Here is a 113,015-nt window from a genome sequence, read left to right on the forward strand (position 1 = left end):
GAGTAGAATGTGAGCAACTGCTCGGCCGTGGGGGGTGTCTAGGTGCCCCCCACGGCCGGCTCGTGTGGTGGGAGAAAAATTGACTGGCCGCCCGGTGCGACGAATTCCGTGGATCTTTGCCCTGCTGTCCCCCTTGATCCTGATTGCCGCGTGTGCAGCTGAGCCGGAGCTCACGACCGTGCAGGAATCGAAGATAGTCGGTGCCTGGAGCGAGGGTTCCGGTACTCAGATCACGTTCCGCGCAGACCGTACGTTCGATGCCTCGAAGCTGAACATTGGAAGTCGTCTCTACGACGGTTGCCCCTCCGGCGCCGCTAGCGGCTCATGGGCTTTCTTCGTGGACGAGGGAGAACCGGGTGGTTCCGTCTTCGCCTCGGAGGAAGCGACATCCGGTGAGAGTCTTGTATTGACGTTCCAGGAAGTACCGCAAGGTGATTGCGTAATCACGCTGAATGCGGTGGATGGTGGCAAGGCCTTGTGTGCCTCTGACGACCCGGATTTTTCGTGCCCTCTCAATATCAAGTTTACCAAGATCAAAGGTGTGAAAAATTGAACGTCGAGCGGGAGTGCTTGGCTGTGATCCGGTGGTACGAGGACGCCATCTCAGCAACTCTCGTCCGTGACCGCGGAATTAGTACTCCAGCCGTACTTCTCCATTAGTGCTGGTCAGCGGCTTGGGTGTGGGGAGTGTAGCGGGGTGGATCGCGGGACGGTCCGTCAAGACCGCCCCGCACCCGGTGGAACGGGCAGCAAGCACCACTTGATCACCGACGCAACCGGCATCCCGCTCGCTGTCACCCTGACCGGCGGCAACCGCAACGATGTCACCCAGCTCATTCCACTGTTTCAGGCAGTGCCGCCGGTGCGGGGCAAGCGAGGTCGGCCCCGACGTCGTGCTCGGTGACCGTGGCTACGACCACGACAAGTACCGGCGCCTCGTCCTCGCGCTCGGCGTGAAGCCGCTGATCGCGCGACGCGGCACCGAACACGGCTCCGGACTCGGAACCCAACGCTGGGTTGTCGAACGCGCCTTCGCCCACCTGCACTGGTTCCGCCGCCTGCGGATCCGCTGGGAGATCCGCGACGACATCCACGAAGCCTTCCTCACCCTGGGATGCGCGCTCATCTGCTGGCGACGCCTGTCACAGCTGCCCCGAGCCCTCGCCCTCCCGCAGTAGCCATTCCCTGACCGAAGGAGCACGGTCAAAGAGCTGGCTGACCTGCATGCCTTCCTCGCGTGAGGTCACCCGCGGCAGCGGGGTGAAGTCGTCGGGAAGCACATCCAGCAGACTCATCACGCGGCCTCCCGCACGCAGAGTGATCAACAGCTCGCACCGCAGCTGACGTGGAACGTCCGGGCGGTGGGACAGGCCGTGCCACAAGGCCGGCCACAAGTAGTGGATGCCATCGGACGCCGTATTCGCTTGCACCCAAGCCAGGTCCAACCGCTGACTCAGGCCGAGGTCACACGCCCGCTCCTCCAGCCTGAACAGCGAGGTCGAATCAACGGCTTTCAGCTTGCGAGGCAGCGGCTGATCGAAGTCCATCACCCCATGCTGCCCGACAGCACCCCACGACGAGGAATCGACCCCAGAGAGTCATTCCGTTAGGAGTTCTTAAGGCTCCCCGCTCGCGTGGGGTGGTTGTGCTCCCGGCGCAGTCACCGAGCGTTTCTCCCATGGAGGTGTGCTTGATCCACAGTGAGTTCCGCGTGAGGTCGGGGTGGCTTCGCCGCCGAAGTGGCGGGCATGAGGGGTTCCCGTAGGAGCGACTTTCGCGGTGGATCAGCCTGCATAACCATATGAGGAATCGATCCTGACGTTCCGCCTATGTGAGGAGCAGGCAACTGCTGTCACGGAGGGTGACAGGTTGCGCAGCAGTTGTGGGCGGCGGTGAGTCGGATGGGCGTTCATCATGCGTTGGAGAAGCGGGGGGCTCTCCTCGTCGGCGGAGGGGATGGCGTGGGCCGTATAGGGATTCCGCAATCGGTTTGTCGTCACAGCGGCAGTGGTGCAGCGAACGCTGCACCGCATCCGTTTGAACTGGATCGAGCGGGATACAGCCGGACTGAAACAGGCTGGTATGTCCCGGTCCTCCGAGAGAACTGCAGGTGAGGCGCGTCACCGGTTTGGGTTCGAGTCCCACCCGCCCCACCGTGCACGCCCAGGCAGAATCGTTCTGACCTGGGGAAACGCATTTTGCGGGGGCATTTCGCGTGCAGCGAACGCGAGTTCTCGCCCATGGAAGATGAGCCCGGTGCGGCTGTGACCTGGGGCTTTGCAGCGATGCCGCCGTGGGAGCGTCGTGGACCGGTCCCACCCGCCTGGACGCGGTTCGCCGACAGGAACAACGACATGTTGAGTGCCGGCCTGAAGCTGCCGGACCAGGAGATCGCGGAGCGCCTGGAGCAGTTGCCCGCATGGGAGCGGGTCGGGAACGAGATCACGCGGACATGGATCTGCGGTGGGACCACGTGCGTTTCGCCATCACGACGCACGACGCGGGCCACGTGCTGACGGCGGCGGACTTCGATGTTGTGGCTGCACAGCAGCCAGCAGGAGCGCCAAGGCGCTTCACGGCGGTGATGAGGGTGCGGTAGGGGCGCCCATTGCGCGGGTTGCCGGCTATGGGCGCCACCTCCAGCTACTTGGCGGGCACGGTCCACTCGCGGGGGACTTCGAGTTCGGCGGGCGCGTACACGACGCTGTTGGGCCGGTTGCTGCCGGGTACGGGGAAGACGAGCTTGCCGCGGACGCACTTGCCGACCGTCAGCTTCGTCTCGAGGGGGTACTCAGGCTTGGGGAAGTCGTCCCAGGTGCTGCTGGAGGGCTCGATGCGCGTGCCATCCCCGTAGGCGAGCGTCCACGGCTCCGTCGTCGCGGTGAAGTTGCCCTTCGTGCTGCAGGTCTTGATCTCGACGTAGGCCCACACGTAGTCCTTGTTGTCGACCTCCTCGGCTGCCGAGCCGACGGAGCGCACGCCCTGCTTGTAGTCGAAGACGGTCACCGCGCCGGCGATGGCTTCCTCGAACTCCTCGGTGCTCTCGAACTCCCAGGCGTCGCCGAATTCGAAGATGGTCTGCTGCGTCGGGCTGGGCTCCGGCTCGGCGGCCTCGGAGGCGTCGGCCGCCGATGGCGTGCTGCTGCTCTTCGCCTCGGGCTTGTCGACGCCGCCGCAGGCGGTGAGGGCAGCGAGGAGAAGAGCAGCGAGAACGGCGGTGGAGCGGGTGCGCATGTGTCCCCCAGGGCGTTGTGTGACGAGAGGGGCATCATGCGACTGTTCGGCACCATGTGGTGACGGTATGGCCGTTCTGTGACGTGCCGAAGGCCCCGACTGGGGCGCTTGAGTTCCGGGGTGGCGATGGCGACGCTGCGTTGCGTTCAGTGAGGGGGCCTTCTACGGATGGGGAGGATGCTCAGGGCCATGACGGTGCCGTCGGCAGGAGGCGGCCGCGCGGGACGAAGCGGCGGGGCTCCGGCGTGAGATCGACGCGTTGAACGAGCGTCTGGCGGACGCCGAGGAGCGTCTGGCCCGGTTGGAGATCACCCGGGAGACGGTCGCCGAGATCCTCGGCGGGGCAGACGCGGATCAGGTGGAGGCGGCTGCGGCCACGGCGCTGGTGATGACCGCAGATGCGTCGCGGGTCGGGGTGCTGACGGTGCCACCGTGGCGCCCGGGTATCGCAGTGACGGTGCTGCCGACGGCGTATCAGGACCTTGTCGAGGTCCTGGTCGATGCCGGGCATCCGCTGCGGGTCGGCCAGGTGGCTGCCGCGGCCGGGTTGAGCACCGACAAGTCGAAGGTCGAGGGGCTGCGTGCGAAGTTGAAACGGCTCGTGGACCGCGGCTGGCTGACCGAGGACGGGCCGGGCCGCTTCACGACGGCCGGCCGACAGAACGGGACGGAGTCGTCAAGGCGGCAACGGGAGCAGGGCTCTTCTCTCTGGACCCGTACTTCGCGGGTGGCCGTTTCAGGTCTGTGGCCAGCGGGTTTGTGTGATGTCGGTGTCGAGGAGGTCTAGGAGGTCGAGGAGGTGGAGTTGGACGCCGCGGTTGATGTCTCGGTGGCCGATGTCCGGACGTTGGCGGTCAGCGTGCACCGATAGGCCACCGCAGAGAAGCCTCTCCTCTGTGGATGGTGGTGAGCAGTTTCGGCGTCGGCGGGAAGTTCGTGCCCGACGGCGGAAGCCCGGGCAACTGCGCGGTTTCCCTCGCGGGACCCGCCCAGTCCGGACGGTGGTGAAACGTCAGCAGGGCGTGAGCGCCACATCAGCGCCCTGCTTCATGCTTACAACGGCTGGCGGGCACGCGAACCGATTTCGTGAACGCGTCGCGCCTGAGCGGGCTCTGACCGTCGGCATTGCTGAAGGAGCAACCATGAGACTGAAGAAGTGCAAGGCGGCTGTCCTGGTGGCGGTCGCCGTGGCGGGCCTCGCCGTCGCGACGACACCGGCCCACGCGAGCGAATGCCAGCGCGGTGGCGGCGTCATCATCTGCGAGTTCGGTGTCGCCAAGTACACCCACCCCAATGGTTCGCGCGAGGAGTGGGCCATCGGTGTCGACTCCGCCGTGTGGCACCGCTGGACGAACGCCAACGGATCCTGGACCGGGTGGAGTTCTCTGGGCGGCATCGCCAGATCCGGCCCCCACGTGAATACGTACCCCGACAGCGACGTCATCTCCATTTCGGTGCGCGGCACCAACAACGACACGTGGTTCAGGACGCGCCACGCGAACGGCAGCTGGAGCCCTTGGGAGAACGACGACTGTTGCTAGTGCGGATCAGGCAACGTTTGCCCTGCTGACGGTTTGTCGTAACCGTTGGGCGGGAGCGATACCGCTCCAACATCGGCGGTGTGGGAGGCTGATCCAGTGTCTGTAACCCTCCGCCACTTGGACGCCCGAGTCTTCCCTGCCTGGCTCGAACGCAGTCGAGCCGAGTACGCAAAAGATCTCGTCACTGCGGGGCAAACGTCCGAGGATGCCTACCGGCATGCGGACGAAAGCATGGCTCGCTCTTTTCCCTCCGGTACACCCGGCCCGGGGCACGCGGTCTTCGACGTGGTCGATGACGCCGGGCTAACCGTCGGCTACCTCTGGATCGGACCAGACACGAGCGGCAACGCCGACTCCTGGTGGATCTGGGACATCGTGATCGACGCCGACAAGCGTGGTCGGGGCTTCGGGCGAATGGCCATGGTCCTCGGCGAGGAATACGCCCGGGCGCAGGGCGCTCATACCCTTGGTCTCAGTGTCTTTGGGTTCAACACGGGTGCGCGCGGCCTTTACGAGTCGCTTGGCTACGAGACGACCTCGGTCAAGATGCTCAAGCGACTCGACTGAGGTTCAGGCAACGTTTGCTCTGTCGACGAGAGCGCGTAGGCGCTGGTCGTCGGCGTGGCGGTTTCGCCAGATGATGTAACGGCGGATCATGCTGCCCTGTTCCTTGTGGCCGGCGTGGTCGGTGCCGTCGAGGGTGAAGTAGCGCAGGGCGGTGAACTGGGCCTCCATGCGGTTCAGCCAGGAGGAGTTGGTAGGGGTGTAGGCGATCTCGACGTTGTTCGCTGCCGCCCAGGTGCCGACCCGCTGGCACTTCTTCGTGGTCAGGTGGGGTGAGAAGTTGTCGCAGACGATCGCGATCCGCACCTCTCGCGGGTAGAGCGAGCGCAGGTAGCGGCAGAACGCCAGGAACTGGCGCGCCGCCACTGTCGCGCCGGAAGTGCGGCAGCGGTTCGAACGGGACCACCCCCGCACGCGCGGGGACCACGACATCGCGGAATTTGGGGCCGCTGGGCGGCTGCGCGAGGTGGTGCCGGCCGGTGGACATGGTGAGGGCCCGACGCGGGGGCGGGTTCTCCAAGGTCCTTGAGTCGAGGTGGACGGGGGCGGCGAGTCAGGTGGCGGGGCGGGGAAGCGGCTGAAGCCGGTGGTCTTGCCGCACCGGATGCGGTCCTCGACGGTGGCGTGTCCGTGGTGGCGGACCTCCAGGAACCGGGCAGAGCCGGAGGTGATCGGGGTGTCGGTGATGAGGTCCTGGTGCCGCATGCCCTCGTCCCGGTCGAAGAGCGAGAGCTGGGCTCCGGGTGGGGACGTTCGCGGTGGACGATGATGCGGGTGCCCAGCCGAAGCTGCCTCCGTCTGCTTCACGTTGAGCCGGTTGCCCAGTGGGTCTCGACGGCGTGGGCGACCAAGGCCGCTTCCGTCCAGTCGCTGAGGGGCGCGCAGCCCGCTGGAGCGGCAGTAGAAGGCGGGGAAGTCGTCGGAGCCGTGGGCGATGACAGGTACGCCTTGGGTCTCCAGGAACTCCAGGGCCAGACCGAGGTCCAGGATCTTCGGCCGTGGTGACCGCGGCGACCAGCTCCCACTCCTTTTCCTCCCTCGGCGACCTGGTCGAGGGGCACGGTGAGGTCGAAGACCTTGCCCGGCAGGCGGAGGCCCGGCAGGACGCGCTGTCGACCAGGCCGGGGAGGCAGCGGCGTACGGGGGCGGGGCCGCCGCGCCGTCCGACGTGGGAGAAGGACAGTTCCTGTCCGTCGATGCCGACCTCGCTCGGGACGCCCCCAAAGCCGACATTGCCTGGGCCGGGCGGAGCGCATGGCCTGCGTTGTGCCTGCGCGATCCAGCACGCTGTCGGCGCCGATGTCGTCGGAACCGGCCGGCTTGACGGAGGGTCAGTGGCCGCTCGACAGGGCATCTCGCGGAGTCCGGCGGCGATGTTGGTGCGGTCGGCAGCACGGAGATCAATTAGCCTTCGCGCGGAGATCGATTACCGGTCCCGTAAAGATTCATAAGGGCATCGCCGCAGCGCGGTAATGATCACTTTTTGCGATCAAGGGAGCGGAATTCGATATTCTGATGAGGGGGCAATCGCCACGCCGACAGCGGGTCCACGGCGCCCTTTCTATGCCTCTGATCTGCTGTTCTGGCTCTCCTCGGGCAGGATCAATAACGGATGATGAACTCCTCGCGATGCGGACGGAATGCCTCCCCCTTGACGGGGTACGAGCGCTCTGCGATTGTCCTCTTCATTCCAGCGTTGGGGTCTCGGGGGGGATATGACGAGCAATGCGCGTGCGCGTTTCGCTGCGGAATCCGACGCTCGGCCTGCGCCTGCCCCGATCGAACTTCCCACGCACTGGTACCACTTCCTGCCCGACCTGCCGGCCCCGCTGCCGCCCGTCAAGGACGAGGGCACGCCGTCGGCCGCCGACATCGCCCGGCAGGTGCGGCCGAAGGCCCTGCTCGACCAGGACCGGCCGACCGAGCGGTGGGTGCCGATCCCCGAGCCGGTCGCCGACCGGCTGCGCCGGATCGGCCGCCCCACACCGCTGCACCGGGTGCGGGCGCTGGAGACCGAACTCGGCACGCGGGCCCGCATCTACCTCAAGCGTGAGGACGTTCTGCCGACCGGCAGCTTCAAACTCAACTCGGCCATCGCACAGGCGCACTACGCGGCCGAAGAGGGCCGGACCACCCTGGTCACCGAGACCGGCGCGGGCCAGTGGGGGATGAGTGTGGCGCTGGCCGCTTCCCTGCTCGGCCTTGACAGTGAGATCTTCATGGTCCGCTGCTCGCTGGACCAGAAGCCCTACCGGCGCCACTACATGGAGCTGTTGGGCGCCACCGTCCGCGCGTCACCGTCCCCGGACACGTTATTCGGCCGGGAGCTGCTCGCCCGCTCCCCCGGCCATCCGGGGAGCCTGGGGACGGCTATCAGCGACGCCATCCGGTACGCGCTCGATCTCGGGCCCGGGGCCGCCTACCTGTCCGGCAGCGGGGTGCCCCACGTGTACCTGCACCAGACCCTGCTCGGCCTCGAAGTCCAGGCGCAGCTCGCGGCGCTGGACGAGCCGATCGGCGTCCCCGGGCGCGGCGACCACCTCATCGCCTGCTCGGGCGGCGGCAGCAATCTGTGCGGCCTCATCGGCCCCTTCCTCGGCTCGCTCGGCGACGGAAGCCGTGACCTGCGCCTGCTCGCCGCAGAGTCCACGGCCGCGCCGCGGCTGACGGCAGGGCGCTACCAGTACGGCCGCTCCGATCTCGCGGGACTCACCCCCGAGGTCCTCGGGTACTCCATGGGGCCCGACTTCGTCCCGCCGCCGGTGCACACCGCCGGGCTGCGGAACCACCACAGTTCCAGCGTGGTCAGCCTGCTGCGTCACGAAGGCCTGCTCGACGCGGTGGCGATCGAGGAGAAACGCGCGCTGGAGGCGGGACGCCTGCTCCTGCGGACCGAGGGACTGCTCCTCGCGCCCGAGTCCACGCACGCGCTCGCGGCGGCCGTCGACGTGGCGGCGCGGGCCGATGAGACCGCCGCGGATCCGGTGATCGTGGTGCTCGCCAGCGGTTCGGGACTGCTCGACCTGCAGAGCTACGCCGAGGTGCTGTCGGGGAGCGTCCGATGAGCGCGGCCGCACGGCCGGCCGGCCGTCCCCGGGGCGCGATGCTCGACGGCTTCAGGCCGGTGCCGGGCGTGCACTGCGAGACGACGATGCTCAACAACATGCTGCGGCACGCGGGCATCGACGTCTCGGAGGCTCTGGTCTTCGGCCTGGGGCAGGGGATCGACGCCCAGTTCTTCCCGCCCCCGCCGCACGTGCCGGTCCCCCCGATGCTGACGGGACGCGTCGGCTCGGGCCGTATCGCCGAGAACGCGTGCGCTGCCATGGGCCTGAGCCTGGCCACCGTGCAGGAGGCCGACGACGCCGGCGCCCACGCGCAGGCGATCTCGGCGTTATCGGCGGGTCAGGTCGTAGGGGTGACGGTCGACATCTTCCACCTGGACTACTTCGCCTCCCGCACCCACTTCTCGGCCCACTGCCTCGCCCTGCACGGGCTCGACGCGTCGACGGCGTACGTGGTCGACACCACACAGCAGGGCGGCGCCCAGGAGCTGCCGCTGGAGTCCTTCACCCGGGCCCGGGCCTCCAACGAGGGCTTCATGCCGTCCCCGCGGCTGCACTGGCACCTCGACGGCGGCCGCGACCCGCTGCCGGGCGGCGCGGCGGACCTCGTCCCACAGGTGTGGCCCGCCGTCCACGGCGCCGCCGCCCGCTGTCTGGACCGCGGGCGGGGCGACGACCGGGGGATACCCGCCCTGCGCCGGGCGGCCCAGGAGATACCCGGCTGGCAGCGACTGCCCCGCAGCGAGGTGATGATCCCCGAGACCGCGCGGTTCTGGCGGTTCGCGGGGACCGGTGGCACCAACTTCCGCGGCCTGTACGCGGAGTTCCTCGCCGAGGCCCACGCCCTGACCGGCGACGCGGATCTGCTGCCGAGCCTGACCCGGTTCGAGGAGATCGTCACGGCGTGGACGGAACTCATCGACCACCTGACCGCCTACCCCGAGGCGCTGGACCGCGCCGCGCACCTGAAGGTGGCCGCCGCCCGGCTCCACGCCGTCGCGGACGCCGAGGAAGCGGTCTTCGGGCGGCTCCTGGAACTGTCCCGCGACCGGGTCGGGGCGGTGTGAGCGCGATGGGTCCCGGACGTACGACCACGGTGAAGACGGTGTGCCGGATGTGCCACGGAGGCTGCGGCGCGCTCGTGGAGCTGACCGACGGAGTGCCCACCGGGATCTCCGGCGACCCGGAGAACCCGACGAGTAGCGGCTACTTCTGCATCAAGGGCAAGGCGTCCCTGGACCTCGTCAGCAGCCCGGACCGGCTCCGGAGCCCGCTGGTCAGGACCGGGCCGCGCGGGAGCGGCTCGTTCCGCCCGGTCGGTTGGGACGAGGCGCTCGACCAGGTGGCCCGCAACCTCCGGAACAGCATGGAGCGCTTCGGTCCCGAGTCGGTGGTCTTCGGCCAGGGCACTGACCGCAACTACCAGGAGTGGGTCTTTCGGCTCGCGAACGCCCTCGGCACGCCCAACGTGGTGGGGCCGGCCCATGTGTGCTTCTACCCGCGCGTCATGGCGTCGATCCTCACCTACGGGGGCTTCACGTTCTGCGACTACGCCGGGGACCCGGAGGTGGCCCTGCTCTGGGGCAGCAACAAGCTCAACACGCACTCCGACGGTGTCATCGGCGTCGGTCTCATGCGCGCCCTGGAACGTGGCACCCGCCTGGTGGTCATCGACCCCAGGCGGACCCGTACCGCCCAGCGTGCGGATCTCCACCTGCAGCTCAGGCCGGGCACCGACACCGCGCTCGCGCTCGGTCTCGTCCATCTGCTGATCGCCAACGGCTGGTACGACGCCGGGTTCGTCGCCCGGCACACCTCCGGCTTCGAAGCGCTGGAGCGTCATGTCCGCTCGTACGACCTCAAGACGGTGGCCGGGATCACCGGGCTCGAACCGGACCTCATCGAGGCCGCGGCCAGGATGTACGCGCAGGCGTCCCGCGCCTGCATCGAGGCCGGCACGGGCCTCTCGCAGTGCGACAACGCCTTCGACACCCACCGCACGATCGCCGTCCTGACCGCCCTGACCGGGAATCTCGACGCTCCCGGCGGGGACGTCATCTGGGACCCCATGCCCATCGAGGGCCGTCGGGGGTTCCCCCGGACCGACCTGCTGTCCGAGGAGCAGGCGGCCAAGCGCATCGGCGGCACCGCGCACAAGGTGCTCTCCATGACCGGCTGGGTGGCCCCGGCGGACCTCCAGGAGGCGATCCTGCGCGAGCGTCCCTACCGGGTCAGCTCCATGGTGGTCTTCGGCTCCAACCCGCTGGTCTCGTACGAGAATGCGACGGCCACCAGGGCGGCTCTCGCCAAGCTCGACTTCCTGGCCGTCGCCGACATGTTCATGACGCCCTCGGCGAAGCTGGCCGACGTCGTGCTCCCGGCCTCCTCCTGGCTGGAGCGCGACCAGATCGTGGAGTTCAACTCCTACCTCGCGGCCCGGCAGCGGGTGACGACCGTGGAGGGCGCCCGGTCCGACGAGGAGATGATCATCGGGCTGGCGCACCGCCTCGGCGTCGGACAGCACTTCTACCCGAGCGTCGAAGACGCGCTGGACGCCAAGCTGAGCGGCATCGGCCTGACATGGCGGCAGTTCAAGGAGGTCGGCCACCTCCCCAACACCAAGCAGTACCGCAAGTACGCGGACGCCGGCTTCCGCACCCGCTCCGGCCGGGTGGAACTCGCCCACCGAGGGCTCGAAGCCATGGGGTACGACGCGCTGCCGACCTTCCGGCCGCCGCCCGCCACCACGGACGAGCTGCCGTTCGTCATGACCAGCGCGCACAACCTCCAGTTCTTCAACACCGAGTTCCGGCAGCTCCCCACCACGGCCCACCGCTACCGGGAACCGCGCGTGACGCTCCACCCCCGGGCCGCCGAGCGCCTGGAGGTGGCCGACGGGGACCAGGTGGAGATCTACCGGGACCCGGACCGTCCCGGCGTGGTGATGAGGGCCCAGGTGTCCGACGCGGTGGCCCCCGACGTGATCGTCGCGGACGCCGGCTGGTGGTACCCGGACGAGGACGACATCGACGCGGCCACCCGGTCGTCGATCAACCGGATCACGGACAGCGACCGCCGCGACCCGTACATGGGCAGCTCGATGCTGCGGGGCGTGCCTGTCGGGCTGTGCCGGGTCGCGGACCCACGGACGGAAGGGGGTGCCCATGGCAGGCATCCGGGGCACTGACCGGATTCACGAGACCGAGGACGGGCTGCAGGGGCCCGAACTGGCGCTCAAGTACGACGAGATGCAGCGTCACATCCGGGACCGCGGCTGGCTGCAGGAGAAGGTCGACAGTGTCCTGAACGCCGGCATCGACTCCGGGCGCGTGCTGGAGGCCGGCTGCGGCCCCGGTTACCTCGGCCTCGAATGGGTCATCCAGGCCACCGGCGGCACCCTGGTCGGTATCGACATCTCCCCGGCGATGCTCGACCGGGCGCGGACCAACGCCGGCGCCTACGGGGTGTCGTCCCGCACCGACTACACCCTCGCCGACGTCCTGGACCTGCCGTTTCCCGACGCGTCCTTCGATCACGCCTTCAGCTCGGCGTCCCTGCACGAATGGTCCGACCCGGTCAGGGCGCTGCGCGAGATATACCGCCTCGTGCGCCCCGGCGGCGCGTTCTGCGTCTCCGATCTCCGCCGGGACATCGACCGGACCACGTTCCAGTTCATGAAGGCCAACATCGCCGTCGACATGCGTCCCGGGTTCCGCACGTCGGTCCGGTCCGCATACACGGTCCCCGAGGCCGCCGATCTGCTCCGGCAAGCCGGAATCCGAGCCGACAGCGTGACGGCGGTGCAGATGGGACTGGTGATCGCGGGACGGAAGGAGAAGGAGTCATGACCACAGCCACCGGCAGCCATCCCTCCGCCCACCGAGGTGAGGCGGGCACGTTCCCGACCGACCCCGAGTTCCCGGCCGTATGGCGTGAACTGCTCGCCGAGTCCGCGGCCTGGACCCAGGTCGACTGCGCGTCGTACCTGCGCGCCTGGTGCGGTCGGTCGCCCGCGGACGTTGCCGCGCGGTTCGCGGGGGTGAACCACATCGGCGTCTATCTCGGCGACTACTCCTCCGACGAGGAGGTGTTCCGCTGGCACTCCTACCTGGAGGACCTGCAGCGCGCCGGGGAGCTGACCGCGGTCGAGATGGGCCCGTCCTACATCTCCCCCCGGCAGTACGGGACACCCGGCTGGTGGCTGTCGGTGGCCCTGCCCGACGGCCGGGTGATCGAGACCTTCACCTGCCGGCACTTCGGCGCCTGGCAGAGCAGGCCCGTCCCCGAACGCCGGCGCCTGATGTCGCACGTCGCCCTGGAGGTGTCCAGCGCAGAGGACGTCCAGGCGGTCCTCAGCGGACTGGAACGGGACATCGAGCACGTCGAGGCCATCGCCTACACCGAGGCCGACGAAGTGGGACACACCTACGGGCACCTGCGCAACAACACCACCCAGTCGGTGCTGGAAGTCGTCTACGACGCCGCGAAGAAGGAAGGCGTCGCGGCCACGGGGGAGGTCTGATGGTGAACTGGCTGTCCGGCGAGCACTGCGAATCGAGCGCCCTGGTCAACATGTTGCGCCCCCGTGGCATCGACATCAGCGAACCGCTGGTCTTCGGCCTGGGCCGCGGTCTGTCGTTCCTCTACTGGCACTCCAAGCAGATGCCGGCCCCGTTCCTCGGGGGCCGCGTCAAGCCCGACCACCTGATCCGGAACGCCACGCGCGCCCTCGCCGTCGAACTGCGCGAGAGCGAGACCACCTCGCAGGCCAAGGCCGAACGGGAACTCCTCGCCGCCCTGGAGACCGGCGAGGTGGTCGGCCTCAAGCTGGACCGCTTCCACCTGGACTACGCCGAGGACAGCTACCACTTCGCGGCCCACTACCTGGCGTGCATCGGGTACGCGTCCGATACGTACAGCGTCGTCGAGACCCGCGGACTGGGGGTCCGCACCACCAGCCGGGAGAGCCTCGCCCGGGCCCGGGCGGCGAAGGGGCCGATGAGCTCGCGCAGCCTGGCGTTCCGCCTCGGCGACTCCGACTTCGACCCGGCGGACCTGCCTGCCGCCTGCCGCGAGGCGGTCGCGGCGACCGCGCACGACTTCCTCAATCCGCCGATCACCAACATGGGGCACAAGGGCTTCCAGAAGGCCGCCCAGGCCGTACGCGGCTGGTGCGACACCCTCGACGACCCGGCGGCCGCGTTCACCTTCCTGTCCCACAGCATCGAGGACGGCGGCACCGGCGGCGGATTCTTCCGCACCCTGTGGGCCGACTTCCTCGACGAGGCGGCCGAGCTGGCCGTCGAACCGGCCTACGCGGCCGCCGCCGACACCTACCGCGGACTGTCGGCCCGCTGGACCCGCATCGCGCACCTGCTGCGCGACGAGTCCGACCCGGCGGCGCTCCGCAAGGCCGCCGACGCGGTCGCCGCCACCCTGACCGACCTGGGACAGGCCGAACGCGACGCGATGACGAAGCTGGCGGACATGCCATGACGACGCCGACGGACCACCGGGCGACCCGGACGGAGCAGCTGCACAACGTGATCGCGGCCCGCCGCCGGGTAGCGCGCCGGGTCGCGGACGTGGCGTCCCTGGACCGCGAGGGGCTCAGCAGGTGGGCGGCGTTCGCCCTCGCGCGGACCGTGGCCCACGCGCACCGCAACTCGCCCTTCTACTCCGGCCGCATCGCCGGGTCCCTCGTGGAGGCCGTGGCCGCTGACCCCGAGGCGTTCCGGTCGGTGCCCTTCACGACCCGGCAGGACCTCGCCGCGGCCTACCCGCTCGGTCTGCTGGCGGTCCCCCTGCGCGAGGTGACCCGGTTCGACGAGAGCTCGGGGACGGGCGACGGCAACTCGATCGCCGCCTTCTTCTCCGCCGACGACTGGGTCGAGAACAACCTCATCGTGGCCCACCTCCTCTCCGCGGTGCTCGACGACGCCGACGTGGTCGCCGTCGCCGTCCCGTACGAGCTGGCGGGGGTCGGCCAGGACCTGGACCGTGCCCTGGAACTGCTCGGATGCACGATCGTGCCGCTCGGCGCGGCGTCGCCCGGTTGCCCTCCGGAGCGCATGGTGCAGGCCCTGCGGCGCTCCGGGGCCACGACGCTGGTCTGCTCGGGCACCCGCGCGCTGCTGCTCGGTGAGGTGGCGCGGCGCTGCGGACTCGACCCGGCCCGTGACCTCGCGGTCGACAAGATCCTCACCGCCGGCGAAGGGGCCTCGCCCGCCAAGAAGGCGCTGCTCGCCGGTCAGTGGGACGCCTCCGTCTACTCGATGTTCGGCATGACCGAGACCAACACGCTCGCCATGTTCTGCGCCCGGCAGGACCTCCACCTGGTCGAGACGCGGACGTTCTTCGAGATCGTCGATCCCGTCACCGGACAGCGGCTCCCCGACGGCGAGACCGGCGAACTCGCCGTGACCACGCTCGCCAGCCGGGCGATGCCGCTGCTGCGCTACCGCACCGGCGACACCTGCCGGATCGAGGCCGAGCCGTGCCCGTGCGGCTCGCCGCTGCGCCGGCTGCGCCACCGCGGCCGGCTGGGGGACCGCATCGCGGTCGGCCGGGGCTGGGCCTCCCAGCTGGAGATCGAGGACGTCGTGCTCGGCGCACTGATCCGGGCCCCGTACTTCTTCGCGTTCGACGTCGACGGGCCCGTCCTCGACATCGCCCTGCCGCCCGACAGCGCGGCCGACAAGCGGACCCGGGACGCGATCACCGCGGAGGCCGCCCGGCGGTTCGGGGCCGACACCCGATTCAGCGTCCTGGACGTCCCGGCCTTCGAGCACGCGCTGCGCACCTCCGCCAAGCCGACCATGCGGAACTTCCTGCGCGCCCCGGGGGAGCGGACGTCATGACAGAGGCCCCGCTCCCCGGCCGGCTGCCGCTGGAAGGCCGGTTCCACATCGACGACACCTGTATCGACTGCCAGCTCTGCCGCGACCTCGCCCCCGACAACTTCGAGAGCGACCCCGACAACGAGACCCACTACGTCCACAAGCAGCCCGAGGACGAGGGCGAACTCGACTGCGTGCTCGACGCCTACGAGTCGTGCCCCAGCAACTCCATCCGTTTCCTGCACATCTCCACCGAGGAGTGACCGCGATGACCACGCAGGAGTCCCACGCGTGTCCGGTGCCCACCCTCGGGGTGAGCTCCGGGACACCGGTCGGCTGCCCCGGAGCCGACCTGCCCAGGAACGAGCTGGGGGCCATCGCGCCCAGCTACGACGACCTCCACCGGATCGACTTGATCATGGCGGCGAAGGAGAAGTGCCCCACCGAACCGGGCTCGTACGAGTCCACCGTCCGCGCGGTGTTCCAGGCGGCCGAGGTGTGTCTGCTCAACCTGGCCCGGCTGACCGGCCGGGCCCAGGAGGCGGTCGAGGCCCGTGACTTCGCCACCGCCTCCCGCTTCGTCCAGTGGAGCATGGGCTTCCACCGGCTGCTGCGGAGCCTCGGCGCGGTGTGCCAGGAGACGCAGAGCCTCTGCGGGTCCACCGCGCGCCCCGGGGTGCGCGCGGTGGACGTGGCCGAGACGGCCGGGTACGAGGCCTACGTCGACGAACTGCGCGCCTTCGACGACGAGGTCCGGTGTTCGCTTCTCGTCAGCGACCCGCTCACCGTGCGGGCCACCATCGCGACCGCCGGCATCGACGACAACCTGTACCGGCTCCTGCACGGCATCCGGATCTGCAGCCACGACGCCACCAAGTGGGAGAGCGACCTCTCCGGGGTGCCGCTGCCCCTCGAAGGGGACCTGAACGAGATCCTGTCCACGGGGCTGCTCGCCGACGCCGTCGTCGCGACCGAACTCACCCCCGACACAATGCACGGTGAGTTCGTCGCCCTCCACCAGATCCCGGAGATCCTGACCGCGGAGTCGAACGACCACCTGGAGCTGGCGGTCCGCGACGTACGGTCGCACGCGCTCAGCCGCGCCGCGGCGCACCTGGCGGTCTGCGGCGCCGTCCTCGGCCCCGTCGTCGAGGCGCAGCGGATCATGGCGGAGCTGCTCGCCACCGGCGAGTACCACGGCTTCCGGGAGAACCTGGGCCCGGCCAGCGGCACCCACTCGCTGGCCATCAAGCAGCACATGTTCAAGGACCTCTTCAAGCACTTCTGGAACGACATCTCGAAGTGGCTGACCACGGACGGCGAGGGCACCCTCGAAGGCACCACCCGGGCCATCGACGCCGACCGGCACGCGGACTCCGAATCCTGGCTGCGTCATCAGGTGCTGCACCAGGCGTTCCGGCTCCACCACACGTACCAGGAGTGGCGGCACGAGCATCTGCACATGCCGCGCAACTGCCTGGGGAGCGGCGGGACCAAATCGATGATCGGCATCTCCGACGGGCCCCAGGCGGTCTACAAGATGCGGGACGCCGCCAACGCCCAGCACTCACTGAACGCGGTGCACAAGGCGCGGGGCGTCAAGTTGACCAGTTTCGTCGACCGCTCCCCGCTCACCGCCCTGCTGACCGATCCCGCCTCCGTGGACTCGGAGCTGATGCGCATCGTCGGTGAGGCGACCCGGGAGTACTTCCCCGAGGTCCAAGAGCAGAGCTACCAGCAGTTCACCACGGGTGCGCCCGAACGGACGCCGTAGGAAGGCCGGGAATGCCGACATCAGAATCCGAGACCGCCGCGACGACCGCGACCTCGGCGGGTGACACCCGTCGCCCGCCGGGCCCGGGGGCGCACGACGGCCGGCCGGGGCTGGGGGCGCACGACGGCGCCTCCTTCGTCGCCAGCCTGGCCGACGACCGCGAGCTGTGGGTGGAGGGCAAGCGGGTCGACGTGACCACGCACCCCGACTTCCGGCCGATGCTGCGCACCCTCGCGGGCCTGTACGACCGTCAGCGGTCACCCGAGCTGGTGCAGGAGATGACGTTCCGGTCCGACGTCAGCGGGCACCCGGTCAGCCTGTCCTACCTGGCTCCGGAGTCGCCCGAGGACCTGGACCGCAAGTGGCTCAACTCCCGGCACTGGGTGGAGGGTTCGCACGGCCAGATCTCGCGCGTCCCGGACTTCATGGCCAACGTGGTGGTAGGGCTCCACGACTTCCGTCACGCGCTGGCGGAGGTCGACCCCGCGTTCGCGGAGAACGCCGAGAAGTACTACCTGCACTGCCGCGAGAACGACCTCGTCCTGACCCACGGACTCGGCGACCCCCAAGTCGACCGGTCGGTCACGCCCACCCAGCGGCCCGAACTCGGCCTCCAGGTCGTGCACCGGGACGACAGCGGCATCGTCGTCCGCGGGGCCAAACAGATCGCCACCCTCGCGCCGTACGCGCACGACGTCCTCATCTATCTGTCGCCCGCCAACTACCTGCGTGAGGACTCGGCGTACGTGTGCTGGTTCGGCGCCCGTCTCGACACCCCCGGCCTGAAGATCCTCTGCCGCCGCTCGTACCACGGGCAGCCCCACACCCTGGGCTCCCGGTTCGACGAGCAGGACGCCATGCTCGTCTTCGATGACGCCTTCATCCCCCGTGACCGCGTCTTCCTGCTCGACGACGCGAACACCGCGGTCAAGGGCTTCCACGCGCTGAACCGCTGGTCCCTGTACACCGGGCAGATCCGGCTCCATCACCGGCTCCGGGTGATGCTCGGCGTCGCGTCCCTGCTCGCCAGGTCCATCGGAGTCGAAAAATTCCGCGAGGTCGGCGCCATGCTCGGTGAGCTGGCCTCCTACGTGTCGGTGGTCGACCTCGCCCTCAAGTCGATCACCCGGGACGTCACCCGGACCAAGAGCGGCCTGCTGGCTCCGGGGACGACCGCCGCCCTGGACTCCCTCGCCGGCCAGTTCTCGGAGCGGGCGTCGGCCATCGTCCGGCAGATCGGCGCCTCCGGGCTGATCATGCAGCCCGCCGAGGGTGATCTGGTCGCACCGGACCTGCGCAAGGCGCTTGACCTGTACATGGGTGGCCGTGACACGTCGGTCGAGGACAAGTCCCGGCTCTTCCGGCTGGCCGGCGATCTGGTCATCGACCGGTTCGGCATGCGGCAGGAGCTCTACGAGGCATGGAACCGCGGCGACCCCGCCCGGGTCCGCTCGGCTCTCTACAACACATTCGTCGATCTTCCGGGCTGCGAAGCCGCGGCACGCGTCCTGGCCGACCTGTTGGAGCACCCGTGAACCACGACAGCATCGTCCTCAAGGGCGTCACGACCCACAACCTCAAGTCGGTCGACGTGACGCTGCCCAAGGGGAAGTTCATCGTCGCGGCCGGGGTCTCCGGGTCCGGCAAGTCCTCGCTGATCATCGACACGCTGTTCGAGCACTCCAAGTCGATCTACCTCGGGGCGCTCTCCAGCAGGTCCCTCGACCTGGGCGACGGCGACTACCAGTTCGACCGTATCGCCGGGATCCAGCCGCCCGTCGCGCTGCGCCAGCGCGAGGGCGGCTACAGCAACCCGCGCTCGACCGTGGGGACGTTGACCGGGATCGACGGGCTCTATCGCATTCTGTTCGGAGCCGCGTCCCACCCGGTGTGTCCGGCCTGCTTCGGCCCGACCGGCGCCGACCTGCTCTGTCCCGACTGCGGCATCTACACCGAACCGCACTCCGCCCAGCACTTCAGCCCGAACCGGCGCGAAGGCAAGTGCCTGCGCTGCGACGGGGTCGGCGAGATGGTCGACTTCTCGCTCGACCGGATCATCCCCGACCCCTCCAGGACGCTGAAGGAGATCTGGGACGGCGCCGACTCCGGCACCTTCGCCGTGCCCAACTGCCGCAAGGTGTTCGAGGCCATGGCCGAGGACACCGGCATCCCGCTCGACCGCCCCTTCGCGCGGCTCACCGACGAGCAGCGCGAGCGGGTTCTCCACGGCAGCGACACCGTCTACTCCATCAAACTGAGCAAGGTCACCAACGACTTCAGGTTCGAGGGCATCCTCGGCTTCCTCGAACGGGCCTACCGCAACGCCAGCAGCCCCGCCCGGCGCAACGCCTTCTCGAACTACCTGGCCAGGGACGCCTGCCCGGCCTGTGACGGCGGCCGGCTGCGGACCGAGTCGCTGAAGGCCACCGTCGACGGACGCACCTTCCCGCAGTTCCAGCAGGACGAACTCTCCGCCTCGACCGAGCGGCTGCGGGACGCCCTGGCCGAGGGGCGGCTGCCGGGCCAGGTCCGGGAACTGGCCAAGGAGATCGTCAAGCAGTGCGCAAACATCGCGCAGGTCGGCCTCGGACACCTCCAGCTGCGGCGTCCCGTCGTCACCCTCTCGGGCGGCGAGTTGCAGCGGCTGCTGCTCGCCCAGCACCTGGCGAGCGACCTCACCGGTGTCATGTACGTCCTGGACGAACCCACGGCCGGCCTGCACGACGCGGAGACCGACAACATCATCGCCTCGCTGCGGCGCCTGCGTGACCTGGGCAACACCGTCATCGCCATCGAGCACGACGAGGCCGTGATCGCCGCCGCCGACTGGGTGGTCGAGCTCGGACCGGGCGCCGGTTCCCGCGGCGGCGAAGTGGTCTTCGAGGGCCCCGTCGCGGAGCTGCTGAAGCAGCCCGACTCCCCGACGGCCAAGGCCCTGCACTCCCGGCCCGCAGCCCGGGAGACGGCCGACCTGGGTGACGCCGAGTGGCTCGACGTCCGGTCCCTCACGCGCAACAACCTCCAGGACCAGTCGGTACGGCTGCCGCTGCGGGGACTCACCTGCATCACCGGGGTCTCAGGGGCAGGCAAGAGTTCCCTGGTCGCCGACCTCCACGACAAGGTCAAGGCCGGCCTGAAGGACGCGGGCGCGGCCGGCGACATCGACGGCATCAAGCACCTCGACGACGTGATCTACGTCGAGAAGCGCCCCATCGGCCGCTCCAGCCGCAGCACGCTGGCGACCTACATCGGGATCGGCGACCACATGCGCGATGCCTTCGCGGGCAGCGAGGAGGCCACCGAACGCAACCTCGGCCGGGCCGAGTTCAGCACCAACGTCGTCGGCGGCCGCTGCGAGGCGTGCAAGGGCCTCGGGCTGGCGGAGGTCGGCATGACCCTCTTCCGCAGCGAACACGTCGTATGCGCGGAGTGCGACGGACGACGCTTCCAGGCCCATGTGCTGGAGGTGCGGCTCGACGACCGCAACATCCACGACGTCCTGTCGATGACGGTCGAGGACGCCCTGCCCTGGTTCGACCGCCTCGGCCACGCCAAGGTGGTCAAGGCGCTGACCGTCCTCGACGAGTTCGGTCTCGGCTATCTGCCGCTCGGCTCCTCCACCACCACCCTCTCCGGGGGCGAGGCCCAGCGCCTCAACCTGGCCAGTGAGCTGAACAAACAGCGGCGCAGGGGCACGCTGTTCATCTTCGACGAGCCCACCCGGGGACTGCACCCGGCGGACACCCGTCACCTCCTGGCCCTCTTCGAACGCCTCATCGCCTCCGGCAACACCATCGTCGCCATCGAGCACAACCTGCGCGTCGTCGCCGTGGCCGACTGGGTCATCGACGTCGGCCCGGGCGCGGGCCGCGCCGGCGGAAAGGTCATCCACTGCGGGACACCGGCGGAGCTGCGCGCGTCCGAGGAGTCGACCACCGCGCTCCATCTGCGCCGGGCGCTGGAGGGGCCCACCGCGGCTGCGACCCCGGCCGGGCGGCAGGCCAGGTCCGATCCGCCGGCGAGCCCGCCGGCGGGGGTGAACGACGTGCTGCCGAGTGCGGTGGCCATCGTGACCGGCAGCGACGGCGACGCGGTGGACGGCGCGGCGGCACCGCGCGGTCTCACCGTCGCCTCGCTCACGGCGGTCTCCGAGGAACCCGGCCTCATCGGGTTCCTGGTGAAGGCGACGAGTTCCAGCTGGGCAAGCATCGCCTCGGGGCCGCACTTCTGCGTCAACATCCTCAGCGACGAGCAGTCGGACATCGCGCGGGTCTTCGCGCGGACCCGGCCCGATCTGCGCTTCGACGACGTGGCGTGGGTGGCGACGGCGAACGGATGCCCCCGTATCGAGGGCGCCTTCGGGTTCATCGAATGCCGGACAGCGGCCAGCTACCGGTTGGGCGACCACCTCCTCGTCCTCGGGAAGGTCCTGCGGACCGAGACCGACGACGACCGCCGGCCGCTGCGACACGACGGACTCGGCCGGGATTCCGGCTACGGCTGGACTCTGGCCGGCGAACCGGCCGAGGCGGGTGCTGCCACATGACACCCGTCACCGATCGGTTCGAGGCGTACTTCGACCAGTGGCTGCACACGCTGGAGGCCGACGCGCACCGCGGCCCGCCCGGCGGCACCGGCGCCCCGGCCGGCCCCGACGGGCTCCCGCGGCCCTCGGCGCCGGTGCGGTACGCCGAATGGGAGGGTCCCGACGGCGGCACCCACGCGGTCCGGATGAGCCGGCGGGAGTGGATGCTGAACCAGTTCGACACCGCCCTCGCCCTCGGCGACCTCCTCACCCCCGACGACGTGGTGGTCGTCGCCGCCCCCTACGAACTGTCCCTGGAGGGCGCGTCCGTCGAGCGGGCCGTCGAGTGGCTGGGCGCCTCGCTCATCAGCGTCGGGACCAGCAACACGATCTGCCCGGTCCCGCGCCTGCTCGACCTGATCCACCGGTATCGGGTGACGACGCTGGTGGGCCCGCCCCAGCTGGCCGCCGAACTCGCCGCACTCGACGAGGCGGCCGGACGGCGCCCCGCCGCGGCCGGCCTCACGACCCTCGTCGCGACCCGCCCGGCCGCGCCCGAGCGGCTGCGGCGCATCGCCGCCACCTGGGGCGCGTCGGCGACCGTCCTGTTCGGCACCCCCTCCCGGCCCGCCACGGCCACGCCCTGCCGGCTCGGCCGGCTCCACCTGGTGGTGGACCGCTTCGAGGCGCGTCTCCGGTCGACGGCTCCGGGCCGTATCGACCCCGGCGGGACCCGCGGCGAACTCGTGCTCGACGTCCGCCACCCCGACGCGCCCGCGCCGGTGCCGCAGCCGACCGGAGAGCTCGTCGAGCTGCCTCCACCGGGCTCGCGCTGCACCTGCGGCTCCGAGCGGCAGCTCGTCGTCCCGCTCGGACGGGTGGCCGACGCCGTCGCAACTCCGCAGGGACCGATCACCCAAGTGGACGTCGAGCACTGCCTGTTCGCGTCCCCGTACCCCCGGGGACAGGTCACGAGCCGACTCGAAGGCGACCATCTGGCGGTCGCCTGTGCCGTAGGGAGCGCCGGCGGGCGACATCTGCCGGCACTTCGGGAGCTGGTCCGGAGCCGGCTCGGCCCCGCGGTCGAGCTGACGCCATTCGAGGAAGACCGGAAGACCTGGCCGAAGGCGACACCCGTATGAGGAGAAGCTGATGAAGGTAGCGGTCGTACAGACGCGCTGGGCCGACGACCCGGCCGACGGACTGAAGAACGCCCACCTGGCCATCGAGGAGGCCACCGATTCCGGCGACGCCGACGTGATCTGCTTCCCGGAGTTCTTCCTCGGCCCGCCCTGGTACATGCCGGGCCAGAGCCACCTGCGGGGGCGCACCGACACGCGCATCCCCGGGCCGGTCATCGAGACGTTCCAGGAGCTGGCGCAGAGCAAGAGCACCAACATCGTGCTCGGGTCGGTCGTCGAGGAGCTGGACGACGGCAAGTACAGCAACACCTCGCTGTTCCTCGACCGGAACGGCGAGATCGCCGGGCGGGCCGCCAAGGCGCACGTGTTCGGCAACGAGATGGTGGTGTGCCGCCCCGCCGAGTCGCTCGGCATCATCGAGACGGACTTCGGCCGGATCGGACTCGCCGTCTGCTCCGACTTCTGGGTGCCCGAGGCCATCCGCGTCATGGCGTTGGCCGGGGTGCACACGGTGTTCGTACCTGGCGGGACCCTGCGCCAGAATCAGGCGCTCATGGTCAACGCCCTGCGCACCACCGCGTACCTCAACGGCGTCAATGTGGTGTACGCCAGCTCCGTCGGGCTGGTCGAGGGCCTCAGGGGCGACCGGGTGGTCCAGATCCACTTCGCGGGCACCAGCCTGGTGGTGTCGCCCGAGGGGGTGACGGCGCAGGCCGGCAGTGGCCGGCCGCAGATCCTCCACGCCGACCTGGACCCGCCGGAGCCGCACGGCGACGGCGAACGCTGGCTCGCCATGCGGCGCCCCGACGCCTACACCCCGCTGCTCGGGGCGTACGTGGGCATGCGCCGCGACCTCGCGGCCGAGTTGCGCGCCGACCTCGCCGAGAGCGACGCCGGCGGGCAGCCCGCCGACGCTCCCGCGACGACACCGGCGGGGGCATGAGGATGAGCCAGATCTTCGTCGCCCAGTACCGCCGTCGGGCCGACGCGCAGAGCACGTTGGACGCGGTGATGACTCACCTCGACGCCAAGGTCACCTCACGTGCCGGGTTCGTCGTACTCCCCGAGAACGCCCTCGCCGCCCCGGACACGGGTCCGCTGCCCGCCGCGCTGCGGGACCAGGCGCTGACCCGGCTGGCCGAACTGGCCCGGCAGCACGGCGCGCACGTCCTCACCGGCTCGTGGGCCGAGGAGAGTGCGTCCGGCACGGGGCTCGACCAGGTCGCCCACCTCCTGGACCCCGCAGGCGAGGTCCAGGTCGTCGTCCGGCGCCCCGTCGACGACCGGGGCCGTACCACCACCGGCGACGACTTCCCCGTCGTGGACACCGAGCACGGGCGGGTCGGGGTGCTGCTCGGCCCGGACTTCTGGCTGGTCGAGCCGCCTCGCATCCAGTGCCTCGCGGGGGCCGAACTCCTCCTCGTGGCCGGTTCCACCACCGGCGCATCCGCCGACAGCCAGCATGCCGCCGTCTGGGGCATCGCCACGCTCAACACCGTCGGTGTCGCCATGGCCAACGGGCTCGACCGGCCCTCGGCGGGCGGCTCGGGCATCGCGGTTCCCGACGGCTTCCTGGCCTGGGCCGGCACCCGGGAGTCCGTGGTCAGCGCCGCCTGGGACCCGGACCACATCCGTCATCTGCGCCAGCCGGATCTGCGCTTCCAGGAGACCCTGTGGTTCGGCCTGTGGGCCCGGCGGCCGGAACTGTACGAGAGCCTCGTCGGCGGGCAGCGGCCGTCCGGCGCCGCCGAAGGAACGGGGAGCTGACATGCGCCTCACCGGACTCCCCGAAACCGCGGTGCGCGAAGACATCGCCGCGGCTCTGGCCGAGGACATCCCCTGGCCCCGGGTGCTCAACTCCATCTGCACCGCCCCGCACCCGCTCGCCGTCGAGGCGGCTCACGCCGCGGCGCACACCAACCTCGGCGACGTACGGATCTTCCGCGGCACCAAGCGGATCGAGCGCAAGGTGGTGGCCCTGCTCCTGGAGCTGCTCGGCCGTCCGCAGGGGGCGGGCAGCCTGGTCTCCGGCGGCACGGAGGCCAACCTCCTCGCCGTGCTCGCCGCCCGCCAGGACGCCCGGGCTGCCGGCCGGCTGACCGAGCACCCGGAAGTCGTCGTCGGAAGCACCGTCCACTTCTCCTTCGACAAGATCTTCTCCGCCCTGGGGATCACCCCCGTCCGGGTCCCCGTCGACGACGGTCTGCGCCTCGCGCCCGAGTCCGTGGAGAAGGCGGTGAGCGAGCACACCATCGCGGTGGTCGCCACCGCCGGGAGCAGCGAACTGGGCGTGGTGGACCGGGTGGACGCCATTGCCGCCGTCCTGGAGCCGCACGGGGTGTGGCTGCACGTGGACGCGGCCACGGGCGGCTTCATCATCCCGTTCGCCCGTGAACTGGGGCTACCGCTGCCGCAGTTCGACTTCAGCCTCGACGGCGTCCGGTCGATCACCATCGACCCCCACAAGTACGGCCTGGCCAACGTTCCCGCCGGGGCGATCCTGTTCCGCGCCCAGGAGGCCTACCAGGCCGACTCGTTCTTCCTCGACACCCCCGCGCACACCACCCTCCTGGGCACCCGCCCCGGCAGCGCGGCGATGGCCACCTACGCCGTCCTGGAGCATCTCGGCCGGGAGGGGTTCGTCGACGTCACCCGCACCAACTTCGAGAACACCCGCTACCTGACCGGCCGGCTCGCCGAGGCCGGGTACGGCTTGCTCATCGAGCCCGAGCTGAACATCGTGGTCGCCCGCGTGCCCCACGCCGCCGAGGTGTCACGTCTCCTCGGCACCAGGGACTGGATCGTGTCCACCTCCAGGCGCTTCGATGATGCCGTCCGCATTGTCGTGGCCAGGCACGTCACCCGGGACGTGATCGACGAGTTCATCCCCGTCCTGGTCAGGGCCGACCAGGAGATCCGGGCGGAGGTGGCCGCGCGTTGAGCCTGTTCCGGGGTCAAGGACTCACCCTCGCCGCCGTCCAACTGCAGATCGACGCCGGCCGGCGCGAGGAGAACCAGGCCCGTGCGGCGGAGCTGCTCGCCGACGTCGCCCATCAGGGGGCCGATCTGGCCTGCCTGCCGGCGACGTTCGCCACCGGGCTGAACTTTCCGTCGATCCGCAAGGACGCGACCCCCCTCGACGGTCCCGTCATGGCCTTCCTCGCCGAGCAGGCGCGGACGCACGGGATGCACATCGTGGCCGGTGTGCTGCTGTCGGAGGGCCGGGAGATCTACGACGCCGCCGTCCTCGTCGACCCGGCCGGGGACCTGCTCGGTCTCTACCGCAGGGCCTCCCTGTGGGAGGGCGAGCGGGAGTACCTGTCGGCCGGGGAGCCGCTCGACGCCGTCGCGACCCCGCTCGGCCGGATCGGCCTGCAGGTCAGCTACGACCTGCGCTTCCCCGAGGCGAGCAGGCGGTTCCTCGGGCAGGACGTCGACGTCGTCGTGTGCGTCGCGAACCTGTTCACCGAGTTCTCCCACCACGTCAGATCCCTGGCGCGCGCCCGCGCCGCCGACAACCAGACCGCCCTGGTGCTGAGCAGCGGCTCCGGGGAGAACCGGTTCGTCGGCATGTCGTACCTGGGCCGGAGCTGCATCGTCGACGGACTGGTCCAGGGCACCGACGCGGACGACGCCGACGTGCTCGCCGAGGTTCCGGCCCGCAGCCGCGAGGGAGTCGCGATCGCCACCGTGTACCCCCGCAGGCGGAGGAAGACCAGCGACGGGCTCCCGTTCCGTGCGGACACCGCGACGACCTGGCGCACCTCGTACATCTGGGAGGGACGATGACGGCGCCGACGTACAAGCGCGGGGGCGCGCACGAGCCCCCGGAACGGGACCGGTTCCGGCTGTCGGATTGGCTGGTCGACGTGTTCCGGCTGGTGGTCATGGACCTCCGCCAGTTCTTCGACAACAAGCTGTACTCCGTCTCCACCTTCCTCACCTCGGTTTCGATGGTGCTGGCCTTCGGCGCGGCCACGGACCAGATGGCCAGTCCCGCCGCGGGCGCGGCCAACTTCTTCGCGTTCGTGTTCCCCGGCATCCTCGCCGCGGGCATCATGTTCAGCTGCACCTACACCGTCGGCTACACGATCATCGTGGACCGGAACCGGCGCACGATCGAGGACCTGATCCTCTCGCCGCTGTCGTACTCGGGATTCCTCGTGGCGCGGTTCGTCGGAGTGATCCTGAAGTGCCTGTTCCAGTTCGCCGCGGTGCTGGTGCTCGGCATCGTGGTGTTCGACGCCGCCGTCGAGTCCGTGCCGCTCGCGACCCTCGCCTTCGTCACCGGGTGCCTGGCGTTCGCCGGGCTCGGCGTCGTCGTGGCCACCTTCTCGACCGAGATCTCGTTCCCCGCGGTGGTCAACATCATCGTCATCCCGCTCATGTACTTCGCCGGCGTCTTCTTCCCCCTCCAGAACCTGGGGTGGGTCGGCGACGTCATGGAACGGCTCCCGCTGTCGGTCAACGTGGAGCTGTTCAGGGCGGCCACGGGCCAGGGGCCTTCGGCGTCGGGGGAGGCCCTCGCCCTGGCCGTCGGCTACGCCGTCGTGGCGGTGGTCGTGTCGGCCTACGCGTTCAGGCGGAGGATCGGCCGTGGCTGACGCACCCGAGGACAGGACGCCGGTACTCCAGGTCTCCGGCCTGGACTACCGAGTCAGCCCGGAGTTCGCCCTGCGGGGCATCTCCTTCGAGGTCGAGGCCGGGGAGGGCGTCGCGATCATCGGCTCGAACGGCGCCGGGAAGACCACCGTCATCCGACTCGTCGCCGGGCTGCTCAAGCCCCGGGCCGGAACGGTGACCGTATGCGGCATCGATGCCCGGCGCTGGGGCCGGGTCAGCCGCCACATCGGCTACGTCCAGCAGTCGAAGGAGCTCCCCGACGGGGTGACGGTCGAGGCCTACGTCCGCTACCAGCTCCGCCTGCACCGGGCCGATCCGGGCCGGCTGCCCGAACTCCTGGCCCTGGCCGGCCTGGAGAGCATCGCGGGCCAGTACGTACGGACCCTGTCGGGAGGCAGCCAGCGCAAGCTCCACATCATCACCGCGGTCGCGCACCGCCCCGACCTGCTGATCCTCGACGAACCCACCGCGGGCCTCGACCCCGGCGCACAGCAGACGCTGCTGCGGCTGGTGGCCGACCTGAAGAAGGACGGGGTCGGCGTGCTCTTTGCGAGCCACCACCGGCACGAACTCGACGCCCTGGCCGACTCGGTGGTCGTCCTGCACACAGGACGGCAGGCCGAGGGCACCTCGCTGGCCGACATCGCCCGTACGGCGGGCAACCCGCGGCTCGTCCTCGAAACCCATCCGGACGCCGATCCCGGGCCGCTCCAGGCGTGGTCCGAGACGCTGGCCGCGCGCCACGGCGGGGTCCGGGCGGTCCACTCCACACGCTCCGGCGCGGACGTCGAACTGGTCGAGGGCGAGCACCCCCGGGCGCTTGGGGAGATCGTCACTCTCGCTCACGCCGACGGCATCGGACTCCGCGCCGTCTCCTACCACCAGGCCACGCTCGCGGACATCGTCCGCACCATCGCCCGGCACATCGGATTGGAGAAATCCCCATGAGTATCACCACGACCAGCATGCCGTTCTGGAAGGAATACCCGGAACGGGACAGCGAGTGGGTCCGGCAGTACCCCACCAAGCACGTCGCGGTCACCGAGAGCGAGGTGTTCACTCCCCGGCAGATGGGCCTGTACATGCACATCCCGTTCTGCAACCGGCTGTGCTTCAGCTGCCCGTACATCAAGTTCCAGACCGAGCGCGACCTGACCCTGGCCTACCTCGACGCGCTGAAGGCGGAGATCACCAACTACGCCAACCGGCCGTACATCCAGGACCATGTGATCACGCTCGGGTACATCGGCGGCGGCACGCCCACCTCGCTGACCGCGCAGCAGCTCGACGACCTGCTCGGGCACATGCACGACAGCTTCGACGTCGCCCCCGACGCGGACTTCTCCATCGAGACCACCCCGATCGACATCACCGAACGCAAGGCGAAGGTGCTGCTCGAACGCGGGGTCCGCCGCATCAGCCTCGGTGTGCAGACGTTCGTCGAGGAGGAGCTGAAGAACATCGGGCGGCCCAGCGACCCGGAGATGCTCAAGGCCAGCATCCGCCTGCTGCAGTCGGCCGGCTACGAGAACATCAACATCGACCTCATGCACGGCATCAACGGGCAGACGATGGAGGGTTGGGAGCACAGCCTCGACGTGGCCATCGAACTCGGTGTCACGTGCGTGTCGTTCTACACGTACATGGAGTTCGCCCAGGTCTCCACCAAGCGCCGCAAGCTGCCGCCCGTCCCGGACCGCGAAGTGGTCGACGAGATGTTCTTCTTCGCCGCCGAGAAGCTCACCCAGAACGGCTTCCTGGGCTACTACGGCGACTGCTTCGCCAAGCCCGGCTGCCAGCCCAAGTACGGCGAGACGTCCTGGAGCGACGACGTCCCCATCATCCCGCTCGGGCCCACCGCCACCGGTCACCTGCGCGATCACTGGTACTTCAACGAACCCGACCTCGGGAAGTACGTCCAGACCGTCCGGGAGGGACGCCTGCCCATCTCGATGGGGCGGCACATCCCCAAGGACGAAGCCATCCGCAGGACGATGGTGCTCGGCATCAAGTCGGGCCGGCTCAACCGCGAACGCTTCATGCGGGTGCACGGCGTGAACTTCCTGGAGATGTTCGCCGACGAGATCGCCGACCTCGTCGAGAAGGGACTCGTCACGGTCGACGGCGACGGCATAGAGGTGACCGGCCCCAAAGGCTGGTACTACCTGGACAACATCTCCAAGGCCTTCTACTCGCCCGAGTTCCGCCGCTACCCGCAGCACCTGGGGGCCGACATCACCGGCTTCATCTCCCCGCAGCGCGCGCTCCCGCTCGAAATCGTCAACGCCGGTCCCCAGGGTGGCTGCCATGACCACTGAGACGCCACTGCTCGACCTCGCCGAGCGGGTCCCGCTGGACCGGCCGTACGGCGACATCGAGGCCGTCCGGGCCTACGACCTCGGCATGCGCCGCTCGGCCCTGATGGCGTACAAGCGCCCCTCCGAGCGCATCATGGCCGCGCACCGCGAGGGCATGACCGACTTCGTCGACCTCGGGTTCAACACCGGGCTGCTTTCCCTGCACGTCTCCGGCCGACTGCCCGACGTCGCCGTGTCGGGGGTCGAGGAGTTCGGCAACCTCGTGGACGTCGCGGAGGACAACCTGACGCTCTGCGTCTGGGCGAACACGGCCGGCGACGTCGAGTTCGAGCAGTCCAAGCTCAGCCGGCTGCCGTTCCCCGACGACTCCGCGGACATCGTCTACTCGTTCTCGTCGCTGCACCGCTGGCGCCGGCCCGTGGAGACCCTCAAGGAGGCCGCGCGCATCTGCAAGCCCGACGGGACGGTCCTCATCGAGGACGTGAACCGGCTGGCCGAGGAGGGCCACATCACGTTCATCCTCCAGTTCGTGAAGGAGGGCGGTGAGCAGTTCATGCGCTCACTCAAGGCCGCGTACTCGCCGGAGCAGGCCCGGGACCTGCTGCGCGAGGCCGGGCTCGACGACTGGCACGTCGTCGAGGAGGACCTGGGCCTGGTGATCTCCAACCGTCCCGTCACCCCGGTGAGTATGTGATGGGCCGCCCCACCAGGATCGCGGTGGTTCAGATGGAGTCCAAGCTCGGGCGGGAACCGGCCAACCTGCGGCGCGCCGAACGCCTCGTCAGGCAGGCCGCCGCGCAGGGGGCGCACCTCGTCTGCCTTCCGGAGGCGTTCCTCACCTCGGGCAACATACTGGAGGTCGCCGACGTCGCGGTGACCATCCCCGGCGACGCCACCGACCGGTTGTGCCGCCTCGCCGCCGAGGAGGGGGTCCACATCGTCGCGGGCCTCCTGGAGCGCGGCGACGACGGCGCGTACTACAGCACCTCGGTCCTGGTCGACAGCTCCGGCGCACTCCGCGGCACCTACCGCCGGGTCCACCGCCACGAGCTGGAGAGCCGCTACCTGGCCGGCGGCACCGCGTACCCCACGTTCGATCTCGACATCGGACGGATCGGTCTCATGCAGGGTTACGACGTGAACTTCCCCGAGGTCTCCCGGGAGTACCTGCGCCGCGGAGTGGACATCGTCGTCTGCTCCGCGCTGGTGCCGGACATGTTCACGTACGTCGTCGACATGCGGCTGCCGGTGCGGGCCGTCGACGGGGAGTGCGTGCTCGCGTTCGCCTCCGGCATCGGCAACAACCTCTACGCCGGCTTCGGCTACATGGGGCGCAGCCAGATCCTGGCCGACCCGCTCTTCCTGGAGTCGGAGCGCTTCGACTTCGAGGACGGGGACGAGCGCATGCTGGTTCTCGGGGAGGGCGAGGGAACGGGGGTCGTGGAGATCGACCTTGACCGGATGCGCCGCTACCGGGAGAAGGCGACGCTCCGCCACGACCTCAAGCCCGGCACGTACTGGCAGCCCGATCCCGATTCCGATCCCGACGCCACCACCGCACCTGGCCCAGCCACGGTGTCCAGCCAGACGTAGGAGCATCCGATGCGTGTCCTGCTGATCTCCACGAACAAGATCCGGGTACCCCGGCCCGCTCTGCCGATCGGGATGGCCTACATCGGCGCCGCCATCAAGAAGGCGGGCCACCAGGTCGACGTCCTGGACCTGCTGTGGGAGTCACGCGAGCTCAAGGCCGTTCGCGAGCAACTGACCTCCACCACCTACGACGTGGTGGGGATCGCTGTCCGCAACCTCGACAACCTCACCTTCGTCGACCCGGTCTTCTTCGGCCCCCTCACCGAGAAGATCGTGCAGTGCGTCCGCAAGTACACCAGCGCCACCGTCGTGCTCGGCGGCTCCGGCTTCTCCGTCGAACCCATGGCGTTCTTCGAGTACACCCAGCCGGACTACGGCATCGCCGGCGAGGGCGAGGTCGGCATGGCGCAGCTGCTGCAGTACCTGGAGATCGGCGGATCGCTCGACGACATCTCCGGGCTCTGCTACGTCGACGGCGAGGGGAACTTCGTCCACAACCCGCCCAACACCGGGTTCGACCTGGGCGCGCTGGTGCCCGACCGGGCCCTGTACGACCCCCGGTACTTCGAGGAAGGGGTGTCGGCCGCGTCCGACCTCACCCGGGACACCCAGCCCGCCATCGAGACCCTCCAGACCAAGCGGGGCTGCAAGCTCTACTGCTCCTACTGCATCATCCGGAAGACCGAGGGCAAGGGGAACCGCTTCAAGGACCCGGCGGCGGTGGTCGATGAAATCAAACGGGCGATGTTCGAGAACCCCGAGGTCAAGGAGTTCGAGATCGTCGACGCCACCTTCAACTTCCCGCTCGACTACGCGGCGTCCGTGTGCAACGAGATGGTGAAGGCCAAGCTCGACGTCCCCTGGTACTGCCAGCTGACGCCCAACGCGGTCACCCCGGAGTTCGTCGAACTGCTCGCCGCCGCCGGCTGCATCCGGGTCGACCTCGGCACCGACGCGTTCACCGACCAGGCGCTCGCCGACCTGCTCAAGGGCTTCGACCTCGCCCGGGTCATCGAGATCGACCGCCTGTTCACGGCCAGCAGCATCGAGCACACCCACTGCGTCTTTCTGGGCGGCCCGGGCGAGACGTCCGCTGCGCTGCGGGAGTCCATCGCCTTCACCGAGCGGTACCTCAACCCCGCCCAGATCTACGCCAACCTCGGCATCCGCATCCTCAGCGGCACCAAGCTGCTGAAGCAGGCGGTGAAGGCCGGGATCATGGAGGAGGGCCAGGGCACCTTCGTCCCCGCCTACTACGTCGAGCCCGAGATCCTGCACGACCCGGACACCCTCGACTTCGTCCGCAACGCCTATCTGAGCCACCGGAACTGGTACCTGTGGTGGGGGCTGCGCGGCCAGACCCTGCCCGAGCGCGCCCAGTACTCGGCCGACACGGTCGCCGAGATGGAGCGCGAGTACGCGTACGTGATGGCCGACAAGCCCCGGCTGCGGCCCGCGCGGCCGAAGGCGAAGCCGGTGACCCTCACACTCGGGACGTCCGTATGAACCACGAGGCCGCGGCCACCGAGCTGCGGGAACTGCTCGCCCACCACGCGGACCCCACGTTCGCCGACTCCATGCAGCGCTACTTCCGCACCCCGGTCCCGGCGCTCGGGGTGGGCAATCGCGCCGTAGCCGTCCTGGCGTACCGCTGGGTGGGCGAGCATCCGGACCTCTCACCCGCGGACCGGCTGGCGATCGCCGACAGGCTCGTCGAGCAGTCGAAGTACCACGAGGAGACGCTCGCGGGGTTCGCGCTCCTGCACCGGATCGCCAGACGACAGCTGGGTGGGGAACTCTTCGACCGGGCCCGCACCTGGCTCGACCTTCATGTGACCAACTGGGCCCAGTGCGACGACCTGTGCCTCAAGCTGCTCTACCCCTACTTCCTCGGTGCCCTCGACGAGATCCCCCGTACCCGGGAGTGGCTCGACGGCGGCCTGTGGGCCAGGCGGGCGGCCAACGTGGCGGTGGTCAAGTTCGTGCGCCGGCGCGTGGGCAAGGAGGTTTACGAACTCCCGACCACTCATGTGTTCGGCAACTGCACGGCGCTGATGTCCGACGAGGAGTTCTACGTCCAGAAGGGCGTCGGCTGGCTGCTCAAGGTCACCGCACGGGAGCATCCGGACGCCGTCAAGGAGTACCTGACGACGTGGCACCCACGAATGAGGCGCGACACGTTCCGGTACGCGCTCGAAGGGATGGGCGCCGACGACCGGCGCGCTCTCATGGCTCTCGGCGGAGGTGCGCGCACATGAGCGACAGCAACGGCTACGTGCACCGGGCCGGCATCCACAGCGAGAGCGCGTGCCAGTGCAACGTCCTGGCGGCACTCGGGCACGACATCGACGAGCACGTCGTCTTCGGCCTGGACGGCGGCTTCGGCTTCTCGTACTTCCCCACCCGGGGCAACACGCCCGACATCATCGTCGGGAAACAAGTGATCATGCCGCTCCGGGCGGCCCGGCTCCTCGGCGTCGAGGTCCACGCGCACACCCCGAGGTCCACCTCGGGTCTGGCCGCGATCCTCGACACCGTGCCGGCCGCCATGACGCGGGTCGACATCGGCCTCCTGCCGTACTGGGGCCTGGAGGGCCGGGTTTCGTTCGGCGGGTACTTCGTCAACGTCGTCCGTGCCACCGGACAGGGCGAGTTCGAGATCTCCGACCCGGCTTACGACAGCACGATGCTGGTTCGCGCCGATGACCTCAACGCGGCCCGCGCCAGCCGGAACTCGCCGCCGCTGAACCCCAACTGGCGTATCTACACCTTCGGTTCGCCGCGCAACTCGCCCCGGCTCGACCTGGTGGCGCCGGTCGCGGTGCGCACCCTGAGCCGGGAGGTGCTGAAACCGGGCAGCCGGAGCCTGGGCATCCCCGCGATGAAGGTCCTGGTGACGACCGCCCCTTCCTGGCCGGCGAGCAAGCGCGGTGAGGTGGAGGACGTCGACCTCCAGGGCCGCGTCATCACCACGAGCGCGCTGGCGCGCCAACTCCTGCACCTGGGACGGCAGATCGAGTCCTTCGGCACCGGGGGCGGGCTGTTCCGCCCCATGATCGCGCGCTTCCTCACCACCGTCTCGGAGCACTGCGACAACCCCCACTACTCCGAAGCGGCCGACCTCTTCGAACAGAGCGCGGAGCACTGGACCGGGCTCGGGAAGGCGCTGCTGGCGCGGAGCGCCTGCGCCGACGACGCCGAGCTGGTGGGGCTCGTCGACGCGGTCGTCACCTCGGTGCGCGCGTCCATGGATCTCGAGAAGCGGGCCCTGGCCGGCCTGACGGCCGTCTAGGAGGAGGGCATGGACGTGGATGAAGCGGTCCTGCGGCAGGGGCCCACGGAGTGGAACCAGTACGTACGGCGCCGGAAGGCCGAGGGCCGCCGCGCGGATCTCCGTGACGCGAGCCTGTCGGGCGCCGACCTGAGCGGGACCGACCTCTCGTACGCCGATCTGCGCGGGGCGGTGCTCACCGGGTCGTACCTGATGTCCGCCGATCTGCGCGGCGCGGATCTCGACGGCGCCGACCTGAGCGAGGCGTACCTGATCCTGGCGGATCTGGTGAACTCCCGTCTCGTCGGCGCCACTTTGGAGGGCGCCGACCTCAGCGGAGCGGACCTCACGGGAGCGTGTCTCGATCCGTCGTTCGCGCGGTCGCAGGTCATCTCCGACTACCTCACCATCTGGCCGGAATAGGACCTGTCCCGTACGCGCCCGTCCGCTACCTCGACCCCTCCGACCCGGCCCGTCAACAGGCAAGGAGTTCCCCATGATCGTCCTGGGCTACAACGGATTCGGCAAAGCCGCGGAGCTCTTCGCGCGGCTCTACCGGGCCACCGGCATCGACCGCCACCTGCTGTTCGGCCACGACTCCGCGGCAGCCCTGATCGTCGACGGTACGCTGGTGGCGGCGGTGGAGGAGGAACGGCTCAACCGGGAGAAGAAGACCTCGAAGTTCCCGTCCAACGCTCTGAGCTGGTGTCTGGAATCGGGCGGCATCGCGCTCGACGACGTCGACGTGGTCGCCTTCTCGTGGCAGTTCTCCGACGACGTCATGGACAAGATGATCGCCGAGATCACCGAGGACGCAGCGGCGAGCCCGGCGGAGAAGTTCTCCCGGCTCGGCCGCCTCGCCGAGACCTACGCGGCCCTGTTCAGCCAGGAGGCGATCCTGGCCGACTTCCTCGAACACACCGGCCATCATCTCGACCCGCAGAAGCTCATGCCGGTACCGCACCATCTCGCGCACCTCATGACCGGCTACCACCTGGCCGGTGGTCATGACGCCGCGTTCTTGGTCAGCGACGGCCGCGCCGAGTGGCTGTCGGCGATCACGGGCGAGGTGCGGGACGGCGAGATACGGATCTTCGACGACATGAGCGTCGACTCGCGGCACTCCCTGGCCATGCTCTTCTCGGTGGTGACCCGCTACCTCGGCTTCGTACCGAACAACGACGAGTACAAGGTCATGGCGCTGGCCGGCTACGCGCCGCCCCCGGCGACGAACCCCTTTCTCGACCACGTGGTCACCACGCTGCCCGACGGCACCTACGAGATCCCCTTCCCCGCGAGCGCCGTCCCCGCCTACTACGCACTGTTCGACCGCATGTTCGACGGTGGTCCCGGCCGACGCGAGGACTTCGACTTCCGCGTGCGCGTCGCCGGCGCCGCCCAACAGATGATCGAGATGCTTACGGCCGCGCAACTGGGCATGCTGGAGCGCCGGAGCGAGCTGCCCCGGCTGATCTTCGAGGGCGGCCTCGCCCTGAACTGCGTGAACAACACCAAGCTCCTGAACGGCTCCCGCTTCACCGACATGGACGTCAGCTTCGGCGCCTCCGACGTCGGGGTGGCGCTGGGCGCCGCCCTGTACGCCGCCCGACAGGCGGGTGACGAACCCCGCACGGGCAAGTCCCCCTATCTCGGGCCGGAGTTCGACCGCGAGGACATCCTGGCCGCCCTCGACAAGTTCTCGCAGCAGGTCGAGTGGCGCGAGGTCGAACCCGGTCAGGTGCCCGCCGAGACCGCCGCGCTGCTTCAGGACGAAAACGTCATCGGCTGGTTCCAGGGGCGGATGGAGTACGGGCCGCGTGCGCTCGGCAACCGCAGCATCCTCGCCAACCCCCGCTTCCCCGGCATGAAGGAGCTGATCAACGAACGGATCAAGCAGCGCGAGCAGTTCCGGCCCTTCGCACCCGTCGTCCTGGAAGAACTCGCCGCCCAGGTCTTCGAGACCGGCAAGAAGAACTCCTCGCCCTACATGACGTTCGTCTTCCCCGTGCGCCCCGTGTACCAGGACCTCATCCAGGGCGCCTGCCACGTGGACGCCACGGCCCGCATCCAGACGGTCACCGACGAGAGCAACCCGCTCCTCGCGGAACTGCTGCGCCGGTTCAACGAACTGACCGGGGTGCCTTGCCTGATCAACACGTCCTTCAACGTCGCCGGCGAGCCGATCGTCTGCTCGCCCGTGGACGCGCTGACCTGCTTCCTGAACACGGAGATGGACCACTTGGTTCTCGGAAACTTCCTCGTGCGGCGCGCCACGGATTCGTGACGGCCCGTACGCCCTGCCCGTACGGATTGCCCGTACGGATTTTCGAACGCGCCCTCATCGGGGCGGACCTGTGCGCACGGCCGTCGTACGGGAGGGGTGCGTGACATCCTGAGGATTCCCCTACGGTGGGTGGCCGAGCCTCCTTCGTCGGTGCGATCGACGGCTCGGCCCCATGCCCACCGCCGTCCGGCCCCTCCCGGGAGCGAGTCCTCTCCATGCAGAACTACGACGTGAAGAAGGACCTGCGGGACCTCTTCACCGCGAAGAAGAGTTTCGAGGTCATCGACGTGCCCGCCATGAACTTCCTCATGGCGGACGGCGAGGGCAGTCCGAACACATCGCAGCTCTACCGGGACATCGTCCAGGCGCTGTACGCCACCGCCTACGCCGTCCGCGCCCGCGCCATCGACGAACTCGGCAGAAAGCACACCGTCGGCCCGCTCGAAGGCCTCTGGTGGTCCGACGACCTGCGCGCCTTCACCTCACGCGACGAGGACTCCTGGCAGTGGCGCCTCATGATCGTCCAACCCGCCTGGATCACCCGCGACCTCTTCGAGGCCGGACTCAAGCAAGCCGTCGACAAGAAGGACCCCGCCGCCGCCGACCGCGTCCGTTTCGACGAATTCCACGAAGGCCCATCCGTCCAGGTCCTCCACATCGGCCCCTACAACGAAGAGGCCCCCACCATCGCCCGCATGCACGACGACTACATGCCCCACCACAGCCTCAAACCCCGCGGCAGCCACCACGAGATCTACCTCTCCGACGCCCGCCGCACAGCCCCCGCCCGCCTCCGCACCATCCTCCGCCAACCGGTCGAACCCACCGGCGCGTGAGGAAGCCCCGGCCGTCCGCCTCGGGGGAAGCGGACGGCCGGGGAGGCCCACCGCCCCCAGGTGCCGGGGTGCTGAGGGCGGTGGGGGTCAGTGGGGCGACGACTTGTGGCAGTTGCACGCGCAGCGCAGTCGAATGGCGACGATGCCGCCGACCTTGATGTCTTTGTTGCCGTCGCATTCCCGGTGCTCGCCGATGCGGCACACTCCGGTCGTGTACGCCTCACTGCGCGCCTCGGCCCGGGTCCGGGCGTTCACTGCGTCTCACCCTCGTAGTGCGGCCACTCCTCGCGCGAGTAGGCATGGAAGTGGTCGCCCTCGTGTCCTTCGTGCTCGGTGCAGCGCGTCGGAGTGCCGGGCCCGGTGCCAGAGCCGGTGATGTCTGGGCTGCGCAATGCGACGGTGTCCGCGGCCACGCCGGCCGGCCGGTTGGCGTTCGAGACGCGTGACGATGCCGCGTCCCGCGCTCTGTACGCCGGTACGGGCACGGGCCCACGCCCTTCAGGCGGAGGTTGCGGCGCGTGCGGGACAGGGCGCCTGAGGAAGAGACGTGCCCGGCTTACGCATGCCGGTATGTCGAGCTGGGTCGCCTATAGGGGGTGCCCGCCTGCGCCGCCTGATGCGGTGTGGCCGGGGGTGGGCGCGAGTTGTCCGGTGGCGGTCAGGGCGAGGCGTGAGAACAGGGTGCCGGAGAACCCGAAAAGCAGTGCGACCGCTAGACGAGTCATTCCGAATGCTGACGGTGTGTCCGGGAACGCAGACAGGGCGTCCAAGATCGTTGTGTGACGAACAACCTAGACGCCCTGCTGACCGCACTTTACGTGAAGATCGACGACGAGATCGGAGGCACCCGGTGGCTGGGCAGACCGCCGCAGCTGACGGATTCCGAGCTTGTTTGCCTCGCCGTCGCACAGGCGCTGCTGGGCTTCACCTCGGAGTCGCGGTGGCTGCGGTTTGTGGACTCCCGTCTGGGGGCGATGTTCCCGTACGTGCCCAAGCAGCCGGGTTGGAACAAGCGGCTGAGGGCCGCGTTGCCGCTGGTCAAGAAGGCGATACGGCTGCTGGCAGTGGACACGGACTTCTGGTTCGACCCGCACTGGATCGTCGACTCCACGCCGGTGGAGTGCGGTCGCTCGCGTCCGACGGTGAAGCGGTCGGACATGGCCGGCTGGGCCGGTTACGGGTACTGCGCCAGCCACAGCCGGTTCTTCTGGGGCCTGCGCCTGTTCCTGGTCTGCACCCCGACCGGGATGCCGATCCTGTGGGCCCTGGCGAACCCGAAGATCGACGAGCGGGAGGTACTTACCGCGATGCTCGACCGTGAACCGGAGACGGTTACGGACCGTCCGGGATTGCTGGTGATCTCGGACAAGGGTTTCGCCTCCAAGGAGTTCGAAGCCGATCTGGCCTTGCGGGGCGCGGAGTTGTTGCGGCCGTCGTTCAAGCGCGAGAAGAAGCGCAGGGGCGAGAGCCTCCTCAAGTCGGTGAGACAGCTCATCGAGTCGGTCAACGACACCCTCAAAGGCCAGCTCGACCTGGAACAACACGGCGGGCGGACCTTCGAGGGCGTCGCTGTTCGCGTCGCCCAGCGCATCCTCGCGATGGCCGCAGCGATCTGGCACAACCACCAGACCCGCCAGCCGATCACACGGTCACTGATCGCTTACGACCACTGATCATTCGGAATGACTCGTCTAGGGCTATGGGTTGTGCCGGCGCACCCCATGAGTTGTCGAGGAACACCTCGCCGAGGAGGTTCAGTTCCGGGTCGGCGAGCATGCGGACCAGGAGCAGGCCGCCGACTGCGGCGAGGGCCCCGCCGACCGGGGCAAGGACCAGCACGCCCCAGGACGACGGGCGCTGAGAACGCATCACCCCGATGACCGGAGACAGGAAGCCACCCAGTGCTCCGACGAGCATCGTCAGCCGGTGGTCCAGTACGACGCCGATCAGCAGCGCCGCACCGAGCCCGGTCATGGCCAGCCACAGGGCGATGGCGCGCGGCGAAGTTGGACGGCTTCTTCGGCTGGGGCGAGGGCTTCGTCGCGCCGCCCGATTCCCGCGAGCCGGTTGGCGAGGTTGTTCAGCGAGCCGGCCAGGTTGGGGAGGTAGGCGGCGGGGTTGGCTTTGGCGAGCGCGCGGTAGACGGTGGCGGTTTCTTCGGCTGGGGCGAGGGCTTCGTCGCGGCGTCCGATTTCCGCGAGCTGGACGGCGAGGTTGTTCAGCGAGCCAGCCAGGTTGGGGAGGTAGGCGGCGGGGTTGGCTTCGGCGAGTCGCCGCAGCGCTGTGACGCCGGGTCCGCCGGCGGCGAGGGCGTGGTCGGGCAAGTGCCGCTGCAGGTAGGGGTTCGCCTGGTCTGGCTGGGTGCCCTCGGCGGTCTGTTGCAGTGTCAGGTCTACGAAGGAGCGGAGGATGGAAAGCGCGGCGGCCGGGCGGCTGTCCCGGGTGGCGGGCGCGTCCCGCATATGGCCGATGAGCTCGCGGTGGTAGAGCCGGTAGAGGCCTGGTGGCCGTCGCTGTCCTCGACGATGTAGCGGCCGTAGTGGTCCAGGAGCCAGTCGATGTCTGCAGGCCCGTAGACGGTTCTGTCCCGGCTGACTGCCTGGGCGGCCGTCTGCCAGACGCCGTGGGCGGGTATGCCGTTGCCCGCGGCCCAAGCGAGCGCGGTGAGCAGATCGCCTGCAGCGTGCGGCAGTTCACGGCCGTCACGTTGCAGGGCGGCGCCGGCGGCCAGATCGCGGGTCAGGGCGTCGGCGACGGTGGCCGGGATCTGCTCGCTCCACGGCCGGCCGGGAGCTGCGGTCAGGTCGCGGGCCAGCGCGGACGCGACGATCCGGGCGAACAGGAACCCGCCTTGGCTGCTGCCGGCCCGTTCGGCCAGAGCCGGGGCGATCTCATTCGCTGTCCCGCCGGGCAGCCCGTCGGCCAGTAGGCGCTTACCGATGTATTCGGTGATATCGCTGGTGGTGTCAGGCTGCTGGTCGAGGTCGAGGACCTTCACGGCAGCGCCCACGGCGCGGGTCAGCGCTGCGTCCAAGGTCTCGCCGGGTTCGAGGTGGGGCTGGAACGGCCGGTCCCGCGAGGCCAACAACACTGTGCACAGCCGACTCAGGGGCACCAGCAGTTGGTCGGCGATAGGCCCGGCCTGCCCGGGCGAGGCCTCGTCCAGGCCGTCCAGCACCAGCACATGGCGCCGCCCGCCTGTGGCTTCCAGTCCTTCCAGGGCGGCGATCAGGTCGGCGGGTGTCTTCGGCTCGGGCAGACCCAGCTTGTAGGCGAGCGCCGCGGCGATGTCCTGCGCTGCCATGCCCCGCAGGTGCAAGGCTGCGTCCACGCTCTTCTCACCGGGGTCCGGGTCGTCCTCCGACGGGGGCGCGTGCTCCATGACGGCGGCGCGTTCCTCCGGGTCGGAGAGGGCTGCGATGCGGCCGGCGACGGCGGACTTGCCCACCCCGGCGCTGCCGGTCAGCAGCAGCATCCCCGCCGAGCCTTCGGCGAGCCAGGCGGTGATCTCCGCCAGGGCGCGGCGCCGACCGGTGAAGAGCCAGCCCTCCTCGGTGGGGTCGATTCCCCGGGCTGCGAGCACCAGGTGTTTCACGAGCGCCTCGCCGGCGCGTGGGCGCCAGAGCGGGTTGCGGAAGATCGGGGCGGGTCGGCCGGTGGACGCCCGGACGGGGACCTGCCCGCTGTCGGGCCAGTCCTCCATGGGGCCAGGGCCAGTGCCTCCCCGGTGATGCCCTCGTTGCGCACGCTCCACTCGTGCCGGTACCGGCCACGCTTCTCGCAATCCCGTCCGCCGGCGGTCGCCAGGTGCTGTGCGCCGGTGCGGGCCGCACGCTCGGTACTGCTGGTGCCGGTGGTGCGGCTCGGGCCGTCGCGCAGCAGTCGCAGCACGGTCTCCAGGAGTAGGCCCCGGGCTCCGGTGGCCGGCTCGTGGGCCTGGCAGGCGGCGAGGATGCCGAGCCAGGCGGTGCGGGGTTCGGGCAGGGTGCGGTCCGCCCAGGCGGTCAGGGCTTCGTCGAGGGCGGCACGGGCTCCGGCGCCCGCGTGGCAGGTGTCAAGCAGGATCAGGATCTGATCGGCTCCGCTGGACAGGGCCAGGCTTGCGAGGTCTTCCGCGGTGTAGAACTGCCCGCGGGTGCGCAGGTTCTTGGTCTGCTGAGTGATCAGCTGAAGACCGCCGACAGCGGTGATCTCCGCGTGGCCGGACCAGGCGACCACGGCGGGCCCGTGGCCGCTGCGGCCCGACCAGGTTTCCGCCCACTGGCCGAGGCCGTCGACCACACCGCTCTGCCCGGGGTTGGCCAGGACCGTCTTGCTGTAGCCGAACGAGGCCAGGGCGTCGGCGAGTTCGTCCACCTGCTGCACCGCGCCGTTGAGCGGGAGGAAACGCGGATCCTGATACGAGTCGTACACGATCGCGAGGAATGTGCCCCCGACGGTCCCAGAGCCCTCCGTGGCGCTGTCGTCCCTGCCGCTGACGGCGTCGAGCCGATCACCCCCCGGTCCCGTGCTGCCCGACGCGCCGGCGGCCGCGCTCGGAGGCTGAGGGCCTGTGGGCACAGCGGGCCGGTCGGTCATACGTCGCCTCCGATGAGGGTCAGTGTGGTCACGGCGGTGTCCTTGTGGTCGCGCGAGGCATGGACAGCAACCCTGTACGCGCCCGGCCCGAGGTCGGGGAACGCACCCGCGTAGCGGCCGCCGCCGAGGTTGCCCAGCGTGCGCTGCTCGGAGACACCCTCGCCCGTCACGGTGGCCTGGACGGAGAGCTCTTCCGCCCCGTCGCGCTCGACGGCGACCTCGGCCTGCACCGGCAGCGGCTCGCCTGCGGTCAGGTAGTCCGGGACCCGCACGCTCAGCGGATAGGCGGCCACTGCGCCGCGGTAGACGCGGGGCGCCGGGGCGAGCCACTCGTACAGGTCCTCAAGGACGCCGGGGTGGCCCTTGATCGCGCCGTGGGTGGCGAACGAGGCCCGCACGGTTGTGTCGTCCATGGGGAGCTCGGCGGGGTACGCGGCAAACCGCGGCACCCGCCCGTCCCCGCCCTCGTCGTAGCCCTCGATGGTCTCGATCAGCCGCAGGCGCTCGCCTTCGACAACAGCGCTCGTCGCGGTGGGCTGCCGTACGCCGACCACCGGCAGGCACTGCCCACCCGTCCCGCCCCGCCGCACCCGGTCCAGGGCCGCGGCGCGGATCTCCGCGTGGAACCGCCCGGCGTCCTCCAGCAGCAGCGGAGCCACGCCGCGCAGTCCGCCGGCGATCTCCCTCGGATACCGCAGCCCACCAGGGGCCTCCAGACAGGCGTAGTCGGGGATGAGCTGGTGGCTGGACGGCAGACTGCGTCCGAAATCGGTCAGGTCCACGCCCAGCCGCTCTCCGCCGATCCGGTGCCCGTTGACCAGCGACCCCAACGCCCCGATCGACCCCCGGTGCGGGGTCCCCAGCGTGATCAGCTGCCGGACGACCTCCGCACCCCCCAGGCACTCCACGTAGTACCGGCCCACCAGCCCGCCCATCGAATGGCACACCAGCCGCACCTGGGCCTTCGCCCGATGGTCGGCCGACGCCCGCCACCGCCCCAACGCCTCGTCGACCCGGCCGGCCAGCAGCCGTGCGTTGTAGCGGCACGACAGCCGCCAGTCGTAGGCGAACTCGACGAGGTTCACCGGCACGTCCGGTCGGGCACCCGGCAGCGCACGGCGCAGTGTGAATGTACGTTCCAGCCAGCCGAGCAGGTCACTGTAGCCGTCGACCAGCGGCCACACTCCAGGCAGCGCATGCAGGGACGGGACGAGCCCGACCGGCACGACACCGTCCCCGGGATGCCCGTCACCGAGATCCTTCGGAAGCTGAAGGCCCTTCACCGAGCCGGCGAACGTCCTGATGCCCTGCCAGACTGCTCCGGCCGAGGCACCCCACACCTCACGACCGTCCACTGCCAGGCGGCTGCCCAGGATGCCCGGGACCACCACCAACAGGTCTTCGAGCGGCTCACGTCGCACTGTCCCCACCCCACTCCACCAGTGCCCCGCAGGGATGGTCCATGTCCCGCTGTGGACCGTCATCCCGCGTTGGATCCGAACCACCGGCAGGTGTCGGCGTGATACCTGCCAGACAGCCAGATATCCTAACCGTTAAGTCGGACAAATAGGTGCCCCGGTAAGGGTGTTGGGGCTCGGCGGTGTACGTCCCCCGGGACCTCTCCGTGACGGTTGTCGGGAGCCCTCGTCGTCCGAGGCCCGGACCGCGAGGTACTCGGCCAAGTCCCGCCCGGCGTAGGTGACCTGGCAGACCGCGGTGTTGTGGTGCATGCCGAGGGTGGCGGCGGACGGATCGGCAGCCAGCGGATAGCCCGACGGAGATGGACAGGCCGTTGCGGTCGACGGCACGATGGATTTCCGATCCGTTGTTGCCTTGAGCGGTCGGATTCGGTCCCGTCAGCTGCCGCCCTTTGACAGCCCGACGCTGACCGAGTCGATTGCGCATGGCGACCAGTCCAACTCGCCCTGAGCGCCCAGTTCGTCTAGAAGAAGCGGGGCGTAGTTGAGCTGGTGCGGTCCACCGGTCGGGTGGCATTTGCCGGGTGGCCCGACGGGGTCCCACCGCCTACTTCAAGTCGATCATTCGGGTTGGCTGGCCGGTGGTGAGGGCGATGGTCTCGAAGTCGCGGTCGTAGTGGAGCAGTGTCAGTCCGGCGCGTTCGGCGACGGCTGCCAGGAGAAGGTCGACGGGGCCGGCGCTGCGGTGTTCGCCCTTGGCGGTGAGCTGTTCCTGAATGGCGCGGGCGCGCTGGTAGATGCCGTCCGGCATGGGGCACCAGGCGAACCGGGTCAGCCGCTCCTGGACTACTTCGCGGTCCTTCGCGGAGCGGGCGGAGTAGAGCAGTTCCAGCTCGGTCAGGTCGCACAGGGCGACGAGGCCGGCTCCGATGCGGTGTTCCCAGTCTTCGGTGGTCTGGCGCAGCAGGAGGCGCGCGAGCGCCGACGTGTCGATGAGGTAGTCGGCGGCACTGCTCACTATGCGGGCCCACCTCGGTAGTTGCGCTTGTCGAGGAGGAGGTCGAGGTCGAGCGAACCGTCCTGGGCGAGCTCTTGCAGCTCGCGAAGGGCACGCAGGCGATGGTTGCGGTCGACGATCTCGCGCAGTGCGGTGTTGATGGTGTCGCGCTTGGTCGTGGTGCCGAGTTCCTTGGCGGCTGCCTCAAGTGCTTGGTCGTCGAGATCGATGACGGTTCGGCTCATGCTCTCCACCTCTCGGTATGCATCAGGTCGTGTATCAATATACATGATCAAATGTATAGTGGGTGTTCGCCCGACGGCATGAGGCCAGGGGCAGGCAGCATCTTCGGGCCCTCGGAATCGACGCACAACGATCTGGACCGGTACGCGTTCCACTCCCGGACCCGCAAGATCGCCGAGGACAGGATCGCGATTCTTGAGGCCATCCAGGAGGCGGACCCCTCATTCAGGGCGGCTGACGCGGTCGGCGAAATCGCCCACCAGCACGCGGAACGCGAGCGGGCAGCGGACGCCGAACGATGGGCATTTCGTGTCCGGAGGGTCATGTCCGGCAGTTCGGGCCCGATGGTTCGGGTCCGGGGAGTCAGGCTTTGGTGTGGTCGCAGGATGCCCGGTTCGTTGCCGTGCGCCGACGTCCGAGGCTATTCGGCCGCCGCTGCCGCGGCGCGGGTGCCGAGGTGGTGGCCGAGGGCGCGGTAGGCGTCGAACTGGGCGTGGTCGAACCACTGGTCGGTGGTGGCCTGGCGCGGGAAGGCCTTCTCCTGGAGTGCGTAGCTCAGCAGCTCGTACGGCACGTCCGGGGTCAGGCCGGCCTTTGCGACAATGATCGTCCCCTCGCGTGTGAGCCCGTCGCCGTCGCCGAAGTCGACCGCATCCGGGTAGAGGATGCTGCCAAGCAGGACGGAGTCAGCTGAGAGCCGGGCGTTGAGCACCGCCATCGGGTCCTCCGGGGCGAGTCTGTCGGCGCTGCCCGGTACGAGGCGGAGCGCCTCCTGCTGGTTGAACGTGATCTCGACACCCAGGTCCTCGTACGCGAGGGTGACTGCCTGGGCGAGGGTGGTGGCCAGCGGGGGCGAGTCCCCCGCGGAGTCGATCACGTAGATCGTCCGGCAGCGCAGGCGGAGGAGTTCGACGAGCCCCAGGTTGTCGAAGTGCCCGCCGTCGGTACACAGGAGCATGGGGCTCGTGTCGGAGTACCGGCCCAGGAGTTCCTGCAGCTGATACCGGAGCCGTCGCACCCGCGGCAGCCGGGGCGTGGTCCACAGCGGGCCCTTGCGCGCCACCTCCGCGAGGTATGCGGGGTTGGGCACCCACGTACCCAGGCGCAGGTTCGACAGGGTGAACAGTCTCTGTACGGCCGAAGTCTTGGTGCCCATCGCGGAGGCGAAGGCCGCTCCGGACACCGCCATCGCTGACTGCACGCTGAGGTCGCGCCGGATCAGGGGGTGGGCGGTCTGTTCCATGGTGGCGGTCTTCACCCAGCCGACGTCCGGCCCGCCGATGTAGTCCGAGGCGAAAGTGAAGGGGACGGCGGGCCGTCCCGGCGCGGTGCGGTTGCGGCCCGACAGGGCCGCGGACGCGGAGAAGATGACCTGAGGAAACCCCGCCACCCTCTTTGCGTGGGTGCTCAGCTTGGTGAGTTCACAGTTGTAGTCGTACGGGAGGCTGCCCACCGAGCCGTCCTTCAGCACCGCACGCCGCACCGCGAAGGCGCCGGCCAGCCGCTGCCGGTAGAACGGGTGGAGACTGAACGCGGTCTGGTCGAGCAGCACGGCCAGCAAGGCCAGAGCGCCGACCAGTCCGAGCTCAAGCCGCCAGTCCCAGCTGTGCGCCGAGACGGTGACCCAGAAGAGGATAAACAGGTAGACGAAGGCAAGCACGAGCAGCACCAGCCAGACCACGATCCGCACCACCCAGCCAGTGCCGACCGCCTTGAGGATCTTGTCGCTGTTCTTGGTGAAGAGGCCTGGCTTCCCGCCATCGGGCTTGACCTTCTCGTCCCGCCGGAAGCCCGCGGCGAAGAGCGCGCCCAGCCAGGTGAGCCCGGCCGCGATCGTCCCGAGGGCCGACACTCCCTCGCCGCTCTTCGGAATCACCATCCGGTCGTGGGTCAGCCAGGCCATGAGCCACAGCAGCGTGGGGATCAGCACCGCGTACGCGGTGACCGCCACTGCCAGCCAGACCACGGACTTCAAGACGTTGCGCAGCCACGCACGACGCGCCACGCCGGTGACGACCCTGCGGACGGCATCAATGACGGACACCGAGGCAGCGAGTGCCAAGAGTGCCACGACGGGGATCGTCACATGCTGGTGCAGGCGCAGCCCCGGGACGGGTGAGCGCGGGAGATCGGGGCCGAAGTCCGGACGCAGGCTCCGCAGGTCGATGACAGTCGGGAACAGACCGTACAACGCCTGGAGGAACTGGCCCATCACGATGAAGAGCAGCGTCAGCAGACCGAGGGAGACGAGCACGCCACGCAGCACCGTGCCGACGGCGCGCACTACTTCGCCGGGCCTGTCGGCGAGATACTTCGCGTGTCGGCGGATGTGGTCCTCTTCCGGGCTGCCCGGTGCGAAGGCGTCCGCAGGGGTGGCGAGGTTGGCCGGCCGCGTCGTGGATTCCGCGAGGTGCGGAGGCACTTGGTCGGTGATCGCCAGTTGGAAGGCCCCGGCGGTGTAGCCGCCACCCGACACGGACACCAGGTAGCGGGCCTGTTGCAGTACGCCGCCCTCGCGCAGGGCTTGGAGAGCGCCGAGCGTGACGGAGGCGGATCGGATCCCGCCGCCCGACACACAGATGCCCACCGCGGCCGCCTCGCGGCCGGGCAGGGGCATGGCCCGTGTCCGCCACCGTGACAGCGCGCTGTCCGCTTTTTGCTGTTCTGACGCCTGGGGAGCGGACCAGTCGGCCAGCGGTGTGGCCGGGTGGGGGGACGCGGAGGGAGCAATGATGTCCGCAGCACTTGCGACTGGGCCGGGCTTTTTGTCGACCCAGTGGGCGAACCGCACACGGCGCCGGCCGTTGGTGAAATCCCCGTCCTCGTCGCGCACCTTGGCCATCATGCCCATCCAGCCCAGCAGCCTGCGAGCGAGCAGGGTGAAGGCCACCCACATTGCCGCGCCGCCCAGCAGCACGGCCACCGGCCACTTGACCAGGGCAAAGCAGGACGCCAGCGTGAAGAAGACGTCGGGCTGCTTGCCGAGGCGGTCGAGCGCAAGCAGCAGGCACACGTTCTCGGCGTGGTCCACCACCATCAACACCGGGGTGGCGATCAGCCCCCGGAGGGCGAACCGGCGTGACAGCGGGCGGTAGAGATAGAGGACGCCGAATCCGAACACAGCCGCGACGATCAGGCCGTACCCCTGGATCAGCCACTTGCTGTCGTTGCGGATGGCCGCTTGGAGGTCCTTGACCATGTCCGCCGCGTGCTGGGACCGACAATTGTCCACCGTGCTATCGATGACTGTGAGGGCGCCCTTGAGGCCGCCCGCAAGCTGCAGTCTCACCTCACGGTTCCCGAGACATTCAGGCTGCCAGTGCGCATAGAGCCCGACAAGCACGCCTCCGGTGATCACTCCGAACGCGCACAGCAGCAAGCGGAACGTGGGGGCGCGCCAGAGTGCGCGGAGCCCGGCACTACGCCAGAACGAGGTCATTCACGGAGCGTAACTGCTGGGCTTCACCCTGTGATGGAGCTGTGCTCTGTGGATTGGCCTGGTGCGCCAGTGCTACGAGCCCTGGCGAGCGCACGCGCCGCCCCCTCAGTCGAGCTGCTCCCGCAGCCACTCCTCCACCGCCCCCACGTGCGCCGCCGCCGCCACCCGTGCCGCCTCCGGGTCGCGGGCTGCCAGGGCGTGGAAGATTCTGCGGTGCTCCTCGCGGGTCCGGACGAAGGCTCCGGTCTCCTGGTGGCCCCGGCGTACCCGGGCGCGGAACGTGCGTGAGGAGAGCCCGTCGATGATCGCCGCCAGGGCGTCGTTGCCGGCCGCGCGGGCGATCGTACGGTGGAAGGCCATGTCGGCGGCGAGGAACTCCTCCGCCTCCTCGGTGGCGTTCATGGCGGCCAGCTGCTTCTCGACCTCGGCCAGGTCCGCGTCGGTGATCCGGGCCGCGGCGAGCGCGGTCGCGCTGGACTCCAGGATGCGGCGGACCTCCAGGAGTTCCACGAGCCGGGGTTTGGGGGAGATCTCCGCGACGATCCCGAAGGTCTCCAGCAGGTCTACGGCCTCCAGCTGGGTGACGTAGATGCCCGAGCCGTGCCGCGCCTCCAACACCCCGAGCGTGGTCAGTGCGCGGACGGCCTCGCGCATCGAGCCGCGGGATATGCCCAGCTTTACGGCGAAGTCCCGTTCGGTGGGCAGACGTTGGCCCGGTACGAGAAGACCCCCGCCGATCATCGTCTTGATCTGTTCGATGGCACGCTGCGTCACCGAGCCCTTTTCGGGCGTTACGTCCTCCGTGATGCTCACTTCTGGCCCTCCCGGCGTTCGGTGTCGCGGCAGTCTAACCACGCAAGTCATCGGACCAATAGACCGGTTTTCTCGTGAAAATGGGCTCTGAGGGGTGTTGTAGGGGGTCAAAGGTCTGATAAATATTCGGCGCGGCCCGATTCGTGGCCCAATTCGGGACTGGCCGCGCACCCAACGCTTTCCTTCGGTGAGGAGCCGTGTGATGACTGGCAGGACAGTGGGGAACAGGACAAGAGCGGCACGCACGGTGGCCCTGGCGGCCTGTGCCTCGCTCGCGCTCACCGCGTGCGGCAGTACCAAGGACATACAGGCCGACACCGCCAAGGGGGACGGCAGCGGCAAGGTGGGTGTGATCCTTCCCCTGCTGACCTCGCCGTTCTGGCAGTCGTACAACGACTACGTGCCCAAGATGGCCAAGTCCGAGGACGTCGACGCGCTCAAGACCGTCAACTCCAACAGCGACCCGGCCCAGCAGATCACCGACATCAACAACCAGCTCAACCAGGGTGTGAAGGGGCTGGTCGTCGCTCCGCTCGACAGCGCCGCGATATCCGCCGGGCTCGACCAGGCCGAGCGTAAGGGCGTCCCCGTCGTCGCCGTCGACGTGGCCCCCGAAAAGGGCAAGGTCGCGATGATCGTGCGGGCCAACAACGTCTCGTACGGCGAGAAGGCCTGTGAATTCCTCGGCAAGACCGTCAAGAGCGGCAAGGTCGTCCAGATCATGGGTGACCTGGCCTCGGTCAACGGCCGGGAGCGCTCCGAGGCGTTCCGCGGGTGCGTCAAGAAGAACCATCCCAAGCTGAAGGTCCTGGAGATCCCGGCCAAGTGGGAGTCCGACGTGGCGGCTTCCAAGCTCGACACCCTGCTGAACGCGAACCCGGACATCAAGGGCATCTATATGCAGGCCGGCGGGGTGTACCTGGCGCCGACCCTCCAGACGCTCAAGAGCAAGAACCTGCTCAAGAAGGCCGGCACCCCGGGCCATATCGCGATCGTCTCCAACGACGGCATCCCGCAGGAGTTCGACGCGATCCGCAAGGGCGAGATCGACGCGACGATCTCGCAGCCCGCCGACACCTACGCGAAGTACGGCATGCACTACATCAGGGCGGCGATGGAGGGAAAGACCTTCAAGCCGGGCCCGACCAACCACGACTCCGTGATCGTCAAGCACCCCAACGGGATGCTTGAGGACCAGCTGCCCGCGCCGCTGGTCACCAAGGAGAACGTGGACGACCCCAAGCTGTGGGGCAACACGGTCAAGTGAGTACCGAAACCAGCCCCCGTACCGGACCCGGACCCGGCGCCGAACCCCGGGTCCCGCTCGTCGAGGCCGCCGGAATCACCAAGCGTTACGGTCCGACCACCGCGCTCCAGGACGGCCGGCTGACCGTCATGCCCGGTGAGTCCCACGCCCTGGTCGGCCGCAACGGCGCCGGCAAGTCCACCCTCGTCACCATCCTCACCGGCCTACAGGCGCCCGACGCAGGAACCGTCCTGTTCGACGGCGGGGCGGCGCCCGCGCTGTCCGACCGCGACGCGTGGCGCGCCAAGGTCGCCTGCGTCTACCAGAAGCCCACCGTCGTACCCGAGTTGACGGTCGCCGAGAACCTCTTCATCAACCGCCAGCCCCCCGGCCGCGGCGGCCTGATCAGCTGGCGCAAGCTGCGCGCCGAGGCCGCGCGGGTGCTTGAGACCTGGGACGTACGGGTCGACCCCGAGGCCCGGACCGCTGAACTCAAGGTCGAGGACCGGCAGATGGTCGAGATCGCCCGCGCCCTGTCCTTCGGTGCGCGCTTCATCGTCCTCGACGAGCCCACCGCCCAGCTCGACAACAAGGAGATCGAGCGGCTCTTCGCGCGGATGCGGGCCCTCCAGGAGTCCGGGGTGACGTTCTTGTTCATCTCGCACCACCTCCAGGAGGTGTACGAGGTGTGCCAGACCGTCACCGTGCTGCGCGACGCCCGCTGGATCGTCACCGCGCCCGTCGCCGAACTGCCGCGCGCCGCGCTGGTCGAGGCGATGGCGGGCGAGGCGGTGACGGCGGAGGAGAGCGCCGCGCGCGCCCATGTCCCCGACGACGCCCCGATACGGCTGAAGGTCACCGGGCTCGGCTCGGCGGCGTACCGGGACATCGGCCTGACCATCCGCGAGGGCGAGGTCGTCGGGCTCGCCGGCAGCAGCGGCAGCGGCAAGGTCGAGCTGGCCGAGACCCTCGCCGGGCTGTACGCCCCGGATGCGGGCAGCGCCGAACTCGACGGGAGGAAGCTGCCGTTCGGCGACGTACCGGCTGCGCTGAAGGCCGGGGTCGGCTGCGTGCCGCGCGACCGGCACGACCAGGGTCTCGTCTCCGGTATGAGCATCGGCGACAACGCCACGATGAGCGTCCTGGGGCGGCTCGGCCGGTACGGCTTCGTCGCCACCGCACGCAAGCGCGCCGAGGCCGCCCAGCTCATCGCCCGCCTCGACATCCACGCCGAGGGACCCGACCAGCCCGTGTCCGACCTGTCGGGCGGCAACGCCCAGAAGGTCGTCATGGCGCGGGCGCTCGCCTCCGAACCCCGGCTGCTCGTCCTCATCAACCCCACCGCGGGCGTCGACGTGCGGTCCAAGGAATCCCTGCTCGCGCGGATGGACAGCGCGCGCCAGGACGGCACGGCGGTTCTCGTCGTGTCCGACGAGATCGACGACCTGCGCCGCTGCGACCGGGTCCTGGTCCTCTTCCACGGCCGCGTTGTCGCCGACCATCCGGCCGGCTGGCACGACCACGAGCTGATCGCATCCATCGAAGGAGTAGACCGTGGCTGACACGACGGCCCCGTCGGCCTCGACGACCACCACCCCCGACCTGAAGAAGACGGGCGAGGCGGGCGAGACGGGCGAGACGGGCAGGACGGGGAAGGCTGGCGGCCGGGCGTCCAAGCCGACCGGCGCGCGTGATGTGCTGCTGAAGCGGGCCCGCGAACTCGCCCTCGTACCAGCGCTGTTGGTGCTGGTGATCTTCGGCTCACTGGTCAACGACACCTTCCTCACCCAGCGCAACATCATCTCGATCCTCGGCGCGTCCGCCGCGCTCGCCATGGTCGTGCTCGCCGAGGCGCTGGTGCTCATCACCGGCAAGTTCGACCTGTCGCTCGAATCGGTCGTCGGCATCGCCCCGGCCGTCGGCGCGCTGCTCGTACTGCCCGCCGCGCAGGCCGGGTTCGGTGTTGAACTCCCCGTCTTCGTCTGCATCCTGGCGATCGTCGTCATCGGCGCGCTCATCGGTGCCTTCAACGGCCTGCTGGTGGTGAAGCTCAAACTCAACGCGTTCATCGTGACGCTCGCCATGCTGATCGTGCTGCGCGGACTGCTCGTCGGCGCCACCGAGGGCAAGACTCTCTTCGGGATGCCCGACGCCTTCTACACGCTCGCCACCACCACTTTCCTCTCCGTCCCGCTGTCGGTGTGGCTCGCCGCGGTCTCCTTCGGCGTCGCGGGTTTCGTGCTCAAGTACCACCGGGTCGGCCGGGCACTGTTCGCGATCGGCGGCAACGCGGCCGCGGCGCGGGCCGCCGGTATCCGCGTCGAGCGGGTCATGCTCGGCGTGTTCGTCGTCGCGGGCGCGCTCGCCGCCGTCGGCGGTCTGATGCAGACCGGGTACGTCGGCGCGATCAACGCCAACCAGGGCCAGAACATGATCTTCACGGTGTTCGCCGCCGCCGTCATCGGCGGGATCAGCCTGGACGGCGGCAAGGGCACCATGTTCGGCGCGCTCACCGGCGTCCTGCTGCTCGGCGTCGTACAGAACCTGCTGACCCTCGCGCAAGTGCCGTCCTTCTGGATCCAGGCGATCTACGGCGGGATCATCCTCGTCGCCCTGATGATCGCGCGCGTCACCACCGGCCGGGCCCAGGACTGACCGCCGACCGACCGCCCCACCAGCTGAACCATCAGAGGAAATGTGCCATGAAATTTCAGCGACTCGGTGACGCCGGACAGGAGCGCCCCGCGCTCCTCGCCGACGACGGTCTGACGTACGACCTGTCCGCCATCACCTCCGACATCAACGGCGCCTTCCTCGCCGGTGACGGCGTCGAGCGGGTACGTACGGCGCTCGCCGCCAGCGAAGTGCCCCTGCTGGAGGGCGCGTCGGACCTGCGCGTCGGCGCGCCCGTCGCCCGCCCCGGCAAGGTCGTCTGCATCGGCCTCAACTACCGCGACCACGCCAAGGAGACCGGCGCCGCGATACCGCCGCGCCCCATCGTCTTCCTGAAGGACCCGGGCACGGTCGTCGGCCCGTACGACGACGTGCTCATCCCGCGCGGCTCCAGCCGCACCGACTGGGAGGTGGAGCTCGGCGTTGTCATCGGCCGCCGCGCCCGCTACCTGGAAGGAACCGTCGACGCCCTGGGGTGCATCGCGGGCTACGCCGTCAGCCACGATGTGTCCGAGCGCGAGTTCCAGCTGGACTTCTCCTCGCAGTGGGACATCGGCAAGTCCTGCGAGACGTTCAACCCGTTCGGCCCCTGGCTCGTCACCGCCGACGAGATCCCCGACCCGCAGGACCTGGCGCTCCACCTCGCCGTCAACGGCGAGCAGCGGCAGGACGGACACACCCGCAACATGATCTTGCAGGTGGCGGAGATTGTCGCGTACTTGAGCCAGTACATGGTGCTCGAACCGGGCGACGTCATCAACACCGGCACCCCCGCCGGAGTCGCGCTCGGCCTGCCAGGCACTCCCTATCTGCGCCCCGGCGACACCGTCGAGCTGTCCATCGACGGCCTCGGCAGCCAGCGCCAGACCTTCGACCGAGCGTGAGAGGCAGCCCTTACGTGACCGCGACCGCAACAGGTCCCCGCATCACCGCCGTCGACACGTACGACATCAGATTCCCCACCTCGCGGCAGCTCGACGGCTCCGACGCGATGAACCCCGACCCTGACTACTCCGCCGCCTATGTGGTGCTGCGCACCGACGCGCCCGACGGGCACCAGGGGCACGGCTTCACCTTCACCATCGGGCGTGGCAACGATGTCCAGGTCGCGGCGATCGAGGCACTGCGCCCGCACCTGATCGGCCGTTCCGCCGACGAACTGTGCGCCGACCCGGGCACGCTCGGCCGCGACCTGACCGGGGACAGCCAACTGCGCTGGCTCGGCCCCGAGAAGGGCGTGATGCACATGGCGATCGGGGCGGTCGTCAACGCCGCCTGGGACCTGGCCGCCAAACGGGCCGGCCTGCCGCTGTGGAAGCTCCTCGCCGACGCCGAACCCGAATGGCTCGTCTCGCAGATCGACTTCCGCTATATCGCCGACGTACTCAGCCCCGAGGACGCGCTGATTTTGCTGCGGGAGGGCCGGGTCGGATCGAGCGACCGCGAGGCCCTGCTGCGCGCCAACGGCTACCCCGGCTATACCACTTCGCCCGGCTGGCTCGGCTACTCCGACGAGAAGCTGACCCGGCTCGCCAAGGAGGCCGTCGCCGACGGCTTCACCCAGATCAAGCTCAAGGTCGGCGCGGACCTCGCGGACGACATCCGGCGCATGCGGGCCGCGCGCGCCGCCGTCGGCTCCGGCATCCGCATCGCGATCGACGCCAACCAGCGGTGGAACGTCGGCGAGGCCATCGACTGGACGCGGGCGCTGGCTGAGTTCGACCCGTACTGGATCGAGGAGCCGACCAGCCCCGACGACGTCCTGGGACACGCCGAGATACGCAGGGCCGTCACCCCGGTGAAGGTCGCGACCGGCGAGCACGTACAGAACCGCATCATCTTCAAGCAGCTCCTCCAGGCCGGGTCCATCGACGTGCTGCAGATCGACGCGGCGCGCGTCGGCGGGGTCAACGAGAACCTGGCGATCCTGTTGCTCGCCGCGAAGTTCGGGGTGCCGGTCTGCCCGCACGCGGGTGGCGTCGGGCTGTGCGAACTGGTCCAGCACCTGTCGATGTTCGACTACGTCGCGCTGTCCGGGACCACCGAGAACCGGGTCATCGAGTACGTCGACCACCTCCACGAGCACTTCACCGAGCCGGTGGTGATGCGCGCCGGGCACTACACGGCGCCGGACGCGCCGGGGTTCTCGGCGACCATGTACCCGGAGTCGATCGCCGAATTCACCTACCCGGGCGGCACGTTCTGGGCCGCCGACCTGGCGGCGGACACCCTTACCGCTACTGCTGCTGCCGGAGCATCCGTCAGTGCCGATGCCGCCGCCGGTGCCGCTGCCACTGCTGCCGAGGAGGCCGCCGTATGACTGAGCAGAACCGATCCGATCCGAGCACGCCGGACCGGCTGGACCCCAACCGGCTGGACCCCAACCGGCTCGACGGGCTCAGGGCCCTGGTGACCGGCGGTGCCTCCGGCATCGGCCTCGCCACCGCCCAGCTGCTCGCCGCGCGCGGCGCCGAGGTCGCGGTGCTCGACCTCGACCCGTCGGGCGCCGGGGCACCGCTGCTCGGCATCAAGGCCGATGTGTCCGACGACGCGTCCGTACGGGAAGCGGTCGCCACCGCGGTCGCGCGGCTCGGCGGGCTCGACATCCTGGTCAACAACGCCGGCATCGGCGCCGCGGGAACGGTCGAGGACAACGACGACGACCAGTGGCACCGCGTCCTGGACGTCAACGTCCTCGGCATGGTCCGCACCAGCCGCGCCGCCCTGCCGCACCTGCGCCGGTCCGCACACGCGGCAATCGTCAACACCTGCTCGATCGCGGCGACCGCCGGTCTGCCGCAGCGCGCGCTCTACAGTGCGAGCAAGGGCGCCGTGCTGTCGCTGACCCTCGCCATGGCCGCCGACCACGTACGGGAGGGGATCCGCGTCAACTGTGTGAACCCCGGCACGGCCGACACCCCCTGGGTCGGCCGGCTCCTCGACGACGCCGACGACCCGCAGGCCGAACGGGACGCGCTCAACGCCCGCCAGCCCATCGGCCGGCTGGTCAGCGCCGCCGAGGTCGCCGCCGCCGTCGCCTACCTGGCGAGCCCCGCCGCGGCGTCCGTCACCGGCACCGCGCTCGCGGTGGACGGCGGAATGCAGGGGCTGCGCCTGCGCCCGGCCGAGAAGTGAGCGGCCAGCGGCCGGTGGCCACCCTCGGGCGCAGCGGTGTCCCCGTCACCGCACTGTCCTTCGGGGCCGCCGCCCTGGGCAACCTCTTCTCCGCCGTCACCGACGAAGCCGCCGCCGCTTCGGTCGACGCCGCCTGGGACGCGGGCATGCGGTACTTCGACACCGCACCGCACTACGGCCTGGGGCTCTCGGAGCGGCGCCTCGGGGCGGCCCTGCGCGGGCGGGACCGGGACACGTACACCCTGTCCACCAAGGCGGGACGGCTCCTGGAACCCGACCCGGACGGCCGGGTGGGGCGGCAGGACGAGGGCTTCGCCGTGCCGGCCACGCACCGCCGCCTCTGGGACTTCAGCGCCGACGGCATACGGCGTTCCGTGGAGGACAGCCTGGAGCGGCTCGGGCTTGACCGGATCGACGTCGTCTACCTGCACGACCCCGACGACCATGCCGAGCAGGCGTTCCGCGAGGGATACCCGGCGCTGGAGCGGCTGCGCGCCGAAGGCACCGTGCGGGCGATCGGCGCCGGCATGAACCAGACCGGCATGCTCACCCGGTTCCTCCGGGACACCGACGTCGACGCGGTGCTGTGCGCCGGCCGCTACTCTCTGCTCGACCAGCGCGCCGCCCACGAGCTGCTGCCCGAGGCCGCCGCGCGCGGCAAGAGCGTTGTCGTCGGCGGGGTCTTCAACTCCGGTCTGCTGGCCGACCCGCGTCCCGGTGCGACGTACGACTACGCGGCGGCCCCGCTGGACATGCTGGACCGGGCCCTGCGCATCAAGGCCGTCGCCGGGCGCCACGGCGTCCCGCTGCGCGCCGCGGCCCTGAGCTTCCCCTTCGGCCAGAGCGCCGTGGCGAGTGTCCTGGTCGGGGCGCGTTCGGCGGCGGAGGTCACCGATGCGGCAGCCATGCTCGCCACGCCCGTGCCCGCCGCGCTGTGGGAAGAGCTGCGCGCGGAGGGGTTGCTGGCGGCGGACGTACCGGTCCCACCTGTGGCGGCGGACGTACCGGACCCGTCGGAGGCCGGACGGCAAGGCGTGCGGAGGTCGGGCAGCGCATGAGGATCGCCCTGTTCATCACCTGCTTCAACGACACCATGTTTCCCGACACCGGCAAGGCGGTGGTCTCCCTCCTTGAACGGCTCGGTCACACGGTCGAGTTCCCGCAGGCCCAGACCTGCTGCGGCCAGATGCACTTCAACACCGGCTACCGCCCCGAGACCCTCCCGATGGTCCGCCGCTTCGCCGGCGTCTTCGAACAGGGCGAGTACGACGCGGTGGTGGCCCCCTCGGGCTCGTGCGTCGGCATGGTGCGCGACTACCACCGCGTCGTTGCCGAGCAGTACGGCGACGCCGCGCTGGTACGGCGCGTCGACCGGATCACGCCCAAGGTGTACGAGCTCTCCGAGCTGCTCGTCGACGTCCTGGGCGTCACCGACGTCGGCGCGTACTTCCCGCACCGCGTCACCTACCACCCCACCTGCCACAGCCTGCGCATGCTCCGCGTCGGCGACCGCCCCCTGCGGCTTCTGCGCGCGGTCAAGGGCATCGACCTGGTCGAGCTGCCCGCCGCCGACACCTGCTGCGGCTTCGGTGGCACGTTCGCGCTCAAGAACCCGGACACGTCGAACGCGATGCTCGCCGACAAGATGCGCGCCGTGCTCGACACCCGCGCCGACATCCTCACCGCGGGCGACAACTCCTGCCTGATGCACATCGGCGGCGGCCTCGACCGGCTGCGCACCGGCGTCGGCACCCGCCACCTCGCCGAGATCCTCGCCTCGACACAAGGACCCGCGACACAAGGACCCGCGACACAAGGACCCTCGGCACAAGGACAAGGAGCGGCCTGATGCCCGACAACGTGACCTGGCTCGGCGCACCCTCCTTCCCCGAAGCCGCCCGCACGGCCGTCGCCGACACCCAGCTCCGTACCAACCTGCGCAAGGCGACCGGCACCATCCGCGACAAGCGCCTCGCCGTCACCGCCGAACTCGACGACTGGGAGCAGCTGCGCGACGCGGGCGAGGCGATCAAGCGCAGGACCCTGCGCCACCTCGACGAGCACCTGGTGCGCCTGGAGGAGTCCGTTACCAAGGCGGGCGGCCATGTCCACTGGGCGGCCGACGCCGCCGAGGCCAACCGCATCGTCACCGATCTGGTCAAGGCCACCGGCGAGCGGGAGGTCGTCAAGGTCAAGTCGATGGCGACCCAGGAGATCGCGCTCAACGAGTTCCTCGCGGCCGAAGGCATCACGGCGTACGAGACCGATCTCGCCGAGCTGATCGTGCAGTTGGGCGACGACCGGCCCTCGCACATCCTGGTCCCCGCCATCCACCGCAACCGCGCCGAGATCCGTGAGATCTTCCGGCGCGAGATGGGCCGGTGGGGCCGCCCCGCACCCGAGGGGCTCACCGACAGGCCGAGCGACCTGGCCGACGCGGCGCGCCTGCATCTGCGGGAGAAGTTCCTGCGCGCCAAGGTCGCGGTGTCCGGGGCGAACTTCGCCGCCGCCGACACCGGTACGGTCGGCGTCGTGGAGTCCGAGGGCAACGGCCGGATGTGCCTCACCCTGCCCGAGACCCTGATCACCGTGATGGGCATCGAGAAGGTCCTGCCAGCCTTCGAGGACCTGGAGGTCTTCCTCCAACTGCTGCCGCGCTCCTCGACGGGCGAGCGGATGAACCCGTACACCAGCATGTGGACGGGCACGACCGACGGCGACGGCCCGAGCGACTTCCACCTCGTCCTCCTCGACAACGGCCGCACGGCGACGCTCAAGGACACCGTCGGCCGCCAGGCGCTGGCCTGCATCCGCTGCTCGGCCTGCCTCAATGTCTGTCCGGTGTACGAGCGCACCGGCGGCCACGCGTACGGGTCGGTCTATCCGGGTCCGATCGGCGCGGTCCTCACCCCGCAGCTCGTCGGGGTCGGCAAGGACGACTCGCACGCCGACTCGCTGCCGTTCGCCTCCACGCTCTGCGGGGCCTGCTACGACGCCTGTCCCGTGAAGATCAACATCCCGGAGGTGCTGGTCCATCTGCGGGCGAAGGTCGTCGAGTCCAAGCGCGCCAAGAGCCGGGTGCCGACCCCCGAGGCCCTCGTCATGAAGGCCGCCGCGGCCGTCCTCAACTCGCCCGGACGGCTCTCGGCGGCCCAGCGCCTGGCGAACCCCGCCGCCCGGCTCGTCTCGCGGCGCGGCACCATCGGCAACTTGCCGGGGCCGCTGAGCCGTTGGACGGGCACCCGCGACACGGCGGTACCACCCAAGGAATCGCTGCGGGCCTGGTGGCGACGGACACGCGAGGAGGACGCCAAGTGAGCACCCGGGAGACTGTGTTGGGCCGGATCAGGGAGGCCCTGACCGACGTACCTGCGACGGAGTGCCCCGACGACGTGCCCGTTCCGCGCGAGTACCGCCACTCGCACACGGGCCCCGATGTCGTCGGGCTCTTCGCGGAGCGCGTCGCCGACTACCGGGCGACGGTGACCCGTACGCCGGACGACGGGATCCGCGAGGCCGTCGCCGCGCGCCTCACCGCGCGTGGCGTACGCACCCTTGTCGTCCCGGACGGCTTCCCGGACGCGCTCCTCCCCGCAGGGGAGTGGACCGTCCTGCGCGACACCGGGCCGCTCACCACCGCCGAACTCGACGCTGCGGACGGCGTGTTGACCACGGCGGCACTCGGTATCGCCGTCACCGGCACGATCGTGCTCGACGCGGGTCCCGGCCAGGGGCGCAGGGCGCTGACGCTGCTCCCCGACTACCACCTGTGCGTCGTACGGCAGGACCAGATCGCGGGCGATGTGCCGGAGGCGCTGGGGCGCCTCGATCCGACCGCGCCGCTCACCTGGATCTCCGGCCCTTCCGCCACCAGCGACATCGAACTCGACCGGGTGGAGGGCGTGCACGGCCCGCGCACGCTGGAGGTCGTCGTCGCGGAGCCCACCGCCTTGAACGTCCCGAATACGGACCCGGATACGGAGTCGTCATGAGAGTCGCCCTGCACACCCGCGTCAGAGCCGACCTGATCGAGGAGTACGAGCAGGCGCACCGGGAGGTCCCGGCCGAACTGACCGCGGCCATCCGGGCCGCCGGGGTCGACTCCTGGACGATCTGGCGCAGCGGCGCCGACCTCTTCCACCTCATCGACTGCGCCGACTACGCGGACCTCCTCGCCCGGCTGGAGAAGCTCCCGATCAATATCGCCTGGCAGGCCCGCATGTGCGAACTCCTCGACCTCGCCCACGACTACTCGGCGGAGGGCGCGGGGGCGGGGCTGCCGGTGGTGTGGGCACTGTGACCCCGGCGCGCGTGGTCGACGCCCATCACCACGTCTGGGACCTGTCCGTCCGCGACCAGGACTGGATCACCGGGCCCGAACTCGCCCCGATCCACCGCGACTTCCTCATCGCCGACCTCGCGGCGGAGACGGCGTCCGCCGGGGTCGACGCGACGGTGCTCGTCCAGACGGTCGCCGTGGCGGAGGAGACTCCGGAGTTCCTCTCCCTCGCCCGTACGAGCCCACTGATCGCGGGCGTCGTCGGCTGGACCGACCTCACCGCGCCCGGAGTCGCCGATGCCCTCGCCGAGCTGCGCGAAGGTGTGGGCGGCGAATACCTGGTGGGCATCCGGCACCAGGTGCAGGGCGAGGCGGACCCCGGGTGGCTGCTGCGGCCCGATGTGCGGCGGGGGCTCGAAGCGGTCGCCGCGGCCGGGCTCGTCTACGACCTGGTCGTACTCCCCGGCCAGCTCACCGCCGCTACGAAGGCGGCGGCGGCCCACCCCGGACTCACCTTTGTCCTGGACCACTTGGGCAAGCCGCCGGTCGCGTCGGGCGAGCTGGAGCCCTGGGAATCGGACGTACGGGCGCTCGCCGCGCTGCCCAACACGGCCTGCAAGCTGTCGGGCCTGGTCACGGAGGCGCGCTGGGCGAGCTGGCGCGTTTCTGACCTGCAGCCGTACGCGGACACGGTGCTTGACGCGTTCGGGTCCGGGCGGGTGATGTTCGGCTCGGATTGGCCGGTGTGTGTGCTGGCGGCGACCTACGGGGAAGTGCTGGGCGCTGCGCGGGAGTTGGCGGCGGGGCTGGGGGAGAGCGAGCGGGCGGAGGTTTTCGGGGGGACGGCAGATCGGGTGTACGGGCTGGTGGGGACGGGGTAGGTCGCTGCGCGGGGCTGAAGATTGCCGTATGCGGCAACCTTTCAGCCCGTCCGGGGGTCTGGGGGCTTGACCCAAGCTTCAGGAAGGGGCGGGTAGGGGGAAAGCCCCGCAGGGCACCCCGCACCCCGCACCCCGCACCCTGCAGGGCACCCCGCACCCACCTACCCCCGCCCCACAACCCCCCGCGCCATCCCCAGCTCCACCAAGTCCTGCGGACGCAACCGCAATTGGTCCGCCGTGTCCCGTACCGCCCCCGCCGGTCGCTTGAGGATCGCCGCTGCCGCCTCCGGCGCGATGACGGAGAAGTAGCTGTCCGGGGTGACCCAGGTGTGGTCCGGCGCGGCCAGCGCCAGCGCTCCGCCCGAGCCGCCCTCCCCGATCACCAGCGTCGTCACCGGCACACTCGCGGTGGCCACCGCCGCGAACGTGTCGGCGATCGCCGCCCCCGCCCCCGCCCGCTCCGCCCGGTGGTCGTTCGCCGCGCCCGGCGTGTCCACCAGGGTGAGGACGGGGACGCCGAGCCGGTCTGCGAGCCGGATCAGCCGGGCGGCGGTCCGGTAGCCGGCCGGCAGCGTCGCGGTGCCGCACTGGGCGGCGTACGCGACGGTCCGCCCCTCGCGCAGCCCGAAACCGCACAGCATCCCCGGGTCCACGCCCCCGCAGCGGTCGCCACTCACCGGCTCACGCAGCTCGAAGTACGCGTCGAGGTACGCCCCGGCCCGAGGACGGCCGGCGGCACGCGCCCGCAGCACCGCGTCCCACCCGGTCTCCGGCGGCTGCGCGGCGACGAACGCGGCGGGCGGCGGCGCGGGCGCCGGGGGGCTGTCCGGCCGACCGGCCAGCAGCGTCAGCCAGCGCCCCAGCGAGGCACGCAGCTCCTGCGGCGCCACAACCTGGTCGATGTGCCCGGCTGTCAGCTGGCCCTCCGCCGTGTACGCGGCCGGGTCGGCGTCCGGTGGCCGTACCCGTGACCCGGCGAAGCCGACCTGTGCGCCGGACAGTGCCAGGATCACATCGGCGCCCGCACCGAGCGTGGCCCAGCCACCGCCCGTCGTGGGGTCGCGCAGGACTGCGATCTGGGGCAGCCCGGCGGCCCGGTTGAGCGCGGACTGGTGTGCCACGCGCTGGAGTTGGGTGAGGGCGCGCATGCCCTCCTGCATCCGGCTGCCGCCCGTCGCGACGAGTGAGACCAGCGGCAGCCGCTCCTCGCGGGCGGCGGTGTACGCGGCCTCGATGCGGTCGCCGGTCCGCTCGCCCAGCGACCCGCCGAGGAAGCCGAACTCGAATGCCAGCAGCACGGCCCGCCGCCCGCCGAACGCGCCGAAGCCGCAGACCACGGACTCGCGTTCGCCGGTGCGCTCCTGGGCGCGGGCGTGTGAGACGTCGTAACCCTCCCAGCCGATCGGCCCGTCCGGCGCGGACGCCCGCTCGGACACGGCGAGTTCGGCGAAGGTGGAGTCGTCGACAACCGCACCGATCGCTTCCCGGGCCGTCAGGCGCCCGGCCGTCGCGCGCCCGGCCGTCGCGCGCCCGGCCGTCGTGCGCTCAGCCATGCTTCAGTTCCCGCTTCATGATCTTGCCCAGGTCGTTGCGCGGCAGAGCGGCGAGATGGTGGACAACGCGCGGACGCTTGTGCGGCGCGAGCAGCCCGGCCACATGGTCCGCCAACTCGTTGAGTCCAGGCGGCTGTTGGGGATCGGTCGGCACCACCCAGGCGACGATCCGCTCGCCCAGGTCCTCGTCGGGTTCACCCGTGACGGCTGCCTCCCGCACGGCGGGGTGTTCAAGGAGCGCGTTCTCGATCTCGCCCGCGCCGATCTTGTAGCCGCCGCTCTTGATGAGGTCGGTGGTCTTGCGTCCGACGATGCGGACCTGGCCGTCGGCGTCCCTGGTCGCCATGTCGCCCGTACGGAACCAGCTTCCGTCGAAGGCGGCGGCGGTCGCGTCCGGCCGGTTCAGATACTCGGTGAAGAGATTCGGGCCCCGCACCTGGATCTCGCCCACGCTCTCGCCGTCGTACGCCGTGATCTCGCCGCCCGTCTCGTCGACGAGCCGCAGATCCACACCGGGCAGCGGCACCCCCACGGTGCCGGGGCGGGCAGTTGCCGGAGTCGAAGAGCACAGCATCAGGGTCTCCGTCATCCCGTACCGCTCGACGACGCTCCGGCCGGTCGCGGCGGTGATCCGCCGATGGTCGCGGACGGGCAGCGCGGCCGACCCGGACACCAGCAGCCGGGCCCCCGTCAGGGCCTTGACCAGCGACGGGTCGCTGTCGAGCGACTCGGCGAGCCGGTGGTACATCGTCGGTACGCCGAACAGCATCGTGGCCCCCGCGCCGAGCTCACGCGTGACGCCCGCCGCGTCGAACCTGCCCAGGTGGCGCACCTCGCCGCCGTGCCGCAGCGGGCCGAGGACGCCGAGGATCAGTCCGTGGACGTGGAACAGCGGCAGTGCGTGCACCAGCACGTCGTCGGCCGTCCACCCCCACGCGTCCTCCAGCGCGTCGAGCGTCGCCGCGATCGCCCGGCGCGGCAGAACGGCGCCCTTCGGCGGCCCCGTCGTGCCCGAGGTGTAGACGACGAGGGCGGGGGAGTCCGGCGGGACCTCGGCCGGCGCCTGTCCGCCCGACCCGGACAGTCCGACGTCGATACGTACCAACTCATCCAGCGCCGCAGGGAGTTCGGTGCCGGGCGCGGCCAGCACCATCGAGGGCGCACTGTCCGCGACGATGTGCGCCAGCTCCCGCTCGCCGGTCCTGGGGTTGAGCGGCACGGCGGGCACCCCGGCCCGTAGCGCGGCCACCACGCCCACCACGGTCTCCAGCGACGGAGTCGCCCAGACGGCGACCCGGCCCGCCCCGCCGATCCGGGCGGCGACCGCGTCGGCGGCGGCGGCCAGCTCCGCGTACGTCAGGGCGCGCTCGCCGAACCGCACGGCGGTCCGGTCGGACGTCGCGTCCAGGGCGGGCAGTAGAGGGAACACCGGGCGCACTCCTCGCTGTCGACAGGGCTGCATCGACTCTATGGCAGCGATCTACTGCAGCGAACATCGCTCAGCCGCCGCCCCCGACACCCGCCCCGCGCCTCCGGGCCCCCCATCAGAGCGCCGACTGCCAGCCGACCGTCGTCCCGTGCACCCCGTCGTCCCCGGTCCCGTCGTCGCGGACCGTCAGCCGCACCCCGTCCTGCCCGTCCGGCAGCCGCACCTTCGCGTTGATCTCCACCCGCACCGATGTGACCCCCGCCCGGCGGTGCGCCGAGGCCAGCGCGCCGCGCAGGGCCGTCAGCAGCTGTTTGTCCACCGGCTCCGACACCAGGGCGTCCACCGCGCCGGTGAAGTGCACCGACGGCGGGAAGCCAAGCAGCGCGGCGGCGCCCGCCGTCTCGCGCAGCACCCGGCCCCGGAAGGTGGCGGGTGCGTCCGCCGGGGGCTGTTGGAGGGCGAAGATCGTGGTGCGTACCTCCTGGATGGTGGAGTCGAGCTCGTCGACGGCCCTGCCGAGCAGCTCGTCCATGTCCGCCGCCGACGCCCGCCGCCGTGTGGACTCCAGCATCATCTCGGTGGCGAACAGCCGCTGTACGACCAGGTCGTGCAGGTCCCGCGCGATCCGGTCGCGGTCCTCGAAGACCGCGAGCCGCTCCCGGTCGTGCCGGCTGTCCGCCAGGACGAGCGCCAGCGCCGCCTGCGAGGCGAACTGCGAGGCGAGCAACCGGTCGACCGCCGTGTACGGGGTGCCGCCGGGGCGCCGGGGGAGCGCGAGCGTACCGATCAGCTTCCCGCCGCTCTGCAACGGCAGCATCATGCTCGGGCCGAAGTACGCCCGTACGGTCGTGGTCATCCGGGGGTCGGTCGCGGAGTCCTCGATGAACACCGGCTCCCCGCCGAGCAGTTGCTCCAGTACGGGGCTGCCGGGTTCGATGACGGTACCGATCAGGGCGTCCGGGTCGTCGAGGGTGGAGGCGGCGACGATCTCCATGCCGCCCTCCGGGGTGGGCTGGAGGATCACGCCCGCCGAGGCGTCGGCGAGGATACGGGCCCGCTCGGCCACCGTCATCAGCGCGTCGGCGGCGCTCTCACCGGTGAGCAGCGCCGTCGTCACGGCCCCGGCGCCCTCGATCCAGCGCTCCCGGCACCGGGCCGTCTCGTACAGCCGGGCGTTGCCGATCGCGATGCCCGCCTGCGAGGCGAGCACCCGCAGCAGCGCCAGGTCGTCGGCGGAGAACACGGCGCCCTCCGGACCCCGCTTCTCGGTCAGATAGAGGTTGCCGAAGACCTCCGTGTGCACCCGGATCGGCACGCCGACGAAGGACCGCATCGGGGGATGGCCGGGCGGCAGGCCCGCCGAGCGGACGTCGTCCGCGATGTCCGGGACGAGCAGCGGCCTGGGCTCGCGCACGAGATGGCCGATGAGGCCGGTGTGCCCGTCCGGCAGGCGCCCGATGCGCTCCCGGGTCTCCGCGTCGACGCCCGTCGTGAACAGCTCGGTGAGGACGCCGCGCTCGGGGTCGACGACCCCGAGCGCGCCGTACCGGGCCTCCGCCAGCTCGGTGGCGGTGTCCACGATGCGCTGGAGGGTGGTGCGCAGTTCGAGCTCCGTGCCTACGTTCAGTACGGCGTCCAGCAGTACCGGCAGCCGGGGCATCACGCTTCCCGCACTGTCCTGGTTCATGCCTTTCCCGCCGCCCACGCACCCTCCAACAGCACCGCTCAGTCGCTGAGCGGGTCGAGAACCATCGGCTGGATATTGCCTTCCAGCATCGCTCCGAGCCCCAGTACGGCGCAGGTGTCGGGCCGCTCCGCGATCTGCACCGGCATGCCGGTCGCATCGCGCAGCCGCTGGTCCAGGCCGGGCAGCAGCGCACTGCCGCCGACCATCATGATCCCGCACTCGGCGAGGTCGGCGACCAGGTCGGGCGGGCAGTCCCGCAGCACCCGCCCGATGCCGTCGAGCACGGCGGTGAGCGGGGTGTGGATGGCCTCGCGCACGGCAGCGGTGTCGACCTGTACGGAGCGGGCCAGGCCGGTGGCCACGTCCCGGCCGTGGATCTCGGTGGACGTCGGGCCCTGCAGGGTGAGCCCGTTGCCGCTGAGTGCCAGCTGGAGCGGGCGCACCGACTGGCTCGGCAGCATCAACTCGTGCTGGTGGCGCAGGTGTTGGATCACCGCGTGGTCGATGGCGTCGCCGCCGACCGGGATGCGCTGGGCGGTGACGATCGAGCCGAGCGAGAGGACCGCGACCTGGGTGGTCGCCGCCCCGCACACCATGATCATGGAGGCCGACGGCTGCTCCACGGGCAGTCCGCAGCCGACGGCGGCGGCGATGAGGGTGTCGACGAGCTCGACCCGGCGCGCGCCGAGCCCGACCAGGGTCTCGACAGTGGCACGCTGCGCGAGCGGGTCGGCGTCGTGCGGCGTGGAGGCGGCTGCCCGCAGCCGGGGCTTGCGGCGCAGCTGGCGGCGGAGCTTCTCGCCGAGCAGATGGCGCAGCATGCGCTGGGCCATCTCGATGTCGACGACGGTGCCCCCGGAGACGGGGCGTACCACGCGGATGTAGTCGGGCGTACGGCCCGTCATCTGCTCGGCGAAGGCACCGACGGCGATGAGCGCCCCGGTGCGGGTGTTCACGGCGGCCACACTCGGCTCGTCGACGACGAGCCCGACCCCCTTCACATACACGCGGGTCCTCGCGGCCCCGAGATCGACGGCGATATGGCAACGGCGCAACTGCTCAAGACTAACGGTCACGGCGAGTTCTCCCGAGAGCGCTGGCGCGGACGGTCCGGCGGCTGCCGGGTCCGAGGGGGGCTGACCCCTGTTCGCATCGTGCGGGGGACGCGTGGCGTGCGCGCGCTGGGATGAGCCGGTCGGGGGTACGGGCTGACGCCGTGCCAGGAGGCAGGCATCGCGGCGTCACGTCACGGGGCATCAGAGTCACGGCCCGTCAAGGTCGCGGGGCGTCAGTAAACCGCACCTCCTGCAACAGCCCCCAGGTGAACTCCGCGACGCACTGTCTTCCGTCGGGCATCGTGACCCCGAGCCGCCACCGGGTGGGCGCCGTGCCCTCCATCGGGCGGGCCGGCGGGAAGGCGCGGGCCACCTCGTCCACGGTGCACGACCAGGGGCGCAGATCCCCGGCCGTCCGCAGCCTGGGGGTGGCGGCGCCGGGGGCGCGGACCAGCCATTCGTTCCAGACGGCGCCACCGGGCGCGGTCAGCACCTCGAAGCGCAGGTCGGGCCAGAGGGGCACCGGCCAGGCGAGCGCGTCGCACTCCAGGTCGCCGATCCTGCGCCGTACGGACGTCTCGGGCGGCCCGAGCACCGAACGGTAGCGGGCCACACTGCCCCGGCCCCGAGGCGAGCGCACCATGGCCTGCCAGCGGCGATTTGCCTCGCGCAGCTCCGCGAGCGAGACGCCGAGCTCGCGGCGGGCGTCCTCGACGAGGTCCGGCTGGTGGTCGGCCATCCGGCGCAGCAGTACCAATTGGAAGTCGAGCGGCCCGAAAATCTCCATGCCCCCATCCTGCCCGGAGCCACTGACACGCCGCGGAAGGATCACTTCCACACGAGATCCTCACAGCCGGGCCTCCCTGTCACGCACCGCCGCCGCATAATCTGCGGGCGCCATGGACTACTGCCACGCCTGTCGCAGGCACCTCAACGGCGCCCTGGCCTGTGCCGGGTGCGGAGCCCCCGCCGGGGCGCTCGGTCCCATCGACCCCGTACGGGCCCCGGCCCCCGACGACGCCGCTCCTGCCGCCGCCGTTCCGGACGCCTCTGCTCCTGACGTTGCCGCGCCCGACGCCGCCGCGCCGCCCGCTGCGCCCGAGCCCACGGGTCACCGCCGCCGTGCCCGCGAGGCCGCGGGTACCCGGGGTGGCCGGGGCAGGGGCCGGACCAGGGCGCACCGGCGAAAGGGGCGCAAGGTGCTCCTGGTCTGCCTGGGCCTGGGGCTGGCCGGGGGCGCGCTGAGCCTGGCCGAGCTGGCCACGGAGTCCGCGGGCGAGGACCGGACGTCGGCCCCCACGGCGGACGAGAAGGGCGTGCTGCCCAGCCGCTCGGGCAGCGCGGACCCCCTGGAGGACGGCAGTACGCCGGCTCCGGGGAAGAACGCGGATCCGGACGAGTCGGCACGTACCGCATCGGCGTCCGCGAGCGCGTCGCCGTCCCCCGGAGCGTCGGACGCCACGCCTGCGCCCGGCTCCGCGTCGGCGACGGTCCCCACCGGGACGTCCCCCGCCGCGCCACAGGCGCCCACGAGCGGTACGAGCCAGGCGCCGTCGAATCCCGCCCCGCCTCTGCCCCCGTCGACGGAACCTGGGTCGGACCCGGAGCCCACACCACCCCCGGAGCCCATCCCCTCCGAGAGCTGCACGCGTTTCCTGTGGTGGTGCGAATGACCCGGCCGCAAGGCTGCTGAGCCATGACTGAGCCATGACTGAGCCACCGCTCAGTAGCCTCTCAGCCCGTGCCCAGCATCCGCTTGAGCAGATCGCGCAGCGTCGTCCGCTCCTCCACCGACAGCTCGCCGAGCGGCTCGCGCGCGAAGTCCAGCGAGTCGCGGAGCCTGGCCGCGGTGCTGCCGCCCGTCTCCGTGACGGCGGCGAGCTTGACCCGCCGGTCGTTGGGGTCGGGCCTGCGCTCCACCAGGCCGCGCGACTCAAGACGGTCGACTATCCCGGTGACGTTCGACGGCTCGCACTTGAGTTTCTGGGCGATACGACGCATGGGCATGGGATCGAGGGAGAGCAGTCCCAGTACGCGCGCCTGGGCGCCGGTGAGTCCGTGTTTGCCCGCGGCCTCGTCGTACTCCTCGTAGTAGCGGGCGACGACGGAGCCGATGAGCTCGACCACTTCGACGGTGAGCGGGTCTGTGCGAGGCGTCATGCCCTCCATCGTACCCATTTACTTGACAACATGAAATATCCAGGAGCATGGTTAGTTCACAACGTTAAGTTTTTTCGAGGAGGCCGTACCCCATGACCGCTCTGCCCACGACCGGCCGTTCCTGGCACCTTGTCGCCCGCCCGCACGGCTGGCCCAAGCCCGAGGACTTCGCTCTGCGCGAGGCCCCCGTGACCGAGCCGGCAGAGGGCCGGATCCTCGTCCGCAACCTGCACTTCTCGGTCGACCCGTACATGCGGGGCCGGATGAACGACGTGAAGTCGTACACCTCGCCCTTCAAGCTCGACCAGCCGATGGACGGCGGCGCGGTCGGCGAGGTCATCGCCTCCCGCGACGAGCGCTTCGCCGTCGGTGACCACGTGCTGCACGGCCTGGGATGGCGCGAGTACGCCGACGTCCCCGCCCAGCACGCCGTCAAGGTCGACGCCTCGCTGGCCCCCCTCTCCGCCTACCTCGGCGTCCTGGGCATGCCCGGGCTCACCGCCTACGCGGGCCTCTTCGAGGTCGCCTCCTTCAAGGAGGGCGACGCCGTCTTCGTCTCCGGCGCGGCCGGCGCGGTCGGCAGCCTGGTCGGCCAGATGGCGAAGATCAAGGGCGCCTCGCGGGTCATCGGCTCGGCCGGCTCCGCCGACAAGGTCAAGCACCTCACCGAGCAGTACGGCTTCGACGCGGCCTTCAACTACAAGGACGGCCCGGTCTCCCCGCAGCTGCGCGAGGCCGCCCCCGACGGCATCGACGTCTACTTCGACAACGTCGGCGGCGAGCACCTCGAAGCGGCCATGAGCTCGTTCAACGTGCACGGCCGCGCCACCATCTGCGGCATGATCGCGCAGTACAACAACACCGAGGCCACGCCGGGCCCGAGCAATATGGCGCTGATCATCGGCAAGCGGCTGCGACTCCAGGGCGTACTGGTCGGAGACCATGTCGCGCTCCAGCCGCAGTTCGTCGAAGAGGTCTCCGGCTGGATCCGCTCAGGCGAGCTCAAGTACGACGAGACCGTCGTCGAGGGCATCGAGAACGGCTACGACGCCTTCGTCGGCCTGCTCCGCGGCGAGAACACCGGCAAGATGATCGTTTCGCTCACCCGGTAGGGTCACCCCCAGCCGCCGCGGTCCGTGGGCGCGAGTCGCGGCGTACAAGCAGGAGGTTTTCTCAAGCATGACCATCCAGACGATAGACGTGAAGTACACCGCTGTCGCCACCGCCGAGAACGGCCGTGACGGCAAGGTCGCGTCGGACGACGGCAAGCTCAAAGTAGTGGTCAACCCGCCGAAGGAGATGGGCGGCAGCGGCGTCGGTACCAACCCGGAGCAGCTCTTCGCCGCCGGTTTCAGCGCCTGCTTCCAGGGTGCGCTCGGCGTCGTCGCGCGTAAGGAGAAGGCCGACATCTCCGGCTCGACCGTGACCGCGGAGGTCGGCATCGGCTCGACCGAGGCTGGCGGCTTCGGGCTTGAGGTCAAGCTCTCCGCCCGCATCCCGAACGTGGACGCGGCCACCGCGAAGGACCTGCTGGAGAAGGCGCACCAGGTGTGCCCGTACTCGAACGCGACGCGCGGCAACATCAAGGTCGAGCTGTCCGTCGTCTGACGCACCGCGCCGGCTGAACGCACCGCGCCGGCTGATGTGACATGAAAGGCCGTATCCCCCTCGGACGACCGCCGGGGGATGCGGCCCTTCGTCGTCCCCGGAGACTGTTTCGGAGCCGCCCGGCCATTGCCCGCCGAACTGGGCCACCGATAGCCTGTGTTCGTAATTCCGACCAATGGCCGGAGTGCCGAACAGAAGGGATGGGTGCCCGCCCATGGGACGACTGGTCCCCGCAGTGACCCGGTCGCTGGACATACTCGAACTCTTCCTCCAGGGCGACGGGACCCTCTCCGCGCCGGAAGTCATCCGCAAGCTGCAACTGCCGCGCACCACCGTGCATGAGCTGCTCACCACGCTCGCTGCCCGCAACTACCTGGTGGCGCTCCCCGACCAGCCGGCCCGCTACCGGCTCGGTGTACGGACGTACCAGCTCGGCAGCCGGTACGCCGAGCAGCTCGACCTGGCCGCCGAAGGGCAGCAGGTCGCCCGCGAGGTCGCCGAGACCTGCGAGGAGACCGTCCATGTCGCGATTCTGGAGGACGCGGACGTCATTTACATCGCCAAGGTCGATTCCACCCACGCGGTCCGTATGGTCTCGGCCGCCGGGCGCCGACTGCCCGCGCACTGCACCTCCGTCGGGAAGATGCTGCTCGCCTCGCTGCCCGGAGCCAGGCTCGACGCCACGATCGAGGGGCGCGAGCTGGCCGCGATGACCCCCAACAGCATCACCGACCCGGCCGAACTGCGTGCCGCTCTCGCGGTGGTCCGGGAGCGCGGGATCGCCGTGGAGCACCGGGAGTCCAATCCGGACGTGAGCTGTGTGGCCGCGCCCGTACGCGACAGCGTGGGCCGGGTGGTCGCCGCGCTCTCCATCTCGGTACCGATGATCAGGTGGAGCGACGAGCGGCAGGCCGACCTGGAGCAGCTCGCGGTCAAGGGCGCCGGCCAGCTCTCGACCCGCCTCGGTCACCGGGGCCAGGTATGAGGGCCGGAGGCGCCGAGATCGCCGTACGGGAGTGGGCCGCGCTCGGCGAGGGGCCGACCTGGGACGCGTCGGCGGGCCGGCTGATCTGGGTCGACATCCTGTCCGCGCGCATCCACACCTACGACCCGGTGAGCGGCAGCCGTACGGTCATGGCCACCGAGCAGCACGTGGGCGCGGCCAAGCCGCGCGCGGGCGGCGGCCTGGTGGTCAACCTCCAAGGCGGCATCGGCCTGTACGACGCGGACCTGGCCTTCTCCTGGCTGGTGCGCGACGCGGCGCCGGGCCGCCGGGGCAATGACGCGGCCGTCGCCCCCGACGGGGCGCTCTGGGCGGGCACCATGCGCTACGACGAGGCACCGGGCGGCGGGAACCTCCGGCGGGTCGCGCCGGACGGCGCCGTCACCGAGGTGCTGGGGGAGGTGTCCATCAGCAATGGCACGGGCTGGAGCCCGGACGGCCGGCTGATGTACTACGTGGACACGCCCACCCGCCGTATCGACGTCTTCGACGTCGACGGCGAACAGGCCCTGAACAGGCGCCCGTTGGTGCGGATCGAGGACGGCGCGGGCTTTCCCGACGGCCTGACCGTCGACGCCGACGGCGGCATCTGGGTCGCGCTCTGGGACGGCTCGGCGGTCCGCCGCTATACGAGCGACGGTGTGCTCGACCGGGTCGTCGAGCTGCCTGTACGTCGCCCGACGGCCTGCGCGTTCGGCGGCGCGGGGCTGCGCGACCTGTACGTCACCACGGCCCGGGTCGGGCTCGGCGCCCCGCACCCGCTGTCGGGGTCGTTGTTGGTGCTGCCGGATGCGGGGCGGGGGCTGCGGGGGGCGGCGTTCGGGGGCTGAGGGGGGCCGCTGCGCGGGGCAAGCCCCCGGACGCCCAAGCCCCTGTTCAAGTGACAGGGGATCAAGCACCGGACGCCTGGGGGCTATTCCGAGGTCAGCGCGCCGATTTCAGCAGTGCCCGGCCCACCTGCGCGTACGCGCCCTTGGGGTGCGCGCGGAACAGCGGCTCGGTGCCGAAGAGCACCACATCCGCGCCGCCCGCTGTCGTACCGCTGACGACCGCCGCCCGTCCGGCCGCGTCCTTCGGGCCGCCGCCGCCGGCTGCCGTACGCCAGTGGCCGGAGACCAGGGGATTGCCCGCGCCGTACGACTGCTCGACGCGGACGCCGGGACCGAGGTCGGTGAACCACAGGGGGGAGTAAACGAAGGTATGGCCGGGCGCGCCCCCGGTGACCGGACCGCCCGCGTTGACGACCTTCACCACACCGTTCGCGTCGCCGTTGCCCTGCACGGGCTTCGCGGCCAGCAGTTTGGCGTCGGCATTGAGCGCCGCGCCCGCCGCACCCCGACCGACCAGACCGCCGCCACCGGCCAGGAAGGCGTTGAGCGCGCCCCGGGCGGCCGGGTTGAGCTTGCCGTACTCCAAGCCGGCCGAGGCGAAGAGCACATCGGCCTTCGCCCAGTCGAAGCCCGCGTTGAGCGCGGCCGTCGACACGGGCAGCACCTCGAAGCCCATCTCGCGCAGCGCGAACAGCTCACCGGGGCTCACCGCGGCTGCGACCCGCGTGCGGTGCAGCGGCGCCACACTCTTGGTCTTCGTCGCGTGGAAGGCGACACCGAGACGGCTCGCCAGGGCGGTGGCCCGCTTGCGCGCGGAGCTCGGTACCAGGGCACTGCCGTCGGCCGCCCGCCGGACCTTCACGCCGTCCGCGAGCAGGGAGTTGAGCGCCTTGATCTCCTTGGGGTCGTCGAGCCGCAGCCGGAGCGCGCCGCGGGGTGCGACGTAACCGGTCGGGGACGCGGTCTGGACCGTACGCCCCGAGAAGTGCAGCCCGCCCGGGGCCTTTTGCACCTTCTCGACGCTCGCGCCCCACAGCAGCCCGAGGCTCCAGCCTGAGATGTCGTACATCGTGGAGACGTCCGCGCTGATGTCCCGCCCCTCGGCGAGCATCACATTGGCAAGACCGCGCTTGGGCTGACGCATGTCGACGACGTATGAACCGGCGGCATAACTCCGCTTACCGATGCGGAAGTTCGCGCGCGCACGCTCCACCCGCACATCGTTGGCCACCAGATGGTTGACGAGACGGGCCGCGGCGGTCGCGGAACGCTGTCCGCGCCCGGCCGCCGGAATGACGTACGCCCGCGGGAAGTTGGTGGTGTACACGTCCTCGGGACCGACGCCGGGGACGCCGGGCACGGTCTTCTCCGACACCTCCACCTGCGCCGCACCCACCGCGCCGCGCCGGAAGGTCTCGATCTGGTCGGCGAGCACCGAACTGCGGTGATCCGCCGTGTAGTTGAGCGTCGCGCGCATCGCCGCGCCCGCGATGTCCGTGTTGATGGCGGATCTGCGGCGCAGCTCGGTGACCGGAAGGGTCTCGTACGCCTGGTTGTTGACCTGCATCGGGAACTCGATGGTGTGGGCCGCGACCGCCCCCTGGAACGGCATGTACTGCGGGGTGAAGATCGGCGGCCAGTCGTCCCAGCCCTCCTCCTGGTCGCGGAAGGGGATGACGGCCGGATCGACCCCGTCCTTGGCGGGCGTGTAGCCGAGCCCGTTGACGGCCTTCTCCATGCCCAGTGCGTTCGCGTAGGAGTTCTTGAGGAACAGGTCGTACTCGTAGTTCTCGCCGTGCGGCGGGGTCGTCGGCTCGATGAGGGTGCCGTTGACGTACCCGTGCAGATCGATCATCACGGCGGGCTGCTTGGCGATGGCGATCTGCCGGATCGCCCGCGCCTCGGGCTGGGTGGCGGTGATGAAGTCCCGGTTGAGGTCGAAGCCATTGGCGTTGGCGCGGGTACCGGCGATCCGCCCGTCGGGGTTGGCGGTCACATTCAGGTAGATACGGGTCTTCGCCAGCAGGTCGGCGGTCTTGCGGTCCTTTGCCTTCGCCAGCTTCTCGATGAGCCCGAGGGCGGCGTCCGTGCCCTCCCACTCATTGCCGTGAATGTTGTTGTTGATCAGCACCGGAGCCTTGTAGGCCGCCTTGATCCGCCGGTCCTTGGCGGCGCGCGCCGGCGCGTTCTCGATCAGCTCCCGCATCCGCTCCTGCTCGCGCGTCGCGCCGGAACTCTCGGGCGCGGTGACGGTCACCAGATACAGCTGATGCCCTCCGGCCGACTTGCCCGCGACCTCCACGCTGACCCGGTTGCCCAGCTTCTGCAGGGCGTTGAGCTTCGGCGCGATGGAGTGGTACGGCGTGAGGCCGAGCTTGATGGACTTGTCGGCCGGGTTCGGCGCGGGCACGGTCAGCTCGGTGCGCCGCGGATACCCGCCGTCGCGGCGGAGACCCGGGGTCCGGGCGTCGAGTGCGTTCGCGGCGGCACCGGCCGGGGTGCGGGCGGCCTGTCCCTGAGCGGCCCGCTCGCGATGTGCGCCGTCCCCGTCACCGGCGCCGGGCCGGGGGCCGGGCTGCGCGGTGGCGGGGACGGGGGAGAGTAGAAGGGCGCTCGCCATGAGGGCGGTCGTGATCAGAAGGGGTCTAGGGATGCCTGGGCCCATGCGTGCGTACCTCCGGGTACGTGCGTCGTCGATCAGTACGGACATCAATACGGACATCAATACGGCGATCTGTACGCGCTCTGTACGGCGATCCGTACGGCGATCAGTACGGCGATCAGTACGCAGGGTCTACCGGTTCGATCCGGTCACGGCAAGAGGGTGCTGTGACGCATGGGTCATACGGGTGTGTCCGGCCGGTGCTCGCGGGCCTCGTCAGGAACCGACCTTCCGTTTGTTGTAGACGTCGAAGCCGACCGCCGCCAGCAGCACGAGCCCCTTGATCACCTGCTGGTAGTCGGTACCGATGCCCACCAGCGACATACCGTTGTTGAGCACCCCCAGGACCAGTCCGCCGATGACCGCGCCGAAGACCGTGCCGACGCCGCCGCTCATCGAGGCGCCGCCGATGAACGCCGCAGCGATGGCCTCCAGTTCGAAGTTCATGCCGGCCTGCGGTACGCCCGCGTTGAGCCGGGCGGCGTAGACGATCCCGGCGAGCGCGGCGAGCACGCCCATGTTCACGAAGACCAGGAAGGTGACGCGCTTGTCCTTGACGCCCGACAGCTTCGCCGCAGCCTGGTTGCCGCCCAGCGCGTACACATGGCGGCCCACGATCGCGTTGCGCATGACAAAGCCGAAGCCGATGAGCAGCGCCGCGAGCAGCAGCAGCACGACGGGCACCCCGCGGTAGCTGGCCAGGGTGAAGGTGAACGCGAGGACCGCGGCCGCCAGTGCCGCGCACTTGGCGAGGAACAGATTGCGCGGCAGGACGTCGAGGTCGTAACTCTTCTGTCTGCGGCGGTCGCGGACCTCCTGGAGCAGTGCGAAGGCGAGCAGCGCGAGTCCCAACAGCAGCGTCAGATTGTGGTAGTTGGAGGCCGGGCCGATCTCCGGGAGGTAGCCGGTGGAGATCTTCTGGAAGCCCTCGGGGAAGGGGCCCAGCGAGCGGCTGCCGAGGAGGATCTGCGTACCGCCGCGGAAGAGCAGCATGCCTGCCAGCGTCACGATGAACGACGGGATGCCGACGTACGCGATCCAGAAGCCCTGCCAGGCGCCCGCGACCGCGCCGATGACCAGGGCGAGGACCAGGGCCAGGACCCACGGCACATCGTGCTGGACCATCATCACCGCGCAGGCGGCGGAGACGAACGCGGCGAGCGAGCCGACCGACAGGTCGATGTGGCCCGCGATGATGACGATCATCATGCCGATGCCGAGGACCAGGATGTAGCTGTTCTGCAGGACGAGGTTGGTGACGTTGTTCGGCTTCAGCAGGACGCCGTCGGTCCATATCTCGAACAGGACGACGATCAGCGCGAGCGCGATGAGCATGCCGTACTGGCGCATGTTGCGGCGGGCGGACTCCAGCAGAACCGCGCCGGCCGTGGGCGCGGCCTTCGTGGCGGGTGGGGCGCTGTTCGGGTTGTCGGTGGTGGTGACCGGGGGCATCTGCGTTACCTCTTGTCGCTGGTCATGTGGCGCATCAGCACCTCTTGGGTGGCGTCCGCGCGGGCGATCTCGCCGGTGAGCCGGCCGGCGGACATCGTGTAGATGCGGTCGCACATGCCGAGCAGCTCGGGCAGCTCGGAGGAGATGAAGACGACTGCCTTGCCTTCGGCGGCGAGCTTGTCGATGACGGTGTAGATCTCGTACTTCGCGCCGACGTCGATGCCGCGCGTCGGCTCGTCGAGGATCAGCACCTCGGGCCCCGCGAAGATCCACTTGCTGAGGACGACCTTCTGCTGGTTGCCGCCGGAGAGCCTGCCGACCTGCTCGAAGACGGTCGGCGCCTTGATGTTCATGCTCCGGCGGAACGACTCGGCGACCCGCGTCTCCTCGTGCTCGTCGACGACACCGCGCCGCGCCACCTTGGGCAGGGCGCTCAGGGAGATGTTGCGGCCGATGGTGTCGATGAGGTTGAGGCCGTACTGCTTGCGGTCCTCGGTGACGTACGCGATGCCGTGCCCCACGGCCTCCGGGACGCTTCGGGTGCGGATCTCCTTGCCGTCCTTGTGGACCCGGCCGCTGATGTTCTTCCCGTACGAGCGCCCGAAGACGCTCATCGCCAGCTCGGTGCGGCCCGCGCCCATCAGCCCGGCCAGGCCGACGATCTCGCCGCGCCGCACCTCGATGGACACGTTGTCGACGACCTTGCGCTGCTGGTCGATGGGGTGGTGCACGGTCCAGTCGCGGATTTCGAGTGCGGGGTGCGCGCCCGGCTCGCCCTCGTAGGGGGTGCGTTCGGGGAAGCGGTGGTCGAGGTCGCGGCCGACCATGCCCCGGATGATGCGGTCCTCGGTGGTCGAGCCATCCGCCACATTGAGGGTCTCGATGGTGCGGCCGTCCCGGATGATCGTGACCGAGTCGGCCGCCTCGGCGATCTCGCCCAGCTTGTGCGAGATGATGATCGAGGTCATGCCCTGACTCTTCAACTCAGCTATCAGGCGCAGGAGTTGAGCCGAGTCTTCGTCGTTGAGTGCGGCGGTCGGCTCGTCGAGGATGAGCAGGCTCACCTCCTTGGAGAGCGCCTTCGCGATCTCGACGAGCTGCTGCTTCCCCACCCCGATGTCGGCGACCCTGGTCTGCGGGTGCTCGTTCAGGCCGACCCGCTTGAGCAGCGCCGAGGCGTGCCGCAGGGTCTCGTTCCAGCTGATGATGCCGTGGCGGGCGTGCTCGTTGCCGAGGAAGATGTTCTCGGCGATGGACAAGTACGGCACCAGGGCCAGCTCCTGATGGATGATCACAATGCCGCGTGCCTCGCTGGCCCGGATGTCCTTGAACGCACACGGCTCGCCCCGGAAGAGGATGTCCCCCTCGTAACTGCCGTGCGGATGCACACCGCTGAGGACCTTCATCAGGGTCGACTTGCCCGCGCCGTTCTCCCCGCAGATCGCGTGGACCTCGCCCTCGGCGACGGTCAGGGACACATCGGAGAGGGCCTTGACGCCGGGGAAGGTCTTGACGATCGACCGCATCTCAAGGACGGGCCGCCGGATCCCATGCTCAGTGGCCGGTTCCTGGGCACTCACAGGTCGCTCGCCTTGATGTAACCCGAATCGACCAGCATCGAACGGTAGTTGGACTTGTCCACACTGACCGGGTCGAGCAGGAAGGACGGCACGACCTTCTTCTCGTTGTCGTACGTCTTCGTGTCGTTGACCTCGGGCTTCCTGTCGTTCAGTACGGCGTCGGCCATCTGTACGGCCTGCTTGGCCAGCGCCCGGGTGTCCTTGTAGACGGTCTGCGTCTGCTGCCCCGCGATGATCGACTTCACGGACGCGACCTCCGCGTCCTGCCCGGTCACCACCGGGTACGGCTTCGCCTTCGTGCCGTAGCCGTCCGACTTGAGCGCGGACAGCACACCGATCGAGATGCCGTCGTACGGCGACAGCACCGCATCCACCTGCTCCGAGGAGTACGCGCTGGTCAGCAGGTCGTCCATGCGCTTCTGCGCGGTGCCGCCGTCCCAGCGCAGCGTGGTGACCTGGTCCAGTTTCGTCTGTTTGCTGCGGACGACGATCTGCTTCTTGTCGATGTACGGCTTGAGGGTCTTCCACGCGCCTTCGAAGAAGTACCCGGTGTTGTTGTCGTCCGGCGACCCGGCGAACAGCTCTACGTTGAACGGGCCTTCCTCCTTGCCGTCCTTCAGGCCCAGTTTGTCGACGATGTAGCCGGCCTGGAGCTCGCCGACCTTCTCATTGTCGAAGGAGGCGTAGTAGTCGACGTCCGGGCTGCCGAGGATCAGCCGGTCGTACGCGATGACCTTGATGCCCTGCTCCCCGGCCTGGCGCAGTACGTCGCTCAGCGCACGGCCGTCGATGGACGCGACGACCAGCACATCCACGCCCTTGGTGATCATGTTCTCGACCTGGGACACCTGCTGGTCGACGTCGTCCTCGCCGTACTGGAGGTCCGTCTTGTAGCCCAGCTTCTTGAACTGGGCCACCATGTTGTTGCCGTCGGCTATCCAGCGCTCGGAGGACTTGGTGGGCATCGCGATGCCCACGGTGGAGCCCTCGCCTCCCTTCTTCTCCTCCTTGCTGCCGCCCTCACCGCTCTGCCCACAGGCGGTGAGGGTCAGGGCGACGGCGACGGCGGTGGCGATGGTGAGGGCGACTGTGCGGGTGCTGCGCATGGCGATCAGTCCTTGTCGGTGGGGAAACGGGTGAGCGGTCCGGGCAGCCGTGAGCCGAGCGGCGACATTCCGCCGTCCGCGCCGTGCCTGGCCAGGAGGTCGAGTGCGAGCCGGCCGCGCCGGACGCGCTCGCGGGCGGTGTCGAGGCTGAGGTCGCGCAGATGGGCGCCGTACGGGTAGATGCCGGGCGCCCGGGACAGCCCGAACTTGAGGTAGATCGGGGCGCCCCGGCGGATCAGCTCGGCCGTCTCGTACATCCGCACATAGCCGCCGAGGTCGTCCGGCGCCTCGATGTAGAGGTCCATGGGGGCCCGGGAGACCCGCCGGATCTCGGTGAGGTGGGCGAGGGTGAGGTCGGACGGGATATTCACGGAGTCGGCGCCGAGCCGCTCATGGACGGCGTACGCCGCCGGATTGACCGGCCCGATCAGCGCGGACACCTTGAAGGTGGTGTCGGTTGGCAGCACACCGAGCGCGCGCAGCCGGTGCAGCGACCACAGCACGCCCTCGTCGGCGACGAGCAGGCACTTCACCCCCAGCTCCGTCGCGCGTACGGCGTCCTCGACGCAGCCCGCCAGCGCGTCGTGCCCCCGGGCGCGCAGTCCCGCGCCGCCCGACGAGGTGCGGGTGGAGCCGCCGGTGTCCCAGGTGCCGCGCGGCCCGGTGAACAGGCACAGCTCGATGCCGCCGGCCGCGCAGGCGTCGGCCATCTCGGTGATCTCGTCGTCGGAGAGCATCCAGATGCCGCTGCCCTGGCTGATGCGGTGGATCGGCACGTCAAGCCGCGAGCTCTCCTTGAGTACGACGGCCAGCGCCTCCGGGCCCTCGCAGGACGGGACTTCGGTGCGCCAGGTGCCCCCGTCGGGGAAGGTGTGCGGGGACGCGTCGGCGGGGTCGACGGCGGGCGCGGCGAGGCCGAGCGCCGCGAGCGCCTGCTCGCCGGGGCGGCGGGGATGGAGGCGGGGGCGGGGGTCCGGGGTCTGGTTCACGTGGGGGTCCCTCGTCTTCGACATGTTCACTTCGCTCGATATTTCGGACGCGGTTCGGTTCAGTGGGTAGGGCTCGGTGGGCAGCGCATCGCGGGTAAGGGCTCGGTGGGTAACACTCGGTCGGGCGCGTACGACTCACGGCCGCAGCAGCACCTTCCCGGTCTCCGGCCCGCCGCCGCCCACCAGCGCCAGCGCGTCGGCGAATCGCTCCAGCGGGAACTCATGGGTGATCAGCGGCGCCGGATCGAGCAGCCCGGACGCGAAGGCCCGTACGGCGAAGGACCACGCGGCCGAAGGCGCCCCGAAGACGCTGCTCACCGTCAGCTGGCTCAGCGACAGATGCACCGGGTCGATGCCGATGGCCCCCGGCGTGAACATCCCGGTCAGCACCACCCGGCCACCGCGCCGCGCAAGCAGACACGATTCGGCGGCGGTGGTCGGTGCGCCGGCGGTCTCCACAACCAGGTCGTAACGGCCGCGCAGCGCCTTCGCCTCCTCGGGGTCGCACACCACGCTCGCCCCGAAGTCCAGGGCCTGCCGGGCGCGTCCGGCCCTCGGGTCCACCACCGCCAGCTCCCCGGGCGACCCCGCGGCCAGCAGCTGCACCGCGAGCAGCCCCAGCGTCCCGGCGCCCACCACCGCGACCCGCTCGCCCGGCTCGGCCCGGCCGGTGCGGACCGCGGCGGCCACCACCGCGGCCGGCTCAAGGAGGGCGGCGGCGCGCAGGTCGGAGCCGTCGGGCAGCGGGTGCAGCAGCCGGGCCGGGACCAGCAGATGGTCCGCGAAGGCGCCGGGCCGGGTGAAGCCCGTCTCGTCGTACCCGGTGGTGCACAGCGAGGTCTCCCCGCACCGGCACCGCTCGCAGGTCCCGCACGCCCGGAACCCCTCGGCGACCGTCCTGCGGCCGAGCAGCGCCGCGTCGACGCCCTCGCCCACCGCGTCGACGGTCCCGGACCACTCGTGGCCGGGGACAACCGGGTAGCGGACGTAACCCGGGTCGCGGTGGCCGTCGTACACCTCGCGGTCACTCATACAGATCCCGGCGGCGGCGACCCGCACCCGCACCTCGCCGGGGGACGGCACCGGCAGCTCACCGGTGACCAGGCGGTGCGCGCCGGGCCGTTCGACGATTATTGCCCGGCTCACCGGGCTTGCATCAGTGGTCACTTGGGCTTCCTCTGCTCCCAGCCGTCGGACCACAGGTCGAACCTGGCCTGCTGCTGCGGGAATTCGGCCGCCGCGTCCACATCCAGCTCGACGCCGAGACCGGGTGCGTGCGACAGCTCGAAGTAGCCGTCCACGACCTGCGGTGCGCCCTTGACCACCTTCTTGATCTCGGCGTCCGCGAAGTCGTTGAAATGCTCCAGGATCTTGAAGTTCGGTGTGCAGCCCGCGAGTTGGAGCGAAGCGGCGGTCAGGACCGGGCCGCCGACATTGTGCGGGGCGACCATCATGTAGTGCGTCTCGGCGGTCGCGGCGAGCTTGCGGGCCTCCAGGATGCCGCCGATGTGACCCAGGTCCGGCTGGATGATGTCCGCGGCCTGCGACTCGAACAGCTCACGGAACTCGATCCGGTCGTGGATGCGCTCACCGGTGGCGATCGGCAGCTCGACCTTCTCCGCGACCTTCGCCAGCGCCTTGAGGTTCTCCGGCGGTACGGGCTCCTCCAGCCACGCGGGCTTGAACGGCGCCATCTCGCGGGCGAGGCGCACGGCCGTCGACGGGCTGAACCGGCCGTGCATCTCCAGCATCAGCTCGGTCTCCGGGCCGATCGCGTCGCGCACCGCCTCGATGAGCGAGACCGCGTACAGCGAATCGGCGTGGTCCAGCTCCAGGTGCCCGGTGCCGAAGGGATCGATCTTCAGGGCCCGGTAGCCGCGCTCGACCACCGCCTGCGCGGCCTTGTGATAGGCCTCCGGGGTCCGCTCGGTGGTGTACCAGCCGTTCGCGTACGCCTTGACCCGGTCGGTGACCTTCCCGCCGAGCAGCTGCCAGACCGGCACCCCCAGCGCCTTGCCCTTGATGTCCCAGCAGGCCATCTCGACGACCGCGATGCCGGACATGACGATCTCACCCGCACGGCCGAAGTCGCCGTACTTCATACGGCGTACGAGATCCTCGACGGCGAACGGGTCCGACCCCGCGATATGGTTCGCCTCTGCCTCACGGAGGTAGCCGAGGAGTGCGTCGGTGTGGCCGAGCATGCGGGTCTCACCGACTCCGGTCAGCCCGGAGTCGGTATGAACCTGCACGTAGGTGAGGTTGCGCCAGGGCGTCCCGACGACGTGCGTGCTGATTCCCGTAATGCGCAAGGCTGTTGCCCCCTGAGCTGTTCGATATTTCGTCACACGTTCGAAATGCTGGCGTGACGTTAATAACGAGCCGGGGGAAGTGTCAATGGTTGGCGCAGAGCCGCTGTCCGCGCCCGCCTCAGTGACCGGCGCAGCAGGGCGTCGGGTCCGGCGCCTCGAAGGGCACGAGCAGCCCACCGGCCGCGGGCATGACAGCCAGTACGAACAGACCGTCGCGCCACTCCGGCCGCACATGGCCGCGGGTGTCAAGCAGGGCCCCGGGCGCCGGACCCGCCGGGTCGCCGAGCTGCACCACACGGTCGACGGCGGTACGGGCAAGCAGCTCCGCCACGGTCAGGGTGCCGTGCAGGTGCCCGGAGCCGGGGAATACGACGCCGCGGCCGCCCGGCCAGGGGGAAGGTCCGGGCGGGACGACCGCGGTGAGCGCCGAGAGGCGCGTGCGTAGTCGTGCTCGGGGGTGGGGCCGGTGGTGGGGTCTGCGGGATCGGAACGGAAGTTCTGAGGTCGAATGGGTGACCTTGGTGGTGGTTGCTCGTTGTGCTGGGTGGCAGGTGCGCAGGCATCTGGGGGTCATGTGGGGGTGTTGTGCGGGAGTTGGCGGCGTCGTTCGTGGCGCCCGGCCCTTTGGGAGTGGCGGTCCGGGACCGTCTCAAGCGCCCTACCACCTGGACCCGCACGGCAACCCGGTTGGGGACCCGCACCGCTTCGCCTACGACCTGTCCGGCACCACCACCCACCGCGATGCCCAGATCCGCCACGCCCTGACCCGCCTCATCAACTGGGCCAAGCAGACCGGTGTGGCAGCGATCGGCGTCGAGGACCTCGACTTCGAGGCCGAGAAGACGAGGGAGAAGCACGGCCGCAGGAAACGCTTCCGGCAGCTGATCTCCGGGATCCCGACCGGCAGCCTCAAGGCCCGGCTGGTCTCCATGGCTGCCGAACAGGGCCTGGCGATCGTCGCGGTCGATCCGGCCTATACCTCGATGTGGGGTGGGCAGCACTGGCAGAAACCTCTGACCACCCCCAGCCGCAGAATGTCCCGTCATGATGCCGCCGGTATCGCGATCGGGCGACGCGCCCTCGGACACCCGATCCGGCGTCGGACGGCACCGCCCCTACACGACCAGAGCGATCGTGCAGGGCATCGGACCGCCCAGGCCGGACCAGGCGCACGAGGGCATGAGGGAACCCGCCCACCCGCCACGGACCACGCCCGATGGGGCGACCGAGGGGCCGCCGTGGCCATACCGACTCCTCGCCGATGCTGTTGTCGCGTGACGCGAGTACGCGTGCGCTGCGGCAGACGCTCGACGGACGGGATGAATCGGGTGTGACGGGGGCCGGTACGGCGGATGTTGAATGCGATACGAGCTGTGGGCGGCGGGGGTGGACGGCGGGCGTGGACGGCACGCGGCCGGGGCGGGCAGTGTGCCCACATGCCGCCCGACTAGGCTGCCCCCATGCGTGATCTAGGGGTGGGCTTCGGCTACTTGATGAAGGGCCAGCGGTGGGTAGGCCGGCACGGCAGGGCGTACGGTCTCGGGCTGTTGCCCGGTCTCGTCACCTTTGTGCTGTACGTCGGCGCGCTGATCGGGCTGATCTACGGCGCCGACAACCTCACGGCCTGGGCCACGCCCTTCGCCGACGACTGGGACTCCCCCTGGCTGGGCCTCTTCCGCGGCGCGCTCACGGCACTGCTCTTCGCCCTCGCACTGTTCCTCGCGGTGATCACCTTCACCGCGGTGACGCTGCTGGTGGGCCAGCCGTTCTACGAGAACCTCTCCGAGCGCGTCGACCGCTCCGAGTCCCCGGACGGCACCGCGCCGGAGTCCGGCCTGCCGCTGATGCGCGAGCTGTGGATCTCCGCGCGTGACAGCGTGCGGGTGCTGGCGCGCGTACTCCTTTACGCCGTCCTGCTCTTCGCCTGTGGTTTCATCCCCGTCATCGGCCAGACCGTCGTCCCGGTGATCGGCTTCTGCGTCTCCGGCTTCTTCCTCGCCGGGGAGCTGACTGCGGTGGCGCTCCAGCGCCGCGGCATCGAGCTGAAGCAACGCCGCACCCTGCTGCGCGGCCGCCGCCTGCTGACCCTCGGCTTCGGCGTTCCGCTGACGCTCGCCTTCCTGGTCCCGCTGGTCGCGGTCTTCCTGATGCCGGGCGCGGTCGCGGGCGCGACGCTGATGGCCCGGGACCTCCTGGACGAGCCGTCGGCAGACGGCAGCGGCGACGCCGCGACGCCGCTGTCACCGCCTACCGCGTAACCGCGGCTGCTGCGGGGCGGGTGGGGGGAACAAGCCCCGCGCAGCGGCCCAAGCCCCGCGCAGCGGCCCCGCCTACCGCACCGCGACCCGCACAATCGCCCGTATCTGCGCCACAATGTCCAGCCGATTCCGCACAAACACGGGGTCGGTGACCTCAGTCGTGTTCCCCGCCCCGAACTCCAGCACCGGCGTATGCACATGCCCCCCGGGCAGCCCGTCGAGCCCCAGCCGGTCCCGCAGCAGCGTGGCCCGGTAGGCGATCTCGTTGGACAGATAGTCCCCGCCGCCACCGGCCCGCGCGGCGGACCCCGCCGTCGGCCCGTCCGGCCGCACCACCGGCGAAGTCGCGCCCGCCGGAATCTCGGTCACCGAGGTGTTGTCGTACACCGGGAAGCGGCCGGTGTCGGCGGCCACGATCTCCCGGTACGGGAGCGTCGTGGCCGTCCACTGCGGCTGCGACGCGGGGTCCTCCACCGGCGCGATCCCGGTGCGCGAGATGTTCACGTTGTCCCCGAAGCCCCCGCGCCACGCGCCGTTGTGGCGCTCCACGTCGATGCGCCCCACCCGGCCCTGGCTGACGGTCGTGAACAGATCGACCTCGGGCAGATGCGGTCGCAGTGCCCGCTCGACCATGCCGTCCGCGAAGTCGTCCCAGCGGACGGGGAAGACGGCCGTCTCGATCCGGGCGGGGCCCGCGGCCGTACGTACGACCGTGCCGTCCAGCGCGAGCGCGGTCGCCCCCGAGGGATTGCTGATCCGGATGTCCCGGTCCAGCGTGAACGGGTCGAAGCCGGTGACGAGCACCCGCTTCATCCCGCCCTTCGCACCCTTCGCGGCCTTCGCACCGGGGAAGTGGATCGCGTCCTGCCCCCGTGAGGCACGCTCCAGGCGGCCGAGCAGCCGCCCCCGCGACTCGTCCGGCAGCCCGAACGACGCCTGCCACTTCCGCAGTTCGCTCGTCATCCCCAGCCGCGCCCAGTACAGCGGCCGGTCGTCGTCTCGGCTGAGATCCCCGCCGGCCGGGCCCCGCCCCTGTGCCCGGTCCACCGCGCGCTGCCACAGCCGCGACCCGTGTCGTACGACGGCCCGCTCGGCCGCGCCGTACGACCGCGCCCCGCGCAGTGCCCGCGCGAACTCCGGCGCCACGGAGTCGAATCCGCTGCGGCGCAGGATCTCCTGCGGAACGGCCTTCTCCAGCCGCCGTTCCTCGACGGTCGGCGGGGCGGCTGCCGGGGCGGTGGCCGAGTCGGCTGCCACCGCGGGGGGTGTCCCGAGGGTGAGAGTGGCAGAGGCGAGGACTATGACGCCGATCGCGTCCAGCCGGGCACGAATCCGGGACACGGGAATCCTTCCGTCGGGGGTGGCGGAATTATCGCGTTCCGGCGGGAGCCCGCGCTACAGGGCGGGCCCCCGGGGGCCAAGTGGCGTACGGTTTAGAAGGTTTTCAGAGTTTTGTCAGAGATCCTCGGCAGCTTCGGCAGCATCGCTGGCTTCGGCAGTTCCTGCGGACGCAGGCCCGCGTCGCAGCAGCCCGAGGAAGTCGCGGAAGGCGGCCGGCATGTCCACCGACCGGGGGTCGAGCAGCCACTGGTACTGGAGCCCGTCCATCACCGCGACAAGCAGCGGGGCCGCCTGCTCGGGCGTGAGCCCGCCCGGCAGCCGCTCGCCGTACTCGGTGTGCAGGGCGCCGGCCATGCCCGCGCGGACCTGCGCGTACCGCTGGGTGAAGAAGTCCCGCGCCGGATGCTCGTCGGTCACGCTCTCGCCGAGGAGCGCGGAGAAGGTCTGCACGATGCCGGGACGCATCGCGTTGTACTCCACGAGCGAGTCGAGCAGGTCGATCCGCCAGGCTGCGGTGCTCCGGCCGGTGGCGCCGGTGTCCCACTGGTCGCGCTCTTCGAGCACGGCGACGAGCAGCGTCTCCTTGGTGGGGAAGTAGTGCAGGAGCCCCTGCTGGGTGAGGCCGACGCGCTCGGCGACCGCGTTGAGCGAGGCGCCCCGGTAGCCGCGTTCGGCGATCACGTCGAGGGCCGCACGGAGAATCTCCGCCCGTCGCTCCTCGCTTCTGGCCCTGGCCATCGTGCCGGTCCTTCCCTTGGTGCTTCCTGGCTGGACGCTACGCCACTACCCGGCGCACCACCCCTCGGAGTAACGAATACATTACGAACCCTACCGCTCTACAGGTATACGAGTGACGATGAGGGGGCCAGTTGGACTTCAACGAGGAGGTACCGCCGTGGCAGGCGTATCCACCACCCCCGAAACTCCCGAAACCCCCGAAACCCACGGAACGGCGCCCGAAGCGCCGGAAGCGCGGCAGTCCCCGGCCGACCGGGCCCGTAACGAGGTGGTCGAGGTCGCGCTCGGCAAGCTCGACCTCGACACCAAGGCCCGGCTGCTCGCCGGTCAGGACATGTGGTCCCTGCCCGCGCTCCCCGAGATCGGCCTGAAGTCCCTGGTCATGTCCGACGGCCCGATCGGCGTCCGGGGCGTCCGCTGGACCGCCGACGACCCGTCCGTCGCACTGCCCTCACCCACCGCGCTCGCCGCGACCTGGGACCAGGACCTGGCCCGCCGCGCCGGCCGGCTCCTCGCCCAGGAGGCCCGCCGCAAGAGCGTGCACGTCCTCCTCGCCCCGACCGTGAATCTGCACCGCTCGCCGCTCGGGGGCCGCCACTTCGAGTGCTACTCCGAGGATCCGTACCTCACCGGGGCGATAGGCACCGGATACGTCCAGGGCGTCCAGGACGGTGGCGTGGGCACCACGGTCAAGCACTTCGTCGCCAACGACGCCGAGACCGACCGCTTCACCGTCGACAACATCATCACCTCGCGCCCACTGCGCGAGCTGTATCTGGCCCCCTTCGAAGCCATCGTCAAAAACGCCCGCCCCTGGGGCATCATGGCGGCGTACAACCAGGTCAACGGCGTCACGATGACCGAGCACAGCCACCTCCAGAACAAGGTCCTGCGCGCCGAGTGGGGCTTCGACGGCTACATCGTCTCCGACTGGATGGCCGCCCGCTCCACCACCGGCGACATCCTCGGCGGCCTCGACGTCGCCATGCCGGGACCGCAGACCGTCTACGGCGACGCCCTCGCCGGAGCTGTCCGCGCGGGCGAGGTCGACGAGTCCGTCGTCGACGACGCCGTACGCAATGTGCTGCGGCTCGCCGCCCGCGTCGGCATCCTCGATGGCGCCACGCCCGTGGTCGGGGAGCTGCCGGCATCCGTCGACGGCCAGGCCCTGGCCCGGGAAGTCGCCCGCCGCGCCTTCGTCCTCGTACGCAACGAGCCGCGCGACGGCGCCCCCGTTCTGCCGATCGACGCCTCCCGGGTCCGCAAGGTCGCCCTCATCGGCGGCCCGGCCCGCGACGCCCGCGTCCTCGGCGGCGGCTCCGCCACCGTCTTCCCCGAGCGCGTCGTCGCCCCGCTCGACGGTCTCACCGCGGCCCTGCCCGACGGCGTCCTCAGCTACACGGTCGGGGCCGACCCGAGCGACGAACTGGCCCCCGCCGAAAAGGGCTTCGAGCTGCAAGCCGTCTGCCGCGACGCGAGCGGCACGGTCATCGGCACCCGCGGCCTGCCCAGCGGCCAGATCCAGTGGATCGGCGACGACCTGCCCGACGGCGTCACGCACGGGACGCTGCACAGCGTCGAGGTCAAGGGCACCTTCACCCCCCGCGACAGCGGCGAGCACACCTTCGGGACCCGCGGACTCGGCGCCTTCACCCTGACCGTCGGCGACGAGGTGCTCTACGAAGGCGTCCAGGAGATGGGCGACGAGGCCGACCCCTTCGAGGCGTTCTTCGGCTCCCCGGCCGAGCGCGGCCGTGTCCAACTCGCCGCGGGCGAACCGGTCGAGGTCTCCCTCGCGCACACCGTCAACCCGGACGCCGCCGGGCCGCTCTCCGCCATCATGTTCTCCTTCGTCCACAGCACGCCCCTGCGCGACCCCGACGAACTCATCGCCGAGGCCGTCGAAGCAGCCCGCGACGCCGACACCGCCGTCGTCGTGGTCGCCACCACCGAGCGCGTCGAATCCGAGGGTTTCGACCGTACGGACCTGAGCCTCCCGGGCCGCCAGGACGACCTGGTGCGCGCCGTGGCCGCTGTCAACCCCAACACCGTGGTGATCGTCAACTCCGGCTCCCCGGTGGAGATGCCGTGGCGCGAGGATGTCGCCGCGGTGCTGCTCAGCTGGTTCCCCGGCCAGGAGGGCGGCGCGGCGCTCGCCGACGTCCTCCTCGGCGCCGAGGAGCCCGGCGGCCGGCTGCCCACCACCTGGCCGGCCTCCCTCGCGGACGCACCGGTCACCGAAGTCACCCCCACCAACGGTGAACTCCACTACGCCGAGGGCGTGTTCATCGGCTACCGCGCCTGGGACCGGGCGGGCGTCGCCCCGGCGTACCCCTTCGGCCACGGCCTGGGCTACACCACCTGGGAGTACGAGTCCCTGGAGGCCACGCCAACGGAGGCCAAGGTCTGCGTACGCAACACCGGTTCGCGCACGGGCCGCGAGGTCGTCCAGATCTACCTGGCCCCCACCGCCGACCCCGTGGAGCGCCCGGCCCGCTGGCTGGCCGGCTTCGCGAGCGTCGAGGCCGGGCCCGGCGAAGCCGTCGAGGTCGAGATCCCGCTGGCGGGCCGCGCCTTCGAGATCTGGGACGCGCAGGCCGACGCCTGGTCCTTCGTCCCGGGTACGTACGAGGTCAGGGCCTGCCACTCACTCACCGACCGCCGCCTGACCGCGACGCTGGACATCCAGGCCTGACGGATGGCCTCCCGATAGCGCGGGCGGCCGGGAGCGGACCTGACACCGCTCCCGGCCGGCCACCCCGCGGAAGGTCTCCGGCGTATGGCCGTGCCGTCGTCGAGCGTGCCGAAAAGTTCCGCAGTAGTGAGAGTGCCGACGTCATGAGAGTTCCGACGTCGTGATCGGAAAGGCTACGCGGGTGGCTCTTTCGCCGTGATGTTGCGGTAGGCGATCTCGGCCAGCCGCTGCTGCCCGTTCCTGCTGGGATGGAACCAGTCCCACTGGCTCAACTGGTCGCCCGTGAAGCGGAAGTCGAAGACCGCGCCACCGTCGTACCGGCAGCGCTGATCCTTCGCGCACACGTCCTTGAGTACCTTGTTGTACGCGACGACCCGGTCCTGCACGGTGTCGCGCCGCTGCACCGCGGCGGCGTCCATGACGTCGGGGTCGACCAGCATCGACTGGCAGATCCCCAGCTTCCAGACCTGCTTGCCCAGCGGATTGGCCCGCCCCTCGGACCACAGGCGCTTGAGATCCGGCACGCTCGACACGTACACCTGCGTCTTGGGCAGCCCGCCGCGCAGATTCTTCATCGATGCCTCGAAGGATGTCCGGAAGTCAGCCACCGATGTCATGTGCGAGACAGTGTCGCGGCAGGCGTCGTTCGCGCCCACCATGACGGTCACCAGCTCCGGCTTGGTGGCCACCGCCCGCGTCATCTGCGCGGGCAGCTCGGCGATGCGGGCGCCGGACTTCGCGTGGTTCCAGCTGCGCGCGGTGCCGCTCTGTGCGCCGTTGCGGGCGCCGAGCAGCCGTGAGGCGAGGCTGCGCACCTTGGCGTCGCTGCCGGTCGCCCAGGACACCTCGGGGCAGTCCTCGAGCACCGTGCAGGCGTCGAAGCCGCGGGTGATCGAGTCGCCGACCGCGGCGATGGACGCGGGGCTGGTGTCCCAGAGCGGGGTGGGCTTGGGGGAGGGGCGGCGCTCGGCGGACGATCCGTTGGCGGCGGGCCCGTCGTCCGCGTCACAGCCCGCGAGGGCGCCGAGCGGGACGAGTACGGCGACCACCACCACAGCCGCGGCGGTCACGGCGCGCGACCGACGGCTCCGGCGTTGTCCCCGCATCCCTGATCCCCTTCGCGTCCCGTATGGGTGCGCGCATTCGCGCTTCCGGCTCTTCGGACCGACAGTACGTCACCCACCGGACGCCGCCGCACGATAGCTTTTCCCCGTCGAACCAGCGGCATCATGGCTATCGCGGTTCCGGTAAATTACAACACGTCACATACTGTCTCTTTTCAGGAGATTCGCTCCCGATGCTGTTTACTGTTGGCAACCTCGGGAGCCGGCCCGGCTGTGGCCTGTGGGGCAGAATGTCTGGTGCTGTCCTCACCGCGACCGGTACGGACGCGAGGCCGCTGGGCAAGGCGAACCTCGTCCCACACTGGAGGTCCCGGTGACGACACGTGGCGTTCTGTACGTTCACTCCGCGCCGCGCGCGCTGTGCCCGCATGTCGAATGGGCAGTGGCGGGCGTACTCGGTGTGCGAGTCAGTCTCGACTGGATCAGGCAACCGGCCTCGCCCGGCACCTGGCGAGCCGAATTCTCCTGGCAGGCCCGGCCCGGCACCGCCTCCCAACTCGCCTCAGCGCTGCGCGGCTGGCACCTGCTGCGCTTCGAGGTGACGGCGGAGCCCTGCTCCACGGCGGAGGGCGAGCGCTACAGCGCCACGCCCGAGCTGGGCATCTTCCACGCCGTCACCGGAATGCACGGCGACATCCTGATCCCCGAGGACCGGCTGCGGGCCGCACTGGCGAGATCGGTGCGGGGCGAGACGGACCTGGAGGCGGAGATCACCAAACTCCTCGGCAAGCCGTGGGACGACGAGCTGGAACCTTTCCGCTACGCGGGAGAGGGCGCCCCGGTCCGCTGGCTGCACCAGGTGGTGTGAGCCCCGCTCCGCACCCGGCGACTTGGCCGAAAAAGGCGAGGCCCGCCTCCCCCGCAGGGGGAAACGGGCCTCAGCCGATCAGCAGGGTCAGACGGACCGCAACGCAAGCACCACGTTGTGCCCACCGAACCCGAACGAGTTGTTGATCGCGGAGATCGACCCCTCGGGCAGCGGACGGGGATCGGCCCGCACGATGTCCGCGTCGATGTCCTCGTCGAGGTCGTCGAGATTGATGGTCGGCGGAGCCATCCGGTGCCGCAGTGCCAGCACCGTCGCGACGGTCTCGATGCCGCCGGCGCCACCCAGCAGGTGCCCGGTCATCGACTTCGTACCGGAGACCGCGACGTGGTCGAGGTCGTCGCCCAGCACCCGGCGCAGCGCCTTGATCTCGGCGATGTCACCCTGCGGCGTCGACGTCGCGTGCGCGTTGAGGTGCACGATCTCGGACGGCTTGAGGTCGGTGTTGTCGAGCAAGTTCTGCATCGCCGCAGCGATCCCGCGCCCGCTCGGCTCGGGCTGGGCGATGTGGTGGCTGTCCGCGGACAGCCCCTGGCCCAGCACCTCGCAGTACACCCGCACACCCCGCGCCGCCGCATGCTCGGCGGACTCCAGGATGACGACGCCCGCGCCCTCGCCCAGGACGAAGCCGTCCCGAGCCTTGTCGTACGGGCGCGAAGCCTTCTGCGGGTTGTCGTTGTTCTTGGACATCGCCATCATGTTGGCGAACGCCGCGATCGGCAGCGGATGGATCGCCGCTTCCGTGCCACCGGCGACGACCACATCGGCGCGGCCGGTGCGGATCATCTCGACGGCGTAACCAATGGCTTCGGCACCGGACGCGCACGCGCTGACCGGGGTGTGCACGCCCGCCTGGGCGTTCACCTCCAGGCCGACGTTGGCGGCAGGACCGTTCGGCATGAGCATCGGCACGGTGTGCGGCGAGACGCGACGTACACCCTTTTCCTTGAGTACGTCGTACTGGTCGAGCAGGGTGATCACGCCGCCGATACCGGAGGCGATGACCGAGCCGAGCCGCTCGGGGCGGATCTTCTCGTCGTCACCCGCCTTGCCGATGAAACCGGCGTCGGCCCACGCCTCACGGGCCGCGACCAGCGCGAACTGCGCCGAGCGGTCCAGCTTGCGGGCCAGCGGCCGGGGCAGCACCTCGGACGGATCGACGGCCGCGAGGGCCGCGATCCGGACGGGCAGTTCGGCGAAGCGCTCGCCCACGAGGGGCTTGATGCCGGAGCGTCCCGCCATCAGACCTTCCCAGGTCGATGCGGCGTCGCCACCCAGCGGTGTAGTTGCGCCGATACCGGTGACGACCACGGTGCGATTGGTCGGGCTCACAGGAATTCTTTCTCCACGTGTCGAGGGTGCTGAATTTTTTACGGCGCCACCACCGGGTGGCGACACACGAACGGCCTGGTCAGGCCTGGTTCTTCAGGATGTAGCCGGCAGCGTCGCCGACCGTCTTGAGGTTCTTGACGTCCTCGTCGGGGATCTTGACGTCGAAACGCTCTTCGGCGGCGACGACAACCTCGACCATGGACAGCGAGTCGACGTCCAGGTCGTCGGTGAAGGACTTGTCCAGCTGGACGTCCTCGGTGGGGATCCCGGCGATCTCGTTGACGATCTCGGCGAGACCGACGACGATCTCTTCCTGAGTGGCGGCCATGTTGGCGCTCCTTCGGTGTTGAACACAGGGGTGTGGTGGCGGCAAGCCCGGATGTTCCGGACGTGCCTAGGGGAGGGTAACGACCGTCGCGGCGTAGACGAGACCCGCCCCGAAGCCAATGACGAGAGCGGTGTCACCGCTCTTCGCCTGCCCGGTCGCCAGAAGCCGCTCCATCGCGAGCGGAATCGAGGCTGCCGAGGTGTTGCCGGTGGTTTCGATGTCACGGGCGACCGTGACATGCTCCGGCAGTTTCAGAGTCTTCACCATCGAATCGATGATCCGCATATTTGCCTGGTGCGGAATGAAGACGTCCAGGTCGTCCGCACTGATCCCGGCCGCGTCCAGTGCCTGCTGGGCGACCTTCGCCATCTCGAAGACGGCCCAGCGGAAAACCGCCTGGCCCTCCTGCGTGATGGCCGGGAACTTCGCGACCACACCACCGTTGCGGTAGTCCGACCACGGCACGGTCTGCTTGATGGTGTCGGACTTGTCGCCCTCGGAGCCCCACACGGTCGGGCCCATGGCCGGTTCCGTGGCGGGGCCGACGACGACGGCGCCCGCGCCGTCACCGAACAGGAAGGCCGTCGCGCGGTCCTCCAGGTCGGTCAGGTCCGAGAGCCGCTCCACGCCGATGACGAGAACGTACTCGGCACTGCCTTCGACGATCATTCCCTTGGCGAGGGTCAGACCGTAGCCGAAGCCGGCGCATCCGGCGGAAATATCGAAGGCGGCGGGCTTGATCGCGCCGATCTTGAACGCGATTTCGGTCGCGACGGCCGGGGTCTGCTTGAAGTGCGAGACGGTGGAGACGATGACGCCGCCCACCTGCTCGGGGGTGATCCCGGCGTCGGCGATCGCCTTGCCCGCGGCCTCGATGGACATCATGGCCACGGTCTCCTCGTCGGAGGCCCAGTGGCGGGTCGCGATACCGGAGCGGGAGCGGATCCACTCGTCGGACGAGTCGATCGTCTCGAGGATCACCTCGTTGGGCACCACACGGGTCGGACGGTAGCCGCCCACGCCCATGATGCGCGCGTACGGGGCGCCCTTGCTGGGCTTGATCTTCGACATGCTCTCTCGGGCTCCTATCGCGCCGCGTGCTCGGCGATGAGCGCCCGAGCCGCGTCGAGGTCGTCGGGGGTCTTCAGAGCGACGGTCTTCACACCGGGCATGGCGCGCTTGGCGAGGCCGGTCAGCGTGCCGCCCGGGCAGAGCTCGATGAGCGTGGTGGCGCCCAGCTCGTTGAAGGTCTCCATGCACAGATCCCAGCGGACCGGGTTGGACACCTGGCTGACCAGGCGTGCGACGACCTCGGAGCCGGTGGCGACGGTCTTGCCGTCGGCGTTCGAGACATAGGTCACGCTCGGGTCGGAGACCACGAGGTCCTGTGCGGACTTGTCGAGCTCGGCGACCGCGGGAGCCATGTGCCGCGTGTGGAAGGCCCCGGCGACTTTGAGCGGTACGACGCGGCGTACGCCCTCGGGCTTGTCCTCGGCGAGCGCGGCGAGCTGCTCCGCCGTGCCGGCGGCCACGATCTGGCCGGCGCCGTTCACATTCGCCGGGGTCAGACCCAGCTTGTCCAGGTGCGCGAAGACGGTCTCGGCGTCACCGCCGAGAAGCGCGGCCATGCCGGTCTCGGTGACCGCGGCGGCCTGGGCCATGCCCAGACCACGGGTGCGTACAAAACTGAGCGCGGCCTCTTCGGTGAGCACACCGGCGTACGCGGCGGCGGTGATCTCACCGACGCTGTGACCGGCGACCACGGACACGGCGGCGCGCGAATCCAGCGCGGCGGCGGTCAGCAGACCGGCGGCGACCAGCAGGGGCTGGGCGACCGCGGTGTCGCGGATCGCGTCCGCGTCGGCCCGGGTGCCGAAGTGGACAAGGTCGAGCCCGATGGCGTCGGACCAGCCGGCGAGCCGGTCGGCAGCGCCGGGGAGGTCGAGCCAGGGAGTCAGGAAGCCGGGCGTCTGAGCGCCTTGGCCGGGAGCGACGAGTACGAGCACCCTCACACTCTCTCTTGTGGACGGCCTCCTGTGCCCGTGGGGACAGGGACGAAGAACCGTCGGGGGAATTGTTGATGTCCCACAAAAGTCTAGGACTGCGGAACCCCGGCGGCCAGACGTCCCAGGATCAGAGCGATGCGCAAGGTGAACGCGGAACGGACATCGGAGGGTGACCAGCCGGTGACGTCCGTCACACGTCGGAGCCGGTAGCGCACGGTATTGGGGTGCACAAAGAGCATCCGGGCCGCGCCTTCGAGGCTGCTCGCCTGCTCCAGATAGACACTCAGTGTCTCCAGGAGCGCCGAGCCCGCCTCCTCCAGCGGTCTGTAGATCTCCTCCACCAACTGATCCCTGGCGGCCGGGTCCGACGCGATGGCCCGCTCCGGCAGCAGATCGTCCGCGAGGACCGGCCGAGGGGCGTCCTGCCACGCCAGGCACGCCTTGAGTCCGGCGGCGGCGGCCTGCGCGGACCGGGTGGCGGCGAGCAGGGTCGGCACGATGGGCCCGGCGACCACGGGCCCGGCGGCGTACGGCCCGATCAGGGCCTTCGCGACCTGGAGCGGATTGTCGCTGCCGCCCGCGATGACGACCAGACGGTTGCCGAGGACCCCGGTCAGCACCTGGAGCTTGGCGTGCCGGGCGGCCCGCCGGATCGCCTCGACGGTGAGCTCACTGTCGCCGTCGGGGGCGGTCCCGAGCACGACACAGACATGCTCGGGGGAGCTCCAGCCGAGGGCGGCGGCCCGGGACACGGCGCCCTCGTCGGCCTCGCCGGACAGCACGGCGTTGACCACGAGGGATTCAAGGCGGGCGTCCCAGGCCCCACGGGCCTCGGCGGCCTGCGCGTACACCTGGGCGGTCGCGAAGGCGATCTCCCGGGCGTACACCAGCAGGGCCTCGCGCAGCACGCCCTGGTCGCCGGGGGCGGCGATGTCGTCGATCGCCGTCTCCATGACCTCGATGGTGGTGCGCACCATCTCGACGGTCTGGCGCAGGGTGATCGCCCGGGTCAGTTCGCGCGGCGCGGTGCCGAAGACATCGGTGGAGATGGCCTGCGGGGCCTCCGGGTGCCGGAACCACTCGGTGAACGCGGCGATACCGGCCTGGGCGACCAGGCCGATCCAGGACCGGTTCTCCGGTGGCATGGCCCGGTACCAGGGCAGGGACTCGTCCATGCGGGCGATCGCGTTCGCCGAGAGCCGGCCGGCGGACTTCTCCAGCCGTCGCAGGGTCACGGCATGCAGATGGGCGGCGTTCGAGGCGGACTGCTCAGCATCGGATCGGGGCACGCGACAAGACTGCCTTATCGGGACGGCTCCGCGACGGGCCGGGGCTACCGTGGGCTTCGTGATTTCCGTACGGCGCTCGGCCGACCGCTTCCGCGGCGGCGAACCTTCCTCGGGCATCGAGTCCCTCCATGCCCTGTCCTTCGGGCGCTTCTACGACCCCGACAACCTCCGCTTCGGCCCGCTGCTGGCCTGCAACGAGGAGCTGCTCGACCCCGGCGCGGGCTTCGACGAGCACCCCCACAGCCACACCGAGATCGTCACCTGGGTGGTCGAGGGCGAGCTGACTCACCGCGACTCGGCGGGCCACGCCACGGTCGTACGCCCCGGCGATGTGCAGCGGCTCAGCGCGGGCGCCGGAGTGCGCCACGTGGAGCGCAACGACGGCGCCGCGCCGCTGCGCTTCGTCCAGATGTGGCTGGCGCCGGTGGAGCCGGGCGGAGAGCCGTCGTACGAGATCGTGCACGGCATCGCCGACTCCACCCCGTACGCCGTCCCGGCGGCCGGCGCGATGCTGCACGTACGCCGCCTGACCCCGGACGAACGCACGGCACTGCCGGACGCGGAACGGGTGTACGTCCATGTCGTACGCGGGCAAGTGCAGTGCGGCGGGGAGGAGTTGGGCCCCGGTGACTCGCTGCGCGTCACGGGCGAGAAGGACCTGGAACTCATCGCTGCGGACGCGGCCGAGCTACTGCTGTGGGAACTTGGCTAGCCGGTCTACCGGAGCCCGTCCACGAATGTGTGCCAGGCGGCCGGGGTCAGGAGCAGGACGGGTCCGGTGGGGTTCTTGCTGTCGCGGACCGGGACGGCGCCGGGGCAGCCGTCGGCCACCTCGACGCAGTCGCCGCCGGTGTTTCCGCTGTAGCTGGACTTACGCCACCGCACGTTTGTCAGGTCGGGACCGATTGCCATAACGCTCCTCCATCACGCGGGTGATCAGTGCCGCCGAATCCTCCACGGAGAGTGCGGCGGCCTGCAAGTGAGCGTAACGGAGCGCGGCTTCCCGGATGGTGTCGGGGTTGGCCGTCATGTGACCCGAGATGACGTCTTCCGTGTAGACAACGTCGGGGTCGTCGTCGAAACGCAGAAGGTTGAACGACCCGGCCAGACTGGCGTGTTCACCCGCCGCGAAGGGCAGCACCTGGACACGCATCCAACGCTGTTTGGCGAACCCCAACAAGTGGGCGAGTTGGTTCCGCATGACCTGATGACCGCCGATCGGCCGATACAGCGCGGCCTCGTCCAGAATCGCCCAGGCCAGCGGCGGGCGTTCCCGCTCCAGGATGCGCTGGCGCTCCATCCTCGCCGCGACCAGGCTGTCGAGGTCGTCCGGCGTTCCGGTCGCCAGCACCGCCCGTGCGTACTCCTCCGTCTGCAGCAGCCCGTACACCAGCTGTGCCTGGTACGTGGAGATGTACGCGGCCTTGGCCTCCATCTCCGCGTACGGCTGGAACCAGGTCGGCAGTTGGCTGCGCAACACCAGGCCGATCAGACGCGAGAGCATGCCGTCCGTGCCCAGAGCCACGTCCGCCCGCTCGGAGAATTCGCGGGTGGGGACCTTCTTCGTGGTCTCGATCTGGCCGATCAGGGACCCCGTACAGAAGATGATGTCGCCGAGCTGGCCCTGCTTGAGGCCGCAGGCCTCTCTCAGGCGGCGGAGTTCCCAGCCGTAGTAGTCCAACGGGGAAGCGCTGGGGTCGAGTGAGTGGACGTTGGCCACGGTGGGCACCTCCGGGCTCCAACACCTCGCGGTGTTCGTTTCGGTACGTAGCCGAGAGTAACCATTCCATCGCACGCTGGTGGCATGAATCACACAACCGACCCTCATCCGGTGGATGTTGAGGCGGGCTATCGCGCCGACTTCGCCGTGAGCGAGCACTCGGCAGGGCATCTGCGCCGCATCCTGCGGCTGTACCTCGCGGGCTGGGAGCTGCTCGATGTGGCCGACGCGGCCGAGCTGGCGCTGACCGAGCTGATCGCGAATGTCGTACGGCATGTCCCCGGCCGCCATTGCCGGACACTCATCCTGCTCCAGCACGGTGGCGTGCGGGTCGAGGTTGAGGACGACAGTCCGCAACTGCCTCGCCCCGCCGTCGAGGGGGAGCTGGCCGAGGGCGGGCGGGGGCTGCTCCTGGTGGCCGCCGTCGTAGACGACTGGGGCGTGGAACTGCGCCCGGACGGCGGTGGCAAGACGGTGTGGTTCGAGACTCGACTCAAGCGGGAGTGAAGCGGCGCTTCTCAGCGCCCGGAGGCGAGCTCCGCGAGCACCGCGTCCGTGAAGGGCGGCCACGCCTCGGCGGCCCACGGGCCGAAGGCGCGGTCGCTCAGGGCGACGCAGGCCGCGCCCGCGTCCGGGTCGACCCACAGGAACGTACCGGACTGGCCGAAGTGCCCGAAGGTGCGCGGCGAGGACGAACTGCCCGTCCAGTGCGGGGACTTGGAGTCGCGGATCTCGAAGCCCAGGCCCCAGTCGTTCGGGTTCTGGTGGCCGTAGCCGGGGAGTACGCCCTTGAGGCCGGGGTGGACGACCGCCGTCGCCTCGGCGACCGTACGGACGTCGAGCAGGCGGGGCGCCTGCAACTCGGCGGCGAAGCGCGCCAGGTCGTCGACGGTCGAGACGCCGTCCTTGGCGGGGGAGCCGTCCAGCGAGGTGCCGCTCATGCCGAGCGGTTCGAGCACGGCCTGGCGCAGATACTCGGCGAACGGGATGTCGGTGGCCTTCGCGATGTGGTCACCGAGGACCTCGAAGCCCGCGTTGGAGTAGAGCCTGCGCTCGCCGGGCGGCGCCATCACCCGGTGCTCGTCGAAGGCAAGGCCGCTGGTGTGGGCCAGCAGGTGCCGGATCGTGGCGCCCTCGGGTCCGGCCGGCTCGTCGAGCTCGACGGCGCCTTCCTCGTACGCGACGAGTGCGGCGTACGCGGCGAGCGGCTTGGTGACGGAGGCGAGCGGGAAGCGGTGCGCGGTGGGCCCGTGCGCTCCGGCGATGGTGCCGTCCGCGCGTACGACGGCGGTCGCCGCGGTGGGTACCGGCCAGTTCTCGATCATCCGCACGCTGTCCATGCGTACGAGCGTAAAGGCTCTAGAGGTTCAGCCGCATCGAGGGGTCGGGCTTCCTGACGAAGCCGAGCGAGGCGTAGAGCGGCTCGGCCTCCGCGGACGCGTTGAGGTCGACGCTCGCCGCGCCGCGCTCCCGGAACCAGTCGAGCAGCGCCGCCATGCACGCACGGGCATGGCCGCAGCGACGCTGGTCCGGGTCGGTCGCGACGCTGAAGACATACCCGTTGGTGCCGTGCGGGTTGCCCGCGCGGCCGATGCGGTATTCGATCGTGCCGACGACCAGGGCGGCCAGGGTGCCGGGCCGGTCGGGGTGGTCGATCACGAAGGCCGCGAAGTCCCCTGCCGGGTCCGCGAGCTTCTCCCGCACCGTCACCACCGACTCGGGGTGCCAGTCCGTGGACGTACCACTGGTGAAGACGGAGTCGATCATGACCTGACGCAGTCGGATCACTTCGTCGGCATCATCGGCGGTCGCGCGTCGTACGAGGCTCATGCGGCGGAGGCTAACCGCCCCACCACCAAATTTCCCCAGGTTTTGCTTGCTTCGAGTGCACTCCAAGGTCTTAGCGTGGTGGTCATGACCGTGATGGAGACCGCCCCAGCGACCGCCGTCGCCTGCGACGCGGAACCCCGGGCGCTCCCGCGCCCCGAAGGCCAGGACCACTACACGATCAGCGAGGTTGCGGCGTACACCGGCCTCACGGCCCACACCCTGCGCTGGTACGAGCGGATCGGCCTGCTGTCGCACGTGGACCGCTCGCACACCGGCCAGCGCCGGTTCAACAACGGCGACCTGAAATGGCTGGACCTCGTCGGGAAGCTGCGACTGACCGGAATGTCCGTCGCGGACATGGTGCGGTACGCCGAGATGGTGCGGGAGGGCGAGCACACCATGGCGGCGCGCCACGAGCTCTTGGAGGCGACACGCAGGGCTGTGCGCGTGCGCATATCCGAGCTTCAGGACACGCTCGCAGTACTCGACTACAAGATCGACTATTACGCGGACGCCCGGCGGGCGTCGGAGAGGGTCTGACCACCCATGAGTGAGAGCAAGATCGAAAAAGTACAGCTCGGAACCCACGGACCGCAGGTCGGCGTGCAGGGCCTCGGCTGCATGGGCATGAGTTTCGCGTACGGACCCACGGACGCCGACGAGGCGCGGGCCACTCTGGAGCGCGCTCTGGACCTCGGTGTCACCTTCTACGACACGGCGGACGCGTACGCCGCCGGCGAGAACGAGAAGTTCCTCGCGCCGTTCGTGAAGGCGCACCGCGACGAGATCGTCATCGCCACCAAGTTCGCCCTGGCGATGGACCCGAACGACCCCACGAAGCGGATCATCCGTAACGACGCCGCCTACATCCGCGAGTGCATCGAAGGCAGCCTCCAGCGCCTCGGCGTGGACGAGATCGACCTCTACTACATGCACCGGCGCGATGTGAACATCCCCATCGAAGACACCGTCGGCGTGATGGCCGAGCTGGTCCGCGAGGGCAAGGTCAAGCACCTCGGCCTCAGCGAGGTCACCGGCGGCGAGCTGCGCGCCGCGCAGGCCGTGCACCCGATCGCGGCCGTCCAGTCGGAGTGGTCGCTGTTCAGCCGGGACATCGAGGCTGGGGTGGTACCCACCGCCGCCGAGCTCGGCGTCGCGCTCGTGCCGTACTCACCGCTCGGCCGTGGCTTCCTCACCGGCGCGTTCGTCAGCGCCGACAAGGACCTGAGCGCGGACGACTTCCGCCGCCAGCAGCCCCGCTTCACCGGCGACAACGCCACCGCGAACGCCGAGCTGCTCGCCCCCGTACGCAAGCTCGCCGAGGCGCGCGACGCGACCCTCGGGCAGATCGCGCTGGCCTGGGTCCAGCAGCAGGCCCAACTGCACGGCCTCGCCGTCGTACCGATCCCCGGCACGCGCAAGCGCACCCGGGTGGAGGAGAACGCCGCCGCGACCCGGCTGACGCTCACCGCCGACGAACTGGCGCTGCTCGACCCGATCGCGGGCCAGGTCGCCGGCGGCCGGTACGCGGACATGTCCTTCACGTCCGCGGGCCGCGAGTAGGCGCTCACGCCAGCCCCAGCGCGAACAACGCGAAGCCCGCCGCGAGGAGGCCCGCCGCCGCACGGCGGGCCTTCGCCGCCCTCGCCCCGGACTTCCAGGGCGCGTCGAAGCCCCGCGCATATCGCCCGATCGCGACCAGCAACACAGCGAACACCGGCAGCCACAGCACCCTCGCCAGGATCCAGCCGAGCGAGTCGGGGGCGCCGGTCAGCCCCGGGACCGTACCGAGGAACGAACCGGGAACGGCAGCGGCGAGCATCGCCGTCTGGTGCCAACACAAAATACTCATCGCGGACAGATTGACGACGACAACCGGCGCCCACACCGCGGGACGGCGCAGCAACGTGCCGATCCGATCGCGCAGCAGGATCGCGGCGCCGCACTGGGTGGCCGCCAGCGCCACGACGAGCAGCGACGGCGGATGAGAGTTGGTACGCGCCTCACCCGGCACACCGACCATCGAAGCCGGGTAGTGGAAGAAGACCAGCAGCACAGCAAACAGAACAGCACCACCCACCACCAACAGCGCACCCCCACGCTTCCCGATGCGCTTCTCGCCCCAGGCCACACCCAGTTGGTACGCGAAGAGCCACCCGGGCAGCAGATTCAGCAGACTGATCCAGGACGGCATGGAGTCGGCGTACGGCCCGTACCGCAGAAAGTCCACAACAGCCACTGCCCCCACCAGAGGCAGCGCGGCCCACCCGCCCACCTTCCGGCTGAGCCGAACACACAGCGGTGTCACCGACCCGGTACGGCGCGGAGTCGGCCTGCACCGTGATCACCGACATGTGGTGGGCGACGACGTCGTGCAGCTCACGGGCGATACGGGTCCGCTCCTCCAGGAGCGTGCGCCGGGAGCGCCCCGCCCCGCTGATGGTCTCCTGCTCGGTCAGCCGCCGCTGTACGTCGCCGCGTTCGTGCAGCGCACCCCCGACCACCAGAACCACCGCGCTCAGCACGATCATCAGCAGATTCGTGCCGTCGCTCTCCGCCGGGTAGACCTGCCCGAGACGAGACCGGCCACGCAGGTCACGAGCCAGACCCCGATCAGGGTCCGGCGCGTCTCGCGCAGCGCCAGCGCGAGCATGAGGAAGAGGTAGCCGACGATCACGGGCGGGGGCCACGGCCAGCCACCGTGTGTCCCGAGATATTTGAGCAGGAACAGCCCGCCGACGACATCGGCGGGCAGGATGATCCACCAGGCCTGGAGCGGCCGTTGGCCGATCATCAGCAGCGGCACGGCCTGGGCGATGGCGATGGCCCCGGCCAGGCCGCCCGGCATCCCGTAGTCGTTGCTCAGGACGTTGACCGTCACGGGCAGCAGAGCGCAGGCGAGCATGAGCACCGCACCGTACGGCAGCAGCCGCTGCCATCGCTTCGGCGCGTCGGCGAACAGGGGCGTCGGGGAGTGGGAGGGGTGGCTGACGGCGTGGGCGAGGGCGCGCAGATTGCGGCGTCCGGCGCTGATCAGGCCGTCGGTGGGGGGCGCGGGAGCGGGAGGCGGAGTCATGACCTGATCAGCGTAGGCAGCGCGCGGGGTTCAGGCGTCATACCGGGGAGCGGCAGGCGGTGTCATACCCAGGTAGGGGGCCGCCCAGCAGCCCCCTGGCAGAGCCACCTGCGCCGCAGCCAGTCCGCGTCCCAGCCACTCCGCACCTCAGCCACTGCGCCGCATCCTCAAAGCTCCGCCAGTAACTCCGCCTTCTTCGCGCTGAACTCCTCGTCCGTGACGAGCCCCGCCTCGTGCAGATCCCTGAGGTGCCTGATCCGCTCCGCGATGTCCGCGGGATCCTGCCGCCCGCCAGCCGCACCCGCAGTCGCACCCGCACCCGCAGTCGCGACGGCCGCAGGGCCGGGGGAGGCGCCGGGCATACCCGCCGCCTCGACCGGCGCCGCGGTCACCGCGTCCACCGGCACCCCCATCCCGCTCCGCACCGCGCCGAGCACCGCCGCCGCGAACGGCAGGGACTCGTGCACCGGCCCGTATCCGAGCCCGAAGACGACGGCCGCCGGGTCCTGGTCCGCCTGGGCGGGCTGCCGCATCCCCGTACCCCCGCCACCGTCGCCGCGCAGGAGCAGCCGCAGGTACCCGTCGAACACGTCGGGCGAGCGCCACTCGACGCCGTTCAGCTCCTGGACGTGGAAGGTCTGGTCGCCCGCTTTCCACTTCGCGGAGGACGCCCCCGTCCAGAACCAGCGGAAAGCCACCTGCGCCCCGTCGAAGGACGCCTTGCCGTCGTACGCCTTGAACTGCAGCGGGGCCTGGGGCGCAGCCACCAGGAACCGTTCGGCGGGGACCTTCGCCTCCGGCAGGAGCATCGCGCGCAGCTCGTCCGCGTAGTACTCGGCGAGCGTCTCGCGCTCCGCGGGCAGCACCAGCCGGTACGGGTCGTTGCCGTCCTTCAGCTGTCCGGCCGCGGCTTCCATCAGCGGGTCCGCACCCGGTCTTGGCATCGCATGCAGAACGACTGTCCCGCGCTTGCCCGGCGTCAGGGTCACCGACGCCAGCGCTTCGTGGGGTATACGTCGTTCGCCGAGCGCCTGGAAGAGCTTCGGCGTGCGGATCCCCCGTTCGAAGCGGATGAGCACGGCGTCGCTTTCGAACTCCCAGGTGGCATGAATTCCCGCCAGCACATCCCCCATGCGGCTCATCGTATGCGGCGTGCGCCCCCGCGTCGCCCCTGGGCGCCGGGGGCAATTTTCCCGTCGCCGCACGCATCTACCTCTGATCTTGGCCAGTGCTCCGCCCTTCAGGGCGGGGGCGAAGGCCGTCCTTGGCCCGGAGGCGCAGAGCGCCGGAGTGCTCTGCGCCTCCGTAGCGACGGCCAGACGGGATGCTGCTGGTTTTCGATTTCGCCGTTGAACGGTTTCAGCTCGGCCTCGAAGGCGGCGCAGACCTCCCGCATGATCTCCTTGGTGCGGGTCAGCGACCCGTACGAACGTACGGATTTGACTTCCGATGCGGTGGCATACATCAAAGTTATATAGTCCAGTGTATGAGTGAACGCGGTCTGGAGAAGCGGCAGTTCGGGCACCGTGCCCGGCTGGCACTTGCTCCTGCCGGGGTTCGCGCGGCGGATGGTCAGGCGCACGCGGCCCGCACCCTGTGGAACCTTCTCCACGCGTGGTGGCAGATGATGCCGAAGGACAAGCGGACATTGGCGCACGCGGATGCCGCGATCCGTCAGGCCCGCAAGGACATCGACTTCCTTGCCGTCCTTCCCGCGCAGGCCGCGCAAGCGGTACTCAAGACGTACTTCCAGGCGTGGAAGAACTGCTGGGAAGGCCGCGCCGACGCCCCGAACTTCAAGGGCCGGCTGCGCACGGTGATGTCCGTGGACGTCCCGCAGGGCCGGGACCTGAACATCACCCGCGTGCACCGACGCTGGGGCATGGCCAATATCCCCAAGGTGGGCCGGGTCCGCTTCCGTTGGACCAAAGACCTGCCGGTGGGCAAGCGCGCAGGCGCGGAGAACCGGATCACCGGGGCGCGACTGATCAAGGACGCGCTCGGCTGGCACATCGCCTTCCGTGTCCAGACCTTGGAGGTCAAGCCCGAGCCCCACCAGGGACCGGAAGTCGGCATCGACATGGGCGTCAACGTGCCCCTCGCCCTTTCGGACGGCCAGACGTACGAGCACGGCGCATGGCTGACCGAGAAGGAAAAGACCAAGCTCCTGCACCTGGAGCAGCGCGCCGCCCAGCGCAAGGGGCACCGCCAACCCGGCGAGCGCACCAGCCGCCGGCTGCACCACACCTATGACCAGATCGCAGGACTCCGCGCAAAAGCCAAGCGGCGGGCCCTGGACTGGCAGCACCAGACGACCACCGCCATCGCCCGCACCTACGCCACCGTCGTGGTCGAAGCACTCACCATCACGAACATGGTCAAGTCTGCCAGGGGAACCATCGAGGAACCGGGGAAGAACGTGGCCCAGAAGTCCGGGCTGGACCGCTCCATCAGCGGGGAAGCATGGGGCCGGACGGTCACCATGCTCACGTACAAGACCGCCAACAACGGCGGCACCCTGCACAAGGTCCCCGCCCCCAACACGTCCCGGCGCTGCTCCGCGTGCGGCTTCATCACGCCCGGCAACCGGGAGAGCCAGGCCGTGTTCGTGTGCAAGAACCCGGACTGCGGCTGGTCGGGCAACGCCGACCACAACGCGGCCCAAAACGTCTTGCACCTGTACCGGATGGGCCACGCGCTCATCCCGGCTGCCGGGAGGGCAGTCGTCAGGCGCGCCAAGCGCGTCAAGCCCGCTGCCGCAAGGTAAGCAGGAATCTCCCGGCTTCAGCCAGGAGAACACTTCAAGCGCGTCAGATCTCCTCCGCGCCGGAAATTCCGTTCCGGCAGGCCGCGTCGCCGGTCGCACAGCTCACCGTGCGGTACGAACCGACGCCTATTTCGGCGAAGTTGCTGAGGCTCTCCGTACCGGGCTCGAAATAGCCGGTGTGCCCGACCGCGCCGGTCGCGGAGACGACCCGCGCCCCGAACTCCGGTGACACCGGGTCCGCGCCGTGGCCGAGCCCGCCGACCTCCAGGTAAGGCACGTCCTGGATCCAGTCGTCGCCGTCCCGGGTGGCCCACACGCGCGCGGCGGTCCTCAGCTGCTTGGCGTTCTCGACCCGCATGCCGGGGCTGCCGAAGGCCACGATGTCGGCGACCCGCGGCGGCAGCGAGGGGGCGGCGACGCCGCACACCACGGAGCCGTAGCTGTGGCAGAAGAGCGACACCTTCGAGCCGCCGGGGAGCGCCTCGACGAGCGAGTTGAGCCGCTGTGAGCCGTCCAGGGCGGGCTTGCCGATGACCGCGTCCATGCCGAGGCCGGCGGGCGCCGTGTAGTCCGCCCAGGCGATGACGGCGGTACGGGCCCCCGGTGACGCGGCGCGCTCCGCGGCGTACAGGGACTTGGCCATGCCGACGGGGGCGCTGTTCTTGCGCTGGGACCGTTCGAAGTTGACCAGCGTGGTGTCGACGCCCGGGACGACGACCGAGACCCGCTTCGCGCGTCCGAGATCGCCGAAGACCTCGGCGACCCGCCCGGAGCCCGCCGGGTCGAAGGCGAGGACCTGCCGCCCGTGGTCCATCAGGGACCCGAAGCGGTGCCACCGCCGGTCGGCCGTCTGCCGGCCGGCCGCGGAGAGCTTCGGGTCGCGCATCCGCGACCGCTCCACGGTGCGCGCCTGGGCCAGTGCCCGATGGTTGGCGCGGTAGCGCAGGGTGAGCGGGGCGCCGTTCAGATTGCCGACGACCAAGGGATAGCGGTCGACGAGACGCTCGCGCTGGGACGCGCTGAGAGTGGCGAAGAAGCCGGCAAGGCGGGCCGGAGTCGACCTGGCGTCCGGCAGTTCGCGGCCGTCGATGCCACCGCGGGCCCAGGAGGACAGAGATGCCGCACGGGGGTCCGTATCGCTCTTGTGGTGGCGCATCGCCGTCCAGCCCGTGGTGGCCAGCATGACGAACACCACGGCGAGAGCGAGGAGCGCGCGCCATGCGTTGAGAGTGGGGGAGGAGTCAAAAGAAGTCACTACGGACCACCCTAGAAGATGGGTGGCGTTCTCCGCGAAGTCAGTGAGGGAGCTCACGTTTCGAGCGGGAGGTGTACGCGCACCGTCACGCTGTGTGTGGGCCCCGAGTGCGCGCCGGGGCGCGCCAGTTGGTGGCGAGCGCCGGTCCGAGCTGGTCCAGGTAGAGCTCGGTCAGTGCCCTGATCGCCTGCACGCTCATGTCCTGGCCCTGCCCCCACAGTCGCCCGGACACCCGCATGACGCCGGTGAATGTGGCGACGGCGATGCGCGGCCTCGGGTCGGCGTCCACGTCGAGGCCCTCGCGGCCGGCGATGATCCGGGCGATCTCCTCCTCGATCTCCGTGGAGCGGCGGATGTGGGCGGCGAGCAGCACGGGAGTGGATTCGATCAGCTGGTACGTACGCATGTGCAGTTCGACGGGTACGACAGCCTCGATGGCCTCGCCGATGGAGTCCCAGGAGGTGAGGACGGCCTGGCGCATGGCTTCGAACGGGCCTTCATCGGCGGGCCGCTCGCGCAGTTCCGCGACGTAGCGCGACTCGACGATCGCCTGGAGGGCGAAGGCGGCGTCCTCCTTGGTGGCGAAGTAGCGGAAGAAGGTGCGCTGGGAGACCTCGACGGCTTCGGTGATCTCGTCGACGGTCGTGTGCTCGTATCCCTGCGTGGTGAACAGTTCGAGCGCGACGCGCAGCAGGGCGTCACGGGTGCGCTGCTTCTTCCGTTCGCGCAGCCCTGTCGGCTCCGCCGCCGCTTGCTGCTCGGTCATCGCCGGTGGGTCCTCTTTCTGCCTTTTGCCCAGCTCAGTTTACCTGTGAGCTACGTGTCAATTACTGACTTGTGAAATTATTTGTCAACTGTCAGTGGCTGACATTAGCCTCGGCCGTATGACTAGTCAGACCACCATCGACAAGGCGCCGCCGCCGCAGGATCCTGCGTCCGCGCCCGCCAAGGGGCTTCGCGGCCATCCCTGGTTGACGCTATTTTCTGTGGCGATCGGCGTGATGATGGTCGCGCTCGACGGCACCATCGTCGCGATCGCCAACCCCGCCATCCAGAAGGACCTCGGCGCCTCGCTGGCCGACGTCCAGTGGATCACCAACGGCTATCTTCTCGCGCTCGCCGTCGCACTGATCACGGCAGGCAAGCTCGGTGACCGCTTCGGCCATCGGCAGACCTTCCTCATAGGCATCGCGGGCTTCGCTCTCGCCTCCGGTGCGATCGGCGTCTCCGACAGCGTCACGCTGGTGATCGTCTTCCGGGTGCTCCAGGGTGTCTTCGGCGCCCTGCTGATGCCCGCCGCGCTCGGCCTGCTGCGCGCCACCTTCTCCGCCGACAAGCTGAACATGGCCATCGGCATCTGGGGCATGGTCATCGGCGCCTCCACCGCGGCCGGCCCGATCGTCGGCGGTCTGCTCGTCGAGCACGTCAGCTGGCAGTCGGTGTTCTTCATCAACGTGCCGGTCGGCGTGATCGCGCTCGTCCTCGGCCTGGTGATCCTCAAGAACCACCGAGCGGAGAACGCCCCGAAGTCCTTCGACATCCTGGGCATCCTGCTGCTCTCCGGCGCGATGTTCTCGCTCATCTGGGGCATCATCAAGGCTGGCGAGTGGACCTGGGGCGACGGCAGGACCTGGGCCTGGCTCGGCGCCGCGGTGCTGCTCTTCGTGCTCTTCGCCATCTGGGAGACCAAGGTCAAGGAGCCGCTGGTCCCCCTGGCGATGTTCCGCTCGGTGCCGCTCAGCGCAGGCGTCATCCTCATGGTGCTCATGGCCTTCGCCTTCATGGGCGGCCTGTTCTTCGTGACGTTCTACCTTCAGGGCGTCCACGGGATGAGCCCCGTCGACAGCGGGCTGCATCTGCTGCCCCTGACGGCCATGATGATCGTCTCCTCGCCGGTCGCGGGCCTGCTCATCACCAAGTTCGGACCGCGGGTTCCGCTGGTCGGCGGCATGGTGGCCACCGCCGTCGCCTGCTTCGGCATGTCGACCCTGTCGTCCGGTACGGGCACGCTGACGATGTCGGTCTGGTTCGCCCTGCTGGGCCTGGGCCTCGCCCCCGTCATGGTGGGCGCCACCGAAGTCATCGTCGGCAACGCGCCGTTGGAGCTGTCCGGTGTCGCAGGTGGCCTCCAGCAGGCCGCGATGCAGGTCGGCGGAGCCCTCGGCACCGCGGTGCTCGGCGCCGTCATGTCCTCCAGGGTCAGCGCCGAGTTCGCGGGCAACTGGAAGGACGCCGGCATCCCGGTGCCGCCCGATCCCAAGCTGGAGGAGGCCGCCGAGTTCGCCGCGGTCCCGCCCCAGCTGGCCGACGCGCCGGGCATGACGTCGGAGATGTTCGCCAAGATCACGGGCGTCATCCATGACACTTTCGTGTCGGGCATGGGCTTCGCCTTCACCGTCGCGGGAGGCGTCGCGGTCGTCGCGGCGCTGGTCGCCACCCAGACCAAGCGCGGCGACATCGCGGAGGCGGGCGTGGGAACGGCCCACATCTGACGCTCGACGTCGTCAACTTCGCGCGTACGACAGCCCCGCCGGACGGTTCCGGCGGGGCTGTCGCCTATCCGGGTGGACCAGTCCCAGGCCTCTTGAGGCGGCGCGTCGTAGCAGGTCAGGGTGCAGCAACTGATCACTACGACATGGAGGTCGAGCCCAATGCGTACGACCAAGCCCAAGACCAAGAGCAAGACCACGGCCAAGACCAAGACCACGGCCAAGACCACGGCGAAGACCAGCGCCATGCGGACCAATGCCCTGCGTACGACCGCACTCGCGGCTGGCGTCCTGGCCGTCGCCGCGCTGCTGCCGCAGAGCGCCCACGCCGCCGCGCCGCCCCGTCGCGGGGAATGCGCGGCCGGGGAACTCTGCCTCTGGGAGAAGCCGGACTTCAAGGGCGCCCGGCAGACCCATGAGCTGGCCGGCACCGACATCGAGAGCTGTGTCCCGCTGCCGGCCGGCACCGATGCCCAGGCTCTGGCCAACCGCACCGGGCGGCCGGTCACGACGTACCAGTCCCAGGAGTGCGCGGAGACCGGGGAGTTCGAGACCTACCCGGGTGGTGGTACCTGGGTGCCCAGGACGTCGTACCGGGTGCGGGCCTTCAAGATGTGGGAGAGCTGAGACCGGGGAGGACCGGGAAGGTCAGCGGCCGGAGGGCCGGTCGGCGACCGGGGGGCCGCTCTGGGCGGGCACTTGGGGAACGGGTAGCTCTCCGGAAGCCCCCGCAGCCCCCGCAGCCCCCGCAGCCCCCGCTTCACCCGCGGGCCGCACCGGCGCGGACAGTCGCCCGACCTCCAGCCGCAGCTCCTTGACCTCGTACGTCAGCGCCTCCAGGAGCGCGGTGTGGCGCCGCTCCTCGGCGTTGTCGCGCTCGAAGCGGGAGATGAACCAGGCCGCGATGTTCGCGGTGACCACACCGAGCAGCGCGATGCCCGACAGCATCAGGCCCACCGCGAGCACCCGGCCGAGACCGGTCGTGGGGGAGTGGTCGCCGTATCCGACGGTTGTCATCGTCGTGAACGACCACCACACCGCGTCACCCAGCGTCCTGATGTTCCCACCCGGCGCCTCCCGCTCGACTTCGAGGACGGCCAGCGAGCCGAACATCAGCAGGCCCACCACCGTGCCCCCGACGTACGCCGTCAGCTGGATCTGGGGCGCCATCCTGGCCCGCCGCCCGACCAGCAGCAGGGTGGAGATGAGCCGCAGCAGCTGCAGGGGGCGCAGCAGCGGTACGAGCACCGCGATCAGGTCCAGCGGGTGGCTGCGGACGAACAGCCACTTGCCGGGCGACAGCGACAGCCGTACGAGATAGTCCACCGCGAAGGCGCCCCACACCACCCACTCGGTGACCGTGCACACCAGGCGCACCGTCCCGCTCGCGTCGTGCACGACGATCGGCACCGCGTAGGCGACGGCGAACGCCGCCGCCAGCCCCAGCAGGGGCCCCTGTGTGCGCCGCTCCCATCGGAGCTGCGCGGTCTGCACCTTCATGCCCGCATCGTAGAGCCGCGTTATCCGGGGAACGCCCCCCCGGGCGGCCCGCACAGCCGGAAGGGCGGCGGGGCCGAGGCCCGCACCGCCCTTCCGGCGATCGCAACTGATCGAAGGCATTACGCCGTGTTACGCGTCGCCGCCCGCCGCACCCGGGGCGGCCGCGGTCACGTCGAGCAGCTGGTAGCGGTCGACGGCCTGCTTCAGCGCGGACCGGTCGATCCTGCCCTCCTTGGCGAGCTCGGTGAGCACCGCCAGGACGATCGACTGCGCGTCGATGTGGAAGAAGCGCCGTGCCGCACCGCGGGTGTCGGCGAAGCCGAAGCCGTCCGCACCCAGCGACTGGTACGCACCGGGCACCCAGCGCGAGATCTGGTCCGGAACCGAACGCATCCAGTCGGAGACGGCCACGAACGGACCCTCGGCCGCGGAGAGCTTCCGCGTCACGTACGGAACCTGCTGCTCCTCCTCCGGGTGGAGCAGGTTGTGCCGCTCCACGTCGACGGCTTCGCGGCGCAGCTCGTTCCAGGAGGTGGCGGACCAGACGTCGGCCTTGACGTTCCACTTCTCGGCGAGGATCCGCTGAGCCTCGATCGCCCACGGGACCGCGACACCGGAGGCCATGATCTGGGCCGGAATCTCGCCCTTCTCGCCCTCCTTGAAGCGGTGGATACCCTTGAGGATGCCGTCGATGTCGACGTTCTCGGGCTCGGCCGGGTGCTGGATCGGCTCGTTGTAGACGGTCATGTAATAGAAGATGTCCTCGGCGTTCTCGCCGTACATCCGGCGCAGGCCGTCCCGCACGATGTGCGCGATCTCGAAGCCGTAGGCCGGGTCGTAGGAGACACAGCCCGGGTTCGTCGATGCGAGCAGCTGCGAGTGGCCGTCCGCGTGCTGGAGGCCCTCACCGGTGAGCGTCGTACGACCGGCTGTCGCGCCAAGGACGAAGCCGCGCGCGAGCTGGTCGGCCATCTGCCAGAACTGGTCGCCGGTGCGCTGGAAACCGAACATCGAGTAGAAGACGTACACCGGGATCAGCGGCTCGCCATGGGTGGCGTACGCCGAACCCGCGGCGATCAGCGAGGCGGTACAGCCGGCCTCGGAGATGCCGTCGTGCAGCATCTGCCCGGTCGGCGACTCCTTGTACGCGAGCAGCAGATCGCGGTCCACGGCCTCGTACTGCTGACCGAGCGGGTTGTAGATCTTCGCGGTCGGGAAGAACGCGTCCATGCCGAACGTGCGGTACTCGTCGGGCGCGATCAGCACGAACCGCTTGCCGATCTCCTTGTCCCGCATGAGGTCCTTCAGCACGCGGACGAACGCCATGGTGGTGGCGATCGACTGCTGGCCGGAGCCCTTCTTCGCTGCCGCGTACGTCTTGTCGCCCGGCAGCGTCAGCGGCTTCGCGCGCACGACACGGCTCGGTACGTACCCGCCCAGCGCGTTGCGGCGGTCGTGCATGTACTGGATCTCGTCCGAGTCGCGGCCCGGGTGGTAGTACGGCGGGGCGCCGGACTCCAGCTCCTTGTCCGCGATCGGGATGTGCAGCCGGTCGCGGAAACGCTTGAGGTCGTCCGCGGTCAGCTTCTTCATCTGGTGGGTCGCGTTGCGGCCCTCGAAGTTCGGGCCGAGGGTCCAGCCCTTGACCGTCTGCGCGAGGATCACGGTCGGCTGGCCCTTGTGCGCCTTGGCCGCCGCGTAGGC

Annotated in this window: 105 protein-coding genes and 7 pseudogenes (1 of these 112 running past the window's edge); 62 read left to right on the plus strand and 50 right to left on the minus strand. The window is 70.1% G+C overall.

Features of this window, described 5'->3' with window-relative positions; translation table 11 throughout:
- Positions 1–67: 67 nt before the first annotated feature.
- A complete protein-coding gene (locus ABCR94_RS31630; protein WP_347124088.1) occupies positions 68–553 on the plus strand; it encodes a hypothetical protein in 486 nt (161 codons plus the stop codon).
- A 174-nt stretch (positions 554–727) separates the two neighbouring features.
- Positions 728–1,178 (plus strand): annotated as a pseudogene (locus tag ABCR94_RS31635) (IS5 family transposase); the annotation flags it as partial.
- On the opposite strand, the gene ABCR94_RS31640 reads toward ABCR94_RS31635, so the two are convergent.
- On the minus strand, positions 1,143–1,547 hold the full coding sequence (locus ABCR94_RS31640) for a hypothetical protein (protein WP_347124090.1): 405 nt from the start codon (positions 1,545–1,547) through the stop codon (positions 1,143–1,145). The pseudogene ABCR94_RS31635 and the gene ABCR94_RS31640 overlap by 36 nt on opposite strands.
- Before the next feature lie 905 nt (positions 1,548–2,452).
- Here ABCR94_RS31640 and ABCR94_RS39275 point away from each other — a divergent pair.
- The gene (locus ABCR94_RS39275) at positions 2,453–2,599 is read left to right on the plus strand and encodes a hypothetical protein (RefSeq protein ID WP_521978283.1); all 147 of its coding nucleotides are present in this window, start codon (positions 2,453–2,455) and stop codon (positions 2,597–2,599) included.
- A 44-nt stretch (positions 2,600–2,643) separates the two neighbouring features.
- Here ABCR94_RS39275 and ABCR94_RS31650 read toward each other — a convergent pair whose 3' ends face one another.
- Complete coding sequence (locus ABCR94_RS31650) at positions 2,644–3,234, minus strand: hypothetical protein (RefSeq protein WP_347124092.1); 591 nt, start codon at positions 3,232–3,234, stop codon at positions 2,644–2,646.
- Between the two features lie 259 nt (positions 3,235–3,493).
- On the opposite strand from ABCR94_RS31650, the gene ABCR94_RS31655 reads away from it, so the two are divergent.
- The 3 genes from ABCR94_RS31655 (at position 3,494) to ABCR94_RS31665 (ending at position 5,342) form a co-directional block, all read left to right on the plus strand.
- Entirely contained in the window at positions 3,494–4,021 is a 528-nt protein-coding gene (locus ABCR94_RS31655) for a hypothetical protein (RefSeq protein ID WP_347124094.1), read from the plus strand.
- Between the two features lie 355 nt (positions 4,022–4,376).
- The gene (locus ABCR94_RS31660; protein ID WP_347124096.1) at positions 4,377–4,775 is read left to right on the plus strand and encodes a DUF8189 domain-containing protein; all 399 of its coding nucleotides are present in this window, start codon (positions 4,377–4,379) and stop codon (positions 4,773–4,775) included.
- 117 nt (positions 4,776–4,892) lie between these two features.
- Positions 4,893–5,342, plus strand: a complete 450-nt coding sequence (locus tag ABCR94_RS31665; RefSeq protein WP_347124097.1) for a GNAT family N-acetyltransferase — start codon at positions 4,893–4,895, stop codon at positions 5,340–5,342.
- 3 nt (positions 5,343–5,345) lie between these two features.
- On the opposite strand, the gene ABCR94_RS31670 is transcribed toward ABCR94_RS31665, so the two are convergent.
- The 4 genes and pseudogenes from ABCR94_RS31670 to ABCR94_RS31685 all read right to left on the minus strand — a co-directional run.
- Positions 5,346–5,771 carry a transposase gene (locus ABCR94_RS31670; protein ID WP_347124099.1) on the minus strand — a complete coding sequence of 142 codons (426 nt, stop codon included), beginning with the start codon at positions 5,769–5,771 and terminating at the stop codon, positions 5,346–5,348.
- 132 nt (positions 5,772–5,903) lie between these two features.
- A pseudogene (locus ABCR94_RS31675) lies at positions 5,904–6,118 on the minus strand (IS1380 family transposase); the annotation flags it as partial.
- A gap of 142 nt (positions 6,119–6,260) precedes the next feature.
- Positions 6,261–6,329: pseudogene (locus ABCR94_RS39280) on the minus strand (hypothetical protein); the annotation flags it as partial.
- 20 nt (positions 6,330–6,349) lie between these two features.
- Positions 6,350–6,640: pseudogene (locus tag ABCR94_RS31685) on the minus strand (IMP dehydrogenase); the annotation flags it as partial.
- A 414-nt stretch (positions 6,641–7,054) separates the two neighbouring features.
- Here ABCR94_RS31685 and ABCR94_RS31690 point away from each other — a divergent pair.
- From ABCR94_RS31690 to ABCR94_RS31820, 27 genes are all read left to right on the plus strand, one after another.
- Positions 7,055–8,404 carry a TrpB-like pyridoxal phosphate-dependent enzyme gene (locus tag ABCR94_RS31690; protein WP_347124101.1) on the plus strand — a complete coding sequence of 450 codons (1,350 nt, stop codon included), beginning with the start codon at positions 7,055–7,057 and terminating at the stop codon, positions 8,402–8,404.
- A complete protein-coding gene (locus tag ABCR94_RS31695; RefSeq protein ID WP_347124103.1) occupies positions 8,401–9,471 on the plus strand; it encodes a BtrH N-terminal domain-containing protein in 1,071 nt (356 codons plus the stop codon). The genes ABCR94_RS31690 and ABCR94_RS31695 overlap by 4 nt, the downstream gene beginning before the upstream one ends.
- A gap of 5 nt (positions 9,472–9,476) precedes the next feature.
- Entirely contained in the window at positions 9,477–11,591 is a 2,115-nt protein-coding gene (locus ABCR94_RS31700) for a molybdopterin-containing oxidoreductase family protein (RefSeq protein ID WP_347124353.1), read from the plus strand.
- Positions 11,569–12,252 carry a class I SAM-dependent methyltransferase gene (locus ABCR94_RS31705; RefSeq protein WP_347124105.1) on the plus strand — a complete coding sequence of 228 codons (684 nt, stop codon included), beginning with the start codon at positions 11,569–11,571 and terminating at the stop codon, positions 12,250–12,252. Before ABCR94_RS31700 ends, ABCR94_RS31705 begins: the two co-directional genes overlap by 23 nt.
- Positions 12,249–12,926 (plus strand): hypothetical protein, encoded by a 678-nt coding sequence (locus ABCR94_RS31710; protein ID WP_347124107.1) that lies wholly within the window; start codon positions 12,249–12,251, stop codon positions 12,924–12,926. The genes ABCR94_RS31705 and ABCR94_RS31710 overlap by 4 nt, the downstream gene beginning before the upstream one ends.
- Positions 12,926–13,900, plus strand: coding sequence for a BtrH N-terminal domain-containing protein (locus tag ABCR94_RS31715; protein WP_347124108.1), 975 nt, complete (start codon positions 12,926–12,928; stop codon positions 13,898–13,900). The genes ABCR94_RS31710 and ABCR94_RS31715 overlap by 1 nt, the downstream gene beginning before the upstream one ends.
- On the plus strand, positions 13,897–15,264 hold the full coding sequence (locus ABCR94_RS31720) for a phenylacetate--CoA ligase family protein (protein ID WP_347124109.1): 1,368 nt from the start codon (positions 13,897–13,899) through the stop codon (positions 15,262–15,264). The genes ABCR94_RS31715 and ABCR94_RS31720 overlap by 4 nt, the downstream gene beginning before the upstream one ends.
- Positions 15,261–15,506 (plus strand): ferredoxin, encoded by a 246-nt coding sequence (locus ABCR94_RS31725; RefSeq protein ID WP_347124110.1) that lies wholly within the window; start codon positions 15,261–15,263, stop codon positions 15,504–15,506. Before ABCR94_RS31720 ends, ABCR94_RS31725 begins: the two co-directional genes overlap by 4 nt.
- Positions 15,507–15,511: 5 nt before the next feature.
- Positions 15,512–17,017 (plus strand): hypothetical protein, encoded by a 1,506-nt coding sequence (locus tag ABCR94_RS31730; protein WP_347124112.1) that lies wholly within the window; start codon positions 15,512–15,514, stop codon positions 17,015–17,017.
- 11 nt (positions 17,018–17,028) lie between these two features.
- Positions 17,029–18,552: a 4-hydroxyphenylacetate 3-hydroxylase N-terminal domain-containing protein gene (locus ABCR94_RS31735; RefSeq protein ID WP_347124113.1), complete on the plus strand. Its 1,524-nt coding sequence runs from the start codon at positions 17,029–17,031 to the stop codon at positions 18,550–18,552.
- On the plus strand, positions 18,549–21,563 hold the full coding sequence (locus ABCR94_RS31740; RefSeq protein WP_347124115.1) for a flavin reductase: 3,015 nt from the start codon (positions 18,549–18,551) through the stop codon (positions 21,561–21,563). The genes ABCR94_RS31735 and ABCR94_RS31740 overlap by 4 nt, the downstream gene beginning before the upstream one ends.
- Positions 21,560–22,684 carry a phenylacetate--CoA ligase family protein gene (locus tag ABCR94_RS31745; RefSeq protein WP_347124117.1) on the plus strand — a complete coding sequence of 375 codons (1,125 nt, stop codon included), beginning with the start codon at positions 21,560–21,562 and terminating at the stop codon, positions 22,682–22,684. Before ABCR94_RS31740 ends, ABCR94_RS31745 begins: the two co-directional genes overlap by 4 nt.
- A gap of 10 nt (positions 22,685–22,694) precedes the next feature.
- Complete coding sequence (locus ABCR94_RS31750; protein WP_347124119.1) at positions 22,695–23,627, plus strand: carbon-nitrogen hydrolase family protein; 933 nt, start codon at positions 22,695–22,697, stop codon at positions 23,625–23,627.
- A 2-nt stretch (positions 23,628–23,629) separates the two neighbouring features.
- Positions 23,630–24,451, plus strand: coding sequence for a carbon-nitrogen hydrolase family protein (locus ABCR94_RS31755; RefSeq protein WP_347124121.1), 822 nt, complete (start codon positions 23,630–23,632; stop codon positions 24,449–24,451).
- Position 24,452: 1 nt separating this feature from the next.
- On the plus strand, positions 24,453–25,625 hold the full coding sequence (mfnA, locus tag ABCR94_RS31760; RefSeq protein ID WP_347124123.1) for a tyrosine decarboxylase MfnA: 1,173 nt from the start codon (positions 24,453–24,455) through the stop codon (positions 25,623–25,625).
- A complete protein-coding gene (locus tag ABCR94_RS31765) occupies positions 25,622–26,473 on the plus strand; it encodes a carbon-nitrogen hydrolase family protein (RefSeq protein WP_347124125.1) in 852 nt (283 codons plus the stop codon). Before mfnA ends, ABCR94_RS31765 begins: the two co-directional genes overlap by 4 nt.
- Positions 26,470–27,288 carry an ABC transporter permease gene (locus ABCR94_RS31770; protein ID WP_347124126.1) on the plus strand — a complete coding sequence of 273 codons (819 nt, stop codon included), beginning with the start codon at positions 26,470–26,472 and terminating at the stop codon, positions 27,286–27,288. Before ABCR94_RS31765 ends, ABCR94_RS31770 begins: the two co-directional genes overlap by 4 nt.
- A complete protein-coding gene (locus tag ABCR94_RS31775; RefSeq protein WP_347124127.1) occupies positions 27,281–28,255 on the plus strand; it encodes an ABC transporter ATP-binding protein in 975 nt (324 codons plus the stop codon). Before ABCR94_RS31770 ends, ABCR94_RS31775 begins: the two co-directional genes overlap by 8 nt.
- Complete coding sequence (locus tag ABCR94_RS31780; protein ID WP_347124128.1) at positions 28,252–29,625, plus strand: coproporphyrinogen-III oxidase family protein; 1,374 nt, start codon at positions 28,252–28,254, stop codon at positions 29,623–29,625. The genes ABCR94_RS31775 and ABCR94_RS31780 overlap by 4 nt, the downstream gene beginning before the upstream one ends.
- A complete protein-coding gene (locus ABCR94_RS31785; RefSeq protein ID WP_347124130.1) occupies positions 29,615–30,319 on the plus strand; it encodes a class I SAM-dependent methyltransferase in 705 nt (234 codons plus the stop codon). The genes ABCR94_RS31780 and ABCR94_RS31785 overlap by 11 nt, the downstream gene beginning before the upstream one ends.
- Positions 30,319–31,218: a carbon-nitrogen hydrolase family protein gene (locus ABCR94_RS31790; protein ID WP_347124132.1), complete on the plus strand. Its 900-nt coding sequence runs from the start codon at positions 30,319–30,321 to the stop codon at positions 31,216–31,218. The genes ABCR94_RS31785 and ABCR94_RS31790 overlap by 1 nt, the downstream gene beginning before the upstream one ends.
- Before the next feature lie 9 nt (positions 31,219–31,227).
- Positions 31,228–32,724 carry a B12-binding domain-containing radical SAM protein gene (locus ABCR94_RS31795; protein ID WP_347124134.1) on the plus strand — a complete coding sequence of 499 codons (1,497 nt, stop codon included), beginning with the start codon at positions 31,228–31,230 and terminating at the stop codon, positions 32,722–32,724.
- The gene (locus tag ABCR94_RS31800; RefSeq protein ID WP_347124136.1) at positions 32,721–33,476 is read left to right on the plus strand and encodes a DNA alkylation repair protein; all 756 of its coding nucleotides are present in this window, start codon (positions 32,721–32,723) and stop codon (positions 33,474–33,476) included. The genes ABCR94_RS31795 and ABCR94_RS31800 overlap by 4 nt, the downstream gene beginning before the upstream one ends.
- On the plus strand, positions 33,473–34,510 hold the full coding sequence (locus ABCR94_RS31805) for a BtrH N-terminal domain-containing protein (RefSeq protein WP_347124137.1): 1,038 nt from the start codon (positions 33,473–33,475) through the stop codon (positions 34,508–34,510). Before ABCR94_RS31800 ends, ABCR94_RS31805 begins: the two co-directional genes overlap by 4 nt.
- Before the next feature lie 9 nt (positions 34,511–34,519).
- Complete coding sequence (locus tag ABCR94_RS31810; protein ID WP_347124138.1) at positions 34,520–34,912, plus strand: pentapeptide repeat-containing protein; 393 nt, start codon at positions 34,520–34,522, stop codon at positions 34,910–34,912.
- A 73-nt stretch (positions 34,913–34,985) separates the two neighbouring features.
- The gene (locus ABCR94_RS31815; RefSeq protein ID WP_347124139.1) at positions 34,986–36,773 is read left to right on the plus strand and encodes a carbamoyltransferase family protein; all 1,788 of its coding nucleotides are present in this window, start codon (positions 34,986–34,988) and stop codon (positions 36,771–36,773) included.
- 215 nt (positions 36,774–36,988) lie between these two features.
- On the plus strand, positions 36,989–37,609 hold the full coding sequence (locus ABCR94_RS31820; protein ID WP_347124141.1) for a GyrI-like domain-containing protein: 621 nt from the start codon (positions 36,989–36,991) through the stop codon (positions 37,607–37,609).
- A gap of 87 nt (positions 37,610–37,696) precedes the next feature.
- Here ABCR94_RS31820 and ABCR94_RS31825 read toward each other — a convergent pair whose 3' ends face one another.
- Together ABCR94_RS31825 and ABCR94_RS31830 are read right to left on the minus strand one after the other, a co-directional pair.
- Positions 37,697–37,864: a hypothetical protein gene (locus tag ABCR94_RS31825; protein WP_347124143.1), complete on the minus strand. Its 168-nt coding sequence runs from the start codon at positions 37,862–37,864 to the stop codon at positions 37,697–37,699.
- A complete protein-coding gene (locus ABCR94_RS31830) occupies positions 37,861–38,001 on the minus strand; it encodes a hypothetical protein (RefSeq protein ID WP_347124145.1) in 141 nt (46 codons plus the stop codon). The genes ABCR94_RS31825 and ABCR94_RS31830 overlap by 4 nt, the downstream gene beginning before the upstream one ends.
- Before the next feature lie 387 nt (positions 38,002–38,388).
- Between ABCR94_RS31830 and ABCR94_RS31835 the strand changes: the two genes are divergently transcribed.
- Positions 38,389–39,282, plus strand: a complete 894-nt coding sequence (locus ABCR94_RS31835) for an IS982 family transposase (RefSeq protein ID WP_347117916.1) — start codon at positions 38,389–38,391, stop codon at positions 39,280–39,282.
- On the opposite strand, the gene ABCR94_RS31840 is transcribed toward ABCR94_RS31835, so the two are convergent.
- The 9 genes from ABCR94_RS31840 to ABCR94_RS31885 form a co-directional block, all read right to left on the minus strand.
- Positions 39,251–39,583, minus strand: a complete 333-nt coding sequence (locus ABCR94_RS31840) for a hypothetical protein (RefSeq protein WP_347124146.1) — start codon at positions 39,581–39,583, stop codon at positions 39,251–39,253. The two genes, ABCR94_RS31835 and ABCR94_RS31840, sit on opposite strands and share 32 nt — an antisense overlap.
- Positions 39,580–40,071, minus strand: a complete 492-nt coding sequence (locus ABCR94_RS31845; protein WP_347124147.1) for a tetratricopeptide repeat protein — start codon at positions 40,069–40,071, stop codon at positions 39,580–39,582. The genes ABCR94_RS31840 and ABCR94_RS31845 overlap by 4 nt, the downstream gene beginning before the upstream one ends.
- On the minus strand, positions 40,002–41,312 hold the full coding sequence (locus ABCR94_RS31850) for an AAA family ATPase (RefSeq protein ID WP_347124149.1): 1,311 nt from the start codon (positions 41,310–41,312) through the stop codon (positions 40,002–40,004). Before ABCR94_RS31850 ends, ABCR94_RS31845 begins: the two co-directional genes overlap by 70 nt.
- Positions 41,201–42,187, minus strand: a complete 987-nt coding sequence (locus tag ABCR94_RS31855) for a hypothetical protein (RefSeq protein ID WP_347124150.1) — start codon at positions 42,185–42,187, stop codon at positions 41,201–41,203. Before ABCR94_RS31855 ends, ABCR94_RS31850 begins: the two co-directional genes overlap by 112 nt.
- Complete coding sequence (locus tag ABCR94_RS31860) at positions 42,184–43,608, minus strand: esterase/lipase family protein (protein WP_347124152.1); 1,425 nt, start codon at positions 43,606–43,608, stop codon at positions 42,184–42,186. The genes ABCR94_RS31855 and ABCR94_RS31860 overlap by 4 nt, the downstream gene beginning before the upstream one ends.
- Positions 43,609–44,212: 604 nt before the next feature.
- Positions 44,213–44,623, minus strand: a complete 411-nt coding sequence (locus ABCR94_RS31870; protein WP_347124154.1) for a PIN domain nuclease — start codon at positions 44,621–44,623, stop codon at positions 44,213–44,215.
- The gene (locus ABCR94_RS31875) at positions 44,623–44,847 is read right to left on the minus strand and encodes a type II toxin-antitoxin system VapB family antitoxin (RefSeq protein WP_347124155.1); all 225 of its coding nucleotides are present in this window, start codon (positions 44,845–44,847) and stop codon (positions 44,623–44,625) included. The genes ABCR94_RS31870 and ABCR94_RS31875 overlap by 1 nt, the downstream gene beginning before the upstream one ends.
- Before the next feature lie 419 nt (positions 44,848–45,266).
- Entirely contained in the window at positions 45,267–48,134 is a 2,868-nt protein-coding gene (locus ABCR94_RS31880; RefSeq protein WP_347124157.1) for a hypothetical protein, read from the minus strand.
- A 255-nt stretch (positions 48,135–48,389) separates the two neighbouring features.
- Positions 48,390–49,091, minus strand: coding sequence for a FadR/GntR family transcriptional regulator (locus ABCR94_RS31885; protein ID WP_347124354.1), 702 nt, complete (start codon positions 49,089–49,091; stop codon positions 48,390–48,392).
- A gap of 208 nt (positions 49,092–49,299) precedes the next feature.
- Between ABCR94_RS31885 and ABCR94_RS31890 the strand changes: the two genes are divergently transcribed.
- The 12 genes from ABCR94_RS31890 (at position 49,300) to ABCR94_RS31945 (ending at position 61,311) form a co-directional block, all read left to right on the plus strand.
- Positions 49,300–50,364, plus strand: a complete 1,065-nt coding sequence (locus ABCR94_RS31890) for a sugar ABC transporter substrate-binding protein (RefSeq protein ID WP_347124159.1) — start codon at positions 49,300–49,302, stop codon at positions 50,362–50,364.
- Positions 50,361–51,905 carry a sugar ABC transporter ATP-binding protein gene (locus ABCR94_RS31895; RefSeq protein WP_347124161.1) on the plus strand — a complete coding sequence of 515 codons (1,545 nt, stop codon included), beginning with the start codon at positions 50,361–50,363 and terminating at the stop codon, positions 51,903–51,905. The genes ABCR94_RS31890 and ABCR94_RS31895 overlap by 4 nt, the downstream gene beginning before the upstream one ends.
- A gap of 133 nt (positions 51,906–52,038) precedes the next feature.
- Positions 52,039–52,998, plus strand: a complete 960-nt coding sequence (locus ABCR94_RS31900) for an ABC transporter permease (RefSeq protein ID WP_347124355.1) — start codon at positions 52,039–52,041, stop codon at positions 52,996–52,998.
- Between the two features lie 47 nt (positions 52,999–53,045).
- Entirely contained in the window at positions 53,046–53,900 is an 855-nt protein-coding gene (locus tag ABCR94_RS31905) for a fumarylacetoacetate hydrolase family protein (protein ID WP_347124162.1), read from the plus strand.
- Positions 53,901–53,914: 14 nt separating this feature from the next.
- The gene (locus ABCR94_RS31910) at positions 53,915–55,336 is read left to right on the plus strand and encodes an L-fuconate dehydratase (protein ID WP_521978301.1); all 1,422 of its coding nucleotides are present in this window, start codon (positions 53,915–53,917) and stop codon (positions 55,334–55,336) included.
- Positions 55,333–56,151, plus strand: a complete 819-nt coding sequence (locus ABCR94_RS31915; RefSeq protein WP_347124165.1) for an SDR family NAD(P)-dependent oxidoreductase — start codon at positions 55,333–55,335, stop codon at positions 56,149–56,151. Before ABCR94_RS31910 ends, ABCR94_RS31915 begins: the two co-directional genes overlap by 4 nt.
- The gene (locus ABCR94_RS31920; RefSeq protein ID WP_347124167.1) at positions 56,148–57,209 is read left to right on the plus strand and encodes an aldo/keto reductase; all 1,062 of its coding nucleotides are present in this window, start codon (positions 56,148–56,150) and stop codon (positions 57,207–57,209) included. The genes ABCR94_RS31915 and ABCR94_RS31920 overlap by 4 nt, the downstream gene beginning before the upstream one ends.
- Complete coding sequence (locus tag ABCR94_RS31925) at positions 57,206–58,000, plus strand: (Fe-S)-binding protein (protein ID WP_347124168.1); 795 nt, start codon at positions 57,206–57,208, stop codon at positions 57,998–58,000. Before ABCR94_RS31920 ends, ABCR94_RS31925 begins: the two co-directional genes overlap by 4 nt.
- A complete protein-coding gene (locus tag ABCR94_RS31930) occupies positions 58,000–59,469 on the plus strand; it encodes a lactate utilization protein B (protein ID WP_347124169.1) in 1,470 nt (489 codons plus the stop codon). The genes ABCR94_RS31925 and ABCR94_RS31930 overlap by 1 nt, the downstream gene beginning before the upstream one ends.
- Positions 59,466–60,143, plus strand: a complete 678-nt coding sequence (locus ABCR94_RS31935) for a LutC/YkgG family protein (protein WP_347124171.1) — start codon at positions 59,466–59,468, stop codon at positions 60,141–60,143. Before ABCR94_RS31930 ends, ABCR94_RS31935 begins: the two co-directional genes overlap by 4 nt.
- On the plus strand, positions 60,140–60,451 hold the full coding sequence (locus tag ABCR94_RS31940) for an L-rhamnose mutarotase (RefSeq protein ID WP_347124172.1): 312 nt from the start codon (positions 60,140–60,142) through the stop codon (positions 60,449–60,451). The genes ABCR94_RS31935 and ABCR94_RS31940 overlap by 4 nt, the downstream gene beginning before the upstream one ends.
- Positions 60,448–61,311, plus strand: coding sequence for an amidohydrolase family protein (locus tag ABCR94_RS31945; protein ID WP_347124174.1), 864 nt, complete (start codon positions 60,448–60,450; stop codon positions 61,309–61,311). The genes ABCR94_RS31940 and ABCR94_RS31945 overlap by 4 nt, the downstream gene beginning before the upstream one ends.
- Before the next feature lie 161 nt (positions 61,312–61,472).
- Here ABCR94_RS31945 and ABCR94_RS31950 read toward each other — a convergent pair whose 3' ends face one another.
- From ABCR94_RS31950 to ABCR94_RS31970, 5 genes are all read right to left on the minus strand, one after another.
- Positions 61,473–62,864 carry a carboxyl transferase domain-containing protein gene (locus ABCR94_RS31950; RefSeq protein ID WP_347124175.1) on the minus strand — a complete coding sequence of 464 codons (1,392 nt, stop codon included), beginning with the start codon at positions 62,862–62,864 and terminating at the stop codon, positions 61,473–61,475.
- Positions 62,857–64,293, minus strand: coding sequence for an acyl-CoA synthetase (locus ABCR94_RS31955; RefSeq protein WP_347124177.1), 1,437 nt, complete (start codon positions 64,291–64,293; stop codon positions 62,857–62,859). Before ABCR94_RS31955 ends, ABCR94_RS31950 begins: the two co-directional genes overlap by 8 nt.
- Positions 64,294–64,408: 115 nt before the next feature.
- Complete coding sequence (locus tag ABCR94_RS31960; protein ID WP_347124179.1) at positions 64,409–65,980, minus strand: sensor histidine kinase; 1,572 nt, start codon at positions 65,978–65,980, stop codon at positions 64,409–64,411.
- A 38-nt stretch (positions 65,981–66,018) separates the two neighbouring features.
- Complete coding sequence (locus ABCR94_RS31965; protein ID WP_347124181.1) at positions 66,019–67,056, minus strand: rod shape-determining protein; 1,038 nt, start codon at positions 67,054–67,056, stop codon at positions 66,019–66,021.
- Positions 67,057–67,252: 196 nt separating this feature from the next.
- A complete protein-coding gene (locus tag ABCR94_RS31970) occupies positions 67,253–67,822 on the minus strand; it encodes a hypothetical protein (RefSeq protein ID WP_347124182.1) in 570 nt (189 codons plus the stop codon).
- Between the two features lie 112 nt (positions 67,823–67,934).
- Here ABCR94_RS31970 and ABCR94_RS31975 point away from each other — a divergent pair, with 112 nt between their 5' ends.
- Entirely contained in the window at positions 67,935–68,708 is a 774-nt protein-coding gene (locus ABCR94_RS31975; protein ID WP_347124184.1) for an SCO2400 family protein, read from the plus strand.
- A gap of 61 nt (positions 68,709–68,769) precedes the next feature.
- On the opposite strand, the gene ABCR94_RS31980 is transcribed toward ABCR94_RS31975, so the two are convergent.
- The gene (locus ABCR94_RS31980) at positions 68,770–69,195 is read right to left on the minus strand and encodes a MarR family winged helix-turn-helix transcriptional regulator (protein ID WP_347124185.1); all 426 of its coding nucleotides are present in this window, start codon (positions 69,193–69,195) and stop codon (positions 68,770–68,772) included.
- A 92-nt stretch (positions 69,196–69,287) separates the two neighbouring features.
- On the opposite strand from ABCR94_RS31980, the gene ABCR94_RS31985 reads away from it, so the two are divergent.
- The 4 genes from ABCR94_RS31985 to ABCR94_RS32000 all read left to right on the plus strand — a co-directional run bounded on the left by ABCR94_RS31985 (position 69,288) and on the right by ABCR94_RS32000 (position 72,636).
- Positions 69,288–70,307: an NADP-dependent oxidoreductase gene (locus tag ABCR94_RS31985; protein WP_347124186.1), complete on the plus strand. Its 1,020-nt coding sequence runs from the start codon at positions 69,288–69,290 to the stop codon at positions 70,305–70,307.
- Positions 70,308–70,374: 67 nt separating this feature from the next.
- Positions 70,375–70,803 (plus strand): organic hydroperoxide resistance protein, encoded by a 429-nt coding sequence (locus ABCR94_RS31990; protein WP_347124188.1) that lies wholly within the window; start codon positions 70,375–70,377, stop codon positions 70,801–70,803.
- 214 nt (positions 70,804–71,017) lie between these two features.
- Positions 71,018–71,788: an IclR family transcriptional regulator gene (locus ABCR94_RS31995; protein WP_347124189.1), complete on the plus strand. Its 771-nt coding sequence runs from the start codon at positions 71,018–71,020 to the stop codon at positions 71,786–71,788.
- The gene (locus tag ABCR94_RS32000) at positions 71,785–72,636 is read left to right on the plus strand and encodes an SMP-30/gluconolactonase/LRE family protein (RefSeq protein WP_347124190.1); all 852 of its coding nucleotides are present in this window, start codon (positions 71,785–71,787) and stop codon (positions 72,634–72,636) included. The genes ABCR94_RS31995 and ABCR94_RS32000 overlap by 4 nt, the downstream gene beginning before the upstream one ends.
- A 94-nt stretch (positions 72,637–72,730) precedes the next feature.
- Here ABCR94_RS32000 and ABCR94_RS32005 read toward each other — a convergent pair whose 3' ends face one another.
- The 8 genes from ABCR94_RS32005 to ABCR94_RS32040 all read right to left on the minus strand — a co-directional run bounded on the left by ABCR94_RS32005 (position 72,731) and on the right by ABCR94_RS32040 (position 83,068).
- On the minus strand, positions 72,731–75,256 hold the full coding sequence (locus ABCR94_RS32005) for a M14 family zinc carboxypeptidase (RefSeq protein ID WP_347124192.1): 2,526 nt from the start codon (positions 75,254–75,256) through the stop codon (positions 72,731–72,733).
- Positions 75,257–75,514: 258 nt separating this feature from the next.
- Positions 75,515–76,750 carry a multiple monosaccharide ABC transporter permease gene (mmsB, locus tag ABCR94_RS32010; protein WP_347124194.1) on the minus strand — a complete coding sequence of 412 codons (1,236 nt, stop codon included), beginning with the start codon at positions 76,748–76,750 and terminating at the stop codon, positions 75,515–75,517.
- Between the two features lie 5 nt (positions 76,751–76,755).
- A complete protein-coding gene (mmsA, locus tag ABCR94_RS32015) occupies positions 76,756–78,297 on the minus strand; it encodes a multiple monosaccharide ABC transporter ATP-binding protein (RefSeq protein WP_347124357.1) in 1,542 nt (513 codons plus the stop codon).
- 29 nt (positions 78,298–78,326) lie between these two features.
- Entirely contained in the window at positions 78,327–79,436 is a 1,110-nt protein-coding gene (gene chvE, locus ABCR94_RS32020; RefSeq protein WP_347124196.1) for a multiple monosaccharide ABC transporter substrate-binding protein, read from the minus strand.
- Between the two features lie 5 nt (positions 79,437–79,441).
- Positions 79,442–80,425 (minus strand): hypothetical protein, encoded by a 984-nt coding sequence (locus tag ABCR94_RS32025; protein WP_347124197.1) that lies wholly within the window; start codon positions 80,423–80,425, stop codon positions 79,442–79,444.
- A 135-nt stretch (positions 80,426–80,560) separates the two neighbouring features.
- On the minus strand, positions 80,561–81,571 hold the full coding sequence (locus ABCR94_RS32030) for a zinc-dependent alcohol dehydrogenase (protein WP_347124359.1): 1,011 nt from the start codon (positions 81,569–81,571) through the stop codon (positions 80,561–80,563).
- A 17-nt stretch (positions 81,572–81,588) separates the two neighbouring features.
- Positions 81,589–82,737, minus strand: coding sequence for a mandelate racemase/muconate lactonizing enzyme family protein (locus tag ABCR94_RS32035; protein WP_347124199.1), 1,149 nt, complete (start codon positions 82,735–82,737; stop codon positions 81,589–81,591).
- Positions 82,738–82,855: 118 nt separating this feature from the next.
- A complete protein-coding gene (locus ABCR94_RS32040) occupies positions 82,856–83,068 on the minus strand; it encodes a hypothetical protein (protein WP_347124200.1) in 213 nt (70 codons plus the stop codon).
- A gap of 322 nt (positions 83,069–83,390) precedes the next feature.
- On the opposite strand from ABCR94_RS32040, the pseudogene ABCR94_RS32045 reads away from it, so the two are divergent.
- Both ABCR94_RS32045 and ABCR94_RS32050 read left to right on the plus strand, forming a co-directional pair.
- Positions 83,391–84,071 (plus strand): annotated as a pseudogene (locus ABCR94_RS32045) (transposase family protein); the annotation flags it as partial.
- A gap of 126 nt (positions 84,072–84,197) precedes the next feature.
- Entirely contained in the window at positions 84,198–84,995 is a 798-nt protein-coding gene (locus ABCR94_RS32050) for an EI24 domain-containing protein (protein ID WP_347124202.1), read from the plus strand.
- Positions 84,996–85,067: 72 nt separating this feature from the next.
- Here the strand turns inward: ABCR94_RS32050 and ABCR94_RS32055 are convergent, their stop codons facing one another.
- The gene (locus ABCR94_RS32055; protein WP_347124203.1) at positions 85,068–86,336 is read right to left on the minus strand and encodes a pyroglutamyl-peptidase I; all 1,269 of its coding nucleotides are present in this window, start codon (positions 86,334–86,336) and stop codon (positions 85,068–85,070) included.
- 114 nt (positions 86,337–86,450) lie between these two features.
- On the minus strand, positions 86,451–87,074 hold the full coding sequence (locus ABCR94_RS32060; protein ID WP_347124204.1) for a TetR/AcrR family transcriptional regulator: 624 nt from the start codon (positions 87,072–87,074) through the stop codon (positions 86,451–86,453).
- A gap of 268 nt (positions 87,075–87,342) precedes the next feature.
- Here ABCR94_RS32060 and ABCR94_RS32065 point away from each other — a divergent pair, with 268 nt between their 5' ends.
- Positions 87,343–89,769, plus strand: a complete 2,427-nt coding sequence (locus ABCR94_RS32065; protein ID WP_521978347.1) for a beta-glucosidase family protein — start codon at positions 87,343–87,345, stop codon at positions 89,767–89,769.
- 173 nt (positions 89,770–89,942) lie between these two features.
- Here ABCR94_RS32065 and ABCR94_RS32070 read toward each other — a convergent pair whose 3' ends face one another.
- Entirely contained in the window at positions 89,943–90,875 is a 933-nt protein-coding gene (locus ABCR94_RS32070; protein ID WP_347124208.1) for an SGNH/GDSL hydrolase family protein, read from the minus strand.
- A 331-nt stretch (positions 90,876–91,206) separates the two neighbouring features.
- Here ABCR94_RS32070 and ABCR94_RS32075 point away from each other — a divergent pair, with 331 nt between their 5' ends.
- Positions 91,207–91,701: a DUF3145 domain-containing protein gene (locus tag ABCR94_RS32075; protein WP_347124210.1), complete on the plus strand. Its 495-nt coding sequence runs from the start codon at positions 91,207–91,209 to the stop codon at positions 91,699–91,701.
- Between the two features lie 87 nt (positions 91,702–91,788).
- Here the strand turns inward: ABCR94_RS32075 and fabF are convergent, their stop codons facing one another.
- The 5 genes from fabF to ABCR94_RS32100 form a co-directional block, all read right to left on the minus strand.
- Positions 91,789–93,051 (minus strand): beta-ketoacyl-ACP synthase II, encoded by a 1,263-nt coding sequence (gene fabF / locus ABCR94_RS32080; RefSeq protein WP_347124211.1) that lies wholly within the window; start codon positions 93,049–93,051, stop codon positions 91,789–91,791.
- 79 nt (positions 93,052–93,130) lie between these two features.
- A complete protein-coding gene (locus ABCR94_RS32085; protein ID WP_283518432.1) occupies positions 93,131–93,379 on the minus strand; it encodes an acyl carrier protein in 249 nt (82 codons plus the stop codon).
- 66 nt (positions 93,380–93,445) lie between these two features.
- On the minus strand, positions 93,446–94,450 hold the full coding sequence (locus ABCR94_RS32090; RefSeq protein ID WP_347124213.1) for a ketoacyl-ACP synthase III: 1,005 nt from the start codon (positions 94,448–94,450) through the stop codon (positions 93,446–93,448).
- Positions 94,451–94,464: 14 nt separating this feature from the next.
- Positions 94,465–95,385, minus strand: a complete 921-nt coding sequence (locus ABCR94_RS32095) for an ACP S-malonyltransferase (protein WP_347124215.1) — start codon at positions 95,383–95,385, stop codon at positions 94,465–94,467.
- Positions 95,386–95,474: 89 nt separating this feature from the next.
- A complete protein-coding gene (locus tag ABCR94_RS32100; protein WP_347124217.1) occupies positions 95,475–96,674 on the minus strand; it encodes a PucR family transcriptional regulator in 1,200 nt (399 codons plus the stop codon).
- Positions 96,675–96,732: 58 nt separating this feature from the next.
- Between ABCR94_RS32100 and ABCR94_RS32105 the strand changes: the two genes are divergently transcribed.
- Positions 96,733–97,386: a pirin family protein gene (locus tag ABCR94_RS32105; RefSeq protein WP_347124219.1), complete on the plus strand. Its 654-nt coding sequence runs from the start codon at positions 96,733–96,735 to the stop codon at positions 97,384–97,386.
- 5 nt (positions 97,387–97,391) lie between these two features.
- Here ABCR94_RS32105 and ABCR94_RS32110 read toward each other — a convergent pair whose 3' ends face one another.
- A complete protein-coding gene (locus ABCR94_RS32110) occupies positions 97,392–97,586 on the minus strand; it encodes a DUF397 domain-containing protein (protein ID WP_347124220.1) in 195 nt (64 codons plus the stop codon).
- Positions 97,546–98,394, minus strand: a complete 849-nt coding sequence (locus ABCR94_RS32115) for a helix-turn-helix domain-containing protein (protein WP_347124221.1) — start codon at positions 98,392–98,394, stop codon at positions 97,546–97,548. Before ABCR94_RS32115 ends, ABCR94_RS32110 begins: the two co-directional genes overlap by 41 nt.
- A gap of 84 nt (positions 98,395–98,478) precedes the next feature.
- Here ABCR94_RS32115 and ABCR94_RS32120 point away from each other — a divergent pair, with 84 nt between their 5' ends.
- Complete coding sequence (locus tag ABCR94_RS32120; RefSeq protein WP_347124223.1) at positions 98,479–98,901, plus strand: ATP-binding protein; 423 nt, start codon at positions 98,479–98,481, stop codon at positions 98,899–98,901.
- Between the two features lie 11 nt (positions 98,902–98,912).
- Here the strand turns inward: ABCR94_RS32120 and ABCR94_RS32125 are convergent, their stop codons facing one another.
- Both ABCR94_RS32125 and ABCR94_RS32130 read right to left on the minus strand, forming a co-directional pair.
- Positions 98,913–99,734, minus strand: coding sequence for a serine hydrolase domain-containing protein (locus ABCR94_RS32125; protein WP_347124224.1), 822 nt, complete (start codon positions 99,732–99,734; stop codon positions 98,913–98,915).
- 19 nt (positions 99,735–99,753) lie between these two features.
- The gene (locus ABCR94_RS32130; protein WP_347124226.1) at positions 99,754–100,224 is read right to left on the minus strand and encodes a GNAT family N-acetyltransferase; all 471 of its coding nucleotides are present in this window, start codon (positions 100,222–100,224) and stop codon (positions 99,754–99,756) included.
- Between the two features lie 84 nt (positions 100,225–100,308).
- Here ABCR94_RS32130 and ABCR94_RS32135 point away from each other — a divergent pair, with 84 nt between their 5' ends.
- Positions 100,309–100,764 (plus strand): MerR family transcriptional regulator, encoded by a 456-nt coding sequence (locus tag ABCR94_RS32135; protein ID WP_347124228.1) that lies wholly within the window; start codon positions 100,309–100,311, stop codon positions 100,762–100,764.
- A 6-nt stretch (positions 100,765–100,770) separates the two neighbouring features.
- Entirely contained in the window at positions 100,771–101,787 is a 1,017-nt protein-coding gene (locus tag ABCR94_RS32140) for an aldo/keto reductase (RefSeq protein ID WP_347124230.1), read from the plus strand.
- Positions 101,788–101,791: 4 nt separating this feature from the next.
- On the opposite strand, the pseudogene ABCR94_RS32145 reads toward ABCR94_RS32140, so the two are convergent.
- The 3 genes and pseudogenes from ABCR94_RS32145 to ABCR94_RS32155 all read right to left on the minus strand — a co-directional run.
- Positions 101,792–102,535, minus strand: a pseudogene (locus ABCR94_RS32145) (acyltransferase family protein); the annotation flags it as partial.
- A pseudogene (locus ABCR94_RS32150) lies at positions 102,531–103,300 on the minus strand (histidine kinase); the annotation flags it as partial. The pseudogenes ABCR94_RS32145 and ABCR94_RS32150, both read right to left, overlap by 5 nt.
- Positions 103,301–103,467: 167 nt before the next feature.
- On the minus strand, positions 103,468–104,433 hold the full coding sequence (locus tag ABCR94_RS32155; RefSeq protein WP_347124232.1) for a DUF4429 domain-containing protein: 966 nt from the start codon (positions 104,431–104,433) through the stop codon (positions 103,468–103,470).
- Between the two features lie 353 nt (positions 104,434–104,786).
- Between ABCR94_RS32155 and ABCR94_RS32160 the strand changes: the two genes are divergently transcribed.
- Positions 104,787–106,067, plus strand: coding sequence for an RNA-guided endonuclease InsQ/TnpB family protein (locus tag ABCR94_RS32160; RefSeq protein ID WP_347124234.1), 1,281 nt, complete (start codon positions 104,787–104,789; stop codon positions 106,065–106,067).
- Positions 106,068–106,110: 43 nt separating this feature from the next.
- Here ABCR94_RS32160 and ABCR94_RS32165 read toward each other — a convergent pair whose 3' ends face one another.
- Positions 106,111–107,322, minus strand: a complete 1,212-nt coding sequence (locus tag ABCR94_RS32165) for an alpha/beta hydrolase (protein WP_347124235.1) — start codon at positions 107,320–107,322, stop codon at positions 106,111–106,113.
- 85 nt (positions 107,323–107,407) lie between these two features.
- Positions 107,408–108,088 carry a TetR/AcrR family transcriptional regulator gene (locus ABCR94_RS32170; RefSeq protein ID WP_347124237.1) on the minus strand — a complete coding sequence of 227 codons (681 nt, stop codon included), beginning with the start codon at positions 108,086–108,088 and terminating at the stop codon, positions 107,408–107,410.
- Positions 108,089–108,206: 118 nt separating this feature from the next.
- Between ABCR94_RS32170 and ABCR94_RS32175 the strand changes: the two genes are divergently transcribed.
- Entirely contained in the window at positions 108,207–109,814 is a 1,608-nt protein-coding gene (locus ABCR94_RS32175; RefSeq protein ID WP_347124239.1) for an MFS transporter, read from the plus strand.
- Positions 109,815–110,057: 243 nt separating this feature from the next.
- Positions 110,058–110,438 carry a peptidase inhibitor family I36 protein gene (locus ABCR94_RS32180; RefSeq protein WP_521978349.1) on the plus strand — a complete coding sequence of 127 codons (381 nt, stop codon included), beginning with the start codon at positions 110,058–110,060 and terminating at the stop codon, positions 110,436–110,438.
- Positions 110,439–110,459: 21 nt separating this feature from the next.
- On the opposite strand, the gene ABCR94_RS32185 is transcribed toward ABCR94_RS32180, so the two are convergent.
- Both ABCR94_RS32185 and aceE read right to left on the minus strand, forming a co-directional pair.
- Positions 110,460–111,311 carry a potassium channel family protein gene (locus ABCR94_RS32185; protein ID WP_347124241.1) on the minus strand — a complete coding sequence of 284 codons (852 nt, stop codon included), beginning with the start codon at positions 111,309–111,311 and terminating at the stop codon, positions 110,460–110,462.
- A 129-nt stretch (positions 111,312–111,440) separates the two neighbouring features.
- Positions 111,441–113,015 carry the 3' portion of a pyruvate dehydrogenase (acetyl-transferring), homodimeric type gene (gene aceE, locus ABCR94_RS32190; RefSeq protein ID WP_347124243.1) on the minus strand. 1,158 nt of this gene lie beyond the right edge of the window, so the window shows 1,575 of its 2,733 coding nt (coding positions 1,159–2,733); its start codon lies off the right edge, out of view — the gene reads right to left on this strand; its stop codon occupies positions 111,441–111,443.

This window comes from Streptomyces changchenzhani, assembly GCF_039766235.1.
Taxonomy (GTDB): Bacteria; Actinomycetota; Actinomycetes; order Streptomycetales; family Streptomycetaceae; genus Streptomyces.

Bases quoted from the DNA above. Each gene is read 5' to 3' on its own strand.
- ABCR94_RS31650 (WP_347124092.1), bottom strand. From the start codon at position 3,234: ATGCGCACCCGCTCCACCGCCGTTCTCGCTGCTCTTCTCCTCGCTGCC.
- ABCR94_RS31670 (WP_347124099.1), bottom strand. From the start codon at position 5,771: ATGTCGTGGTCCCCGCGCGTGCGGGGGTGGTCCCGTTCGAACCGCTGC.
- ABCR94_RS31850 (WP_347124149.1), bottom strand. From the start codon at position 41,312: ATGGAGGACTGGCCCGACAGCGGGCAGGTCCCCGTCCGGGCGTCCACC.
- ABCR94_RS31905 (WP_347124162.1), top strand. From the start codon at position 53,046: ATGAAATTTCAGCGACTCGGTGACGCCGGACAGGAGCGCCCCGCGCTC.
- ABCR94_RS32050 (WP_347124202.1), top strand. From the start codon at position 84,198: ATGCGTGATCTAGGGGTGGGCTTCGGCTACTTGATGAAGGGCCAGCGG.
- ABCR94_RS32110 (WP_347124220.1), bottom strand. From the start codon at position 97,586: ATGGCAATCGGTCCCGACCTGACAAACGTGCGGTGGCGTAAGTCCAGC.
- ABCR94_RS31785 (WP_347124130.1), top strand. From the start codon at position 29,615: ATGACCACTGAGACGCCACTGCTCGACCTCGCCGAGCGGGTCCCGCTG.
- ABCR94_RS31840 (WP_347124146.1), bottom strand. From the start codon at position 39,583: ATGACCGGGCTCGGTGCGGCGCTGCTGATCGGCGTCGTACTGGACCAC.
- ABCR94_RS31940 (WP_347124172.1), top strand. From the start codon at position 60,140: ATGAGAGTCGCCCTGCACACCCGCGTCAGAGCCGACCTGATCGAGGAG.
- mmsB (WP_347124194.1), bottom strand. From the start codon at position 76,750: ATGCCCCCGGTCACCACCACCGACAACCCGAACAGCGCCCCACCCGCC.
- ABCR94_RS31990 (WP_347124188.1), top strand. From the start codon at position 70,375: ATGACCATCCAGACGATAGACGTGAAGTACACCGCTGTCGCCACCGCC.
- ABCR94_RS32070 (WP_347124208.1), bottom strand. From the start codon at position 90,875: ATGCGGGGACAACGCCGGAGCCGTCGGTCGCGCGCCGTGACCGCCGCG.
- ABCR94_RS31915 (WP_347124165.1), top strand. From the start codon at position 55,333: ATGACTGAGCAGAACCGATCCGATCCGAGCACGCCGGACCGGCTGGAC.
- ABCR94_RS31770 (WP_347124126.1), top strand. From the start codon at position 26,470: ATGACGGCGCCGACGTACAAGCGCGGGGGCGCGCACGAGCCCCCGGAA.
- ABCR94_RS31790 (WP_347124132.1), top strand. From the start codon at position 30,319: ATGGGCCGCCCCACCAGGATCGCGGTGGTTCAGATGGAGTCCAAGCTC.
- ABCR94_RS31725 (WP_347124110.1), top strand. From the start codon at position 15,261: ATGACAGAGGCCCCGCTCCCCGGCCGGCTGCCGCTGGAAGGCCGGTTC.
- ABCR94_RS31780 (WP_347124128.1), top strand. From the start codon at position 28,252: ATGAGTATCACCACGACCAGCATGCCGTTCTGGAAGGAATACCCGGAA.
- ABCR94_RS32135 (WP_347124228.1), top strand. From the start codon at position 100,309: ATGACCGTGATGGAGACCGCCCCAGCGACCGCCGTCGCCTGCGACGCG.
- ABCR94_RS32185 (WP_347124241.1), bottom strand. From the start codon at position 111,311: ATGAAGGTGCAGACCGCGCAGCTCCGATGGGAGCGGCGCACACAGGGG.
- ABCR94_RS31975 (WP_347124184.1), top strand. From the start codon at position 67,935: ATGGACTACTGCCACGCCTGTCGCAGGCACCTCAACGGCGCCCTGGCC.
- ABCR94_RS31795 (WP_347124134.1), top strand. From the start codon at position 31,228: ATGCGTGTCCTGCTGATCTCCACGAACAAGATCCGGGTACCCCGGCCC.
- ABCR94_RS31950 (WP_347124175.1), bottom strand. From the start codon at position 62,864: ATGGCTGAGCGCACGACGGCCGGGCGCGCGACGGCCGGGCGCGCGACG.
- ABCR94_RS31755 (WP_347124121.1), top strand. From the start codon at position 23,630: ATGAGCCAGATCTTCGTCGCCCAGTACCGCCGTCGGGCCGACGCGCAG.
- ABCR94_RS31750 (WP_347124119.1), top strand. From the start codon at position 22,695: ATGAAGGTAGCGGTCGTACAGACGCGCTGGGCCGACGACCCGGCCGAC.
- ABCR94_RS31815 (WP_347124139.1), top strand. From the start codon at position 34,986: ATGATCGTCCTGGGCTACAACGGATTCGGCAAAGCCGCGGAGCTCTTC.
- ABCR94_RS31995 (WP_347124189.1), top strand. From the start codon at position 71,018: ATGGGACGACTGGTCCCCGCAGTGACCCGGTCGCTGGACATACTCGAA.
- ABCR94_RS31980 (WP_347124185.1), bottom strand. From the start codon at position 69,195: ATGACGCCTCGCACAGACCCGCTCACCGTCGAAGTGGTCGAGCTCATC.
- ABCR94_RS31970 (WP_347124182.1), bottom strand. From the start codon at position 67,822: ATGGAGATTTTCGGGCCGCTCGACTTCCAATTGGTACTGCTGCGCCGG.
- ABCR94_RS39275 (WP_521978283.1), top strand. From the start codon at position 2,453: ATGGATCTGCGGTGGGACCACGTGCGTTTCGCCATCACGACGCACGAC.
- ABCR94_RS31810 (WP_347124138.1), top strand. From the start codon at position 34,520: ATGGACGTGGATGAAGCGGTCCTGCGGCAGGGGCCCACGGAGTGGAAC.
- ABCR94_RS31800 (WP_347124136.1), top strand. From the start codon at position 32,721: ATGAACCACGAGGCCGCGGCCACCGAGCTGCGGGAACTGCTCGCCCAC.
- ABCR94_RS31700 (WP_347124353.1), top strand. From the start codon at position 9,477: ATGGGTCCCGGACGTACGACCACGGTGAAGACGGTGTGCCGGATGTGC.
- ABCR94_RS31690 (WP_347124101.1), top strand. From the start codon at position 7,055: ATGACGAGCAATGCGCGTGCGCGTTTCGCTGCGGAATCCGACGCTCGG.
- ABCR94_RS31845 (WP_347124147.1), bottom strand. From the start codon at position 40,071: ATGCGGGACGCGCCCGCCACCCGGGACAGCCGCCCGGCCGCCGCGCTT.
- ABCR94_RS32180 (WP_521978349.1), top strand. From the start codon at position 110,058: ATGCGGACCAATGCCCTGCGTACGACCGCACTCGCGGCTGGCGTCCTG.
- ABCR94_RS31985 (WP_347124186.1), top strand. From the start codon at position 69,288: ATGACCGCTCTGCCCACGACCGGCCGTTCCTGGCACCTTGTCGCCCGC.
- ABCR94_RS31875 (WP_347124155.1), bottom strand. From the start codon at position 44,847: ATGAGCCGAACCGTCATCGATCTCGACGACCAAGCACTTGAGGCAGCC.
- ABCR94_RS32160 (WP_347124234.1), top strand. From the start codon at position 104,787: ATGAGTGAACGCGGTCTGGAGAAGCGGCAGTTCGGGCACCGTGCCCGG.
- ABCR94_RS31730 (WP_347124112.1), top strand. From the start codon at position 15,512: ATGACCACGCAGGAGTCCCACGCGTGTCCGGTGCCCACCCTCGGGGTG.
- ABCR94_RS31720 (WP_347124109.1), top strand. From the start codon at position 13,897: ATGACGACGCCGACGGACCACCGGGCGACCCGGACGGAGCAGCTGCAC.
- ABCR94_RS32130 (WP_347124226.1), bottom strand. From the start codon at position 100,224: ATGAGCCTCGTACGACGCGCGACCGCCGATGATGCCGACGAAGTGATC.
- ABCR94_RS32005 (WP_347124192.1), bottom strand. From the start codon at position 75,256: ATGGCGAGCGCCCTTCTACTCTCCCCCGTCCCCGCCACCGCGCAGCCC.
- ABCR94_RS31735 (WP_347124113.1), top strand. From the start codon at position 17,029: ATGCCGACATCAGAATCCGAGACCGCCGCGACGACCGCGACCTCGGCG.
- ABCR94_RS31660 (WP_347124096.1), top strand. From the start codon at position 4,377: ATGAGACTGAAGAAGTGCAAGGCGGCTGTCCTGGTGGCGGTCGCCGTG.
- ABCR94_RS31705 (WP_347124105.1), top strand. From the start codon at position 11,569: ATGGCAGGCATCCGGGGCACTGACCGGATTCACGAGACCGAGGACGGG.
- ABCR94_RS32155 (WP_347124232.1), bottom strand. From the start codon at position 104,433: ATGGGGGATGTGCTGGCGGGAATTCATGCCACCTGGGAGTTCGAAAGC.
- ABCR94_RS31715 (WP_347124108.1), top strand. From the start codon at position 12,926: ATGGTGAACTGGCTGTCCGGCGAGCACTGCGAATCGAGCGCCCTGGTC.
- ABCR94_RS32170 (WP_347124237.1), bottom strand. From the start codon at position 108,088: ATGACCGAGCAGCAAGCGGCGGCGGAGCCGACAGGGCTGCGCGAACGG.
- ABCR94_RS32175 (WP_347124239.1), top strand. From the start codon at position 108,207: ATGACTAGTCAGACCACCATCGACAAGGCGCCGCCGCCGCAGGATCCT.
- ABCR94_RS31745 (WP_347124117.1), top strand. From the start codon at position 21,560: ATGACACCCGTCACCGATCGGTTCGAGGCGTACTTCGACCAGTGGCTG.
- ABCR94_RS32060 (WP_347124204.1), bottom strand. From the start codon at position 87,074: ATGGCCAGGGCCAGAAGCGAGGAGCGACGGGCGGAGATTCTCCGTGCG.
- ABCR94_RS32090 (WP_347124213.1), bottom strand. From the start codon at position 94,450: ATGTCGAAGATCAAGCCCAGCAAGGGCGCCCCGTACGCGCGCATCATG.
- ABCR94_RS32140 (WP_347124230.1), top strand. From the start codon at position 100,771: ATGAGTGAGAGCAAGATCGAAAAAGTACAGCTCGGAACCCACGGACCG.
- ABCR94_RS31960 (WP_347124179.1), bottom strand. From the start codon at position 65,980: ATGAACCAGGACAGTGCGGGAAGCGTGATGCCCCGGCTGCCGGTACTG.
- ABCR94_RS32000 (WP_347124190.1), top strand. From the start codon at position 71,785: ATGAGGGCCGGAGGCGCCGAGATCGCCGTACGGGAGTGGGCCGCGCTC.
- ABCR94_RS31710 (WP_347124107.1), top strand. From the start codon at position 12,249: ATGACCACAGCCACCGGCAGCCATCCCTCCGCCCACCGAGGTGAGGCG.
- ABCR94_RS32120 (WP_347124223.1), top strand. From the start codon at position 98,479: ATGAATCACACAACCGACCCTCATCCGGTGGATGTTGAGGCGGGCTAT.
- ABCR94_RS32125 (WP_347124224.1), bottom strand. From the start codon at position 99,734: ATGGACAGCGTGCGGATGATCGAGAACTGGCCGGTACCCACCGCGGCG.
- mfnA (WP_347124123.1), top strand. From the start codon at position 24,453: ATGCGCCTCACCGGACTCCCCGAAACCGCGGTGCGCGAAGACATCGCC.
- ABCR94_RS31640 (WP_347124090.1), bottom strand. From the start codon at position 1,547: ATGGACTTCGATCAGCCGCTGCCTCGCAAGCTGAAAGCCGTTGATTCG.
- chvE (WP_347124196.1), bottom strand. From the start codon at position 79,436: ATGCGCAGCACCCGCACAGTCGCCCTCACCATCGCCACCGCCGTCGCC.
- ABCR94_RS31820 (WP_347124141.1), top strand. From the start codon at position 36,989: ATGCAGAACTACGACGTGAAGAAGGACCTGCGGGACCTCTTCACCGCG.
- ABCR94_RS32085 (WP_283518432.1), bottom strand. From the start codon at position 93,379: ATGGCCGCCACTCAGGAAGAGATCGTCGTCGGTCTCGCCGAGATCGTC.
- ABCR94_RS31855 (WP_347124150.1), bottom strand. From the start codon at position 42,187: ATGACCGACCGGCCCGCTGTGCCCACAGGCCCTCAGCCTCCGAGCGCG.
- ABCR94_RS31890 (WP_347124159.1), top strand. From the start codon at position 49,300: ATGACTGGCAGGACAGTGGGGAACAGGACAAGAGCGGCACGCACGGTG.
- ABCR94_RS31805 (WP_347124137.1), top strand. From the start codon at position 33,473: ATGAGCGACAGCAACGGCTACGTGCACCGGGCCGGCATCCACAGCGAG.
- ABCR94_RS31925 (WP_347124168.1), top strand. From the start codon at position 57,206: ATGAGGATCGCCCTGTTCATCACCTGCTTCAACGACACCATGTTTCCC.
- ABCR94_RS31695 (WP_347124103.1), top strand. From the start codon at position 8,401: ATGAGCGCGGCCGCACGGCCGGCCGGCCGTCCCCGGGGCGCGATGCTC.
- ABCR94_RS31930 (WP_347124169.1), top strand. From the start codon at position 58,000: ATGCCCGACAACGTGACCTGGCTCGGCGCACCCTCCTTCCCCGAAGCC.